119 protein-coding genes, 5 tRNA genes, 3 pseudogenes, 1 riboswitch and 1 other annotated feature (2 of these 129 only partly in view) are annotated in these 113,461 nt (G+C 54.0%); of the genes and pseudogenes, 55 read left to right on the top strand and 72 right to left on the bottom strand.

The genetic code is table 11. The annotated features are described in order from the left end of the window. The 15 genes from tcyN to C813_RS31925 form a co-directional block, all read right to left on the bottom strand. Positions 1–456, bottom strand: partial view of an L-cystine ABC transporter ATP-binding protein TcyN gene (gene tcyN, locus C813_RS31995; protein WP_017458343.1) — the 5' portion only. Its footprint begins 297 nt before the window's first position; 456 of the gene's 753 nt are visible here — the first part of the coding sequence; it begins with the start codon at positions 454–456; its stop codon lies off the left edge, out of view. Further along, positions 453–1,121, bottom strand: coding sequence for a cystine ABC transporter permease (gene tcyL / locus C813_RS31990; RefSeq protein WP_017458344.1), 669 nt, complete (start codon positions 1,119–1,121; stop codon positions 453–455). The genes tcyN and tcyL overlap by 4 nt, the downstream gene beginning before the upstream one ends. A 21-nt stretch (positions 1,122–1,142) precedes the next feature. Next, positions 1,143–2,129, bottom strand: coding sequence for a D-cysteine desulfhydrase (dcyD, locus tag C813_RS31985; RefSeq protein WP_017458345.1), 987 nt, complete (start codon positions 2,127–2,129; stop codon positions 1,143–1,145). A 109-nt stretch (positions 2,130–2,238) separates the two neighbouring features. Then, positions 2,239–3,039: a cystine ABC transporter substrate-binding protein gene (gene tcyJ, locus C813_RS31980; protein ID WP_017458346.1), complete on the bottom strand. Its 801-nt coding sequence runs from the start codon at positions 3,037–3,039 to the stop codon at positions 2,239–2,241. An 83-nt stretch (positions 3,040–3,122) separates the two neighbouring features. Beyond that, a complete protein-coding gene (fliZ, locus tag C813_RS31975; protein ID WP_017458347.1) occupies positions 3,123–3,674 on the bottom strand; it encodes a flagella biosynthesis regulatory protein FliZ in 552 nt (183 codons plus the stop codon). A gap of 62 nt (positions 3,675–3,736) precedes the next feature. Then, positions 3,737–4,456, bottom strand: coding sequence for an RNA polymerase sigma factor FliA (locus tag C813_RS31970; RefSeq protein WP_007371523.1), 720 nt, complete (start codon positions 4,454–4,456; stop codon positions 3,737–3,739). A gap of 99 nt (positions 4,457–4,555) precedes the next feature. Continuing rightward, positions 4,556–5,680 carry an FkbM family methyltransferase gene (locus C813_RS31965; RefSeq protein WP_017458348.1) on the bottom strand — a complete coding sequence of 375 codons (1,125 nt, stop codon included), beginning with the start codon at positions 5,678–5,680 and terminating at the stop codon, positions 4,556–4,558. Positions 5,681–5,720: 40 nt separating this feature from the next. Further along, the gene (locus C813_RS31960; protein WP_017458349.1) at positions 5,721–6,830 is read right to left on the bottom strand and encodes a Gfo/Idh/MocA family protein; all 1,110 of its coding nucleotides are present in this window, start codon (positions 6,828–6,830) and stop codon (positions 5,721–5,723) included. Between the two features lie 10 nt (positions 6,831–6,840). Next, positions 6,841–8,013: an ATP-grasp domain-containing protein gene (locus C813_RS31955; protein WP_017458350.1), complete on the bottom strand. Its 1,173-nt coding sequence runs from the start codon at positions 8,011–8,013 to the stop codon at positions 6,841–6,843. Beyond that, on the bottom strand, positions 8,010–9,164 hold the full coding sequence (locus C813_RS31950) for a DegT/DnrJ/EryC1/StrS family aminotransferase (RefSeq protein WP_017458351.1): 1,155 nt from the start codon (positions 9,162–9,164) through the stop codon (positions 8,010–8,012). Before C813_RS31950 ends, C813_RS31955 begins: the two co-directional genes overlap by 4 nt. Positions 9,165–9,388: 224 nt before the next feature. Then, complete coding sequence (locus C813_RS31945; RefSeq protein WP_017458352.1) at positions 9,389–12,829, bottom strand: glycosyltransferase family protein; 3,441 nt, start codon at positions 12,827–12,829, stop codon at positions 9,389–9,391. Between the two features lie 47 nt (positions 12,830–12,876). Further along, a complete protein-coding gene (locus C813_RS31940) occupies positions 12,877–16,524 on the bottom strand; it encodes a glycosyltransferase (RefSeq protein ID WP_017458353.1) in 3,648 nt (1,215 codons plus the stop codon). Between the two features lie 182 nt (positions 16,525–16,706). Beyond that, positions 16,707–17,612 carry a flagellin N-terminal helical domain-containing protein gene (locus C813_RS31935; RefSeq protein ID WP_017458354.1) on the bottom strand — a complete coding sequence of 302 codons (906 nt, stop codon included), beginning with the start codon at positions 17,610–17,612 and terminating at the stop codon, positions 16,707–16,709. A 198-nt stretch (positions 17,613–17,810) separates the two neighbouring features. Beyond that, positions 17,811–18,716 (bottom strand): flagellin N-terminal helical domain-containing protein, encoded by a 906-nt coding sequence (locus tag C813_RS31930; protein WP_017458355.1) that lies wholly within the window; start codon positions 18,714–18,716, stop codon positions 17,811–17,813. Between the two features lie 183 nt (positions 18,717–18,899). Further along, entirely contained in the window at positions 18,900–19,805 is a 906-nt protein-coding gene (locus tag C813_RS31925) for a flagellin N-terminal helical domain-containing protein (protein WP_017458356.1), read from the bottom strand. Between the two features lie 240 nt (positions 19,806–20,045). Between C813_RS31925 and fliD the strand changes: the two genes are divergently transcribed. The 4 genes from fliD to amyA all read left to right on the top strand — a co-directional run bounded on the left by fliD (position 20,046) and on the right by amyA (position 23,919). Continuing rightward, positions 20,046–21,464 (top strand): flagellar filament capping protein FliD, encoded by a 1,419-nt coding sequence (gene fliD / locus C813_RS31920; RefSeq protein WP_017458357.1) that lies wholly within the window; start codon positions 20,046–20,048, stop codon positions 21,462–21,464. Positions 21,465–21,487: 23 nt separating this feature from the next. Further along, positions 21,488–21,898, top strand: a complete 411-nt coding sequence (gene fliS / locus C813_RS31915; protein ID WP_017458358.1) for a flagellar export chaperone FliS — start codon at positions 21,488–21,490, stop codon at positions 21,896–21,898. After that, a complete protein-coding gene (gene fliT, locus C813_RS31910) occupies positions 21,898–22,257 on the top strand; it encodes a flagella biosynthesis regulatory protein FliT (RefSeq protein ID WP_017458359.1) in 360 nt (119 codons plus the stop codon). The genes fliS and fliT overlap by 1 nt, the downstream gene beginning before the upstream one ends. Positions 22,258–22,431: 174 nt before the next feature. Further along, the gene (gene amyA, locus C813_RS31905) at positions 22,432–23,919 is read left to right on the top strand and encodes an alpha-amylase (RefSeq protein ID WP_017458360.1); all 1,488 of its coding nucleotides are present in this window, start codon (positions 22,432–22,434) and stop codon (positions 23,917–23,919) included. A gap of 36 nt (positions 23,920–23,955) precedes the next feature. Here amyA and yedD read toward each other — a convergent pair whose 3' ends face one another. Continuing rightward, positions 23,956–24,366: a lipoprotein YedD gene (yedD, locus tag C813_RS31900; RefSeq protein WP_017458361.1), complete on the bottom strand. Its 411-nt coding sequence runs from the start codon at positions 24,364–24,366 to the stop codon at positions 23,956–23,958. 193 nt (positions 24,367–24,559) lie between these two features. Between yedD and yedE the strand changes: the two genes are divergently transcribed. From yedE to C813_RS31885, 3 genes are all read left to right on the top strand, one after another. Next, entirely contained in the window at positions 24,560–25,768 is a 1,209-nt protein-coding gene (yedE, locus tag C813_RS31895) for a selenium metabolism membrane protein YedE/FdhT (protein WP_017458362.1), read from the top strand. Next, on the top strand, positions 25,765–25,995 hold the full coding sequence (gene yedF, locus C813_RS31890; RefSeq protein ID WP_017458363.1) for a sulfurtransferase-like selenium metabolism protein YedF: 231 nt from the start codon (positions 25,765–25,767) through the stop codon (positions 25,993–25,995). Before yedE ends, yedF begins: the two co-directional genes overlap by 4 nt. Positions 25,996–26,083: 88 nt before the next feature. Beyond that, positions 26,084–26,926 carry a WcbI family polysaccharide biosynthesis putative acetyltransferase gene (locus C813_RS31885; RefSeq protein WP_025263565.1) on the top strand — a complete coding sequence of 281 codons (843 nt, stop codon included), beginning with the start codon at positions 26,084–26,086 and terminating at the stop codon, positions 26,924–26,926. A gap of 150 nt (positions 26,927–27,076) precedes the next feature. Here C813_RS31885 and C813_RS31880 read toward each other — a convergent pair whose 3' ends face one another. The 3 genes from C813_RS31880 to fliE form a co-directional block, all read right to left on the bottom strand. Next, positions 27,077–27,973: a diguanylate cyclase gene (locus C813_RS31880; protein WP_017458365.1), complete on the bottom strand. Its 897-nt coding sequence runs from the start codon at positions 27,971–27,973 to the stop codon at positions 27,077–27,079. Between the two features lie 185 nt (positions 27,974–28,158). Beyond that, positions 28,159–28,551: a VOC family protein gene (locus tag C813_RS31875; RefSeq protein WP_017458366.1), complete on the bottom strand. Its 393-nt coding sequence runs from the start codon at positions 28,549–28,551 to the stop codon at positions 28,159–28,161. 218 nt (positions 28,552–28,769) lie between these two features. Then, positions 28,770–29,081 carry a flagellar hook-basal body complex protein FliE gene (gene fliE / locus C813_RS31870; protein WP_017458367.1) on the bottom strand — a complete coding sequence of 104 codons (312 nt, stop codon included), beginning with the start codon at positions 29,079–29,081 and terminating at the stop codon, positions 28,770–28,772. Between the two features lie 225 nt (positions 29,082–29,306). Here fliE and fliF point away from each other — a divergent pair, with 225 nt between their 5' ends. The 14 genes from fliF to rcsA all read left to right on the top strand — a co-directional run bounded on the left by fliF (position 29,307) and on the right by rcsA (position 40,906). Further along, on the top strand, positions 29,307–31,007 hold the full coding sequence (gene fliF / locus C813_RS31865; protein ID WP_017458368.1) for a flagellar basal-body MS-ring/collar protein FliF: 1,701 nt from the start codon (positions 29,307–29,309) through the stop codon (positions 31,005–31,007). Next, entirely contained in the window at positions 30,997–31,995 is a 999-nt protein-coding gene (gene fliG / locus C813_RS31860) for a flagellar motor switch protein FliG (RefSeq protein ID WP_017458369.1), read from the top strand. The genes fliF and fliG overlap by 11 nt, the downstream gene beginning before the upstream one ends. Beyond that, complete coding sequence (gene fliH, locus C813_RS31855) at positions 31,988–32,704, top strand: flagellar assembly protein FliH (protein ID WP_017458370.1); 717 nt, start codon at positions 31,988–31,990, stop codon at positions 32,702–32,704. Before fliG ends, fliH begins: the two co-directional genes overlap by 8 nt. Next, positions 32,704–34,074 carry a flagellar protein export ATPase FliI gene (fliI, locus tag C813_RS31850; RefSeq protein ID WP_017458371.1) on the top strand — a complete coding sequence of 457 codons (1,371 nt, stop codon included), beginning with the start codon at positions 32,704–32,706 and terminating at the stop codon, positions 34,072–34,074. The genes fliH and fliI overlap by 1 nt, the downstream gene beginning before the upstream one ends. A gap of 19 nt (positions 34,075–34,093) precedes the next feature. Next, complete coding sequence (gene fliJ, locus C813_RS31845; RefSeq protein ID WP_017458372.1) at positions 34,094–34,537, top strand: flagellar export protein FliJ; 444 nt, start codon at positions 34,094–34,096, stop codon at positions 34,535–34,537. Beyond that, entirely contained in the window at positions 34,534–35,808 is a 1,275-nt protein-coding gene (fliK, locus tag C813_RS31840; RefSeq protein ID WP_017458373.1) for a flagellar hook length control protein FliK, read from the top strand. Before fliJ ends, fliK begins: the two co-directional genes overlap by 4 nt. A gap of 103 nt (positions 35,809–35,911) precedes the next feature. Beyond that, a complete protein-coding gene (fliL, locus tag C813_RS31835) occupies positions 35,912–36,379 on the top strand; it encodes a flagellar basal body-associated protein FliL (RefSeq protein WP_017458374.1) in 468 nt (155 codons plus the stop codon). Between the two features lie 4 nt (positions 36,380–36,383). After that, positions 36,384–37,388 carry a flagellar motor switch protein FliM gene (gene fliM / locus C813_RS31830; RefSeq protein WP_017458375.1) on the top strand — a complete coding sequence of 335 codons (1,005 nt, stop codon included), beginning with the start codon at positions 36,384–36,386 and terminating at the stop codon, positions 37,386–37,388. Then, entirely contained in the window at positions 37,385–37,801 is a 417-nt protein-coding gene (fliN, locus tag C813_RS31825; protein ID WP_017458376.1) for a flagellar motor switch protein FliN, read from the top strand. The genes fliM and fliN overlap by 4 nt, the downstream gene beginning before the upstream one ends. A gap of 7 nt (positions 37,802–37,808) precedes the next feature. Then, positions 37,809–38,183: a flagellar biosynthetic protein FliO gene (gene fliO / locus C813_RS31820; RefSeq protein WP_017458377.1), complete on the top strand. Its 375-nt coding sequence runs from the start codon at positions 37,809–37,811 to the stop codon at positions 38,181–38,183. Further along, the gene (gene fliP, locus C813_RS31815; protein ID WP_017458378.1) at positions 38,183–38,920 is read left to right on the top strand and encodes a flagellar type III secretion system pore protein FliP; all 738 of its coding nucleotides are present in this window, start codon (positions 38,183–38,185) and stop codon (positions 38,918–38,920) included. Before fliO ends, fliP begins: the two co-directional genes overlap by 1 nt. A gap of 9 nt (positions 38,921–38,929) precedes the next feature. Next, on the top strand, positions 38,930–39,199 hold the full coding sequence (fliQ, locus tag C813_RS31810; RefSeq protein WP_017458379.1) for a flagellar biosynthesis protein FliQ: 270 nt from the start codon (positions 38,930–38,932) through the stop codon (positions 39,197–39,199). An 8-nt stretch (positions 39,200–39,207) separates the two neighbouring features. After that, entirely contained in the window at positions 39,208–40,005 is a 798-nt protein-coding gene (gene fliR / locus C813_RS31805; protein WP_017458380.1) for a flagellar biosynthetic protein FliR, read from the top strand. Positions 40,006–40,282: 277 nt separating this feature from the next. Then, the gene (gene rcsA, locus C813_RS31800; RefSeq protein ID WP_017458381.1) at positions 40,283–40,906 is read left to right on the top strand and encodes a transcriptional regulator RcsA; all 624 of its coding nucleotides are present in this window, start codon (positions 40,283–40,285) and stop codon (positions 40,904–40,906) included. A 42-nt stretch (positions 40,907–40,948) separates the two neighbouring features. Here rcsA and dsrB read toward each other — a convergent pair whose 3' ends face one another. Further along, complete coding sequence (gene dsrB, locus C813_RS31795) at positions 40,949–41,137, bottom strand: protein DsrB (protein ID WP_017458382.1); 189 nt, start codon at positions 41,135–41,137, stop codon at positions 40,949–40,951. 127 nt (positions 41,138–41,264) lie between these two features. On the opposite strand from dsrB, the gene yodD reads away from it, so the two are divergent. Then, entirely contained in the window at positions 41,265–41,495 is a 231-nt protein-coding gene (gene yodD, locus C813_RS31790) for a YodD family peroxide/acid resistance protein (RefSeq protein ID WP_017458383.1), read from the top strand. Between the two features lie 222 nt (positions 41,496–41,717). Next, complete coding sequence (locus tag C813_RS31785; RefSeq protein ID WP_017458384.1) at positions 41,718–42,548, top strand: mannosyl-3-phosphoglycerate phosphatase-related protein; 831 nt, start codon at positions 41,718–41,720, stop codon at positions 42,546–42,548. Here the strand turns inward: C813_RS31785 and dgcQ are convergent. The 3 genes from dgcQ to C813_RS31770 form a co-directional block, all read right to left on the bottom strand. Beyond that, positions 42,512–44,209, bottom strand: coding sequence for a cellulose biosynthesis regulator diguanylate cyclase DgcQ (gene dgcQ, locus C813_RS31780; RefSeq protein ID WP_017458385.1), 1,698 nt, complete (start codon positions 44,207–44,209; stop codon positions 42,512–42,514). The two genes, C813_RS31785 and dgcQ, sit on opposite strands and share 37 nt — an antisense overlap. Before the next feature lie 93 nt (positions 44,210–44,302). Continuing rightward, positions 44,303–44,485, bottom strand: a complete 183-nt coding sequence (locus tag C813_RS31775; protein ID WP_017458386.1) for a YodC family protein — start codon at positions 44,483–44,485, stop codon at positions 44,303–44,305. 79 nt (positions 44,486–44,564) lie between these two features. Beyond that, positions 44,565–45,476 (bottom strand): DUF808 domain-containing protein, encoded by a 912-nt coding sequence (locus C813_RS31770; RefSeq protein ID WP_017458387.1) that lies wholly within the window; start codon positions 45,474–45,476, stop codon positions 44,565–44,567. Positions 45,477–45,652: 176 nt separating this feature from the next. Here C813_RS31770 and yedA point away from each other — a divergent pair, with 176 nt between their 5' ends. Continuing rightward, a complete protein-coding gene (gene yedA, locus C813_RS31765; RefSeq protein WP_017458388.1) occupies positions 45,653–46,564 on the top strand; it encodes a drug/metabolite exporter YedA in 912 nt (303 codons plus the stop codon). Here yedA and C813_RS31760 read toward each other — a convergent pair. The 4 genes from C813_RS31760 to C813_RS31745 all read right to left on the bottom strand — a co-directional run bounded on the left by C813_RS31760 (position 46,539) and on the right by C813_RS31745 (position 48,534). Beyond that, a complete protein-coding gene (locus tag C813_RS31760) occupies positions 46,539–47,033 on the bottom strand; it encodes a very short patch repair endonuclease (protein ID WP_017458389.1) in 495 nt (164 codons plus the stop codon). The genes yedA and C813_RS31760 overlap by 26 nt on opposite strands. A gap of 12 nt (positions 47,034–47,045) precedes the next feature. Next, positions 47,046–47,744: a phosphohydrolase gene (locus C813_RS31755; protein ID WP_017458390.1), complete on the bottom strand. Its 699-nt coding sequence runs from the start codon at positions 47,742–47,744 to the stop codon at positions 47,046–47,048. A 36-nt stretch (positions 47,745–47,780) separates the two neighbouring features. Continuing rightward, on the bottom strand, positions 47,781–48,047 hold the full coding sequence (gene drpB / locus C813_RS31750; protein WP_017458391.1) for a cell division protein DrpB: 267 nt from the start codon (positions 48,045–48,047) through the stop codon (positions 47,781–47,783). A 397-nt stretch (positions 48,048–48,444) separates the two neighbouring features. Then, a tRNA-Ser gene (locus C813_RS31745) sits at positions 48,445–48,534 on the bottom strand. Between the two features lie 93 nt (positions 48,535–48,627). On the opposite strand from C813_RS31745, the gene mtfA reads away from it, so the two are divergent. Together mtfA and C813_RS31735 are read left to right on the top strand one after the other, a co-directional pair. After that, a complete protein-coding gene (mtfA, locus tag C813_RS31740) occupies positions 48,628–49,425 on the top strand; it encodes a DgsA anti-repressor MtfA (protein ID WP_017458392.1) in 798 nt (265 codons plus the stop codon). A gap of 99 nt (positions 49,426–49,524) precedes the next feature. Further along, positions 49,525–49,600, top strand: a tRNA-Asn gene (locus tag C813_RS31735). A 191-nt stretch (positions 49,601–49,791) separates the two neighbouring features. Here C813_RS31735 and C813_RS31730 read toward each other — a convergent pair. Both C813_RS31730 and C813_RS31725 read right to left on the bottom strand, forming a co-directional pair. Continuing rightward, positions 49,792–50,571, bottom strand: coding sequence for an SDR family oxidoreductase (locus tag C813_RS31730; RefSeq protein ID WP_017458393.1), 780 nt, complete (start codon positions 50,569–50,571; stop codon positions 49,792–49,794). Next, positions 50,571–50,897, bottom strand: a complete 327-nt coding sequence (locus tag C813_RS31725; protein ID WP_017458394.1) for a nuclear transport factor 2 family protein — start codon at positions 50,895–50,897, stop codon at positions 50,571–50,573. The genes C813_RS31730 and C813_RS31725 overlap by 1 nt, the downstream gene beginning before the upstream one ends. 90 nt (positions 50,898–50,987) lie before the next feature. On the opposite strand from C813_RS31725, the pseudogene C813_RS31720 reads away from it, so the two are divergent. Together C813_RS31720 and C813_RS31715 are read left to right on the top strand one after the other, a co-directional pair. Continuing rightward, a pseudogene (locus C813_RS31720) lies at positions 50,988–51,331 on the top strand (winged helix-turn-helix transcriptional regulator). Positions 51,332–51,560: 229 nt separating this feature from the next. After that, positions 51,561–52,352: an MBL fold metallo-hydrolase gene (locus C813_RS31715; RefSeq protein WP_017458396.1), complete on the top strand. Its 792-nt coding sequence runs from the start codon at positions 51,561–51,563 to the stop codon at positions 52,350–52,352. A gap of 59 nt (positions 52,353–52,411) precedes the next feature. Here C813_RS31715 and C813_RS31710 read toward each other — a convergent pair whose 3' ends face one another. Beyond that, the gene (locus tag C813_RS31710; protein WP_025263564.1) at positions 52,412–52,924 is read right to left on the bottom strand and encodes a GNAT family N-acetyltransferase; all 513 of its coding nucleotides are present in this window, start codon (positions 52,922–52,924) and stop codon (positions 52,412–52,414) included. 293 nt (positions 52,925–53,217) lie between these two features. Here C813_RS31710 and C813_RS31705 point away from each other — a divergent pair, with 293 nt between their 5' ends. Further along, positions 53,218–53,763: a chorismate mutase gene (locus C813_RS31705; protein ID WP_017458398.1), complete on the top strand. Its 546-nt coding sequence runs from the start codon at positions 53,218–53,220 to the stop codon at positions 53,761–53,763. A gap of 352 nt (positions 53,764–54,115) precedes the next feature. Next, complete coding sequence (shiA, locus tag C813_RS31700) at positions 54,116–55,441, top strand: shikimate transporter (protein WP_017458399.1); 1,326 nt, start codon at positions 54,116–54,118, stop codon at positions 55,439–55,441. A 45-nt stretch (positions 55,442–55,486) separates the two neighbouring features. On the opposite strand, the gene cbl is transcribed toward shiA, so the two are convergent. Together cbl and nac are read right to left on the bottom strand one after the other, a co-directional pair. Next, positions 55,487–56,437, bottom strand: coding sequence for an HTH-type transcriptional regulator Cbl (gene cbl / locus C813_RS31695; protein WP_017458400.1), 951 nt, complete (start codon positions 56,435–56,437; stop codon positions 55,487–55,489). A gap of 104 nt (positions 56,438–56,541) precedes the next feature. After that, positions 56,542–57,459 carry a nitrogen assimilation transcriptional regulator NAC gene (gene nac / locus C813_RS31690; RefSeq protein WP_017458401.1) on the bottom strand — a complete coding sequence of 306 codons (918 nt, stop codon included), beginning with the start codon at positions 57,457–57,459 and terminating at the stop codon, positions 56,542–56,544. Positions 57,460–57,789: 330 nt separating this feature from the next. Here nac and C813_RS31685 point away from each other — a divergent pair. Beyond that, positions 57,790–57,865: transfer RNA gene (locus C813_RS31685), tRNA-Asn, on the top strand. 347 nt (positions 57,866–58,212) lie between these two features. Here C813_RS31685 and C813_RS31680 read toward each other — a convergent pair. Next, positions 58,213–59,757, bottom strand: coding sequence for a methyl-accepting chemotaxis protein (locus tag C813_RS31680; protein WP_025263563.1), 1,545 nt, complete (start codon positions 59,755–59,757; stop codon positions 58,213–58,215). Positions 59,758–60,106: 349 nt separating this feature from the next. Continuing rightward, on the bottom strand, positions 60,107–61,039 hold the full coding sequence (locus tag C813_RS31675; RefSeq protein WP_017458403.1) for a LysR family transcriptional regulator: 933 nt from the start codon (positions 61,037–61,039) through the stop codon (positions 60,107–60,109). 96 nt (positions 61,040–61,135) lie between these two features. Here C813_RS31675 and C813_RS31670 point away from each other — a divergent pair, with 96 nt between their 5' ends. From C813_RS31670 to C813_RS47640, 7 genes and pseudogenes are all read left to right on the top strand, one after another. Continuing rightward, positions 61,136–61,624: a GNAT family N-acetyltransferase gene (locus C813_RS31670; RefSeq protein WP_017458404.1), complete on the top strand. Its 489-nt coding sequence runs from the start codon at positions 61,136–61,138 to the stop codon at positions 61,622–61,624. A gap of 158 nt (positions 61,625–61,782) precedes the next feature. Beyond that, the gene (locus tag C813_RS31665; protein ID WP_017458405.1) at positions 61,783–61,971 is read left to right on the top strand and encodes a YjfB family protein; all 189 of its coding nucleotides are present in this window, start codon (positions 61,783–61,785) and stop codon (positions 61,969–61,971) included. 146 nt (positions 61,972–62,117) lie between these two features. Beyond that, a pseudogene (gene acuR, locus C813_RS31660) lies at positions 62,118–62,855 on the top strand (acrylate utilization transcriptional regulator AcuR). After that, complete coding sequence (gene acuI, locus C813_RS31655) at positions 62,852–63,829, top strand: acrylyl-CoA reductase (NADPH) (RefSeq protein WP_017458407.1); 978 nt, start codon at positions 62,852–62,854, stop codon at positions 63,827–63,829. Before acuR ends, acuI begins: the two are co-directional and overlap by 4 nt. 136 nt (positions 63,830–63,965) lie before the next feature. Next, the gene (locus tag C813_RS31650; RefSeq protein WP_017458408.1) at positions 63,966–65,420 is read left to right on the top strand and encodes an AMP nucleosidase; all 1,455 of its coding nucleotides are present in this window, start codon (positions 63,966–63,968) and stop codon (positions 65,418–65,420) included. A gap of 19 nt (positions 65,421–65,439) precedes the next feature. Beyond that, positions 65,440–67,218 carry an aminopeptidase P family protein gene (locus C813_RS31645; protein ID WP_017458409.1) on the top strand — a complete coding sequence of 593 codons (1,779 nt, stop codon included), beginning with the start codon at positions 65,440–65,442 and terminating at the stop codon, positions 67,216–67,218. Positions 67,219–67,277: 59 nt separating this feature from the next. Beyond that, positions 67,278–67,409, top strand: coding sequence for a hypothetical protein (locus tag C813_RS47640; protein WP_274519671.1), 132 nt, complete (start codon positions 67,278–67,280; stop codon positions 67,407–67,409). 49 nt (positions 67,410–67,458) lie between these two features. Here the strand turns inward: C813_RS47640 and C813_RS31640 are convergent. The 3 genes from C813_RS31640 to C813_RS47700 all read right to left on the bottom strand — a co-directional run bounded on the left by C813_RS31640 (position 67,459) and on the right by C813_RS47700 (position 69,250). After that, positions 67,459–67,534: transfer RNA gene (locus C813_RS31640), tRNA-Asn, on the bottom strand. Positions 67,535–67,615: 81 nt separating this feature from the next. Beyond that, complete coding sequence (locus C813_RS31635) at positions 67,616–69,082, bottom strand: EmmdR/YeeO family multidrug/toxin efflux MATE transporter (protein WP_096325403.1); 1,467 nt, start codon at positions 69,080–69,082, stop codon at positions 67,616–67,618. Positions 69,083–69,091: 9 nt separating this feature from the next. Then, complete coding sequence (locus tag C813_RS47700; RefSeq protein WP_404820049.1) at positions 69,092–69,250, bottom strand: DUF5951 family protein; 159 nt, start codon at positions 69,248–69,250, stop codon at positions 69,092–69,094. Between the two features lie 6 nt (positions 69,251–69,256). On the opposite strand from C813_RS47700, the gene C813_RS31630 reads away from it, so the two are divergent. Together C813_RS31630 and C813_RS31625 are read left to right on the top strand one after the other, a co-directional pair. Next, a tRNA-Asn gene (locus C813_RS31630) sits at positions 69,257–69,332 on the top strand. A gap of 302 nt (positions 69,333–69,634) precedes the next feature. Continuing rightward, positions 69,635–70,813 (top strand): dienelactone hydrolase family protein, encoded by a 1,179-nt coding sequence (locus C813_RS31625; protein ID WP_017458411.1) that lies wholly within the window; start codon positions 69,635–69,637, stop codon positions 70,811–70,813. A gap of 107 nt (positions 70,814–70,920) precedes the next feature. Here the strand turns inward: C813_RS31625 and C813_RS31620 are convergent, their stop codons facing one another. Together C813_RS31620 and C813_RS47305 are read right to left on the bottom strand one after the other, a co-directional pair. Continuing rightward, positions 70,921–72,129, bottom strand: a complete 1,209-nt coding sequence (locus C813_RS31620; protein ID WP_025263562.1) for an MFS transporter — start codon at positions 72,127–72,129, stop codon at positions 70,921–70,923. Positions 72,130–72,216: 87 nt separating this feature from the next. Continuing rightward, entirely contained in the window at positions 72,217–72,372 is a 156-nt protein-coding gene (locus C813_RS47305) for a hypothetical protein (RefSeq protein ID WP_017458413.1), read from the bottom strand. Positions 72,373–72,806: 434 nt separating this feature from the next. On the opposite strand from C813_RS47305, the gene C813_RS31615 reads away from it, so the two are divergent. Both C813_RS31615 and C813_RS31610 read left to right on the top strand, forming a co-directional pair. Then, positions 72,807–73,142: a gamma-glutamylcyclotransferase family protein gene (locus C813_RS31615; protein WP_017458414.1), complete on the top strand. Its 336-nt coding sequence runs from the start codon at positions 72,807–72,809 to the stop codon at positions 73,140–73,142. A gap of 522 nt (positions 73,143–73,664) precedes the next feature. Further along, positions 73,665–74,174, top strand: a complete 510-nt coding sequence (locus C813_RS31610) for a hypothetical protein (RefSeq protein WP_017458415.1) — start codon at positions 73,665–73,667, stop codon at positions 74,172–74,174. 108 nt (positions 74,175–74,282) lie between these two features. On the opposite strand, the pseudogene C813_RS31605 reads toward C813_RS31610, so the two are convergent. From C813_RS31605 to fusA, 9 genes and pseudogenes are all read right to left on the bottom strand, one after another. Then, positions 74,283–74,516, bottom strand: a pseudogene (locus C813_RS31605) (DUF2543 family protein); the annotation flags it as partial. 37 nt (positions 74,517–74,553) lie between these two features. After that, complete coding sequence (locus tag C813_RS31600; protein WP_017458417.1) at positions 74,554–75,093, bottom strand: DUF2058 domain-containing protein; 540 nt, start codon at positions 75,091–75,093, stop codon at positions 74,554–74,556. Between the two features lie 34 nt (positions 75,094–75,127). After that, positions 75,128–75,328 carry a hypothetical protein gene (locus C813_RS31595; RefSeq protein ID WP_025263560.1) on the bottom strand — a complete coding sequence of 67 codons (201 nt, stop codon included), beginning with the start codon at positions 75,326–75,328 and terminating at the stop codon, positions 75,128–75,130. Between the two features lie 4 nt (positions 75,329–75,332). Continuing rightward, positions 75,333–75,809 carry a cold-shock protein gene (locus C813_RS31590; RefSeq protein ID WP_017458418.1) on the bottom strand — a complete coding sequence of 159 codons (477 nt, stop codon included), beginning with the start codon at positions 75,807–75,809 and terminating at the stop codon, positions 75,333–75,335. Positions 75,810–75,995: 186 nt separating this feature from the next. Next, entirely contained in the window at positions 75,996–77,021 is a 1,026-nt protein-coding gene (locus C813_RS31585) for an LLM class flavin-dependent oxidoreductase (protein ID WP_017458419.1), read from the bottom strand. Positions 77,022–77,163: 142 nt separating this feature from the next. After that, a complete protein-coding gene (ldtA, locus tag C813_RS31580) occupies positions 77,164–78,114 on the bottom strand; it encodes a L,D-transpeptidase (protein WP_017458420.1) in 951 nt (316 codons plus the stop codon). Between the two features lie 82 nt (positions 78,115–78,196). Next, the gene (locus tag C813_RS31575; protein WP_017458421.1) at positions 78,197–78,499 is read right to left on the bottom strand and encodes a helix-turn-helix domain-containing protein; all 303 of its coding nucleotides are present in this window, start codon (positions 78,497–78,499) and stop codon (positions 78,197–78,199) included. Between the two features lie 4 nt (positions 78,500–78,503). Then, positions 78,504–78,857, bottom strand: coding sequence for a type II toxin-antitoxin system RelE/ParE family toxin (locus C813_RS31570; protein WP_025263559.1), 354 nt, complete (start codon positions 78,855–78,857; stop codon positions 78,504–78,506). A 218-nt stretch (positions 78,858–79,075) separates the two neighbouring features. Then, positions 79,076–81,178: an elongation factor G gene (gene fusA / locus C813_RS31565; RefSeq protein ID WP_017458423.1), complete on the bottom strand. Its 2,103-nt coding sequence runs from the start codon at positions 81,176–81,178 to the stop codon at positions 79,076–79,078. 237 nt (positions 81,179–81,415) lie between these two features. Here fusA and C813_RS31560 point away from each other — a divergent pair, with 237 nt between their 5' ends. Further along, positions 81,416–81,727 (top strand): ArsR/SmtB family transcription factor, encoded by a 312-nt coding sequence (locus tag C813_RS31560; protein ID WP_017458424.1) that lies wholly within the window; start codon positions 81,416–81,418, stop codon positions 81,725–81,727. A 37-nt stretch (positions 81,728–81,764) separates the two neighbouring features. Here the strand turns inward: C813_RS31560 and cobT are convergent, their stop codons facing one another. From cobT to C813_RS31480, 16 genes are all read right to left on the bottom strand, one after another. Further along, positions 81,765–82,823: a nicotinate-nucleotide--dimethylbenzimidazole phosphoribosyltransferase gene (cobT, locus tag C813_RS31555; RefSeq protein ID WP_025263558.1), complete on the bottom strand. Its 1,059-nt coding sequence runs from the start codon at positions 82,821–82,823 to the stop codon at positions 81,765–81,767. A 27-nt stretch (positions 82,824–82,850) separates the two neighbouring features. After that, positions 82,851–83,591: an adenosylcobinamide-GDP ribazoletransferase gene (gene cobS, locus C813_RS31550; protein ID WP_017458426.1), complete on the bottom strand. Its 741-nt coding sequence runs from the start codon at positions 83,589–83,591 to the stop codon at positions 82,851–82,853. Beyond that, complete coding sequence (gene cobU, locus C813_RS31545; protein ID WP_017458427.1) at positions 83,588–84,133, bottom strand: bifunctional adenosylcobinamide kinase/adenosylcobinamide-phosphate guanylyltransferase; 546 nt, start codon at positions 84,131–84,133, stop codon at positions 83,588–83,590. The genes cobS and cobU overlap by 4 nt, the downstream gene beginning before the upstream one ends. Continuing rightward, the gene (locus C813_RS31540; RefSeq protein ID WP_017458428.1) at positions 84,127–85,650 is read right to left on the bottom strand and encodes a cobyric acid synthase; all 1,524 of its coding nucleotides are present in this window, start codon (positions 85,648–85,650) and stop codon (positions 84,127–84,129) included. Before C813_RS31540 ends, cobU begins: the two co-directional genes overlap by 7 nt. A gap of 191 nt (positions 85,651–85,841) precedes the next feature. Next, on the bottom strand, positions 85,842–86,552 hold the full coding sequence (locus C813_RS31535) for a cobalt-factor II C(20)-methyltransferase (protein ID WP_017458429.1): 711 nt from the start codon (positions 86,550–86,552) through the stop codon (positions 85,842–85,844). Beyond that, entirely contained in the window at positions 86,549–87,343 is a 795-nt protein-coding gene (gene cbiK, locus C813_RS31530; RefSeq protein WP_017458430.1) for a sirohydrochlorin cobaltochelatase, read from the bottom strand. The genes C813_RS31535 and cbiK overlap by 4 nt, the downstream gene beginning before the upstream one ends. Before the next feature lie 10 nt (positions 87,344–87,353). Continuing rightward, entirely contained in the window at positions 87,354–88,139 is a 786-nt protein-coding gene (locus tag C813_RS31525; protein WP_017458431.1) for a cobalt-precorrin-6A reductase, read from the bottom strand. After that, positions 88,136–88,861: a precorrin-3B C(17)-methyltransferase gene (locus C813_RS31520; RefSeq protein WP_017458432.1), complete on the bottom strand. Its 726-nt coding sequence runs from the start codon at positions 88,859–88,861 to the stop codon at positions 88,136–88,138. The genes C813_RS31525 and C813_RS31520 overlap by 4 nt, the downstream gene beginning before the upstream one ends. After that, positions 88,861–89,916: a cobalt-precorrin 5A hydrolase gene (gene cbiG, locus C813_RS31515; RefSeq protein ID WP_017458433.1), complete on the bottom strand. Its 1,056-nt coding sequence runs from the start codon at positions 89,914–89,916 to the stop codon at positions 88,861–88,863. Before cbiG ends, C813_RS31520 begins: the two co-directional genes overlap by 1 nt. Continuing rightward, complete coding sequence (locus C813_RS31510; RefSeq protein WP_017458434.1) at positions 89,897–90,670, bottom strand: cobalt-precorrin-4 methyltransferase; 774 nt, start codon at positions 90,668–90,670, stop codon at positions 89,897–89,899. The genes cbiG and C813_RS31510 overlap by 20 nt, the downstream gene beginning before the upstream one ends. Next, a complete protein-coding gene (locus tag C813_RS31505) occupies positions 90,663–91,232 on the bottom strand; it encodes a decarboxylating cobalt-precorrin-6B (C(15))-methyltransferase (protein WP_017458435.1) in 570 nt (189 codons plus the stop codon). Before C813_RS31505 ends, C813_RS31510 begins: the two co-directional genes overlap by 8 nt. Then, positions 91,222–91,827: a precorrin-6y C5,15-methyltransferase (decarboxylating) subunit CbiE gene (gene cbiE, locus C813_RS31500; RefSeq protein ID WP_017458436.1), complete on the bottom strand. Its 606-nt coding sequence runs from the start codon at positions 91,825–91,827 to the stop codon at positions 91,222–91,224. The genes C813_RS31505 and cbiE overlap by 11 nt, the downstream gene beginning before the upstream one ends. After that, positions 91,821–92,960, bottom strand: coding sequence for a cobalt-precorrin-5B (C(1))-methyltransferase CbiD (cbiD, locus tag C813_RS31495; protein ID WP_017458437.1), 1,140 nt, complete (start codon positions 92,958–92,960; stop codon positions 91,821–91,823). The genes cbiE and cbiD overlap by 7 nt, the downstream gene beginning before the upstream one ends. Continuing rightward, on the bottom strand, positions 92,957–93,589 hold the full coding sequence (locus C813_RS31490; protein ID WP_017458438.1) for a cobalt-precorrin-8 methylmutase: 633 nt from the start codon (positions 93,587–93,589) through the stop codon (positions 92,957–92,959). Before C813_RS31490 ends, cbiD begins: the two co-directional genes overlap by 4 nt. A gap of 11 nt (positions 93,590–93,600) precedes the next feature. Further along, entirely contained in the window at positions 93,601–94,557 is a 957-nt protein-coding gene (cbiB, locus tag C813_RS31485; protein WP_017458439.1) for an adenosylcobinamide-phosphate synthase CbiB, read from the bottom strand. Beyond that, entirely contained in the window at positions 94,554–95,933 is a 1,380-nt protein-coding gene (locus tag C813_RS31480; RefSeq protein WP_017458440.1) for a cobyrinate a,c-diamide synthase, read from the bottom strand. Before C813_RS31480 ends, cbiB begins: the two co-directional genes overlap by 4 nt. Positions 95,934–96,032: 99 nt before the next feature. After that, positions 96,033–96,213, bottom strand: a riboswitch (cobalamin riboswitch). Between C813_RS31480 and C813_RS47140 the strand changes: the two genes are divergently transcribed. Next, on the top strand, positions 96,198–96,731 hold the full coding sequence (locus C813_RS47140; protein WP_148661078.1) for a hypothetical protein: 534 nt from the start codon (positions 96,198–96,200) through the stop codon (positions 96,729–96,731). Its footprint overlaps the riboswitch before it by 16 nt. After that, complete coding sequence (locus C813_RS31475; RefSeq protein ID WP_017458441.1) at positions 96,667–97,527, top strand: GHMP family kinase ATP-binding protein; 861 nt, start codon at positions 96,667–96,669, stop codon at positions 97,525–97,527. Before C813_RS47140 ends, C813_RS31475 begins: the two co-directional genes overlap by 65 nt. A 35-nt stretch (positions 97,528–97,562) precedes the next feature. On the opposite strand, the gene C813_RS31470 is transcribed toward C813_RS31475, so the two are convergent. The 4 genes from C813_RS31470 to dacD all read right to left on the bottom strand — a co-directional run bounded on the left by C813_RS31470 (position 97,563) and on the right by dacD (position 101,005). Continuing rightward, complete coding sequence (locus C813_RS31470; protein ID WP_017458442.1) at positions 97,563–97,898, bottom strand: DUF496 family protein; 336 nt, start codon at positions 97,896–97,898, stop codon at positions 97,563–97,565. A gap of 166 nt (positions 97,899–98,064) precedes the next feature. Further along, a complete protein-coding gene (locus C813_RS31465) occupies positions 98,065–99,123 on the bottom strand; it encodes an FUSC family protein (protein WP_017458443.1) in 1,059 nt (352 codons plus the stop codon). A 126-nt stretch (positions 99,124–99,249) separates the two neighbouring features. Further along, positions 99,250–99,723 (bottom strand): DNA gyrase inhibitor SbmC, encoded by a 474-nt coding sequence (gene sbmC / locus C813_RS31460; protein WP_017458444.1) that lies wholly within the window; start codon positions 99,721–99,723, stop codon positions 99,250–99,252. Positions 99,724–99,844: 121 nt separating this feature from the next. Continuing rightward, positions 99,845–101,005: a serine-type D-Ala-D-Ala carboxypeptidase DacD gene (dacD, locus tag C813_RS31455; protein ID WP_017458445.1), complete on the bottom strand. Its 1,161-nt coding sequence runs from the start codon at positions 101,003–101,005 to the stop codon at positions 99,845–99,847. Between the two features lie 210 nt (positions 101,006–101,215). On the opposite strand from dacD, the gene sbcB reads away from it, so the two are divergent. Next, positions 101,216–102,640, top strand: coding sequence for an exodeoxyribonuclease I (sbcB, locus tag C813_RS31450; protein WP_017458446.1), 1,425 nt, complete (start codon positions 101,216–101,218; stop codon positions 102,638–102,640). A gap of 32 nt (positions 102,641–102,672) precedes the next feature. Here the strand turns inward: sbcB and tsuB are convergent, their stop codons facing one another. The 4 genes from tsuB to C813_RS31430 form a co-directional block, all read right to left on the bottom strand. Continuing rightward, a complete protein-coding gene (gene tsuB, locus C813_RS31445; protein WP_017458447.1) occupies positions 102,673–102,900 on the bottom strand; it encodes a thiosulfate utilization sulfurtransferase TsuB/YeeD in 228 nt (75 codons plus the stop codon). A gap of 15 nt (positions 102,901–102,915) precedes the next feature. After that, complete coding sequence (gene tsuA, locus C813_RS31440; RefSeq protein WP_025263557.1) at positions 102,916–103,971, bottom strand: thiosulfate utilization transporter TsuA/YeeE; 1,056 nt, start codon at positions 103,969–103,971, stop codon at positions 102,916–102,918. Between the two features lie 164 nt (positions 103,972–104,135). After that, a complete protein-coding gene (locus tag C813_RS31435) occupies positions 104,136–105,497 on the bottom strand; it encodes an APC family permease (RefSeq protein ID WP_017458449.1) in 1,362 nt (453 codons plus the stop codon). A gap of 337 nt (positions 105,498–105,834) precedes the next feature. Beyond that, entirely contained in the window at positions 105,835–106,662 is an 828-nt protein-coding gene (locus C813_RS31430) for an SDR family oxidoreductase (protein ID WP_017458450.1), read from the bottom strand. Between the two features lie 175 nt (positions 106,663–106,837). On the opposite strand from C813_RS31430, the gene hisL reads away from it, so the two are divergent. From hisL to hisIE, 9 genes are all read left to right on the top strand, one after another. After that, positions 106,838–106,888 carry a his operon leader peptide gene (gene hisL / locus C813_RS47135; protein WP_001364200.1) on the top strand — a complete coding sequence of 17 codons (51 nt, stop codon included), beginning with the start codon at positions 106,838–106,840 and terminating at the stop codon, positions 106,886–106,888. After that, positions 106,864–106,986 (top strand) — a sequence feature (His leader region). Its footprint overlaps the gene before it by 25 nt. Before the next feature lie 35 nt (positions 106,987–107,021). Further along, a complete protein-coding gene (gene hisG, locus C813_RS31425; RefSeq protein WP_017458451.1) occupies positions 107,022–107,921 on the top strand; it encodes an ATP phosphoribosyltransferase in 900 nt (299 codons plus the stop codon). A gap of 4 nt (positions 107,922–107,925) precedes the next feature. After that, positions 107,926–109,230, top strand: coding sequence for a histidinol dehydrogenase (hisD, locus tag C813_RS31420; protein ID WP_017458452.1), 1,305 nt, complete (start codon positions 107,926–107,928; stop codon positions 109,228–109,230). Continuing rightward, positions 109,227–110,288, top strand: a complete 1,062-nt coding sequence (gene hisC / locus C813_RS31415; protein ID WP_017458453.1) for a histidinol-phosphate transaminase — start codon at positions 109,227–109,229, stop codon at positions 110,286–110,288. Before hisD ends, hisC begins: the two co-directional genes overlap by 4 nt. Continuing rightward, on the top strand, positions 110,285–111,352 hold the full coding sequence (gene hisB / locus C813_RS31410) for a bifunctional histidinol-phosphatase/imidazoleglycerol-phosphate dehydratase HisB (protein ID WP_017458454.1): 1,068 nt from the start codon (positions 110,285–110,287) through the stop codon (positions 111,350–111,352). Before hisC ends, hisB begins: the two co-directional genes overlap by 4 nt. Then, positions 111,352–111,942 carry an imidazole glycerol phosphate synthase subunit HisH gene (gene hisH / locus C813_RS31405; RefSeq protein ID WP_017458455.1) on the top strand — a complete coding sequence of 197 codons (591 nt, stop codon included), beginning with the start codon at positions 111,352–111,354 and terminating at the stop codon, positions 111,940–111,942. Before hisB ends, hisH begins: the two co-directional genes overlap by 1 nt. Further along, entirely contained in the window at positions 111,942–112,679 is a 738-nt protein-coding gene (hisA, locus tag C813_RS31400) for a 1-(5-phosphoribosyl)-5-[(5-phosphoribosylamino)methylideneamino]imidazole-4-carboxamide isomerase (protein WP_017458456.1), read from the top strand. Before hisH ends, hisA begins: the two co-directional genes overlap by 1 nt. Beyond that, positions 112,661–113,437 (top strand): imidazole glycerol phosphate synthase subunit HisF, encoded by a 777-nt coding sequence (gene hisF / locus C813_RS31395; protein WP_017458457.1) that lies wholly within the window; start codon positions 112,661–112,663, stop codon positions 113,435–113,437. The genes hisA and hisF overlap by 19 nt, the downstream gene beginning before the upstream one ends. Continuing rightward, on the top strand, positions 113,431–113,461 hold the start of the coding sequence (gene hisIE, locus C813_RS31390; protein ID WP_017458458.1) for a bifunctional phosphoribosyl-AMP cyclohydrolase/phosphoribosyl-ATP diphosphatase HisIE. It continues 581 nt past the right edge of the window; only the first 31 of its 612 coding nucleotides appear in the window; it begins with the start codon at positions 113,431–113,433; its stop codon lies off the right edge, out of view. Before hisF ends, hisIE begins: the two co-directional genes overlap by 7 nt.

Below are 113,461 nucleotides of genomic sequence, written 5' to 3'. Positions count from 1 at the left end.
TCGCTGCTGCTGCCCGCCCGACAAGCGCCGCGGGTAGTTATTCTCTTTGCCACTCAGCCCCACTTTTACCAGTAGTTCACGCGCCCGTGCGGCAGCCTCGTCCTTTGGTTCACCTTTCACGATAACCGGCCCTTCAATAATGTTTTCCAGCACGGTCCGGTGCGGGAACAGATTGAAGTTCTGAAAAACAAAACCAACATGCTGGCGTAACTGGCGGATAGCGCTTTTCTGCTGACTCAGAGAACGCGCGGTATCAATGGTAATATCACCCACGCGGATTGTACCGTTCTCTGGCTGTTCAAGCAGGTTAATGCTGCGCAACAAGGTAGTTTTACCGGAGCCGCTCGGGCCAATAATCGCCACCACTTCGCCCTGCTGCACCTCAAGATCGATACCGTGCAACACTGTCTGGCCGTGGAAGTTTTTCACCAGATTTTTCACGTCGATAGCACTCATTTCGGATCACGCTCCTGACGATTAAGCTGGTTTTCGAAATAGTTTTGCAGCGAAGAAAGTACAGTAGCCATTACCCAGTAAATGAGCGATGCCGCAAGGTACATGGTGAACACTTCCAGCGTACGGGAGGTGATTAACTGCGCCTGACGGAACAGCTCCGGCACCTGGATAGTTGCCGCCAGTGACGTATCTTTCACCAGGCTAATAAAACTGTTGCTCAGCGGCGGTAATGCGACACGCGCGGCTTGCGGGAGAATCGCGCGACGCAGCGTCTGCCACGGCGTCATGCCAATACTGGCCGCCGCTTCCCACTGCCCTTTATCAATAGACGAAATCGCCGCGCGCAGCGTCTCCGCCGCGTAGGCCGCTGTATTAAGTGACAGACCGATCATCGCCGACGGAATAGGATCCAGCTCAATCCCAAACTGCGGCAGACCGTAATAGATCATAAACAACTGGGCGATAAGCGGCGTACCGCGAAAAATAGAGATGTAAAAACGCGCCAGCCAGCGCACAGGTAAGAGCGGCGACATGCGCATCAGCGCCAGCAGAAAGCCCAACAGTAAGCCAAAAAACATCCCGCCAATACTGAGTTGCAGTGTAAATACCGCGCCCTTTAACAGGTAAGGCGCGGAGTCGATAACCAGTTGTAGACTCTCTTGCATTATTTTTGCTCTGTCTGGGAATTAAATATGGGGGTGATAGGCAAACAGCGCCGGTGCGCCACCTGTATGGATAAACAAAATTGGCCCGTTATCTTTAAAGCGATTCTGCTCAATGCCATCCAGTAAGCCGGCCATCGCTTTGCCGGTATAAACCGGATCGAGCAAAATGCCTTCCAGACGGGCCAGCAATTTCACCGCGTCCATTCCTTCATCATTCGGTGTGCCGTAGCCTGGCGCGAAGTAATCATCCCACAACAGAATATCGGCGTTGGCCTGCAATTCGAGTTCCCGCGCGATAGCCTGTTGCAGCGTCACCACTTTCGGTTTTTGATCCGCAACGCTACGTGAAACCGTCACTCCAATCAGTTCCACATCGGGCATCAGTTGCTCAAGCCCGACCGCCAGCCCGGCGTGCGTACCGGCACTGCCGGAAGCGACCACAACCGACGAAAGGCCAACTGCGCCTTCGCATTGCCGGGCGATCTCCAGCGCGCTTTCCACATACCCCATTGCGCCCAGCGCGTTTGAACCACCCACCGGGATCACATAAGGGCGAAAACCCTGCGCTTCTATGCGCGTCGCCAGTTCCTCCAGTTGCGCAGTGGGATCCGTCAACGCGTCGCACATTTCGATCTGCGCGTTGAACAGATCCAGTAGCAAACGGTTGCCGTTGGTCAGGTAGTTTTCTGCCGTGGTGCCAATCGGATTTTCCAGTAGCGCCACGCAGTGCAGGCCTAATTTCGCCGCTACCGCCGCCGTCTGACGCACGTGATTGGACTGGATCGCCCCTGCGGTAATCAGCGTATCAGCGCCCTCGCGCAGCGCATCCGCCGCCAGAAACTCGAGTTTACGCAGCTTATTGCCGCCCATCGCCACCGGCGTGACATCATCGCGTTTAATAAAAATTTCGCGTCCCAGGTAATCGGAAAGCCGCGGCAAATACTCCAGTGGCGTGGGCGCGCCAATTAATTCGAGGCGCGGAAAGCGGGTCACATTGTGCAAGGACATAAAACCTCCGAAGACCGGGTAACGTTAGCAACTGCTTTTTATTATGCACACTAAAGTCGATGAAATAAAAAAGGCGCTTGATTAAGCGCCTTTTTTTAGCGGGTAACGATTACTTCGTCACATCCGCTCCAAACCATTTTTCCGACAGCGTTTTCATGGTGCCGTCTTTTTGCATCTCGGCAATAGCTGCGTCGATAGCTTTCAGCAAATCGTCATTACCTTTACGCAGCGCAACGCCGGATTCCTGACGCGAGAAAGCATCCCCCGCTACCGCCAGCGTATCTTTGGTTTTCTTCACCAGATCCAGCGCGGCCAGACGATCGACCAGGATAGCGTCAATACGGCCAACGCGTAAATCCTGATATTTAGTCGGGTCATCATCATAGGTGCGAATATCAACGCCCTGCACGTTCTTACGCAGCCACTCTTCATAGTTAGTGCCAAGGCCCACGCCCACTTTCTTGCCTTTCAGATCCGCTGCGGATTTGATCCCCGCTTCGTTTCCTTTTTTCACCAGCGCCTGGATACCGGAAACGGTATAAGGCGTTGAGAAATCATACTTTTTCTTACGCTCATCGGAGATGGTGACCTGGTTAATCACCACGTCGATGCGTTTAGAATCCAGCGATGCCAGCATGCCGTCCCATTTGGTGGGTTTCAGGGATGCTTTTACGCCAAGATGCTGCGCCAACGCTTCGGCGAACTCTACTTCAAAACCAGTAAGCTTGCCATCGTCGCCCTGGAAACTAAACGGCGGATACGTGCCTTCCAGACCCACCAACAGCGTGCCACGCTCTTTGACTTTATTGAGCAGGTTTTCCGCCGCGAATGTTTTCACGCTCATCCCTGCTACCAGCGCGACGGCCATCACACCCATCAGCGCCTGACGTCCCAAAAGTGCTAGTTTCATAGTTACCCCGATAAAGAAATTGGCTGTAGTGTAAGGTGCCTGACGCTAAGTACAAGCACAACTCGGCTACATCTTATTCCTTTTTAATATAAATCAGATGTTGCACCTACAGCGATTTTTTGCACGGACGCAAAACGCATCTGGGTTTTAAACTGCGCATATTTGCGCAAAGCAATCCGATAATTATTGGTGCTGGTCGCCGGTAACCACGGTTCCAGATTTTCGTCGAGGAACCCTTCTTCAAGCAGTTGTCGGGAAATATTGAGTTCAGTGAGATGGTTGCCAAGGCGGCGCAAACGCACGACATACTCGCGCACCGTACCGTGGCTCATTTCGGTTTGTTCGAAAAGATATTGTTTAAAACCGATGATATCGAAGAAATCGCTCTGCTCTTTGCAGTGCAGATCGCCGCAAAAACGACAGAGTGCGACCCACTCTTTCTGCTCTTGTTGCCAGGCCGCTTCATCCAACAGCATATCCAGACGCGAAATCGCGATTTTATTCACGATTTCGCCCCGGCGTACCAGTGTGATGCGATCAAGCAGCTTGTGGCAGTGTGCGCAATGCGTCTGGCTGTGTTTAAAGTCTTTAAGGTAGCGGCTTAGAGGCCGTCTTTTAGGTTGCTGCACCGTCATGATAACTCCTGGTTGTCAATGCGTTGTACGGCATTTACCAGGAGTGATGCAGAATCACCGACCTATAACTTACCCAGCTTGGTACGTAAGCGTTTAATAGCCTGGCTATGGAGCTGGCTGACTCGCGATTCCCCGACTTCCAGAACGGCACCAATCTCTTTCAGATTGAGTTCTTCCTGGTAGTACAGTGTCAGGACAAGTTGTTCACGTTCCGGCAGCGACTCAATCGCTTCCATGACCCGGTGACGTAAATTACTTTCCATTAACTGGAATAACGGGTTTTCCTGTTGATGATCGTCGGTGACCAGCTCGATACTGTCGCCATGCTCTTCCCGCCATTCATCATAGGAAAAAAGCTGGCTGTTATTGGTATCGAGCAGCATCTGACGGTATTCCTCTACAGGAATTCCAAGACGCTGCGACACTTCTGTTTCCGTCGCGTTACGTCCCAGTTCTTGCTCAAGTTGCCCCATTGCCTGCGCCACTTCGCGGGCATTACGCCGAACGCTGCGCGGCACCCAATCGCGGCTGCGCAATTCGTCCAGCATCGCCCCACGAATACGCTGTACTGCGTAAGTGGTAAATGCCGTTCCTTGCAGAGCGTCATATCGGTCTACTGCATTCAGTAAACCGATACCGCCCGCCTGTAGCAGGTCGTCCAGTTCCACACTCGCCGGCAAACGCACCTGCAGGCGCAATGCTTCGTGACGCACAAGAGGTACATAACGCTGCCACAGCGAGTGTTTATCCATTACACCTTCAGCGGTATAGAGTGAATTCACGATAAACAGCCCTGCGTTAATTGAGTTATCGGCACGATTATCCGATTCTGGAGTGGTTTTAATCGGATGAATAGTGGGTGAAATGGGGGTTATTTGACTTTATTGAACCGTTCTCCCGGCCGGCAATGCATATAACACCAGCTCAAAAGCCAGCGCCGGATGATGCCCGCGCAAATAAAAACGATAATTATCCGACAGTTCACGAATGTATTGCGGGATCGTCAGCAAATCTTCCGGCTTGTGATACAAGCTAATAGTCAGAACAGGCAAAGATGCACGAATGGTATGTTGCGCACCTTTTAGCGCTTCCAGTTCCGCCCCCTCAATATCCATTTTAATAAATGTAGCGTAATTCGTGCCTTCGAGGGCATTATCGATGCTGACCACATCAATGGAGGTGTTACCTTCCCCTTCGCTTAAACGAGACGAGGTATCCATTCCGGAATCAAAGCGTAATGTTGTATTTTCCGACCAGACACCTTTATTGATGGCTTTCAGTTCAACATCGCCAATATCGGCACGCTGTAATAAGGCGAAATTTTTCGCTTCCGGTTCAAAAGCAAGGATTTTTGCCGGTTTCTTCACGCCCTGCTTCTGTGCCGCTTTCAGGAACGCAACCACGCTGTCACCGTCGTAAGCGCCGCAATCGACATACACTTCGTTATCCTGTAAACGCACCAGGTCTTCTGCCAGATAGTGGTTAGGATCGAAATATTTACCGTAGTACAAGCTGCGCGCACAAATACGTTGATTAATAAACGCAACCAGCGTTTCTTTTGAGCGTTCATCGCCTAAAGAGTTATAAAACTCCGTCAAAACGGCTTCATTTTCCTGGCAAAATTCGGCGGTATAAAGCGTGTCCGTATTTACACCAATAAAAGAGTGGTCGAAGATCAATATGCTTTCGGCGTTGTTTGCGAGCATCGCTTCTAATTCAGCGCTCACATACTGGATAGCCAGAATGTAATTATAGGTGCCGTCTTGTCGGGTTAGCTGGTCTAAATTGATGATATCGTAACCGTAAAAGGTTGAACCTTCGGTAAAATATTTTTCATTGACCGCGACATAATCCACTTTCACATTCTGGCTGGTCAAAAATTCCCACGTTTTTTGCCCTAAATAACCGGCACCGCATAATACCAACGGACGACCATTCTTCTGCATTTCGTCGATCGTATCGAGAAAATGGTTTCTGGACTCGCTAATTTTTTCAAGAATAGACATATCTACCTCAGAGACTCATTCAGTACACAATAAGTGGCAATCACAGTATGATTTTTTGTTGCGCTAATGCGCTTTTGTTGGCGCTTTCAAGGAAAGCTAATCCTTTTAAAGCCACCTGCGAGTCAATAGCATAACTATTCGCTTCGCCGCGTAATGCTGCTGCGATATCACAGTAATAGTTCGCAAAGGCCTCAATAAACCCGGCGGGATGGCCTGCTTTAAAGCGGCAGTACCGCTCCTGGTTCGCCACCGTGTTGTCACTCGCCGTGCGGTCAATAATGCTGACGTTGCCGTGAATATCCGCAATACGTAGATACTCGGGCTCCATTTGCAGCCATTCCGCGCTGCCTTCTGTGCCATACACCCTGATCCGCAAACCATTGCGATAACCCAGCGCCGCCTTGCCATACCAGTAGTTGCACACCACATCATCGCTATAACGTGAAACGATATTCACCGTGTCCACCACGCCCGGCACACGAGCGAAGGTACTGTTAACGGCATAGACATCCAGCGCATGTTTCTCAGTGAGGAACTCCACCAGTTGATGGACATGTACGCCAAGATCCAGCGATACCGTCGGGATCGCGTTATCCGTACGCCGCCAGGTTTGCGGTAGCGCGACGCTGCCGTCGCTGCGACAACGGCTGAAACCCTCTTGCGGCATTTCGACCATCACATGCTGAATCCGACCCAGCGCGCCGCTTTGCAAGCGCTGGCGTAATTCGCGCACCATCGGGTAGCCGGTATAGTTGAACGTCACGTAGAGCTGGCTATTCACCTCGTCGACGCGCTGCTGAATATCTTCAGCATCTTTGACGCTCGCCACTAAGGCTTTTTCGCAAATGATCGGCAGCGGATATTCCAGACATGCCATCAGAATTTCGCGGTGCGCGGGCGTAGGCGTTAGCACCACCACCGCATCAAGATGCGCGTGTTCTTTCTCAAGCAGCGTCAACGCATCCTGGTAAATCTTGCTCTCATCAAGCCCCCAGGCCATGCCGGTTTGCCGATTAAGGGCGTCATCCCGGCTGAAACAGCCGGCAGATAACTGGAAATGTCCATCCATCTGGCTGGCGATTTTATGGGTCATACCGATGGCGGAATTCAGGCCGCCGCCGATAAATGCCAGGGATAAGGGCTTAGCCATAATCCGGTCCTTACGTCGTTTTAAAAGAAAAATAGTTTTTAAGCTGCGGCGTCAGACGCGCCAGTTCGGCAACATCATCAAATTCAGCAAACACCAACCCAGCCCTGTCACGCGGCGCGGGTTCCAGCCGATCGCCAGGCAATTTCAGCGGAATAGTTTCGATAATGCGTGCCGCCAGCGGCGCGAAAAGGTAGCCGGTAAAATGGGTATCGACGTCGCTGGAAATAGTGTGCCGTGCAATGGCACGAAGGTGCGCAGGTCGCCGCGCTAAAAATGCGGTAGCGTGCTGACAACCGAGGAACGGGGCGACAAACTCGCTGGAATAATCAACGCCGGTTGAAAGCTCAATTAAACGGGAATAGAGATCGCCCGGGCAGCGCCGGGTAAGTTCGATAAGCCAAAAATCGTTGTCATTGGCAATAAACTGGGTATGCAGCAAACCGTCGACCAGTTGAAGCTGGCGCACCAGGGTTTGCATACATTCGCTGACGCGATCACGCATGCTTTCGGTCAGGGAAAGACTCAAGCTGCTGCTGTTGACCTGCCAGGGATAAACGGTGCAGAACTCATCGACAAAAAATTCGCAGACAATCTCCCCACCGCGGATAAACGCGGAGTGGCTGTAGAGCGCGCCCTGGCAAAAGGTTTCAATCACGCACTCGCCGTTTTGCGAAGCGCTACGGGCTTTTGCCACCGCATCGTCAAGTTCTGCGGCCTGCTGCACCAGGGTAATCCCGATGCCGCTATAAGCATCAATCGGTTTTACCAGCAACGGAAACGGGAGATGACGCGCTTCTTCAGCACCTCTTACCGCACGCGGGATCGGATACCCCTGCTGCTCTGCCCAGACGCGGAAGCGATCTTTCAGAAAAAGCGTGTCGCTGACATCAGGCGTGTCGAAACCGGGCAGGCCCAGTTCGGCGGCAACGCGGCTCCCCGTCAGGTACGAGACATCGGTAACGCCAGGCGTAATGGCCGCAATTTTGTATTCACGTGCGATCGCTAACACCGCATCGCAATCAGCATAATTTTGGACTTTGGCAATATCAGCAGATTTCATTCCTGCATCGTGCGGCTTACCGCTGCACACCAGCGTGGTAAAGCCCGCCGTTTTGATCGCCCGTTGTAAAGGCAATGAGGCAAATCCCGCATCGAGGATCATCGCCGTACGCGTGGCTGTCATGCACCCTCCAGCGAAATAACTGCCGCAGCGGGTGTTGCGGTTGCGGCGACACCACGAATGATGTCAGTAATACGCTGTTGATCTTCGCGCGCCAGCCCCGGATAAATCGGCAAGCACAGCACTTTGTCAGCGATAACATTCGCGCACGGCAAGTTCTCTTTCTGCGAGGAAGCAAGCCCGCGATACATACTGAAGGAGCTAATCAGCGGGTAGAAATAGCGCCGCGTTAAAATACCGGCATTTTTCAGCACGTCATAAAGCGAGTCGCGATCGATACCGAACTCCGGCTCAATCAAAACCGGGAAGTAGGCATGGTTCCATGTCACATCAGCAGGTACATCCAGCAGACGAACGCCGTCGATTCCCTGCAGTAATTCCACATAATGCTGGTAAAGCGCCTGGCGATCGGCCAGCGCCTGATCGATATGTTTAAGCTGCAACAAGCCGAACGCCGCTTCAACTTCGTTCATTTTGGCATTGATACCAGGGGCGACAACGCGCGTTTCCCCGGCAAAACCGAAGTTTTTCAAATAATCAATGCGCTGCTTGGTACGCGCATCGTGGCAAATAATCGCGCCGCCTTCGAAGGTGTTAAACACTTTCGTTGCGTGGAAGCTCAGCACTGACAAATCCCCGTGATTCAAAATACTGACGCCGTTTTTCTTCACGCCAAACGCGTGCGCCGCGTCATAGATCACTTTCAGGCCGTAGATATCCGCGACTTGCTGGATTTTGTCCACATCGCAGGGAATGCCGTAGCAGTGAACCGGCATAATCGCCGTGGTCTGCGGGGTGATCAGCTCTTCGACACGCTCAGGATTGATATTGTAAGTTTGCGGATCGATGTCGGCGAAAACCGGCGTCAGGCCATTCCATAAGAGGGTATGGGAGGTGGCAACAAAGGAGTAAGGCGTGGTGATGACCTCGCCGGTGACGCGGAGCGCCTGCAGTGCGGTGAGCAGCGCCAGCGTACCGTTGGCGAATAAGCAGACATATTTCACGCCCAGGTAACTTGCCAGCGCCTCTTCAAGTTCCTGATGGAAAACACCACCGTTCGTGAGGATCCGGTTGTTCCAGATCTTCTCAAGGTAAGGAATAAACTCTTCCAGCGGTGGCAAAAGAGGGCTGGTTACAAAGATATTATTGTCCATAGACAAACCTGCGCGCGTAGGAATTATCTGTTCATCATAACGACGCGCCTGGCGAGCTATCGGTGAAACAGGGGGCATTTTGTTGCGCTTTTCCCCTCAGTGCTAAAGGTAAACTGGCAGGGTCTGCGCAGGCGGTGGAAAAGGGCTGGGCTTGCGTAATCAGCTATTCAGCGAAAAACCCGGTAATGTCACACCACCGGGTTTCATCGCCGCAAAATTACGCATTATTTCAGCATGGCGAGCAGCGCTTGTTGGCGCGGTTCGTCAAAGAGATAGCGATCTTTAAACAGAGGGTTGATTTGCTCTTGATTCTCGCAGGCGGCGTTGCCTTGAGTAGCGAATTCTTCGATGGCCTGCGTCCACAGTGCCATTTTAGGTTTCAGTTTCGTCGCGAAGTCATATTCGCTGAAACAAGGGAAATCGCTGCAAATAACGGTGATATTTCGTGCGGCATACTGCAACACGGCATAACTATCCGCAAACCGATGCTCATGATTATTATCGCGGAACAAAATCACTGCATCCGGGCTCAGCGTATCCAGCGTCTCAACCGAGACAGGATTAGCATGGTATCTGAAGGTGCCCTTCACCAGCGGGTACCAGTTGGCTGGGCACTCGCCAAAAATATACCAGTCAACAATGTGATGCGTTTTTTCGATCAACTGCCAGATGAAATCCCGCTCTTTGCCGGTGAGAGAAAAAACAGGGCATAACACGCGGCGTGGAGCATTCACCGCAACGGCTTTATCCTGTGAAAACCATGCCGGCGGGAGATAATCAGGGATTCGCAGAACGTCCAGCCCCTTACTCCGTCCCCATTTTTCCAGCGCGGAATTTAATACCAGCCAGCGATCAAACGGCAGATGTTGGCTATTCTGGCGTGCAATCAGCGGCTCCGCATTTTCATCGAAAAGACAATACACAACCTTCCCCGTCAGCGCGCGAAACTGCGTCACGGTGCTGATATCACTTTCACTAAACTGAGCATCCAAAATGGTGATGGCGGGACGCATTCTGAGTAGCGCCGGTAGCGCAGGCAAAGCATCGTTGATAATGAGTGCGATCTCGCCGGCTTCCTGCATCAGGCGGAAATAGTCCGTTAAGCGCTTCGTATAAACCGTCTGCGAACGTAATACCAGCAATACCACCGGCGTTTGTGTCGGGCTTACACATAAGCGGTGTTGTGTAACGCTGGCGTCCAGCGTAAAGAGTGGCGAACTCAACGATAAAGACTTGCTATACGCGGGATCGCCTGCAAATACCCCGGTGAAATCCCCCATCAACGCGGTCATTTGCGATAACAGGGATTGCTGATACTCGCTCTCCATAAAGCGATAATTATCCGTGGCAATGATGCTATACGGCGACCAGACAGAAACGTAGCCCATTTTTTGCACAGCAAGGCAAAACGCGGCTGAACTCACTTCTAGCGACGTGTATTTTTCATCCAGCCCGCCGGCCTGCGTGAAACATTCTCTTTTGATAAGCAGACACAGGCTATTAAGCACGGAATAGTTTTGTTCACACTGATAACGTGCCTGATAGCCGAAAGATTGCCAGTCTTCTCCGGCACCGACATTCGCAATGCCGTTATCCGCGCCAACAATCATTCCTGCGCTGATAAGCTTTTTATCAAAGCTAATGATCTTCGGCCCGCTACACGCCACTTCCGGGCGCACCATCGGATTGAGTAAGGTGTTTAACCAGCTTTTTAAGACGAAAACCGATCTTACGTCTAATAACAACAAAGACGCGCCCGCAGCGTGTGACGCAGCAATATTTATCGCCTGCACCTCACTGCAGTTATTCAGCTCAAGCACCTGAACCTTGCCGGGTAACAGTTTTTCAACTTCCCGCGCGGTCTGCAAAACAATTTGGTCGGTGGTATTTATCACGGGGATAATAATGTCGAAATCATGCCAGTCGGTGTTATCCACCAGCGACGCGATACAGCGCGTCATTAAATTAGCATCATGATTATGGGTTAAGATAATACTCACCCGCCCTATATTATTCAGGGGGTAATGGATCCGCCACGCGATACCGTCGCTATACTCCACATGATCTACTGGCAAATGACGCTGCGCGGCGAACGTCCCGACGATGCCGCCTTCAGTCTCAATGCTTGCAGGAGTGAGCATATTCTCGTCAACAATATTGACGATATCCGCATAATGACCAATAGCGGCGATATCATAACGAGCAATCAATTTTGTGATGAGATCGAATTCAAAAGCCGCCCCTGCGTTATTATCCCAGCCACCGCATTCCAGCCATGCCGACGCGCGAAAGAAAACCCGTTGTAAATAACGGGACGGCGCGCTGAAAAAGAGATCGAGATTAAATTCTGGCTTGAAAAAATGCGTTACTGAATTCGCATGCTTAACGGCTTCATCAGCATAAATAGCCTGCGCACCGGAGCACTCTTGCAGTGTCAGTGCTAACCGATACACGCTGTCTTGCGTGTAAGTCACACCGGCAGGAACCACCTGTAACCAGTCGGCAGCAGCGGTCTGGACCAGGTTTGCAAGATTGTGCTGGTAATGCTGAAAATCGACAACCGAGAGGGAGTTATCCGTTGCGTCGTGATGAACACCATCCTGCACGAGAAGGATGCGGGCATTCGGCAAATTGCCTAATTGTCCACGTAAAGAATCCACGGTGATATTAACAGCGGCGCTGTCGCCGTGCGGATTGAGAATAACGAACAGCAACGCCAGTGAAGAGCGCGTATCAATGCATTTTTCCGCCACGCTATTTTCAAGCCACCCCTGAAACGTATTGCGGTAATGTTGTTGTGCTTTTTCTTGCGCTTTACGTTGTGTTTTTTCTATGAAGTCCCTGAATTGCACCAGCGATCGTTCGCGTCTCAACAATAATTGCTCGCGCGATTTATACAGGTTTTCGCGTGCGTGTTCGATAGCTTCCGGGGTATTCACCAGCGTATAACCTGCATTGCCGTTTTCACGTATCGTTTTTTCACTTAATGCATAGCTTTCGTAACCTGGCGCGATTAACCCAACGACCGGGCAACCACATAAGTTAGCCAGCAGACAGGTCCCGGAAGATTCATAGGTATATAACACGCGTCCGCGCTTGAGAACTTTTGCCAGTTCTTCGAGCGGCAGTGGATTTTGCATACTCAGTACCGTCAGATTTTTCGGCAATTTGTCATATTCAATAACGCTGGCGGGTAAGCGGTTAATATAAAGTAAGTCCAGATCCTTATGCGGATTATCATCCTGGAACAGCTCGAGATCGTAATTCTCAATATTTAACAGCGCCGGTTGATACTCTTTTTCAGCAAACTCCACGCGATACCAGAAAAATAGATCATCAGGCGAAAAGTCGAGGCGATTGCCATTCATCACCCCTTCTCTGTTGAGCATATAGCGCGCCACTACCGGCGCACGCAGCGGGTTGCCACTCGTTACTTCCGGGTAGACTGCAATCCACGGTTCGCCTGACTTCTGTAATTGCGCGTAATCATTTTCCGTAAGACGCGGCGTATTCCATTTTGGATTAACCGTCCCGCCCACAATCCACGCTTTGCCGCCCGAGTTGTTTATGGTCTGGCAAAAAAAATGCAGCACTTGTATCCCGGCAGACGCCTCCGAGTAATCGGGTGCCACAATCAGATAGGGGTACTGGGCGAGATTATTCATCGATATTCCTTGAACGTTTGCCAGGCCCGCCGGCCTGGCAGAGAAAATTATGCTTTCGGTAACCAGCCCTGCTGCCAGTCATCCAAACCTGCGCCGCGCAAATACCAGTTATTCAGCACCGCTTCACGCAGCGCATCGCCCTGGCGATGACGTAAATCGGCATCATTGATATAGGCCTGAACCGCGTTCATCCAGTCTTTGAAGCGGTTTTCCACCAGCGTAACCGGCAGATCGCAACGGTAAGGCACAATGTCGGTGGCGATGATCGGCACACCGCAGGTGCCGATCTCCAGCAGACGCAGGTTGCTCTTACATTCGTTGAATTGATTAATTTCCAGCGGCACCAGCGCGAGGTCGAGATTGAGGCTGGCCAGTTTTTCCGGGTACATTTCAAACGGCACGCCGGGGTGGAATTCACAGCGGACATTGCGCGGCTTCATGCCCATAAAGACCCATTCAACCTTCCCTTCCAGTTCTTTAATCAGCGGCAATAAGATCTCCAGATCGCCGGTATGAGAACTGCCGCCAGCCCAACCAACACGCACTTTTTTGCCCGTGCCACGTTCGCTACACAGATGTTCCCACTGGTTGGGCGCAAGGCGGTTTTGCGCAATGCGGATGTCGCTGTGGAAACGGCTGTAGGCGTCCGCCAGCGGCGCGGTGGAGACCACCAGCCAGTCGGCGCTGTCGACAACTTTGCGAAAGTTCTTCACCATTTGCTGCGGGAAGTGCTGACGGGAGCCATTTTTGATCGGCACATTGAGCAGGTAGTCATCATATTCGAGCACGATTTTGGCATTACTGGTGCTGCGTAACTGCTGAATAATCTGTGGGAAACGGCTGCCGGTAATCAGCTCCAGCAAAATGACATCCGGCTGCTGCTGCGCGGCTTCCATCACACCAGGAATGGAGTTGGTCAGGCCACCTTCAATCATTAAATGGCGCTCCAGCGCTTTGAAGGGTTGCATCACCCGGTGGTGCCCACCGCCGACCCAGTTAACATGGTGCGCCAGCACCACCGGCAGCGGGCGTCCCGGCAACGGCTGATGCAAGCGCGCCAGGCTCGCGCTGAGCGTGAACGCCTGCCCCGCTTTTTGCATTAACGGGTGGTATGACGGTTCTGCGAGCAGACCTTGCCGCCACTCATTACGCAGCGTGGCAAAATCCGTTAGTAACGGGCGCTCCTGTACATGGAACTTATCGCCCAGTAAACGAGTGGCACCGCCCATATGTTTCACACGGGCATACGGTGTCCAGACATTGAGATACCCCTGCTGCTGCGCGCGTAACCCAAGATCGACATCGGCGAAATAGAGCGGATAGGTTTCCTGATTAAAACCGTTGAGGGCAAAAAAGACCTCTTTGCGCACCATCATGCAGGAAGCGCTTACCGCCGCCAGGTTACGCGGCGTTTTCAGATAGTGCTGGAAGCCGTTGCTTTCACTATCGGCACTGTCAAACGCCACCTCCACACCATGCTGCACGCCGAGCAAAAAGCCGCCGTGCTGAATACGGCCATCCTGATACTCCAGACGCGCGCCAACTAGCCCCACTTCCGGGCGTAACGTCTGCTCCAGCAAGGCATCAAGCCAGCCGCCATCAATAATTTCACAATCATTATTGAGGAACACCAGCACCTCACCGCGCGCCTGTTGCGCCGCAGCGTTGTTGATTTCGGCAAAGTTAAACGGCGCGTCGTAGCGCAAAATACGCACCTGATCGATGCCCAGTGCCGCCAGATCATCGAGAAAACGGCAGGCATCCTCTTCCACCGACTGGTTATCAACAATCAACAGCTCATAGTGCTGATAACGCGTCTTCTCCATTAAACTTTCAATACAGCGTTTGAGCAGCGCGACGCGATCGCGGGTGGGAATAATGATCGACACCAGCGGCTTTGCGTCCCAGTGGTAGCGCAGGCGTTTAATGTTCGCCGCTAATCCCTCTTCCAGCGAGGCCTGAATGCCAAGCCGTTGCAGGTGCGCCAGTAAAATCTGTTCGCATTCGGCCACCATCGCCGTGTTTTCGCTCCAGCACGACGCCGCTTCCGGGTTTTCCACCAGCACTTCGGCAACGCGGCCCAGCGCCGGTGTTCCCTGTCCTTCAACAAAACGCCATAGCAGATCGATCATCGAAGCAAACGGGTATTGGCTGTTCAGGCCACCGAGCTGGCGGGCAATATCGCGCGAAAAAAGCAGAACGCGGCCGACATACGGCACGCCGCGCAGCAGGTCAATATTGACATCAGGGCGCAGCGTCAGGATCGGTTCGCCGTTTTCCGCGCGCGTCATTTCATCGCAGTAAAACAGCCAGGCATTTTGTTGCTGCATCCGTTGTTCGGCAAAGCGCAACAACGCATCGTCTCGCAGCGTAAAACCGGCAGGAATCAGTAACAGCGCGTCGGCATTCCGCGTACTTAGCAGCGCATTTACTGCCGCAGGCCAGGCGTTATCATCGGCAATGACATCAATACTGGCGGCAGCCAGCGACTGGCTTTCCACAGAGCGTCTGGTCTGCGCGCTGAGGTCGTTATCGCCAAGGATAATCACACCAATACTGGCTTTATCCGGGTTTGCGCTGGCGAAAGAGAGCAGCGCTTGGCGTCGCGCATCGCTAATCTGGCGATCCTCCAGCCAGCGGCTGAAGGAGTACTCGCTGGTCTGCTGCTGCGCCAGCACCGCTTTACTGTGGAAATTCAGCGTATAACGTGATTTGTTGTCCAACTGGCGGGATTTTTCCACCAGCGGCAATGTAAAAATCGCCTCCAGCGCGGTATCCAGCGTCCATTTACTGACAAACGTCGCACGCTGCGCCAGCGCCCACTCGCGCGCGCTGGCATAACCGCTTTGCAGCAGTTCCACCCATTCATTGGCATCCGGGCAGTTGTGTAGCGTCACCGCGCAGAAATGATCGGCTTCATGACGCGCCAGGTTATCGGCATTCAGATAACCTTCAACGTAACCTTCGTTAACCAGGAACAGCGGGATCCCAAGCGTCAGCGCTTTCGCCACGCTTTCGTCATTACCGATGATCACGTCATACTGTTCCAGCCAGGCTGGTTCGAGGCGTTGTAGCTGCTGGCTCAGATCGAACCACTCGATCTGGATGCCCGCCTCCCTCGCCTGCTGTTGAACTTCATACATTTCCGCCGACATTTTGCCCGCTATATAAAGAACGCGAGACAAGGTTTGCGCGTCGCGCGTGCGGGTAAATGCGCCAAAGCTGGCCGGTACTGACCACGGTAAATGTTTGAGCTGTGCGCTCTCCACACCGGTCTGTAGCAAGATGGCTGACGTGCGCGCGGAGAGATCCAGCGTCAGCGCGGCAAACTGGTTTTCCAGCGCCACGCCCCACGGCAAGTAGAGATCGTTGTAATCGCTGAAATGGCGGAAAATCATCGCACCGTCGAGTTTCCCGGCTTCTATAGCATCAAGTAACTTTTCGCTAAAGAAACCGCGATAGATCCAGATGGCGTTGTAGTAGGTTTCCAGCGCCCCCTGCTTTTCGGTGATGACAGTAAAACGCCCTGTCGCGCTCAGGCGTGCTATTTCATTCGTTAATTTCTGCCCGGCGGTTGAGCTAATGACATCCACGCGCCAGCCTTTGGCCAGCAAGGCGTCTGCGATATCGATAAGTTCAGAGGTATGGGGGGTAAACGCGTCAAATTGATCAACGCTGATTAGTATGCTTTGCATCTTTCATCCTCATATCACCGCGCAAGCCATCGGGTGATAGCAAAAGGCGTTCCTGTCGTTATGCAATATTCTGGAGGACGAAAGAAAGATCGAGAGGCAAAACAGCTAACAGAAAAGGTGTCATATCTGGCGATTGCAGATAAAAAAAGGCATCCGAAGATGCCTTTTTAAGCGGTTGCGAATTAACGCAGCAGGGACAGCATGGTCTGCGGAACCTGGTTGGCCTGAGCCAGTACGGAAGAACCAGCCTGCTGCAGGATCTGCGCGCGGGACATGTTCGACACTTCAGTCGCGTAGTCAGAATCCTGAATACGGCTGCGTGCGGAAGACAGGTTGTTCACGGTGTTGTTCAGGTTGGTGATGGTGGATTCGAAACGGTTCTGGGATGCACCCAGCAGGCTGCGCTGGGAGTCAACCGCTTTGATAGCCGCATCGATATCTGCCAGCGGGTTACCGTCGGTGGTGCCGCCGCTGTTCACTGTACCGCTCAGAACGTCGAAGCCTTCAGCAGCGGTAGAACGTGCAGTACCGTTGATGGTCTGGCCGGAAGTCTGGGAAGTGGCACCGGTAGCGTTAAACAGGTTGTAAGCGTTGGAAGAGGTCAGGCTGATGGAGATCTGCTCGCCGTCTTTCGCGCCAACCTGGAAGTTGTAGCTGCTGGTGCCGGAACCGGTGTTCAGCACTTTGATGCCGTTGAAGTCGGTCTGGGTGGTCACGCGGTTCACTTCTTCCATACGCTGGTTAACTTCAGCCTGGATGGAGTCGATGTCAGACGCGGAGTTAGAGCTGTTCTGCGCCTGAACGGTCAGGTCACGGATACGCTGCAAGTTGTTGTTGATTTCGCCCAGCGCGCCTTCAGCGGTCTGCGCCAGAGAGATACCGTCGTTCGCGTTACGTGCAGCAACGGTCAGACCGTTGATGTTAGAAGTAAAACGGTTAGCAATTGCCTGGCCAGCCGCATCATCTTTTGCACTGTTGATACGCAGACCGGAAGAGAGACGCTCGATCGAGGTGCCCAGAGAAGACTGAGATTTAGTCAGGTTGTTCTGGGTCATCAGTGACAGGGTGTTAGTATTAATAACAGCCATGATAATTATCCTTCAGTGAGAAATTTATATTCCGGTATGGGCCAGCGGCTTCATCACCGTCATAATTGTTATCGACGACATCCCAGAACTCTTTAGTAGTTTTTCTATTTTTTAAGCAATTTTCGTCGAAAATATGCGCAAATCACAAAATAAAAAAGCGCCGACAAGCGGCGCTTTCTGGTACTACATAATTTGCGATTAACGCAGCAGGGACAGCATGGTCTGCGGAACCTGGTTGGCCTGAGCCAGTACGGAAGAACCAGCCTGCTGCAGGATCTGCGCGCGGGACATGTTCGACACTTCAGTCGCGTAATCAGAATCCTGAATACGGCTGCGTGCGGAAGACAGGTTGTTCACGGTGTTGTTCAGGTTGGTGATGGTGGATTCGAAACGGTTCTGGGACGCACCCAGCAGGCTGCGCTGGGAGTCAACCGCTTTGATTGCCGCATCGATATCTGCCAGCGGGTTACCGTCGGTAGCGCCGCCGCTGCTTACCGTACCGCTCAGAACGTCGAAGCCTTCAGCAGCGGTAGAACGTGCAGTACCGTTGATGGTCTGGCCGGAAGTCTGGGAAGTTGCACCGGTAGCGTTAAACAGGTTGTAAGCGTTGGAAGAGCTCAGGCTGATGGAGATAGTTTCGCCGTCTTTCGCGCCAACCTGGAAGTTGTAGCTGCTGGAGCCAGAACCGGTGTTCAGCACTTTGATGCCGTTGAAGTCGGTCTGGGTGGTCACGCGGTTAACTTCTTCCATACGCTGGTTAACTTCAGCCTGGATGGAGTCGATGTCAGACGCGGAGTTAGAGCTGTTCTGCGCCTGAACGGTCAGGTCACGGATACGCTGCAAGTTGTTGTTGATTTCGCCCAGCGCGCCTTCAGCGGTCTGCGCCAGAGAGATACCGTCGTTCGCGTTACGTGCAGCAACGGTCAGGCCGTTGATGTTAGAAGTAAAACGGTTAGCAATTGCCTGGCCTGCAGCGTCGTCTTTAGCGCTGTTGATACGCAGACCGGAAGAGAGGCGCTCGATCGAGGTGCCCAGAGAAGACTGAGATTTAGTCAGGTTGTTCTGGGTCATCAGCGACAGGGTGTTAGTATTAATAACAGCCATGATTATTATCCTTCATTGAGTAATTTATATTCCGGTATGCGCCAGCGGCTTCATCACCGTCCTAATTGTTATCGACGGGGTTAACGAACTCTTTAGGGATTTTTTTATTTTTATTCGGCTTATTTTTCAAAGAAATAAAAAAGCGCCGACAAGCGGCGCTTTCTGATACGAGATAATTTGCGATTAACGCAGCAGGGACAGCATGGTCTGCGGAACCTGGTTGGCCTGAGCCAGTACGGAAGAACCAGCCTGCTGCAGGATCTGCGCGCGGGACATGTTCGACACTTCAGTCGCGTAGTCAGAATCCTGAATACGGCTGCGTGCGGAAGACAGGTTGTTCACCGTGTTGTTCAGGTTGGTGATGGTGGATTCGAAACGGTTCTGGGACGCACCCAGCAGGCTGCGCTGAGTGTCAACCGCTTTGATTGCCGCATCGATATCTGCCAGCGGGTTACCGTTGGTGGTGCCGCCGCTGTTTACCGTACCGCTCAGAACGTCGAAGCCTTCAGCAGCGGTAGAACGTGCAGTACCGTTGATGGTCTGGCCGGAAGTCTGGGAAGTTGCACCGGTAGCGTTGTACAGGTTGTAAGAATCAGAAGAGGTCAGGCTGATGGAGATCTGCTCGCCGTCTTTCGCGCCAACCTGGAAGTTGTAGCTGCTGGTGCCGGAACCAGTGTTCAGCACTTTGATGCCGTTGAAGTCGGTCTGGGTGGTTACGCGGTTCACTTCTTCCATACGCTGGTTAACTTCAGCCTGAATGGAGTCAATGTCAGATGCAGAGTTAGAGCTGTTCTGTGCCTGAACGGTCAGGTCACGGATACGCTGCAAGTTGTTGTTGATTTCGCTCAGCGCACCTTCAGCGGTCTGCGCCAGAGAGATACCATCGTTCGCGTTACGTGCAGCAACGGTCAGGCCGTTGATGTTAGAAGTAAAGCGGTTAGCAATTGCCTGGCCAGCAGCGTCATCTTTAGCGCTGTTAATACGCAGACCAGAAGACAGGCGCTCAATAGACGTACCCAGAGAAGACTGAGATTTAGTCAGGTTGTTCTGAGTCATCAGAGACAGGGTGTTAGTATTAATAACAGCCATGATGTAATTCCTTAAAAAAGTTATCAGATTCAGGCATCTGCCTACGGTTTTCTCACCGTCACCCTGATTATCGACCGCCTCTGAGCAACCTTTAGAAAAAAAGATCATTTTTTTAAAGCCGCAAACTGCCCGCTATTCTTTATCTTTATTTCGCCATTGTTTTAAAAAAAACCCTCTAATCTTTTCGCAGTCGCTGCCGATAATCCCCACAGTGATTGTCTAAAACTGAAGGATAAAGAAATGGCAACTATTAGTTCTATCGGAGCAGGCACCAGCTTAAGTTCGTCGCTCAGTACGCTGTATAGCCAGCTGCAGACGGCCGAAGAGACAAGGCTGACGCCAATTACCACTCAGCAGACATCGTATAAAGCAAAACTCACTGCCTGGGGTATCGTTCAGACGTCGCTGACCAAACTGCAAACAGCGGCCAACGCGCTGAAAGACACCTCAAAAATTGCATCGGCCAAAGTGTCCAGCACCAACACGGCGTTTACCGCCTCCCTGGCGACCAGTGCAACGGCGGGATCATATTCTATTGAAGTGACGTCGCTGGCAGCAGCGCAGTCGCTGCTCAGCCCGAAAGCGGCAAGTAAAGATACGGACTTAGGCGATAGCAGCCTGAGCTCGCGTACCATTACGATCACCCAACCGGGCCAAAAAGATCCGCTGACCGTTACGCTGGCAAGCGATAAGACCAGCCTGGCGGATATCCGTGATGCGATCAACGCGAAAGCAGGAAGTGTGACCGCCAGTATCATTAAAGCCGATGACAGCAGCTATTATCTGGCGCTGACCTCACGCGATAGCGGTACCACCAACCAGATGACGATCACCACTAACGATACCGAATTAGCCAAGTACGTTAGTTATGATTCAAGCAATGCCGGCAGCGCCAGCAATACCATGACGCAGCAGGTTGCCGCCGCTGACGCCAACCTGAAGATCAACGGCGTGGCGATCACGCGTAGCAGTAACACCATCACCGATGCGCCGGAAGGCGTCACGCTGACGCTGAACAAAACCAATATCGGCAGCCCGGAAACGCTGGCGGTAACCAAAGATAATGCGCCAATGACTGCGGCGGTGCAGGCGTTTGTTGATGCTTATAACTCACTGCAAACGACCATTGCCAACCAGACGAAATACACGAAAGTGGATCAGGGCAGTACGTCTCAGGATAACTCTAACGGCGATCTGCTGGGTGACGGTACGCTGCGTAACATTCAGACGCGTTTGCGCTCGCTGCTCTCCTCTTCGCAGAGCAACAGTGGCAGCTATAACATTCTGTCGCAGTTGGGTATTACTCAGGATGTCTCCGGCAAACTGACCGTCGACAGCACCAAGCTTGACAAAGCGCTGACGGAAAAATCGACTGACGTGATCTCTTTCCTGACCGGTGATGGCAAAACCACAGGTTTTGCGACACAGGCCAGCAATCTGCTGGATGACTTCCTGGGTTCTGATGGCACCGTGCAGAATGCAACCGATGGGATTAACAAGACGCTGAAAAAACTGTCTGATCAGTATGACCGGGTTAGCGATCAGATAACGGCAACCATGGCTCGTTATAAAGCACAATTTACAAGTTTAAGTACGCTGGTGTCATCACTGGAGTCAACCGGTAACTATTTGACCCAGCAATTTAACAAGACCAACTAATACAGTATTCGTTGAGGTTTGAAATGTATACGAAATCGGGAACTCAGGCTTATGCTCAGGTCGGCGTGGAAAGCGCCGTCCTGAGCGCCAGCCCGCATCAGCTTGTAGTACTGCTTTTTGATGGCGCGTTAAGCGCCATGAAAAGGGCTGCGATCCTGATTGAGCAGGGAGATATTCCCGGTAAAGGACAGGCGCTTTCAAAGGCTATAAATATCATTACCAACGGTTTGCGTGCCGGTCTCGACCATGAAGTCGGTGGCGAGATCGCCGCAAACCTGGACAGTCTTTATGACTATATGACACGACGTCTTTTACAGGCTAATCTCCACAATGACCTCTCCGCCATTGATGAAGTTTCAACGTTGCTCAACAACATTGCTGATGCCTGGAAAGAGATTGGCCCCAATAATCAAAACGCGCGGGACACTTACTAATGGAAGCAAATTTCGGGTTGCTCCACCACTATCAGCTGCTGTTGGTCACCAGCCGCACCATGCTTAACCTCGCGAAGGAAGGGCGTTGGGACGAACTCATTGAGCACGAGTTGAAATACATTACCGCTGTAGAGAAACTGACACAGTTCCAGGACATTAGTGAAGTCGCGCCTCAAATGCAGGCGCAAATTCGCCCGCTGCTACAGCAAATTCTGGACAATGAAGTTTCCCTCAAAGAACTGTTAAGCCAGCGAATGGACGAGCTGCGGACATTGGTTGGACAGACATCCCGACAACATAACCTGCATTCGACATATGGACGTCTCTCTGGAAACATTTTATTCCCCAATGAGATCTGATCTCATGCCCGGCGGGTGATGCAGGAACAGTCCATCACCCGCTACGGTTTTCGCCTTTCCCCCTCTTCCCGTTCTTATCTCCCAACACAGATTACCCCGCCGATATGTACGTAGCGGTTCGTCGTTTCTGAAATCTCAGCCATACTTCCAGCGTCTCATTCTGGAGCACGGAAGATGAAAAACCCCACCCTGTTGCAAACGTTTCACTGGTACTCCCCTGATGGCGGCGCACTCTGGCCGGAACTTCGCGCGCGCGCAGGTGCGCTCAATGACATGGGGATCAATATGGTCTGGCTTCCACCGGCGTACAAAGGTGCCGCAGGTGGCCAATCGGTAGGTTATGACAGCTACGATTTATTCGATTTAGGTGAATTTGATCAGAAAGGCAGCGTCGCCACTAAATATGGCGATAAAGCGCAACTGCTCGCTGCCATAGACGCCCTGCAGGCGAACGATATCGCCGTGTTACTTGATGTGGTGGTGAACCACAAAATGGGTGCCGATGAAAAAGAAGCAGTACGCGTGAACCGGGTCAATCAACAGGATCGCACGCAAATTGACGACGAGGTTGTTGCATGTGAAGCCTGGACGCGCTTTACCTTCCCTGCCCGCGCCGGGAAATATTCACGATTTATCTGGGATTACAAATGCTTCAGCGGCGTCGATCATATCGAAAACCCGGCCGAATACGGCGTTTTTAAAATCGTTAACGACTATACCGGTGATGGCTGGAACGACCAGGTTGACGACGAGTTGGGTAATTTCGACTACCTGATGGGGGCCAATATCGATTTTCGTAACCATGCGGTGACGGAAGAGATCAAATACTGGGCGCGCTGGGTTATGGAGCAAACCCACTGCGACGGTTTTCGTCTGGACGCAGTAAAACACATTCCGGCCTGGTTCTATAAGGAGTGGATCGAGCATGTGCAGGAAGTCGCGCCTAGGCCGCTGTTTATCGTCGCGGAATACTGGTCCCATGAAGTGGAAAAATTGCAGCAGTATATCGGCCAGGTTGAGGGTAAAACGATGCTCTTTGACGCGCCGCTGCATATGAAATTTCACGAAGCCTCGCAACAGGGACGCAATTACGATATGCGTCAGATCTTCGACGGAACACTGGTTGAAGCCGATCCGTTTCACGCCGTAACGCTGGTTGCCAACCACGACACGCAACCCCTGCAAGCCCTGGAAGCGCCGGTGGAAGCCTGGTTTAAACCGCTGGCCTATGCACTGATCCTGCTGCGTGAAAATGGCGTGCCGTCAGTCTTTTACCCGGATCTGTTTGGCGCAAGCTACGACGATACCGGCGGCGATGGCGAAACCTACCACGTCGATATGCCGATTATTGAAAATCTCGATCGGCTAATCCTCGCTCGCCAGCGTTTCGCCCACGGCGTGCAAACGCTGTGGTTTGATCACCCTAACTGCATTGCCTTTAGCCGCAGCGGCACCGAATGTGAGCCGGGTTGCGTGGTGGTGATGTCCAATGGCGACGAGGGAGAAAAGCAGTTGATGCTGGGGGAGAATTACGCCAATAAAGTGTGGCGGGATTTTCTTGGCCACCGCGAGGAAACCACCACCACCGATGAATACGGTAAGGGTACATTCACCTGCCAGGGGGGTAGCGTCAGCGTGTGGGTTATTGAGGATGCGCTATAAAAATACGCCGGGCAGCATGCAGGCCCGGCGTGCCATTTAGTGCGTAATTTTCAGCCCGACTTTTGTTAAAGCATCCTGGCATTCAACCGTGGGTTTATCGACGCGTTGCAATGTCAGACCATCAAACTCCAGCGCGTTGCCTTCGCGCTCAAGACGGTAAATGTCACGTTTTTGCGTCACGTTATACAGCTTGTCGCCATTACGCATCAGTTTGCCAGGAACGGCAATCACGCGCTGCCACTGGCGGCAATCGAGCGTATCCCCTTCTTTTGTCACGATAAGGCTGGCGATGGCTTCCGGGCTCACCAGGCTGCTTTGCGGTCCGGATGACTGCCAGTAACCCGCCAGTCCTGCCGGTGCGGGCTGTTTCACCACCGCATCGTAATTATCCACCTGGACGCAGCCGCTTAGCAGCATCGCCGCGCCAATAATCACTCGCTTTTTCATTATTTATCCTGCTCGCGAAGAAAAAAATATTGTGGCATTAAAGCATTATCATCGCCACCCTTTCCCCCACCGCCTGCAAGTTTGATCTGTACCAGGTTTTTCGCCTTTTTTACGTTAGCTTGTCATCTCGCCCGTGTATTATCCGGGGTTCTTTTGCATTACCCGTTCCTTCTGAGTTCAGAGGCTCATTTCTATGTCATGGCAACAGTTCAAAGACCGCTTTCTGATTAAGTTCTGGTCTCCCGTCCCGGCGGTTATCGCTGCGGGCATCCTCTCCACTTACTATTTTGGTATCACCGGCACGTTCTGGGCGGTCACCGGCGAATTTACCCGCTGGGGCGGTCAGTTATTGCAACTGGCGGGTGTGCATACCGAAGAGTGGGGCTACTTCAAGTTGATCCACCTTGACGGCACGCCGCTCACCCGTATTGACGGCATGATGATCATCGGCATGTTCGGCGGGTGTTTCGCCGCCGCGCTGTGGGCGAACAACGTTAAACTGCGTTTACCACACAGCCGTATCCGCATCATGCAGGCGATTATCGGCGGGATGATTGCCGGTTTTGGCGCGCGTCTGGCGATGGGTTGTAACCTCGCCGCCTTCTTTACCGGTATTCCACAGTTCTCGTTACACGCATGGTTTTTTGCCATTGCCACCGCCATTGGCTCGTGGTTTGGCGCACGCTTCACGCTGCTGCCACTGTTTCGCATCCCGGTTAAAATGCAAAAAGTCTCAGCCGCCTCGCCGCTGACGCAAAAACCCGAGCAGGCAAAACGCCGTTTTCGCATCGGCATGCTGGTGTTCTTCGGCATGGTGGCCTGGGCGTTGCTGACGGCAATGAACCAGCCAAAATTAGGCCTGGCAATGCTGTTTGGTGTGGGTTTTGGTCTACTTATCGAACGTGCGCAAATCTGTTTTACCTCGGCCTTCCGCGATATGTGGATCACCGGGCGCACGATGATGGCGAAAGCGATTATTTTCGGTATGGCGGCCAGCGCTATCGGCATCTTTAGCTATGTCCAGTTGGGCATGGAAGCCAAAATTATGTGGGCGGGTCCGAATGCCGTGATCGGCGGGTTGCTGTTCGGCTTTGGCATTGTACTTGCCGGCGGTTGTGAAACCGGCTGGATGTACCGCGCGGTGGAAGGCCAGGTACACTACTGGTGGGTTGGGCTTGGTAACGTGATTGGCTCAACGATCCTCGCCTGGTACTGGGATGATTTATCCCCTGCGCTGGCCACCAGTTGGGACAAAATCAACCTGTTGAAAACCTTCGGCCCGCTGGGTGGACTGCTGGTCACTTATCTTTTGTTGCTGGCCGCTTTCTTGTTTGTCGTCGGCTGGGAAAAACGCTTCTTCCGCCGAGCTAACACCACGACTACCGTTAAGGAGACCGCATGAACATTGTGCCTGATTACCGTCTTGATATGAGCGGTGAGCCCTGCCCTTACCCGGCTGTTGCCACACTTGAAGCGCTGCCGCAGTTAAAAAAAGGCGAGATTCTGGAAGTGGTAAGTGACTGCCCGCAATCCATTAACAATATTCCTCTGGATGCGCGTAATCACGGCTATACCGTGCTGGATATTCAGCAAGATGGGCCGACGATCCGCTATTTGATACAAAAATAAGGTTTTACCTGTACTCCTCCCCCAGGCTAACGATAAAATTAGGCGCTGTAATTACAACGGAATGCATTAGCCTGGGGGCGTTTATAAAATGAAATTAGCATTAATTGGTAATTGCCAACTTGAAGTTCTGGGAAATTTGATAATGAACGTCAGCGGGCTGCATGAAGGAAAGTTCGACGGCATTTTCAATATGCCTATTTATAAACTTAACGAAAATAATGACTTCATTAACTTCTATCACGAATTAGAACAGTGTGATTTCATTTTTATGCAGTATCATGCGGAAAAATGGGGACCGTTTTCAACAGCGGCATTAAGTCAATTCTTCGATATCACCATGCTGCCGACCATGGAATCCCGCATTTCAACCCCACAACTCGGGTACTATAAAGATAAAATCCCTGATTTTATGGTCTATGTCGATTACCGCATGCTGCATCTTTATCTCACCAATGTGAGCTTTCAAAACGTGGTGGAAGCGTACCATTCCGTGAGTTTTTCCAGTGAAAAACAAACCACTATGCTCAAAGAAGATGCGTTGAAATACCGCACACTATTTCAACAAGGCAAGCTTTATTTCGATTATTCAGAAGAGTATTTCCGTACCCTTTCCACTAATCCGGATTGCTACTCAACAGTAAGTCATCCAGATAACTATAATCTCAGTTTGTTATTACAGGTGATTTATCACAAATCGCTGGGTATTAACGAGAGTTTCGATCTGCAGGGCAATGACCTGCTTAAAAATTATGTTGCACCAAAAATTGGCTCAGGTGACAACGCATATCATATGATGCGACCAACAGGCCTTGCGCTGGCCGGTAAAATTAACTATGCCTTTTTTGACAGCCAAAATCGGCATGCGCTAAAACAAGCGCTGGTCAATTCCTCTTATTATATTGGCCTGGAAGACCGCTACCAGAACCTATAATTACCAGGCTATTCCCCTGCTATAAAAAAGCCCTTAAAGGGCTTTTTTATTATGATTAAAATCAAATCAACTGGCGGTAACAACAGAAAAAAAATTCCCTGTGGTAGCCTTGAATGCAATATAAAGAATCAAACCTGAGATAACGGAATATTAGTCGGTAATAAGGTGAATCTCACCACCTTCATCCATAAACATACAGCGATTGCGCCCGGTCTGTTTTCCCCGATACATCGCCGCATCGGCTCTTTTTGCGACAATGCCAATAGACTCACCGGCCCATGCCTGAGTCACGCCGATGGTCACCGTAATGTTAAGCGCTTTATCGTCACAGTGAATGGTTGTCGCTGCAACCGATTCACACAGGCGCAGCGCGGCCTGACACGCCTCTCTGTCCGAAGGCGCGTGTAAAATAATGATGAACTCCTCACCGCCGTAGCGGTAGGCGGTATCGCCCCCACGGATCCGATCGCGCAGTTGCTGCGCCAGCTCACGTAAAACACCATCGCCGACCAGATGCCCGTAGGTATCATTCACATTTTTAAAACGATCAATATCAAGCAGCAGCATATAAATATTCTGGTCTGATACTTCCTTCAATTGCTGTTCAAATCGTTCATCCAGCATCCTGCGGCCAGGCAAGCCGGTTAATATATCTACGCCACCACGCATCTTTAATAAATACGTTTTATAGGCGGTCACTGCTGCGGAAAATAACGCAAGCCGATGCTTAAATTCTGAAAACTTATCCGTGTTTGTTTTTTTATCCCTAATCACCCACATCAATTCACGACCACAGTTATGCATTTTTGTGTGTGTCACATCAATTGCCTGCAGGCAGCTGGATTCCTCCGAATTCGTGGGTTGACGTCCATCCAGCCAGTGACCAAAATGGCACAGATGGTGCGCGTGCGCGTTAATGCTTTCCGACTGATCGATATTATTATTGACCACACAGGCGAACATATTGATTAACCAATCATAATGCGCGTCAACTGCCTTATTAAGATCAAAAAGAATATTATCAATTTGTTCCGTGCTCAGATACATGATATTCCTCACCGCTGCGTTACAGGCGCTACAGTGTAAAAAACAAAGTGTATATTTATGTCAATGTATTAAAGAGCACGCAATAATCAGATATTTCTTCACAAGGAATATTTACGAAAGCGGGACTCACCCGCTTGCTTATTCATGAACATTTTAAAGCACGCTTATGATAAGACTCACCACATTCAGTCAGTTACCCACGCTCTGTTTTGCAACACCACACGATAGCCGTCATTGTCCTGCCAGCTCTTGCCTGCAATATCCCAGTAAGGGTTAAACGAAACAACCTCTGTAAATCCGGCTTTGCGCATGGCCTCACAGCGCGCAGTCCATTCAGCAGCATCCGGGTAATAGAGCACCAGCAAATCCTCTGCCGTCGCGGCAGGTTTCACCGGATGGTGATGACACAGGGTGAATTCAATGTGCCAGGGCGCAGAGCGATGCCCCACCATCACGCCGCTGAATCCATCGTGATCGGTGAAATCAGCAATCTTGCGCAGTTCAAGCGCGTCGCAATACATGCGGCAGGTCAGTTCAAGGTCGGTTACGGGCCGGGCGATTCTCATATGGGCAAACATGCGTAATCTGTCCTTCGGGTATCGTCAGTTGAAAACGGTAAGCATGACTTTATCCGCAACGGCGATAACTGATGTGATCGTCTGTGCCCACGCAAAGTGGTAGGGAGGGTGCAAAAAGGATTGGGTAGGAAAGCGCGCGAAACACAAAAGAAGAGAAGATAACCACCTGAGTGGTGGTTATCTTCCCGTTATTCGTGGTTATGCGTGAGTCAGGCTCACTACACCTGCATGTTCATGATGTCCTGATATGCAGAAACCAGTTTGTTACGTACCTGAATGCCCATTTGCAACGAAATCGATGATTTCTGCAAATCGGTCATTACGTCGTTCAGCGCTACGCCCGGCTCACCGAGTGTAAATTTTTCCGCCTGAGTACGCGCTGCGTTTTGCGTATCGCTAATGCGATCCAGCGCAGCATGCAGTTGCCCGGCGAAGCTGATAGACGGTTCACTTTCCACGCTCTGATTACGCGCAATCCCGGCAGTTGCCTGCAGCTGACTGACGACGCTTTCAATGCCCTGTATAGCCATGGTAAATCCCCGGATGGTTTGATACCTGACAAGGTTAACAGCTTGTCAATGGGATAATGGCGGTAAATAGCGACAAAAAACCAGGTTATTTGAGGCATAGAAAATTCGGATTCATCAAATAATGACACTGCCAGTTAATGGACATTTGTCGAGTTTGCCGACCCGGGAGTCTGTTTTGTTTCTCAACTCAAATAACAACATCCACCCAGAGTTACGAGGTGCGCAATGAGTGCGACTGCAACAACTGCACCGCAGAATAAATCTCTTGAGTGGCTTAACCGCTTACGCGCGAACCCCAAAATTCCTTTAATGGTGGCCGCTGCAGCAGCGGTTGCCATTGTTGTTGCGATGGTACTGTGGGCAAAAAGCCCGGACTACCGCACGCTTTATAGCAACCTGTCCGATCAGGACGGCGGCGCTATCGTTACCCAATTGACGCAGATGAACGTTCCCTACCGCTTTGCTGACGGTAGCGGTGCTATTGAAGTTCCCGCCGATAAAGTCCAGGAGCTGCGCCTGAAACTGGCTCAGCAGGGTCTGCCGAAAGGCGGTGCTGTGGGCTTTGAACTGCTGGATCAGGAAAAATTCGGTATCAGCCAGTTCAGCGAACAAGTGAACTACCAGCGTGCGCTGGAAGGCGAACTGGCGCGCACCATCGAAGCACTCGGCCCGGTAAAAGGCGCACGCGTTCATCTCGCGATGCCAAAACCGTCGTTGTTCGTGCGCGAGCAGAAAGCCCCTTCCGCATCCGTAACGGTGAATTTACAACCTGGCCGCGCGCTGGATGACGGTCAGATCAGCGCCGTGGTACACCTCGTTTCCAGCGCGGTGGCAGGTTTGCCGCCGGGCAACGTGACCGTTGTCGATCAGAGCGGTCGTCTGCTGACCCAATCCGGCGTTGCCGGTCGTGACCTGAATGATGCACAACTGAAATACACCGCCGACGTTGAAGGCCGTATCCAGCGTCGTATCGAAGCGATCCTTGGGCCTATCGTGGGTAACGGCAACGTTCACGCGCAGGTAACGGCGAAACTCGACTTTGCGAATAAAGAGCAGACCGAAGAGCAATACACACCAAACGGCGGCGATCCGTCACAGGCTGTGCTGCGTTCACGTCAGGTAAACAGCAGCGAGCAGATTGGCGGCCAGTATCCTGGCGGCGTTCCGGGTGCGTTGTCGAACCAGCCTGCCCCGGCGAATAGCGCGCCGATCACCACGCCGCCTGCCAATCAGCAGAACGGCCAGCAGAATCAAAATGCGCAGGGTCAGCAAGGCACGAGCACGGCAAGCACCACCACCGGGCCGCGTAACACCACGCATAACGAAACCAATAACTACGAAGTCGACCGTACGATTCGCCACACCAAAATGAATGTCGGCGACATCGAGCGCCTCTCTGTGGCGGTGGTGGTCAACTATCGTTCGCTGCCGGGTGGCAAAACCGCCGCGCTGACAGCCGACCAGATTAAGCAGATTGAAGATTTGACTCGCGAAGCGATGGGTTACACCGAGAAACGCGGTGACACCCTGAACGTCGTCAACTCCCCGTTCAACGCAACGGACGATCTCGGTGGTCAGCTCCCGTTCTGGCAGCAGCAGTCGTTTATCGAACAGCTGATGTCCGCAGGCCGCTGGTTGCTGGTGCTCATCGTGGCGTGGCTGCTATGGCGTAAAGCGGTTCGTCCGCAGCTGATACGCCGTCAGGAAGAGGCGAAAGCCCTGCAGGAAGCGCAACAGGCCAGAGCAGAAATCGAAGAATCGGTGGAAGTTCGCCTCAGCAAAGACGAACAGAACCAGCAGCGTCGCTCTAACCAGCGCCTGAGCGCCGAGGTGATGAGCCAGCGTATTCGCGAAATGTCAGATAACGATCCGCGCGTCGTGGCGCTGGTCATTCGCCAGTGGATGAGTAACGAACATGAGCAATAATCTTTCCGGAACGGACAAAAGCGTCATCCTGCTGATGACCATTGGCGAAGATCGCGCGGCTGAGGTGTTCAAACACCTCTCCGCCCGCGAAGTCCAGCACTTGAGTACCGCGATGGCCAGCGTACGTCAGATCTCCAACAAACAACTGATGGACGTGTTGCAGGAGTTCGAGAACGAAGCGGAACAATTCGCGGCGCTGAACATCAACGCCAACGACTACCTGCGTTCGGTGCTGGTGAAAGCCCTCGGCGAAGAGCGTGCCTCCAGCCTGCTGGAAGATATTCTCGAAACGCGCGATACCACCAGCGGCATCGAAACGCTCAACTTTATGGAGCCGCAGAGCGCCGCCGACCTTATCCGCGACGAACACCCGCAGATCATCGCCACTATCCTTGTGCACCTCAAACGTTCTCAGGCGGCGGATATCCTTGCGCTGTTTGACGAGCGTATGCGCCACGATGTGATGCTGCGTATTGCCACCTTCGGCGGCGTACAGCCTGCCGCACTGGCGGAGCTGACCGAAGTGCTGAACAACCTGCTCGACGGCCAGAACCTCAAGCGCAGCAAAATGGGCGGCGTGAGAACCGCAGCGGAAATCATCAACCTGATGAAAACGCAGCAGGAAGAAGCTGTTATTACCGCCGTTCGCGAGTTCGACGGCGAGCTGGCGCAAAAAATTATCGACGAGATGTTCCTGTTCGAAAACCTGGTGGATGTGGACGACCGCAGCATCCAGCGCCTGCTGCAGGAAGTGGATTCCGAATCCCTGCTGGTTGCCCTCAAAGGCGCCGAGCCACCGTTGCGCGAGAAGTTCCTGCGCAACATGTCGCAGCGTGCGGCCGACATCCTGCGCGACGACCTGGCCAACCGTGGGCCGGTGCGTCTGTCTCAGGTGGAAAACGAACAGAAAGCCATCCTGCTCATCGTTCGCCGTCTGGCGGAGACCGGCGAGATGGTAATTGGCAGCGGCGAGGATACCTATGTCTAATGAATTGCCGTGGAAAGTCTGGAAGCCGGACGATCTGGCCCTCCCGCTGGCCGCCGAGTTCGCTCCCCTGCTGACGAAAGAGTCTTCGTCAGCGGATGAAGCGGACGGCGAAGAAGACGAGATATCAGAGGAGCAAAAGCTGCAACAGCAACTGGCGCAGATCCAGATGCAGGCGCACGACGCCGGGTATAACGCCGGTCTGGCGGAAGGCCGCAAAGCGGGACACGACGTCGGCTACCAGGAAGGTCTGGCGCAGGGGCGCGAAGATGGCCTGAACCAGGCGCGCCAGCAACAGGCGCCAATCCATGCGCGTATGCAGCAGCTGGTCAGCGAATTCCAGTACACACTGGATGCGCTGGACAGCGTTATCGCCTCGCGTCTGATGCAGATGGCGCTGGAAGCCGCGCGCCAGGTGTTAGGCCAGGTGCCGGTTGTTGATAACAGCGCGCTGATTAAGCAGATCCAGCATTTAATTCAGCAGGAGCCGCTGTTCAGCGGGAAACCGCAATTGCGCGTGCATCCGGACGATTTGCAGCGCGTGGAAGAGATGCTTGGCGCAACTCTCAGTCTGCACGGCTGGCGTTTGCGTGGCGACCCGACCCTCCATCCGGGCGGGTGCAAAGTGTCCGCCGATGAAGGCGATCTCGACGCCAGCGTAGCAACACGCTGGCAGGAACTGTGCCGTCTGGCGGCGCCGGGAGTAGTTTAATGACCGCACGTTTGACCCGCTGGCTAACGACGCTGGACAACTTTGAAGTCAAGATGGCGCAGCTGCCCTCTGTGCGCCGTTATGGTCGACTGACCCGCGCGACCGGGCTGGTGCTGGAAGCCACCGGCCTGCAATTGCCGCTGGGCGCGACCTGCATTATTGAGCGTCAGGACGGTGTCGAAACGCGCGAAGTCGAATGTGAAGTGGTTGGCTTCAACGGCCAGCGCCTGTTTTTGATGCCGCTGGAAGAAGTCGAAGGTATTTTGCCTGGCGCGCGCGTCTATGCCCGCAGCGTGTTAGGTGATGGCTTGCAAAGCGGTAAACAACTGCCGCTCGGCCCTGCTCTGCTTGGCCGCGTGCTGGATGGCGGCGGCAAGCCGCTCGATGGTCTGCCCGCACCAGAAACCGGTGAAACCGGGGCGCTGGTCACACCGCCGTTTAACCCTTTACAACGTACGGCGATTGAGCATGTGCTCGATACCGGCGTACGCGCCATTAACGCGCTGCTGACCGTCGGTCGTGGTCAGCGTATGGGCCTGTTCGCCGGTTCCGGCGTCGGTAAAAGCGTGTTGTTAGGCATGATGGCTCGTTATACCCAGGCCGACGTTATCGTCGTCGGGCTGATTGGTGAACGTGGCCGCGAAGTAAAAGATTTTATCGAGAACATCCTTGGCGCGGAAGGTCGCGCACGTTCGGTGGTGATTGCCGCCCCGGCAGATGTTTCTCCTTTATTGCGTATGCAGGGCGCTGCGTACGCGACGCGCATTGCTGAAGATTTCCGCGACCGCGGTCAGCATGTGCTTCTGATCATGGACTCCCTGACGCGTTATGCCATGGCGCAGCGTGAAATCGCGCTGGCAATTGGCGAACCGCCAGCGACGAAAGGTTATCCCCCTTCTGTCTTCGCCAAATTACCGGCGCTGGTGGAACGCGCGGGGAACGGTATTCACGGCGGCGGATCGATCACCGCGTTTTATACCGTTCTGACCGAAGGGGATGACCAGCAAGATCCGATCGCTGACTCCGCACGAGCCATTCTTGATGGGCACATTGTCTTGTCTCGCCGCCTGGCGGAAGCCGGTCACTACCCGGCCATTGACATTGAAGCCTCCATCAGCCGTGCGATGACAGCGTTAATTACGGAACAACATTACGCCAGAGTCCGGAACTTTAAACAGTTGCTGTCGAGCTTCCAACGTAACCGCGATCTGGTCAGCGTTGGCGCATATGCGCGCGGTAGCGACCCAATGCTGGATAAAGCCATTGCATTGTGGCCACACCTGGAAGCCTTCCTGCAGCAGGGCATTTTTGAACGTGCCGGGTGGGAAGATTCAATACAGGCATTAGAGCTGATCTTCCCGACAGTCTAAGGTAGTGGAGAGCTGACTTATGACGCAAAACAGCGCATTAACGACGCTAAAGGATTTGGCAGAGAAAGAAGTCGACGACGCCGCACTGAAACTGGGTGAGATGCGCCGCGGCTGCCAGCAAGCGGAAGAGCAATTAAAGATGCTGATTGAATATCAGCATGAGTATCGCAGCAGTCTGAATAACAACATGAGCCAGGGGATCGATAACCAACGCTGGCAGAATTATCAGCAATTTATTCAGACGCTGGAAAAAGCAATTGAGCAGCACCGTCAGCAGTTAGCGCAGTGGAATGAAAAAGTCGATAGTGCCCTGGGTAGCTGGCGTGAAAAGAAACAACGTTTACAAGCCTGGCAAACCTTGCAGGACCGACAAAGCGCCGCGGCGTTACTGGCGGAAAACCGTCTCGATCAGAAAAAAATGGATGAATTTGCACAGCGCGCGTCCCTGAGGAAAATAGAATGATCAACTTGTCAAAACTGTTAATGACAGAATCCGATGCCACCACCGGTGTGCAAGCCGGCAAAAGCGGCGGCGATTCTGCACAAGATTTCCTCGCTCTGCTGACGGGTGCAATGACCGGCGGCCAGGGACAGGAGAGCGATGCGCCGATTACGCTCGCCGATCTACAAGCAGCGGCCCTGAGCGGCAAGCTGGCGAAAGGCAACCTGGCGGCAACCGCAGCCACCGGCGAAGAGACGCAGGCACAAACCCCGGCGCAAAAACTCGCAGAACTGCTGGCGCGCCAGAGCGCGAAAAGCGATGTGATTGCCTCGGCAGCAAGCGACGCCGACGTGCAAAAACTGTTTTCTGGCCTGACGCCTGCAGCGAAAACCGATGTGCTGGCCGCGTTAAGCAAAACGGCCAAAGCCAGTGACAGCGAAAACAAAACCGATTTAAGTGATGAAGAGCTGGCAGGTTTAAGCGCGCTGATGGCGATGCTGCCGCATCAACAAGCCGCACAGTTAAACACCACCAGCGCCCAACCTGCCAGTGCAACCGGCGGCGTTGATGTCGCTAAAGCAGCGAACCGCGCACTGAATACCAGTTCGCTGACGGCAGATACCGATTTACCGCACGGCAGTGCGAAAAATGATAGCGCTGCCGGTACCACGCCGTTCCATGTAGCGGATGATGCCCAGCAGACGGCGGTGCTCGCCTCCTCTTCTGCGGCGGTGAAGAAGGATAATGACAATGCGCTGCAAACCACCAATACCACTGCCAGCATCGCGCCGGTGACTACCACCGCCAGCGCTGCGCAGGCCAGCACGCCTGTCGCCGCACCGGTGATCAGCGCCCCGCTGGGCAGCCATGAGTGGCAGCAGAATATCAGCCAGCATGTCACGCTCTTTACCCGTCAGGGCCAGCAGAGCGCGGAGCTGCGTCTGCATCCGGAAGATCTGGGTCAGGTTCAGATTTCTATTAAGCTCGAAGATAACCAGGCGCAGTTGCAGATGGTGTCAGCGCACAGCCATGTACGTCAGGCACTGGAAGCGGCGCTGCCGATGCTGCGTACCTCGCTTGCAGAAAACGGTATTCAGTTGGGTCAGAGCAATATCAGCAGCGAGTCTTTTGCCGGTCAGCAGCAGCAACAGCAGGCCTCTCAACAGCAGCAACAGGCTTCACGTTCGGGCGCAGGCGATCTGTTTGGCACGGATGATGGCGACGCGTTAGTCGCCCCGGCGAGCCTGCAATCTGCGGCTCGTGGCAACGGCGCAGTCGACATCTTTGCCTAAACGCCAGAGGTAGCATGATTATCCCCGTCTTTTCCACCCTTTGACGGGAGCAGGACACGGGATAATCAGCTCATAAGCAGTATTAACAGGAAGCCCGTAACAGATGACTGACTCCGCTATTAACAAAAAACGTAAGCGCTCTATCTGGATCCCGCTGCTGGTGTTAATCACACTCGCAGCTTGCGCCACCGCTGGCTATAGTTACTGGCGTATGCAACAGAAACCTGCGGCTAACGCAAAAGTGGAAGCGCCTCCTCCGCCTGCGCCGGTTTTCTTCGCTCTCGACACCTTCACTGTAAATCTGGGCGATGCTGACCGTGTGTTGTATGTCGGTATCACACTGCGTCTGAAAGATGACGCTACGCGCGCCAGACTTAGCGAATATCTGCCGGAAGTACGCAGTCGCTTGTTGATGTTGTTCTCACGTCAGGACGCAGCACAGCTTGCAACCAACGAAGGCAAGCAGAACCTTGCTACCGCGATTAAAGAGACGATCGCAACGCCATTAGTGCCAGGACAGCCGAAGCAGGAAGTCACTGACGTTCTTTATACAGCTTTCATTTTGCGGTAAAGACATGGGCGATAGCATTCTTTCTCAGGCCGAAATCGACGCGCTGCTCAACGGAGACAGCGATAAGAGTGATGATCCGCAACCGGGTATGGGCGGCGATAGCGATATTCGCCCCTATGACCCCAATACCCAGCGCCGCGTGGTGCGTGAGCGTCTGCAAGCGCTGGAGATCATCAACGAGCGTTTTGCGCGTCAGTTCCGTATGGGGTTGTTTAACTTGCTGCGTCGTAGCCCGGATATCACCGTCGGCGCGATCCGCATTCAACCCTATCACGAGTTTGCGCGTAACTTACCCGTTCCGACCAACCTTAACTTGATCCACCTGAAACCACTGCGCGGCACCGGCCTGTTTGTTTTCTCGCCAAGCCTGGTGTTTATCGCCGTGGATAACTTGTTCGGTGGCGACGGGCGTTTTCCAACGAAAGTGGAAGGCCGTGAATTTACGCACACTGAACAGCGCGTTATCAACCGCATGCTGAAGCTGGCGCTTGAAGCCTACAGCGATGCATGGAAGGCGATTCACCCGCTGGACGTGGAATATGTGCGTTCGGAGATGCAGGTAAAATTCACCAACATCACGACATCGCCAAACGACATTGTTGTGAATACGCCGTTCCATGTTGAAATCGGCAACCTGACGGGTGAGTTCAATATCTGCCTGCCGTTTAGCATGATTGAACCGCTGCGCGAAACGTTGGTTAACCCGCCGCTGGAAAACTCCCGTAATGAAGACCAGAACTGGCGTGACAACCTGGTGCGTCAGGTTCAGCACTCTGAACTGAATTTGATTGCCAATTTCGCGGATATTCCCCTGCGCCTGTCGCAGATACTTAAGCTCCAACCCGGCGATGTGCTGCCGATTGATAAACCCGATCGCATTATCGCTCATGTGGACGGCGTACCGGTGCTAACGAGCCAGTATGGTACGGTCAACGGACAATATGCGTTACGTGTAGAGCACTTGATAAACCCGATTTTGAATTCGCTGAATGAGGAACAGCCCAAATGAGTGATATGAACAATCCGTCCGATGAGAACAGCGGAGCACTGGACGATCTGTGGGCTGACGCGTTGAACGAACAAAAAACCACTCCCGCAACGAAAAGCGCGGCCGATGCCGTGTTCCAGCAGATCGGCGGTGGTGATGTTGGCGGCACTCTCCAGGATATCGACCTGATTATGGATATCCCGGTCAAACTGACCGTGGAACTGGGTCGTACGCGTATGACAATTAAAGAGCTGCTGCGTTTGACGCAGGGTTCCGTGGTGGCACTTGACGGGCTGGCGGGCGAACCGCTTGATATCCTGATCAACGGTTATCTGATTGCTCAGGGTGAAGTGGTGGTCGTTGCGGATAAATACGGCGTACGTATCACTGATATCATCACCCCTTCCGAGCGTATGCGTCGTTTGAGCCGCTGAGTCGAGCATGAAAACACAGGCCACGGTTTCCCAACCGTCTGCCCTTTCCGGTTCGCCACTGTTGCAGGTCAGTGGCGCGCTGTTTGGCATGATCGCGTTAATTCTGATTATCGCGTGGCTCGCCAAACGCCTTGGCCTCGGCGGCAAAACCGCCAGTGGCCGGGGTTTAAAAGTGACCGCCAGCACCACGGTCGGCCCGCGCGAACGCGTGGTGATCGTGGATGTTGAAGATGCACGCCTGGTGCTGGGCGTTACGCCCACCAACATCAATCTGTTGCACAAACTTCCTCCCGCACCCGCAGAAAGTGAAGACGTGAACGTGAAAAATGTGGATTTCCAGACCGTGATGAAGAATTTGCTTAAGCGTTCCGGGAGATCCTGATGCGCCGTTTGTTCTCTTTTGCGCTGGCCGGATTATGGCTAGTTGCCCCTGCGGCATTTGCACAACTTCCGGGTTTGATTAGCCAGCCGATTGCCGGTGGTGGCCAGAGCTGGTCGCTGCCGGTGCAGACGCTGGTATTTATTACCTCGCTTACCTTCCTGCCCGCCATTTTGCTGATGATGACCAGCTTTACCCGCATCATCATTGTCTTCGGCCTGCTGCGAAACGCGCTGGGAACACCGTCTGCACCGCCGAACCAGGTGCTGCTTGGGCTGGCGCTGTTTTTGACCTTTTTTATTATGTCGCCGGTGATCGACAAGATTTATACCGACGCCTATCAGCCGTTTAGCGAGAATAAAATCTCTGTCGATGTGGCGCTGGAACGCGGCGCGCAGCCGCTGCGCGAATTTATGCTGCGCCAGACGCGCGAAGCCGATTTGGCGCTGTTTGCCCGTCTTTCTAATAGCCCGCCGATTCAGGGGCCGGAAGCCGTATCAATGCGTATTCTGCTACCCGCTTATGTCACCAGCGAGCTGAAAACCGCATTCCAGATTGGTTTTACGATCTTTATTCCGTTCCTGATTATCGATCTGGTGATCGCCAGCGTCCTGATGGCGCTCGGGATGATGATGGTACCTCCCGCAACCATTGCCCTGCCGTTCAAACTAATGCTATTCGTGCTGGTCGATGGCTGGCAGTTACTGGTCAGCTCGCTCGCCCAGAGCTTTTACAGTTAGGAGTAAGCCATGACACCAGAATCGGTCATGATGATGGGCACCGAGGCGATGAAAGTCGCTCTCGCGCTCGCTGCCCCACTGCTGCTGGTTGCGCTGGTCACAGGCCTGGTTATCAGTATTTTGCAGGCGGCGACGCAGATCAACGAAATGACGCTCTCCTTTATCCCGAAAATCATCGCCGTGTTTGTCACGATTGTGGTTGCCGGGCCGTGGATGCTGAATTTACTGCTTGATTACATGCGCACCCTGTTCAACAACATTCCTTATATCATCGGGTAAGCCGACTTATGTTGAACGTCACCAGCGATCAGTGGCTGCATTGGATCAGTATGTATTTCTGGCCGCTGCTGCGCGTGATGGCGTTAATTATGACCGCGCCGATCCTCAGCGAATCGCGTATTCCGCGCCGGATAAAAGTGGGGCTGGGGATTGTAATTACTATTGTTATCGCCCCAACCCTGCCGCCAACGCCGGATGTTCCGGTATTCGCCCCGGCGGCACTTTGGCTGGCGCTGCAGCAGATCCTGATTGGCGTTGCGCTCGGTTTTACGATGCAGTTCGCCTTTGCGACGATTCGTACCGCCGGTGAGCTGATTGGCCTGCAAATGGGCCTCTCTTTCGCCACCTTTGTCGACCCCACCAGCCACTTAAACATGCCGGTGCTGGCGCGCATCCTCGACATGCTGGCACTGCTGTTGTTCCTCACGTTTAACGGGCATTTGTGGTTAATCTCGATGCTGGTCGACACCTTCCACACCCTGCCGATTGGCGGTAACCCGGTAAACAGCAATGCCTACCTGGCGCTCACGCGGGCAGCAGGCATGATCTTCCTCAATGGATTAATGCTGGCGTTACCGGTTATCACATTGCTGCTGACCATTAACCTTTCCCTTGGTTTACTGAACCGCATGGCACCACAATTGTCGGTGTTCGTGATTGGTTTTCCCGTTACGTTAAGCGTTGGGATTTTACTGATGGCGGCAATGATGCCGTTAATCGCTCCTTATTGTGAGCGATTATTCAGTGAGATTTTCAATCTGTTAGCTGATATTGTTAGCGAACTTCCACAGAATAGTAATCCCTGACCTTTAGTAATGCCTTTCTGAGGATATTCCTAAAGTTAAATTTGAAAAACATCCCCCACCATATATCTGGCGCGGCTTATTTGTTTTTAGCCTTCTCACAGAACGCAACATTTACTTTACTTTAAGATGATTCCTGGCAAATTATACCTAACTTTACGGGATAGTGGGTTCGCCTGAAGTTTCGCGTCGTACTTCAGTAATATAAGTTTTTCCTGTATGGCTTCTGAAGCTTCTGGCGGGTGGTGAATTATCGTTACGCATTGAGTGAGGGTATGCCATGTCAACGATTATTATGGATTTATGCAGTTATACCCGGTTGGGATTAACAGGGTATCTGACAAGCCGGGGGGTTAAAAAGCGAGATATCAACGACATCCAGACAGTTGATGAACTCGAATCAGCTTGCGCCACACTTCAGCCAACCGTGGTGTTTATTAATGAGGACTGCTTTATTCATGACCCAAGCAGCAGTCAACATATAAAGCAAGTCATTAATCAGCATCCCCGTACACTTTTTATTGTGTTTATGGCTATCGCCAATATCCACTTTGACGAATATCTTTTGGTTCGCAAAAACTTATTGATTAGTTCTAAATCAATCAAGCCTGAGTCGCTGGATAATATTCTGGGAGATTGTCTCAACAAAGAGAAAAAAAGCGTTGGGACCATTAACTTACCAACACTTTCACTAAGTCGTACCGAGTCCAGCATGTTGAAAATGTGGATGTCCGGGCAGGATACGATTCAAATCTCCGATCAGATGAATATTAAAGCGAAAACAGTATCATCACATAAGGGTAATATTAAAAGAAAAATTAAAACGCATAATAAACAGGTTATCTATCATGTAGTGCGGCTAACAGATAATGTTACCACGGGTATATTTGTTAATATGCGTTGAGGCTATTTTTATCAATTCACCCTCCAGCCGGAGGGCGAAATATTAATCTGCACGTTCTACAAATACGCCGTCCGGGTGGTCTTTTTCATTAAAGAACCAAATCCCGAGCGGGTAATCTTCCAGTGAGACCAGGTACATCGTACCTTCATTAAACGCTTCGACAGCCAATACCACTCCCGGACGGCGTGGACCCCCGTCCGTTTTGACCGTAACCCGATCGTTAACCTTCATAAGTACCCTCCTCTCGCATTTACGCCAGTGTAGAACAAAACCGTTGCCCTGACAGCGTGCCTGCGTTTAGCTGGCGATTTTTTCTACCGACTATACTTAACACTGCATTTATGAAGGAGGTGACGGCGTGAAAACAGTCAAAGAGTATAGCGAGACCGCAAAGCGGGACGTGCATATCGATGTCGATGCCCTGCTGGCTGCAATTAACGAAATCAGCGAAAGCGAAGTGCATCGTGTCGATGACGAAGATGGCCAGCGCGTGAGCGTGGATGGTCGGGAATATCATACCTGGCGGGAACTGGCGGAAGCATTTGAACTGGACGTGCATGACTTCAGTATTACGGAGGCGAATCGCTGAAGAAAACATCCCGGCCGCCGAAACGGCCGGGACAAACTTGCTCTCGCAAGAAGCACTTAAAATTCGTACACCAGGGAATCTGATGTGAGAATAACTCTATAGATAAAACATACTTAAGACAAGAAATATCTATAAATCAATGAATTAGCACATACAACTGTATTCTACTGCATACAATGCGCGACAAAAGTCTCCCGACACAGACTGCCAGAGGAGTTCACTATGCCGAGCCTGGACGACCCATTACTAATCTTTACTGACATAGAAGGAACATTGCTGGATAGCCATACGGGTGAATGGCAACCTGCTGCTGAGTGGCTTGCGCGTCTGCGCCAGCGGCAAATACCGGTGATCCTTTGCAGCAGCAAAACGGCGGCAGAAATGATCGCCATACAAAATCTTTTGCAACTGCAAGGCCTGCCCTTTATTGCCGAAAACGGCGCGGTGATTCAGTTAGATGAACACTGGCAAGATCACGACGACTACCCACGGATTATTACCGGTTCCCCCCATGCCGAAATCGCCCGCGTGCTGACCCAATTACGCCTGAGCAATGGCTGGAAATTCACCACATTTACAGAGCTGGATGAACATGTTCTGGCAGAGTTAACGGGGCTTACGCCTGCGCAGGCTAACCTCGCTAAGTTGCAGGAAGCCTCTGAAACGCTGATCTGGCGCGACAGCGATGAGTGCATGAACGCCTTTGATGATGCGCTGGCGCAACTGGGTTTACGTGTTGTCCAGGGAGCACGATTCTGGCATGTGCTGGATGAGCGCGGCGGAAAAGATCAGGCCGTAAACTGGCTGACCCGACAATATCGCCATTACCAGGGCAAACGCGCGGTTACGGTTGGGCTGGGCGATGGACCAAACGATGCGCCACTACTCGATAATGTCGACTACGCCGTGGTGGTAAAAGGTCTTAATCGTGAAGGGGTAAGGCTGCGTCAGGATAGCCCGCCACGGGTTTATCATACGCAACAAGAGGGCGCGGCGGGCTGGCGCGAAGGCCTCAATCACCTGTTTGGGATCACATCGACTGAACAGACTTGATTGCGGCCACTGTTTTTCGCCAGGTATAAGCGGCTATCTGCAATGGATTGCAGGTACTCAAAATCGTAATTGCCGCTTTCCTGCGCAGCGCTGACGCCAAGCGAGACAGTAATGCGCAACGTCGTACGCTTGTGGATCAGGATCTCTTTACTTTCAATGCGTGAACGGATGTGCTCGGCAACCTGTACCGCCTGCTCAAGCGTGCTGTCCGGCAATAAAACACAGAACTCTTCGCCACCGACGCGACCGGCGACATCCTGCTCTCGGATGGAACTGCTGATAAGCCCGGCTGCGTGGGATAACACCAAATCACCGGCCTGATGACCGAACTGGTCGTTGACGCCCTTAAAATGGTCAATATCAAGCTGAATGATCGCGAAGGGGCGCTCCTGCGCCCGTGCCTCTTCTGATAACACTTTCGCCTGCTCAAAGAACGATCCCCGATTATAAAGGCGGGTTAGCGGGTCAAACCACGCCTGCCATTGCAGCGTGTGTTGCATGCTATACAAGTTGGTCACCATTCTGCGGATCACCACCCAGGAAAAGAGCAGCATGCCGGTAAACAGCACCCACAGCAGCGAGAGCGCAATGCTGATACGCCCGAAATCCCCGGAGAGGCCTTCACGCAAAGTGTGAACACGCAGCAGGACGCCACCAAAATGTTTAAGCTTTTGCCAGCTCACATAACGGGTACCCAGATGCAGGCCACCGACGGTATCGTGCGCCATGTCGGCTTGTAGCTTAGCGATCTCATCCTGATTAAACTCGCCGCTGGCATTCTGCAGAGGTTGCGTACTGATAAGCAGGCGGAAATGATTATCGTAAAGCTGATATTCCCCACCATCCTGCTGGAGTTGTTCATCAATCAGTAACGGCTTAATTGCACTCAGAGGAAAGCTCATTACCAGCACGCCGTACCAGTAATGCTGGTAATCGAGCGGCACGCTGGCGGCGACAAAACTGTTATTTTCCGGGTTGGTTAAAAGCGTGAACCAGCGAACGCCACGCGCACGATTTTCCTGTTGCTGTTGGCTGCTAAACCATGGGCGCGTTAATAAGCGGTAGTAGGTAGAAATAATGTCCTGCTCGCGATCCACAGCGCGTGTGGAGAGGAAAAAACCGGCGCGTGAGAAATAATAAGCCTGACGCGGCAACATGGCGGCCTCAGAGGAGAGTCGAAACAGATACCCAAGCTCCATCGCCGCCATGAGTTCGTCGTGTAAACGTTCCTCGTCGCGACGCAGCAGCCCACTCTGTTCAACTAAAGAATCAGAAACGCCGTAAATAGGCAGCGTCCGGCTGTTATCCAGGCCAATCTGCCAGTACGGTAAGGCGCGTTTACGATCAAACTCGCCCTGCACGGAATTTAGTGCCTCAAATCCCAACGGCTTTTGCAGCGCGGCCTGCATACCATTTCGGAAAAAAAGTAACCGGTCTACGCCGACCTGAATCTGCATATCCAGAGCATTACTGACGTTTTCCAGCGCGCTACGCTGGCTGGCGACATAAGCCCCCTGCAGCACAATAACTTCACGCCACGTCAGTAGCGTTGAACACACCATCACGATCACAAAGCAAAGGTTTACCACCTGAGCCGGAACAAAATAGCGCTGCAGTTGTTTAAACGACCTGGGCTGTTTTACGACACGGTTCTGCCGCACACGGGCTCCCTGAGATGTCTGTGAATGCTCTTCCGCCCCGCTCGCGCGTAATCCGGCAATAAAAACGCCCAGCAATGCCGGGCGTTTTTGTGGTTACGCTTCTTCGTGGATCCGCCGCCTGTTGCCAGGCATTAGCTCATCTTCACGAAAGGCTTCCCGTTTGACGCCGTAACCGTCATACCAGCGGCACTCAACCATACCGCTGGCATAACCGGTAACAATCATGAGCGGACCACCCTTTTTACTCTGCACTTCATCGCTGACCAAAAAGACCATTCTTGCCTCCGGTATCAGGGCGAAACTTTTTCACCTTAGACGAAGTTGCTTAAATTTGCGTAATCCTTGCCGCGAGATTTTATTTTTCACCGCCACGTAAACGTTCCACACCTTTCATCATCGCAACCACAACGGCACCAATCACAAAGCCCAGCACCAGGTTGGCCACCATCGGTGCCAGCGCTTGCAACAGTGCAGGCTGGTTTGCGGCGAATTGCTCGATAGCATGATGTAACGGCGCAATGCCGTGAACCACAATCCCGCCACCGACAAGAAACATTGCCAGCGTACCGACAACAGACAGGATCTTCATGAGCCATGGCGCGGTGAATAGCAACCCTTTGCCCAGCCCCTGTGCCAGCACGCCCGGTTTCTCTACCAGCCAGTAGCCCATATCATCGAGCTTAACAATGATGCCCACCAGCCCGTAAACACCAATGGTAACCAGCACCGCGATGCCCGACAGGATCAGCACCTGGTTCAGCAAAGGCGCGTCGGCAACGATGCCAAGCGTGATGGCGACAATCTCGGCAGAGAGAATAAAATCGGTACGCACCGCGCCTTTGATTTTATCTTTCTCGAACTGCTGCGGATCTTGCGCCGCCAGCGCTTCCAGACGCTGCTGGCGGGCTTCCGGGCTCTCTTTATGTTTACGCGCTTCAAACGTGTGCAGCACTTTCTCCACACCTTCAAAACATAAAAACGCGCCGCCAAGCATCAACAGCGGTGTAATGGCCCAGGGGATAAAAGCGCTAATCAGTAACGCCAGCGGCACGAGAATCACCTTATTCAGCAATGATCCACGCGCGACGCTCCACACCACCGGCAATTCGCGGTTGGCGCGCACGCCGGTGACCTGCTGCGCGTTAAGCGAAAGATCGTCGCCCAGCACACCAGCAGTCTTTTTCGCCGCCAGTTTGCCCATCACTGAAATATCATCCAGCAACGTCGCAATATCATCGAGTAATGTTAATAAACTACTTCCTGCCAAAATATCTTCCTTTTGAATTTATGATGTCACGCTTATCAGTATGATGGAAAAAGTCCGGGACGAAAATCACCTCTTATAGTCAACAAAAATTTAACACTCCTTACGCAATTAACCACTCGCCAGCCCGATAGTTTTAACGTTTACTATAAGCCTCTTATCTTTTGCCGTGGTGGGTTATGCGTTTCAGGCAAGTTTTACCGCTTATTGGCGCGCTTTTCGCGCTCTATATTATTTGGGGTTCCACGTACTTTGTTATTCGCATAGGCGTTGAAAGCTGGCCGCCGTTTATGCTGGCCGGTACACGCTTTTTATCTGCGGGCGTCATTCTGACCAGCGTCTTATTACTGACCGGCCATAAATTGCCGCCACTTCGTCCGATGCTTAATGCCGCGCTGATTGGCGTGCTGCTACTGGCGGTGGGCAATGGGTTTGTGACCGTCGCCGAACACCAAAATGTGCCATCGGGAATTGCCGCTGTTGTTGTGGCGACCGTTCCGCTATTTACCTTGTGTTTCAGTCACTTTTTCGGCATTAAGACGCGAAAACTTGAGTGGTTTGGCATTGCCATTGGTCTGGCAGGCATTGTTTTGCTTAATAGTGGCGGGAACTTAAGCGGTAATCCGTGGGGCGCCGTGTTGATTCTGGTCGGTTCGCTAAGCTGGGCATTCGGCTCGGTATACGGCTCGCGCATTGAACTGCCGAGCGGCATGATGGCGGGCGCAATCGAAATGCTGGCCGCAGGCATTGTGTTGTTAGCAGCTTCGGCATTAAGCGGTGAGCGCCTAAGCGCAGTACCGCCACTGTCCGGTTTCTTCGCCGTCGGTTATCTGGCGCTATTTGGCTCCATTATCGCTATCAACGCCTATATGTACCTGATCCGCAACGTCTCGCCTGCCGTTGCCACCAGCTATGCGTATGTCAATCCGGTTGTCGCCGTGCTGCTCGGCACGAGCTTTGGCGGGGAACATCTCTCGTCTGTAGAATGGCTGGCGTTGGGCATCATTATTATGGCGGTGGTGCTGGTGACGTTGGGTAAATATCTCCTTCCGGCGCGCCCGGTAGCTACGCCTTGCGAGGCAGAGAAGTAACCGCCATCGCATGAATCCCCTGAGTGTCGATCTGCGCAGTCTGTTGCCCTTCGCAGATCCACTCCTCCAGCCGTTCACATAGCGCCGCATCGCCGAGTTTTAACCGCCCCCGCAGCGCACACTCCCAGACCACCAGCACTCGCCAGCCCAGTTCCAGCAACGACGACGTATCGCGCGCATCGCGTTCAACGTTTTTGCCAATCTTCTCCAGCCAGAAATCCGTGCGCGTGGCAGGCACTTTAAAAAGATAACAGGTGTGGTGATGCCAGAAGCAACCGTGGGTAAAGATAACGCAGCGATAATCGTCGAGCACAAAATCAGGTCGCCCCGGCAAAGCAGCATCCTGGACACGAAAATCGAGTTCCAGTGAAAGAAGACACGCGGCAAGCCGCCTTTCAATCTCGGTATCCTTTGTGCCGATGGCGCGCATATTTTTACTGCGCGTTGCTTTATCATGCACATCCGCCATCGCGCGTCTCCGTCAGGCCAGATGAAAACTAAAGCGGCGCAGCACCTCTTCATCAACGCGCTGGTGATCACCTTGCAGTTCGGCGCTGAGTTTCGCCATAAAGTGCACCAAAAAATCCGCGTTGTGTTCGGCGAATTTACGCCCTTGTTCAGTCTGCATGGTGGCGGGTAATTTCAGCAGCTTGCAACGAAAATGATCGAGGGCGAAGGCTTTATCATCCAGTTCACGTTCGGCGGCAAATGGATCTTCGCCATCGAATAAGGCTGCGCCCATCGAGCCGGAAACGGCAAAGACGCGCGCCAGGCCAATCGCTCCAAGCGATTCCAGCCGATCGGCATCCTGAACAATTTTCGCCTCCAGCGTTTGCGGCGCAATGTCGGCGCTGAAGCTGTGCGCTTCAATGGCATGGCGCACGCCAGCCACGGCGTTTTGCGGGAAATCAGGAAACTCGCTTTCGAGAATAGCCGCCGTTTTTTCTGCCGCCATGACTGAAGACTGGTGACGCTGCGGGTGATTTTTGGCAAAACTCACGATGTCATGGAAATAACAGGCGGTGAGCACCACCAGCGCATCAACCTGTTGGCCTTGCATTAGCGTTTGTGCTGTTTTCCAGACCCGGCGAAAGTGTGAGACGTCATGCGCGGCGTCGCCGTGGTTAAAATGCTGAGAAATCCATTGGTCAAAACGGTGCTGCCAGTCGATTACATTCATTCTTGTTCCCGTTAATGAAAGCCCCTACCTGCTGTTTCAGGCATCTGGATCCTGCGGACGGGTGTACCAGGCAATAGCACCCAGTATCGCACCCACGACGGCTAAAACCAGCATGCCAAAAAACGAGTTCAGCCAGTTCCCGGTCGCGGTTCCCACCGTGCCAGTAGTAAACCCGGCTGGCAAATTTGTCTGGCTGACTGGCCAGATATCGTTTAGCACAGTCCAGATAAAATAGACGCAGAAAATCCAGAACACCCAGAGTGCCAGTTTGCCACCGAGGCTGCGAACCGCTTTATCGTCCATAATGGTTTTCCGCATGGGTTAAGGGATGAAAGAAATGAAATTGTCCCGACATAAATGTGACAACTCTCTCATCATATCGTCAGTTGATGAATTTTAAAGATATATCAGCGAGACTGATGAGTCCCCTCACCCGCAACGGTCGCAGACCGCGAATGAGTGTGCCATGTGTAAATGACAAACAGACGTAACGGGATAAAAATTAATAAGAAAAAGTGTAATTAGTGCACTTAAAGTGACATTTTCAGACCGCGCGGAAACGCTCCAAAAATTAATGATAAAAGCGGCAATCATTTCTATCAATTATGTTAAGAAAAGGTTATAAAATGTGCAAATGCAAGAGTGAAAAAACAACTGTGACGGGAGTCGTTGAAAGCGAAGCGCGTAACTGTTTGAATAATGGCGGAGAGAGGGGGATTTGAACCCCCGGTTGAGTTGCCCCAACTACGGTTTTCGAGACCGTCCCGTTCAGCCGCTCCGGCATCTCTCCGTTCAGATGGTTGCCATGATGCCAGGTAATTTGGCATTTTAACAGACCCTGTCCCGTTAATTTGGTTCAAGTGGCGAGTTTGCGAGCAAAACGATGATTAAGTGGCCCTGGAAGACAAGGGAATCTGCCGAAGGCGCAGAATACCCCTGGGAAGAAGCGTTAAATGCCCCTGTGTTAGCAAATTTGTCGCCGGAGGAACAGGAGAAACTTGTTCATCTGGCTGACCGCTTTTTGCAGCAAAAACGCCTGGTTCCGTTGCAAGGATTCGATCTGGATGCGCTGAAAAGCGCGCGTATCGGCTTACTGTTTTGCCTGCCAGTGCTGGAGCTTGGCCTTGAATGGCTCGATGGCTTCCACGAAGTGCTGATCTACCCGGCGCCGTTTGTTGTCGATGACGAGTGGGAAGACGACATTGGTCTGGTGCACAATCAACGCGTGGTTCAGTCCGGGCAGAGCTGGCAACAAGGGCCCATCATACTGAACTGGCTGGATATTCAGGATTCGTTCGACGCTTCCGGCTTCAATCTCATTATTCATGAAGTGGCGCATAAACTGGATACGCGCAACGGCGATCGCGCCAGCGGCATTCCGCTGATTCCGCTGCGTGAAGTGGCAGGCTGGGAACATGATCTGCGTGCCGCGATGGACAACATTCAGGATGAGATCGATCTGGTTGGCGAAAGCGCGGCCAGCATCGACGCCTACGCGGCAACCGATCCGGCAGAGTGTTTCGCCGTGCTGTCAGAGTATTTCTTTAGCGCGCCAGAGCTGTTCGCTCCCCGCTTCCCGGCGCTGTGGCAGCGCTTCTGCCATTTCTATGGACAGGATCCGCTAAGCCGTTTGCGCGGGCAGGCAGGCTGCGATAACGACAGTACCCGACAGGTACATTAAAACGTCGCCTGTGTTTTAATTCGCCAGTTGAATCAGTGTGTTAAATTTAGTGTTGACACTCAAGTGCGGGGCCAGTAGTATGCGCCCCGTTCACACGATTCCTCTGTAGTTCAGTCGGTAGAACGGCGGACTGTTAATCCGTATGTCACTGGTTCGAGTCCAGTCAGAGGAGCCAAATTCAGAAAAGCCTGCTTTTAAGCAGGCTTTTTGCTTTTCTGGCCTGACAACTTGCTGCCGCCTTCCCTTTAGCCGTTCGTTCTTTTTTCCGCGCCCGATTTACGCACATTCCAGCTCGCGAGAGAGAATAAACAGCCACCAACGTACACCATTCCGCTGCGTTGATGTCACGCGCAGTGACCGTCGCGATTACACCGTTGGCACCGTGCCGCCATCAATAACATATTCCGTTCCCGTGATCGCCGCCGCACAGGATGAAGCGAGGAACACAATGAGACTGGCCACTTCCACAGGTTTTGACGGGCGCCCCAGCGGGATGCCGCCGAGCGAATCCATGATGATTTTCTTTCCGCCTTCGTAATCCGTTCCCGCCTGGTGCGCGAGCCGTTCGGCCAGCGCGACAGAGGCTTCAGTTTCAATCCAGCCGGGTGCGACACGCAGCACGCGGATCCCTTTTGGTGATACCTCTTTCGACAGGCTTTTACTGTAGGTAGAGAGTGCAGCCTTAGCTGCGGCATAGGCGGTTGTCGATTCCGGCAACGGCAGTTCGCGCTGGATAGAGGTGACATGAATAATGACCCCCGCACCCTGCGCGAGCATGCCGGGTAAAAGCGCTCTGTCGAGGCGGACCGCAGGCAGCAGATTAAGGTTCAGTTCCTGTTGCCACTCCTCTTCGCCTAACGCTGCAAAACCGCCACCGGGCGCTGTCGAGCCACCAACAACGTGAACAATGATGTCAACGCCGCCAAAGTGGCTCTGCACTGCCTGCGCGACACGATGACAACCGTCAACCGTTGTCAGATCGGCCGCCACAAAGTGATCCGCTAACGATTCATCAGGCTGGATCCGCGCGGTGGTTAACACTTTCGCACCCTCGTCATGAAACAGACCAACAACCGCCTTCCCAACGCCTTTGGTGCCCGCCGTGACCAGAACGCGTTTTCCTTGTAAGTTCAGATTCATGCTCATTACACGATCTCCAGTGCGGCAATCTTCCCGTCCAGTAAGGTGAACGCATGGCTAAGCTGCACCGGGCTGCCGGGAAAATTGCCCGCCACATGTGAGGTTACCGTTAGCCGCGTTCCGTCATCAGCCACCCGGATCGGCTCAACGGTGTATTCAAACGCATTCTGCGCATCGCGTTGCCAGGCCTGGATGGCTTCAAGGCCGCGATACGTCTTACTTTCATCGATTACAACGGCATCAGGCGTAAAGCAGTGATTAACGTTGGCGATATCTGCGCCATTACTGATGGCGAAGTAGGTAGCAACTGCGTCGGGTAATGATAAAGACATGGTGAGAGGCTCCTTCGGTTTGCGGTGCTCTCATTTTCACCATATAGTGTCAAATCATCAAGAACGCACAAAAAAGTTAGTAACAGGCTTATGAGTAAGATTTATACCCCGATACCGCCGCGCTTGGCGTCGAACAGGTGCTGCGATTACTGGAAGGCCGCTGGAAGCTGGTCATCCTGTTTCATTTATTTGATGGAAAAGTGCAGCGCTACTCCGATTTCAGCAGACTTATTCCGGGCATTTCGCAAAAGATGTTGAGCCAGCAACTGCGGCAGCTCGAAGCGGATGGCATTGTGTCGCGCAAGGTCTATCCGCAGATCCCGCCGAAGGTGGAATACCGGCTTACGGAGTGGGGGCAAGCCCTGTGCCCGGCGCTGGATGCGATGCTGAAATGGGCTGAAAAACGCGACACCTTCTCACCGAACGCGCCTTAAATCCCGCGCTGACCTTTTCCTTTGTTCTGATGCTGCGCGCTTAACCGTTCAGTCGTTCATCGCGCTTTCCTCTGTTGCGCCCGCACTGTCCAGCACATACCGCGGCCACAATGTGCCATGCTAAAGATGTTGTTATTCAAATAATGGCGCGGGCATCGTCCGGCAAAAAGAAGCCATTCTCTGCAAAACCCCCTTTATCACTGACGTAACCGCAACAGAGAGGACGACAATGATCACCTTATGCAACGCGTGCGGCACCTCGTATGAAATCACCGACACTCACCCACACCGGTGCACTATCTGCGAAGATGAGCGCCAGTTCGTGCCGGTAACTGGGCAGAAGTGGGTTGAGTTCCCTGCCCTTCTGGCCTCGCATGTCAATAAATGGCAACAACATGAGAGCGATCTCTTTAGCATCAAAACCGTGCCTGACTTCGCGATTGCGCAGCGCGCTTTTCTGCTGAGAACAGCGCAGGGCAATATTTTGTGGGACTGCATCGCCACGCTCGACGACGCCACAAAAACGCTGATCGCCTCTCTGGGCGGGCTCAAGGCTATCGCTATTTCGCATCCCCATTTCTACACCACCATGCAAGACTGGGCCGCCGCGTTTGACGCGCCGATTTATCTGCATGAATGCGATCGCGAGTGGATCATGCGCGACAGCCCGCACATTACTCTCTGGGACGGCGACACTCTGCAGCTGACCTCAGACGTGAGCATCATGCGACTTGGCGGCCATTTTGCCGGTGGCTGCGTTCTCCACTGGGCGCGTGATGAAGGTATGCTGCTGTCCGGCGACATCGTTCAGGTCGCGCCGGGCGCAAATGCCGTCTCCTTTATGTGGAGCTACCCGAATATGCTGCCGCTGCCGGCAGAGACGGTTCGTGAAATGACACGCCGGCTGGATACGGTGAAATTCGCGAAACTCTACGGCGCGTTTGAAGGGCGGGAGATCGTGCAACATGCTGCGGAAATTGTGCGCCGTTCAGGTGAGAAATATATCGCCTGCCTGCGCTAAGCAATGGTTTATCTATTCGTCCGCACACGCTTGCGGATAAAGCACTGCGCCCATTGATTTCAATACAATAATTGCATGGCAACCCGGCGTTTTGGATCCAACCCGGCGAGGGTTTCCTCGGCAAGCACCGCTTTTAGCCGGGGTGAAATGGCGCTGCCTTCAACGATGGCAAAACCCAGCGAAGCGTAAAACGGCGCGTTGAAGGGCGCATCACGATCGGTCGTCAACGAGGCGCCGTTTAAACCACGCGCTTTGCCTGCCGACAAAAGCGCTTGCATCAGGCGTCGGCCAATGCCCTGCCGCTGCCAATTCGGGTGAACATCCGCTTCGGCAATGTGCAGCCAGTTTTCCGTGATCACGGCGCCGGCAAACCCGACGGGAATATCGTCCGGCGCGAAAGCAACGAGTAACATCCCTTTCCTGCATAGCTCGCGCAAATCTTCCAGGCTGCTAGCGACAGGAGATCCGCTTACCGCGCCCGCCTCGCGCAGCGTTTCAAACGAGGCAAGTTCAATGGCTCTTAACGCTGCCAGGTGCTCGCTTCGAGCTAGTCTGATTATGATATCTGTCATCTGAATGTTCCCAATGGTAACAAGCGTTAAGCCTGATCGACACGATAGCTTCAGGCGTTCCCGCGCCTCATATTGTACATCCCGAATGCATCAGCACAATTTTCATGCTGCCCCCCATTCTTTGTACCTTATTTACATCGTTTCATTTACTTACATAAAACGACCGTCAGGAAATAATTCATTAACGTAACTAATAGAATATGAATCGTGTTAGTGATTTTAGCCGTGATGGTCGATTCGCCGTTCTTCCCCGAGAACGGCTTTTTTTTGGGTTTTGACAGGAGGGTAAGTTGATGTTCCAGTCTGCGGTTGTTTTCCTTTCATCACTGTTCATGTGCGGCAATGTTTTTGCAGGTTCCGTCGCATCGGTGTCGCTTAGCACACTTTCATCTGCGCTCAATGAACGCATGCTGATAATGAAAGACGTCGCCAGTTATAAGGCACAGCACCATTCCCCCGTAGAAGATCTTGAGCGGGAGCAAAAAGTACTGGCAGAAGCGGTGAAAAATGCCCAGGACGCGGGTCTGGATCCCCGCTCCGTGGAGCCTTTTTTCCGCGCGTTGATGAATGCCAGCAAAGCCGTTCAGTATCGCTATCTGGCCGACTGGTTAGCCACACCGGATGCCAACAGCACTGTCAGAAGTCTGGACGCAACCCGGCAACAGATAAATCAACTGGATAGCCAGTTGCTCACCGCCATCAGCCAGCGGTTGCTTACCGGTCCTTTCACTGAAGCAGACACCGCATGGCTGTCGGCACAAATTATGGCTCCGAATCTTAGCGAAGCGGATAAAAATAACCTCCTTGCCGCCTTACGCCTTATTCATCGTGCACGTTAGTCGCAAATGCCGTTCGCGATGAAAAAACACAAATGCCCGACCTGCCAGTGCGCATGACAGGTCGGGCATCTGCCAGGAAGATAACGCTTTGTAGACGGAGCCTGCGGTTTAACATCGGCCGACCGAATGCCACGCACTCAAATCATACAACAACCGAATAATCTTCTGCGCATTAACGCCCCCTGAGTTAAATTCCCCCTTTCATGCCGCCCGCTCTGCAAAAGAGTTTTCACCTGTCCGCTGTCGCTGTAGTCTCAATAACGGCTTTTTTTGGCTGTGTACGATGTGAGTAACCTTTTCTCCCTATTAAAACTAGAAAATTTTGCATTTTTGAGGAACGGACAGAACAACTATGGACTCCACGCTCATCACAACCCGCCCCGATGAAGAGGCACCGCCACTCAATCGCGCCCGCCGAGCGGCCTGGGGCAGCTTCGCCGGCGCAGTAGTCGACTGGTTTGATTTTTTACTGTATGGCATCACCGCTGCGCTGGTGTTTAACAGCGAGTTTTTTCCGCAGATAGACCCGGCAATGGGCACGCTCGCCGCTTTCGCCACCTTTGGTGTTGGATTTTTATTCCGCCCGCTCGGCGGTATTGTTTTTGGTCATTTCGGCGATCGTCTCGGTCGCAAGCGAATGCTGATGATGACGGTCTGGATGATGGGCATCGCCACAGCCTGTATTGGCATTCTCCCCTCTTTTGCCACCATTGGCTGGTGGGCACCGGCATTATTGGTCATCCTGCGCGCCATCCAGGGTTTCGCCGTTGGTGGCGAATGGGGCGGCGCGGCGCTGCTGGCGGTCGAAAGCGCCCCCTCCGGGAAAAAAGCCTTCTACAGTAGCGGCGTTCAGGTCGGGTATGGCGTCGGGTTGTTGCTCTCCACAGGTCTTGTGTCCCTTATCAGCAGCCTGACTACCAACGAACAGTTTCTGAGCTGGGGCTGGCGTCTGCCTTTCTTGTTCAGCATTGTACTGGTGCTCGGTGCGCTATGGGTGCGTAACGGCATGGCAGAGTCCGCCGAGTTTGAACGAGTGCAGACGCAACAGCCGGCGCAGATAAAAAAACGCCCGCCAGTATTTGAAGCGCTGTTTCGCCATCCGGGCGCGTTTTTGAAAATAATCGCCCTGCGCCTGTGCGAACTGCTGACCATGTATATCGTCACCGCCTTTGCGCTGAACTACTCGACACAAAATCTGGGTTTACCGCGTGAGCTGTTTCTCAATATCGGCTTGCTGGTCGGCGGGATAAGTTGCCTGACCATTCCGTTATTCGCCTGGATGGCGGATCGTTATGGACGGCGGCGCATCTACATCACCGGCGCATTGCTCGGCGCGTTGAGCGCGTTCCCGTTCTTTATGGCACTGGAAGCGCGCTCCATTCTCGGGGTAGTAATCTTCTCGTTACTGCTGGCCAATATCGCTCACGATATGGTGGTTTGCGTACAGCAGCCGATGTTCACCGAAATGTTCGGCGCGGGTTATCGCTACAGCGGCGCGGGCGTCGGTTACCAGGTCGCCAGCGTGGTCGGCGGCGGTTTTACGCCCTTTATTGCCGCCGCACTGCTGAACTTTTCCGGCGGCGAGTGGCATGCCGTCGCCATTTATCTACTGGCAGGCTGTTTGCTCTCCGCCCTGACAGCGATGCTGATGAAAACACCACCGCACGCGCATCAATAAAAACAAAGCCTCCGCATGCGGGGGCTTTGTTGCTCATGACCAGCGTTAAATCTGGTAATCGATCGCCGCTTCATCCGGCTCCATCACCTGACGTTTGATATCTTCTACCGACAACCCGGCGTTACACAGCTCAATAAAACGCCAGACATAATTTCGCTGTAACTGGCCGCGTTTTAACCCTAACCAGACGGTATTGGCATCAAACAGGTGTTGCGTATCCAGCCGCACCAGTTTGCCCTCTTCGTTTTCGCCGCTCGATTGCTCCGCCACCAGCCCGACACCCAGCCCCAGCTCGACATAGGTTTTGATAACATCGGAATCCTGCGCGCTCAACACCACATCCGGGATTAACCCTTTGCGACCAAACGCTTCATCAATACGCGAACGCCCGGTGATCCCCTGCCGATAAGTGATAAGCGGCCAGCGACTGATATCTTCGAGTGTTAGCGGTGAGGATTGTGCCAGCGGGTGATCGGCGGGCACCAGCAAACTGTGATGCCAGCGAAACCAGGGAAACGCCACGAGTGAGCTGTCATTGCTTAAGCGTTCGCTGGCAATGCCGATGTCTGCGCCACCGTCATGCAACAGAGATTCAATCTCTTGCGGGGTGCCCTGAATCAACTCCAGCCGCACTTCCGGGAACAGTGCGCGAAACGCTTTTATCACCGAGGGCAAGCTGTAGCGCGCCTGGGTATGCGTCGTGGCAATGGTCAGCACGCCAGAGGTGTCATTGGTAAAGAGATCGGCGAGCCTGCGCACATTGCTCGCTTCGTTAAGAATGCGCTCGGCAATCACCAGCAGCGCTTTACCGGGTTCCGTCATGCCCAACAAACGTTTGCCGCGACGGATAAAAATCTCAATCCCCAGCTCTTCTTCAAGCTCACGAATATGGCGGCTCACGCCGGATTGTGACGTGTAAAGCATGTTGGCGACTTCGGTCAGGTTGTAATCCCGCCGCGCCGCCTCGCGGATAATTTTGAGTTGCTGGAAATTCACCCTTTGCTGCTCCTGGCCTGTCAGACATGACGATATTGTTAAAGTCTGCGGCCAGGCAGAACAAATAATAAAAACCAGCATCTTATTCCATTAAGGAATAATGCTTAACTCACCAGCTGCAACTCATGGCTTTCCATCGCCGGGCGGCTGACTAACGACATTAAAATATCTTTCACCGCTTGCGCCTGCGGCGAGAGTGTGCCGCGCGCGGAAACGTTCAATGACAATGGCAAGTTCATCGAAGGCGTGGTGATACGCGCCATCCAGCCGTTCGTCGCGGCGCACAGCGAACGCGCGGCAGACTCCGGCAGCACCGTCACGCCCATTCCGCTGGCAATCGCCGCCGTCAGCGTGGCGATCGACTCAATTTCGCCAATGATTTTCGCGGTCAACCGACGCAGCGAAAACGCTTCATCAACACGCAAACGGACGGCGCTGTAATCGCGCGGCAGGAAAAGATTCATATCGGCAACCGCTGTCAGATCGACGCTCTGGCCTGGGCAGTCACGCGTGCCCACCAGATACAAATCCTCTTTTAACAGCGGCAGGCTGTTAATCCCCGCGCCAGGCGCGCGTTCATACAGCACTGCCATATCCAGTTGACCGCTGAGCAATTTATCGTTCAGCGTTGTGCCGCTATTTTCATGCAGATAGACCATGACTTCCGGCAACTCGTTACGTACCGCCTGCAACAACGGCATGGTGACGGAAGACGCGGCAGTGCCCGGCGCCAGGCCAATGGAGACTTGTCCCCGCAGGCATTGACCGACATTGTTTACCGCCAGTTGCGCCTGTTCGCACTGGCGCAAAATCGTCCGTGCATGGGTGTAGAGGATTTTGCCCGCTTCTGTCGGCGTCACGCCGCGTTTGGTGCGAATAAGTAATTGCTGATCCAGCTCGCCTTCCAGAGTGGCAACCTGCTGGCTCAGCGCGGGCTGCGCAATATGTAATACTTCGGCTGCCTGAGTCAGGCTTCCAATATCGACGATTTTTACGAAGTATTTCAGTCGTCTTAAGTTCATTTTGCCTCCTGTACGGATACCAGTGCCAACGCCGGATGTGATGTTGTCAGGAGAGTTGCAATATGCTTGCCAGTTTTAGTTAGGCAAAATGAAAGGCGCTAACAGGCTGGATAATAAGAGATTCTAATTACAACCGGGGGAATTATTACTGAAACAGTGGTTTGTATGATGCCCCACGAAAGACTTATTGCACAATTTTGGTGCAAATGCGCGTTTAAGTGCTTATCGCGACAGCAGATTGCTGAAATAGTCAGCAAACGATCGCCACAGAACGATCCAGGCTTTGACAAGGGCCTGGGGCATCGCTAATATTCGCCCCGTTCACACGATTCCTCTGTAGTTCAGTCGGTAGAACGGCGGACTGTTAATCCGTATGTCACTGGTTCGAGTCCAGTCAGAGGAGCCAGATTTAAAAAAGCCTGCTTTTAAGCAGGCTTTTTGTTTTTCTACTGACAGTACGCAAAACCACTCACCTTTCATTCAGACAGAAGGTTGCTTCGACAGATAAGCGTTTGCTCGCCTGGCACCAGCCGCGATTTTCAACCCTCTCGTTTTTTGAGGTATTCCTGACCAGCCGCATTGCTGCGCTCAGGAATTACGCTTGCCGGTACAGGAATAAACGCGGTTCGCCGCAGTAAAAGAGAATATTAAGTGCCGTATTGCGTGTGCGGGTTTGCCTGCCATGACGAGGCTGGTCGAGATAAAGATTAACGGGCCTGCCTGTGCAGGCCCGTTAGAGAAATGCGGCGATTATTATCTACCGGTATTAAAAAAGGCCACAGTCTGTGTCAGCCGACGGGTTTGCTCTTCCAGCGCACTGGCCGCCGATACCGCATGTTGAACCAGAGCGGTGTTCTGCTGAGTGACCGCATCAATTTGTACAATCGCTTCGTTAACAAGGCTGATGCCTTTACTCTGCTCGTCGGTCGCGACGGAGATTTCCGACATGATGTCCGACACGCGCCGCACCGCTACAATCATCTCGTCGATACTGCTGCCGGCAATTTTGATTTGCGACGAGCCGTTGTTAACCCGAGTGACGGACTCTTCCACCAGCCCTTTAATTTCCTGCGCCGCCTGCGAACTGCGCAACGACAAGCTGCGCACTTCACCGGCAACCACCGCGAAGCCTCTGCCCTGCTCACCGGCTCTGGCTGCTTCAACTGCCGCATTCAGCGCCAGAATATTGGTCTGAAACGCGATGCCATTGACCACCTCAATAATGCTCGCGATTTTCCCGGCGCTTTCGGAGATACCGTTCATGGTTTCATTCATGCTCTGCATTACCACACCGCCGCGCGAGGCGATATCCACGGCTTCACTCGCCAGATGACGAGCCTGCCCGGCATTCTCCGCGTTTTGTTTCACGGCGGCGGTGATCTGTTCCATGCTGGACGAGGTGCGTTCCAGTGATATCGCCTGCTGCTCAGAATGGGAGGCAACCTGTTGATTTCCTGCAACAATATCATGAGTGCTGGTGTTAATTATCTCCGCCCCTTCACGGATATCTTTAATCACGGCGGTCAGTTGCTCACGCATCACACCCATTTCGTGGATCAGGCTTGAGTTATCTCCGGCTTTTTTATCCACCGTCTGCGAAAGATCCCCGGCGGCAATCCGCGCGGCGACATCAACGGCATAACGAGGTTCGCCCCCGAGCGCCAGCAACGTTCCCCGGTTGATGAGATAGACGATCACCGACAACAAAATACTGATAGCCACAAACTCAATCAGGTTCTGATAAAGAGAAACCCGAAATGCGGCATTGATATCATCCACATAAAGACCGGTGGTGATGATCCAGCCCCAGGGCGTCCACGGAATGCTGTAAGCGATTTTCGGCTGAGCTTCTGTCTCACCGGGACGGGGGAAAACGTAAGCGGTAAATCCGGCCTGATTATCACGGGTAACCGCAACCATATCTTTGAAGATGTAGGCACCATTGGCATCCGCAACCTTTGGTCCCTGACCAATCAGCTTGGCGTTGATCGGATGCATAATCACTTCGGCCTGGGTATTCAGAATGGTGAAGTATCCCGTTTCCCCATAGCGTAAATCCTTAATTAACTGGGTTGCTCGCTGCTGCGCTTCCTGTTGCGTGAGCGCCCCTTTATCAACCAGCGCGGCCTGTGTTTTGACGATACTGAGTGCCAGTTGCGAAACATGTTGCAACTCGTTTTTCCGCAGTGCCAGTTGGTCTTCTTTGACCGTAAAAGAGCTGTAGAGCAGTGTCCCGGCAAGGCACACCAGTGCCACGATGAGAGGGAGCCAAAGTTTTTGCGCGAGGGATAGTTTCATGGCATGAGTACCTATTGTTGTTTTATATGGCGGGTACAGCATCGGCTTCGGGCGTTCGAACCGCGCCTTATCTCTATATCGGAAATAAAAAAAAACGAGTTAATCGATAGAAGTTGTATATCTTTCACAACTTAACCGTTTTAAGGTTATGAAAAAGTAACTGATTAATAAATAGAGTGTTATTTTTGGCAGGTTAATTTATCCGGTGAAAGTCTTATTAATAAATAAGAACGCCGTCACACTCATGCGCGAAGGCAACACAGGGAGGTAACGGCAATCCCGCAGCATTTACTAACGAAACATCGCCGTTTTTGTACGCCCCACGCAGAGTCTGGCTTACGGGCAGGCTTTACGTGTTGCGCGTGGTTTGCGTATGCGACAGTGCTTTCAATACCTTCTGCAACCACTGTGCCGCTCCTCGCTTGCCGCTGCGTTTATGGGAATAAATCTTCACCTCAAACGGGGCAACCGTAAAAGGCAGTGCAAAAATGGTGATCCTTGCCGCCTGCTTAAACTTTTCCGCTGCCGAACGCGGAAGCGCCATCAGCAGATCGCTGTCGGCGATAATAAAAGGCGCGCTGAGCATCGAGGGCGTTTTTATCGCCACCTGTCGTGTATAACCCAGACGTTCGAGTTCACAATCCAGCACGCCTTTGCTTTCATTCCACGGCGTCACCACCAGGTGGCGCGCGGCAAGGTAATCGTCCAGCGTTAACTGTTGCCTGTGTTGATTACTGATAACGACATATTCATCGGTAAACCAGTCGATCTCGTCCAGTTCCGCGTAATGACTATCCTGCGGCGCGCTAAACCCCAGCGCGAAATCCACTTCTCCTGCCAGTAGCTCATTGAGCGCCGGGCTATGGGGCAAATAGCGAAACTCAAAACGCAGGCCGGGTGCGGTGTGCTGCAATTCAGCCATCAGCGCGGAAAAAATACTAAACGCGGTGAAATCAGTGATGGCGACCTGCAAGCAGTCTGTGGTCGTCGCGGGATTAAATTCCGCTTGCGGGGTGAGTTCATGGTTCAGATGCGCTAAGGCCGACGCGATCGCGGGCGCAAGTTGGCTGGCATAGACGCTTGGGCACATAAGGTGCCCTTCCCGGAAAAATAACGGGTCGTTGAGCGTTACACGTAGCCTTGAGAGCGCGTGGCTGAGCGCAGATGTGCTCATCGCCAGTTCTTCTGCCGCCTGGCGCACAGAACGGTGGCGGTAGACCGCGTCGAAAACAGGTAACAGGTTGAGATCAAGACGTCGTAACGTTGGATGCATAATATTCATTGAGTAGTGATTTCATTGCACTTAATTCTTTGCACAATACCGCTTATGCTGACGGCCATCAATTTTGAACCTCCGGTAAAAACAACAGGAACAGCAATGAGCATTACCATCCGCCCGGCCCGCCCGACTGACGCAAACGCCATTTTTGCGATGATTTATGAACTGGCGGTGTATGAAAAAGCGCCTGAAGAAGTGATCACCACAGCAGATGAAATCCGCGAAACCCTGTTTGGCGCAATGAGCAAAACGGAAGCCTTAATCTGTGAGATCGAAGGCAAAGCCGTTGGCTATGCGGTTTTCTTCACCAGTTATTCAACCTGGCTTGGTCGCAACGGCATTTATATGGAAGATCTCTATGTTTCCCCGGATTTTCGCGGTAATGGTGCCGGAAAAGCGATTCTGCAAAAGATTGCGCAGTGCGCCGTTGAGCGCCGCTGCGGTCGTCTGGAGTGGAGCGTGCTCGACTGGAACCAGCCGGCCATTGATTTTTACCAGAGCATCGGCGCGCGGGCGCAAAGTGAATGGGTGCGTTACCGGCTGGATGGCGATGCCCTGCTGAAATTTGCCGAAAGCCCGCGCACGTAATCTTTTTCATTAACCCGCTACGGCGGGTTTTCGCTTATTCATCATCAGCTTCGCCTCACGCCTCGCTTAAAGATCCAGCGCTTACTGCCGATAAAAACTGTGCAGCTATACTCATAGCTGTTCTCTGGTTGTTTTTTCTACAATAAAGGATTTACAGCATGGATCCGATACAAATTGCATCATTAGCCAGCAGCCTTGACTCTTATCAGCTTGATAATCAAGTCAATACGCTGGTGCTGAAAAAAGCGCTCGATACGCAGAAAACCATCGCCAGCGACTTGATTCAGCAGATCCCGCAGTTACCTTCCAACCCGGCAATCGGTCGTAATATCAATACCACCGCTTAAGCCATTTTGTCCGCTGGCGTTTGCAGTAACAGCGCCAACCGGCAACGTTTGCAAGCCCGCCTCGTGCGGGCTTTTTTGTTTCTTCGCTTGCCAGAAATGTTAAATCGGCGTAGCCTCTGCCGAATTAAAACCAATCGGTCTAAATTATGAATGGCGAAACAGCAGCACTGCAAAAACCCCGCCGTGGACGGCCGCCAAAAGTCGATCGCGACTTTACCGATACCCGCCAGGAGCTGATTCGTTCGGGTCTGGAAGTGCTAACGGAAACCGGCTATCTGTCGGCGGGCATTGATGCGGTGATCAAAAATATCGCGGTGCCGAAAGGCTCGTTTTATCACTGCTTTAAAAGTAAGCAGGAATTTGGCATGGCGGTGCTCGACGCTTATGGCGACTTTTTCGCCCATAAACTGGATAAATTTTTAGGCGATACCCAACGCCCCCCGCTGCAACGCATAGCTGCCTTTGTGCATCACGCGGGCCAGGGAATGGCGAAATACGCCTTCCGCCGTGGTTGCCTGGTGGGCAACCTGTTACAGGAAACGCCATTGTTACCGGAAGCCTTCCCTGAGCGCCTGAAAGCGATCCTCGCCGACTGGGAAAGGCGCGTCGCAGCGTGTCTGGATGAAGCAAAAACCTGCGGCGAACTACCGCCAGACATCGCAAGCCGCGAGCTGGCCTGTGTGTTCTGGTCCGGCTGGGAAGGTGCAGTAATGCGCGCCAAGCTGTTCCGCTCCGTCGAGCCGCTGGATCAGTACTGGCAATTTTTCCACCACAGCATAACAACCGCCCCTGCTGCGTGAAGCATGACGGGGGATGGAGCATCTGCACAGGACGGCGTAAACGCCGAAAATACACCTCATCCGACGAGGAAAACGCAGTCATGAAAGCATTAGTTCTGGAACAGAATGAGAATAAAACCCTGGCGGAAGTGAAAGAGATAGCCCTGCCCGCACTGGGTGAAGGCGACGTTCGGGTCGATATTGACTGGTCCAGCCTCAACTACAAAGACGCGCTGGCTATCACCGGGAAAGGCAAAATCATTCGCCAGTTCCCGATGGTGCCGGGTATTGATTTTTGCGGTCGCGTGAGCGAAAGCCGCGATGCACGCTTTGCTCCCGGCCAGGCCGTGATCCTCACTGGCTGGGGCGTGGGCGAAAACCACTGGGGCGGCCTTGCCGCGCAGGCTTGCGTAAAAGGCGACTGGCTGGTTGCGCTGCCGGAAGGGTTAAGTGCGCGCAATGCGATGATCATTGGCACCGCCGGTTTTACCGCCATGCTGTGCGTCATGGCGCTACAGAATGCAGGGATTAAACCGCAGGATGGTTCCGTGTTGGTCACCGGTGCCAGCGGCGGCGTCGGCAGTACCGCTGTCGTGCTGCTGAAAGCGCTGGGCTACACTGTTGCTGCCGTGACCGGACGCGAATCGACCCATGATTTTCTGCGTAAGCTGGGCGCCGATGAGATCCTGCCGCGCAGCGATTTTGAACAGACCCGCCCGCTGGAAAAACAGTTGTGGGCCGGTGCGATCGATACCGTTGGCAACCACGTATTGGCCAAAGTGCTGGCGCAGATGAACTACGGCGGCTGCGTTGCCGCATGCGGTCTGGCAGGCGGTTTTGAACTGCCGACCACCGTGATGCCGTTTATTCTGCGAAACGTCCGTTTGCAAGGCGTGGATTCCGTGATGGTGCCAACCGCGCAGCGCAGTGCAGTGTGGGAAAATCTCGCACGTACGTTGCCAGAAAGTTACTACCAGCAGGCCGCAACCGAGATTACGCTGGAACAGGCTCCGGCAACCGCTGCCGATTTTCTGAGTAATAAAATCCAGGGTCGTACACTGGTGAAAATCAGCGGCTAATTCGTCTTCCGGCGCGGGCTGTCGCGCCGGATCGTTCCCTCATCCGTTTCCTCCGAATCCCGTTGCGCACTGCTTTCGTTTCACATTCCTGTGACATACTATCGGCTACAGCCGTAGAGCAGATAAGGAGATAAAGATGAATAATAAGGGTGCAAATCTGACCCCGGAACAAGCGCTGGATCAACTTGAAGCGCTGTATGACCGTTCCGTTGAGGCCCTTCGTCAGGCGATCGCTCGCTATATTGACGACGGCCAGCTTCCCGATACCGAAGCCCGCGCACAAGGGTTATTCGTCTATCCGCAGTTATCCGTAAGCTGGAATGGCAGCGCGACGAACCCACCGAAAACCCGTGCCTACGCCCGCTTTACCCATTCGGGCTGTTACACCACCACCATCACCCGCCCTTCGCTGTTTCGTCCCTATTTACTCGAACAATTAACACTGCTGTGTCAGGACTATGGCGCGAACATTGAGGTGGGGTTATCGGCGCATGAAATCCCGTACCCTTACGTGATTGACGGTTCGGAGCTGACGCTCGACAGATCAATGAGCGCGGGCTTAACGCGCCATTTTCCCACTACCGAACTGGCGCAGATTGGTGATGAAACCGCCGATGGACTGTTCCACCCGACCGAGCTTTACCCGCTTTCCCATTTTGATGCGCGCCGCGTGGATTTCTCGCTGGCGCGGCTGCGCCACTACACCGGCACGCCGGTTGAACATTTCCAGCCGTTTGTGTTGTTCACCAACTACACGCGTTATGTCGACGAGTTCGTGCGCTGGGGCTGTAATGAGATCCTCAACCCGGACAGCCCTTACGTCGCACTCTCCTGCGCGGGCGGCAACTGGATCACTGCCGATACGGAAGCGCCGGAGCAGGCCATTTCCGACCTGGCGTGGAAAAAACACCAGATGCCAGCCTGGCACCTCGTCACCGCTGACGGTCAGGGTATTACGCTGATTAACATTGGTGTTGGCCCGTCGAACGCGAAAACGATTTGCGATCATCTGGCCGTGCTGCGCCCGGATGTGTGGCTGATGATTGGTCACTGCGGCGGCCTGCGTGAAAGCCAGTCGATTGGCGATTACGTGCTGGCGCATGCCTACCTGCGCGATGACCACGTGCTGGACGCCGTACTGCCGCCGGATATTCCCATCCCGAGCATCGCTGAAGTGCAACGTGCGCTGTATGACGCGACCAAAGAGGTGAGCGACATGCCGGGTGAGGAGGTCAAACAGCGTCTGCGTACCGGCACGGTGGTCACCACCGACGATCGCAACTGGGAGTTGCGTTATTCCGCCTCCTCACTGCGCTTTAACTTAAGCCGCGCGGTGGCGATTGATATGGAAAGCGCCACTATTGCCGCCCAGGGTTATCGCTTCCGCGTGCCGTATGGCACCCTGCTCTGCGTGTCGGATAAACCGCTGCACGGCGAGATCAAACTTCCCGGCCAGGCCAACCGTTTTTACGAAGGGGCGATTTCCGAGCATTTGCAAATTGGCATCCGCGCCATCGACCTGCTCCGCGCAGAGGGCGATCGCCTGCACTCGCGTAAATTGCGCACCTTTAACGAACCACCATTCAGATAACAATTAAAAAGGATTAACCATGCAAACCCCAACACCGTTACAAGCGTTACGCGATCGGCTGGTCGCCCTGGAGCTTGACGGTATGATTGTTCCGCGCGCCGATGCGCACCAGAGCGAAGACTGTGCGCCACATGACAATAAACTCCAGTGGCTCACGGGCTTTACCGGTTCTGCCGGGCTGGCGCTGGTGCTGCGCGATAAGGCGCTGCTGTTCGTGGATGGCCGCTACCAGGTACAGGTACGCAGCGAAGTCGATCTCCATGATTTTGCGATCCACCATTTGCACAACGAGCCGCTGGATCTGTGGTTAAACGCTTCATTGCCTGCGGGCAGCCGCATCGGTTTTGAGCCGCTGTTGATGGTCAACAGCCAGTTTCAGGCGCTGAACGCCACGCACTGTGAACTGGTGGCGCTGGATAGCGATCCGTTCGATGCCATCTGGACCGATCGCCCGGCGGCACCGTGCGGCGCGATCCGTGAAATGCCGCTGGCGATAAGCGGTGAAAGTAGTGCCGATAAACGCGCACGCATCGCGCGGGTGCTGGCGGAAAAAGGGGCGGATTACCTGGCGATCACGCTGCCGGATAACATCGCCTGGCTGCTGAATATTCGAGGTTCAGACATTGCAATGAACCCGGTGGCGCACTCATTTGCCCTGCTTAGCCGCGAGGGAGACGTCGAGTGGTTTGTGAACCCGCAGAAAACCACTGGTTTATCTGCGCAGCTCACCTCAGCGCTGACGCTGCATGATTTCGAAGATTTCCTGCCGCGTTGCCAGCAAATCGCCGCCGGGAAACGCATCCTGCTTGATGGTGATTTCGCGCCAGTGGCGCTGCGTTTCGCGATTGAACAACAGGGTGGCGAGGTGCTATGGAGTGCCGATCCTATTACCTTTATCAAAGCGCATAAAAACGCCACCGAACTGGCAGGCTACCGTGAAAGCCACCAGCAGGATGGCGCGGCGTGGGTTAATTTCCTCGCCTGGCTGGCGCGTGAAGTGCCCGCCCGTGAAGCGGCGGGTAACCCGGTAACCGAACTGGAAGCGCAGCAAAAACAGCTGACATTCCGTCAGCGGCAGCCCGGTTTTATTGAACAGAGTTTCAGCACCATTTCAGCCTCCGCCAGCAATGCGGCGATGTGCCATTACCACAGCAGCGAAAAAACCAACAAAGCCATCACCAGCGCCAACTTCTATTTGAATGATTCCGGCGGTCAGTACCAAAACGGCACCACTGACGCGACGCGTACGCTGTCGTTTGGCACTCTCAATGCTCAGCAGCGGTTGCATTACACCGCCGTGCTGAAAGGCTTTTTATCGATGTTCACCCTGCAATTTCCTGCTGGTACGCACGGCCACCAACTGGATGCGTTTGCCCGCCGGGCGCTGTGGGATTTGGGGCTGGATTTCGATCACGGCACCGGGCACGGCGTTGGTCATCAGTTGTTGATCCACGAGCAGCCGCAGCGCATTGCGAAAAAGGTCAATCCGTGGCCGCTGTCGGCGGGCAACATCATGACTATTGAGCCGGGTTACTATTTAGCGGACAACTACGGCATTCGTATCGAAAACCAGGTTGAAGTGGTGGAAAGCCAGCCGGGGTTCTGTCGCTTTGCTTCGCTGACGCTTATTCCCATTGATTTAAGCCAGGTGGAGTGGAGCCTGCTTAGCGAACAGGAGCAGCAGTGGCTGGATGACTATCACCAGCAGGTGCGCGACACCCTGTCGCCGCGGGTTGATGACGACGCACGCGCGTGGCTGTTTGCCGCCACTGCCCCGCTGCGCGTGCAGGCAAGCTAAGCGTTCGGTTCATTTACAAACCCGCTGCGGCGGGTTTTATTTTAATAAGTGCAGGCGTAATGACTCTTCAGCGTTTCTTTGCCAGCTTATCGATGCCCGAACTGACGATGCCAATAGCCTTTGTCATCGCGATGTATTGCTGCTTCAAAGAGAAATTCACACACGGAAAAGCGCTAAGCGCCGGGATGTGAGAACGCAGAAAAGCAAAAAGCCTGCTTAAAAGCAGGCTTTTTTTAAATCTGGCTCCTCTGACTGGACTCGAACCAGTGACATACGGATTAACAGTCCGCCGTTCTACCGACTGAACTACAGAGGAATCGTGTGAACGGGGCGAATATTAGCGATGCCCCTGGCCCTTGTCAAAGCCTGATTTTCACATTTTGGCGCGTTTGCCGAATTATTCTCCATTCTGTGCAGAAATGGTGCTTTTTTGCGGCTTCGGGTACTTCCACAGCCAACGTCCGCTGACCATACGCCAGTAAAACAGCGCGCCGCGCACCGCCCAGTCAAGGAACATCCCGAGCCAGACACCGACCACGCCCATACCGAGCATAATCCCCAGGGTGTAACCGGCGACAACGCGACAGCCCCACATTCCCAGCATTGACACCCACATGGCAAAACGGGCGTCGCGTGCGCCTTTCAGCCCAGCAGGCAGCACCCACGATGCCGCCCAGATAGGCATAAACGCCGCGTTAAGCCAGAGAAGCACTTTAACCACCTCTTTTACATCCTCTTCCTGGGTGTAAAACGAGGCGAAAAGCCCGGCAAACGGCGCGGTTCCCCAGGCAAGCACCGTCAGCAACAGCGTCGAGAGCCAGAATACATGGCGCAACTGGCGCTCAGCCTGGCTTATCTGCCCTTTGCCTAGCCGTTTACCGGTGATAATCGTGGAGGCGGAACCCAGCGCGTTGCCTGGCAGGTTGATCAGCGCTGCTACGGAGAAAGCAATAAAGTTACCGGCGATAACGTTGGTGCCCATTCCGGCAACGAACATTTGCGTCAGCAGTTTGCCGCCATTAAACAGCACCGATTCAATACTGGCAGGAATACCAATGCCCATCACTTCCCAGATGATGCCGAAGTTGAGCTTTTCGAAATAACTTTTTAGCGGAATACGCAGCGCCGGGTTAAAGCCAATCATCAGCACCCAGATAATCGCCACCGCGCCAATATAGCGAGAAATGGTCAGCCCCAGCCCTGCCCCGGCAAAGCCCATCCCTTTCCAGCCGAAGAGGCCGTAGATCAGCACGCTGCTGATAAGAATGTTGAGGATATTCATGCCGCCGTTAATCAGCAGCGGGATTTTGGTATTGCCCGCACCGCGCAGCGCACCGCTGCCAATCAGCGCAATGGCCGCAGCCGGATAGCTGAGAACCGTCAGTTCAAGGTAGGTCAGCGCCAGCGCTTTGACCTCCGCCGTTGCCGCCCCGGCGATAAAATCGATAATTTCCGTACCGTAGTAGTGGATCACCGCCGCCAGCACGATCGAAAACAGGGTCATGATCACCAGCGACTGACGCGTCGCCGCCCTCGCCCGCTCGCCGTCCAGCTTACCGAGGCTGAAGGCCACCACCACCGTGGTTCCCAGGTCGATAGCCGCGAAAAACGACATCACCACCATGTTAAAACTGTCGGCAAGGCCAACACCCGCCATCGCCTCTTTGCCCAGCCAGCTTACGAGGAAGGTGCTGAGCACGCCCATCATCAGCACACAGGTGTTTTCGAGGAAGATAGGTACGGCAAGGGGGGTGATTTCTCGCCAGAATAAAACACGGTAGCTTTTACGCTTTCTGTACCACGGCGTGCGCATGACAGCCTGACGAAGAGGAGTAACGACGTTCAAATTGGTCCTTAGCCGCAAAAGGTGAAATCACATTTCAAATGATGGGGGAGAAACCCTGATCCTGCAAAGCATTTCCGCAGAAAACGATGATAACGAACCCAAATTGTCGATGGATTCAGCAGTCAGAACACCCTGCGAGAAATGAGGTTTGACAAAAGATTTTTCGCCGCTAAGATAAGCCTCCACAACGATTCCTCTGTAGTTCAGTCGGTAGAACGGCGGACTGTTAATCCGTATGTCACTGGTTCGAGTCCAGTCAGAGGAGCCAAATTTTAAAAAGCCTGCTTTTAAGCAGGCTTTTTGCTTTTATCGCTCCGCTAAGCATAGCGATAGGTTTTTCCCTTGCAGCCCCCCCTTTCTGCGTCTTCAGTATCAAGCTGAATCTGTTACCTAATCCATTGAAAATGTTTGCTTACCTTAATGCTCTGATCGCTGCTTGCAGAAATCATAGACATGCGTAATCAATACCGCGCCACATGAAATACAAAAACGCGTGACCAGCCAGCCAGGTAAAGTTGCTCGCCGGTCACGCCGCGTCTATCAGGGACAAACATTTAAGGGTTAACCACCATGCGCAACCGTTTTACGACTCGTCTGGCAAAACGCCTTTTCGCCACCGCACTCCTTCTTTTTACTGCCTCAGGTCATGCAGATGTGGTGGGGCAAGCCCCCGAATACCAACAGATTGACGGGCTGATAAGAGAGCCGCTTTTGCTGGCGGTCACCTTAGATAATGGTCAGCCGGCCGTGCTGGATGCCTTTGTGACACGCATGGCCAGCCAAACGCCTTTGCCCGTGGTGTTAATCACGAATGGAACCGTTGGCACTGCTGAATTTGATCGCTGGATAATCAACCCGAACCGTTATGCCGCAACGGCTATCGCCTTTGCACGCCACGGTTATGCAGCGGTGGTGGTCCTGCGTCAGGGCTACGGACAATCAAGCGGTGCGGCGGAGTATGCCGATGGCTCCTGCGCGCAACCTTTACACCTGCGGGCCGGAGAGCAGGATACTCGTAACTTGCTCGCCGCCCTCGATGCCGTGCGCCGCCAGCCGTGGGCCGCAGCCGATAACGCGATCCTTGCCGGGATGTCCGCAGGTGGTTTTGCGGTAATTGCTACTGGCGCAGCTAATCCACCAGGCGTTAAAGCGGTGATCAATTTCGACGGCGGAAGGGGCGCGATTGACGGGAAATCACTCTGCGATAAAGCTGGTCTGCTGCAAGCTTACGCACGTTACGGGAAAACAGCGCAGATCCCGTCCCTGTGGCTGTATGCGAAAAATGATAAATCCTTCCCGCCATCAATGGGCAAAGAGATGTTCGATGCCTATCAACAGGGAGGCCACACGGCACATTTCATCACGATGCCGGCCTTCGGCAATAACGGACATGTCTTTATGGATTCAGCGCCGGAGAATTTCTGGTGGCAGACGGTGGCAGCATTTCTAAAACAGCAGCATTTACCGACCGGCGAAGCTGTGGCTCTGCCCGAAACGCACCTGGTGGCACCGCCCGCCCTCAATGCCGCCGGGAAAAAAGCCTTCTCAGCATATGCCGCAACACAACGCTATGAAAAAGCCTTTGCCACGGACGAGGACGGCGACTGGGGCGCCGCATACTGGGCCAGGAACAGCCATCAAGCCGCAGAAACAGCGCTAAGCATCTGTCAACAGGAGCAGCGTCCGGGCGCGGCCAAATGCACGGTGTACGCCATTAATAACCGTGTCGTCACCGGAAAGACGCCTTAGGCCCAATAGAAACCAGACGCAGGAAAAACGCATTTAGCATGGGGTGCCAGCCCGGCAACCCATGCGACGTCTGGTCATAACTTGAAAGCGCTTCTATTGAATATTGTTTATGCTTCCTCTTCATGTTGTCTACGTTTATAAAATGCTGCCGGATAGGTTTTTTCGTAATACCCTTTCATTTCAACTTCATCAAGTGAAAGGGCCCGACGCAAATGAAAAGAACACAGAATTACAGGGGCAATTAACACCACAACGGCACCGGAAATAACAGTAAACGGAACCACCCCCAACAAACTGATATACCAGCCAGCAATAGCCACGCCAAAAGGGTTCGCCAGACTGGATAAAAAGCCTGCCATGGCGCTCATTCTTGTTCGGTAATTACGTGGTGTTGCCATTGAGCGCAGCGTACTGAGGTTGACATTAATAAAAATAAACGCCATACCGCAGAAAAACGCCAGCGCAATAGCCATATAGATATTTCCCATCAAGACAATTGCCATGACGCTGCAGCCCAACAGGATAAAGCCAAATAGAACATTATTAAGCCGCCCCGCCCATTCTCTTATGAGAGCGTTAATGTAAAGGCTGCTAACAATCAATCCCAAAGCAAATGAGAATTCGAATGCGCCAAGATAGGTAGCGGGAAGCTTTAATTCAGTGTTGATCCAGTACGGTATCGTCACGGAAAAGAAAGGAAACATCGTAAAATTAATGACAGAGGAGACCAATGCAATATGAAACTCAGATTTAACATGATAGATCGCTTTAAATGCCCCTTTCGTTTTATGAAACCATGTCTCCTTTTCGCCCGTTGAAACGGCGTCCACATCATATTTAAACAATAAAATAATAAATGCGATGCAGGACAATACATAAACCAGTGCAGAAATATACAGCGCAACTCCAGCGGAAAAAATCGAAATAAGCAAAGCGGCAATCACCGGACCTGTCAACATGATTATGGAATTGATGGTCGAGCGGTGCGATATAGCCTGCGTCACTTCCCCTTCTGCAACAAGATCGGGAATTAGCCCCATAATCGTTGGTTCACGCACAGATGAGATAGCGCTCATCACCACGAGTCCCGAGGCGATAGCCGCCAGGTTGAAATATCCCAGATAAATTGCCAGGCAGAATAATGCGATGATCCCTAAAACAGCGAACTGACAGGCAATGATAAATTTGATGCGATTGAAGCTATCGCCAAATGACGCCAGAAACGGTTTAAGGTAAATCTCTGCCGCCACGGATATGGCAATGAGTGAGGAAAAAGCGACTGCCGAGTGCGTGACTTGCAGGCACCACCAGGCCATAGCCAGTCGGAAAATATGCCCGACACCATGCCCAGCGATGTGCCCGTTTGCAATAAGAAGAAACGAGAGCCAAGACGCATCAACACATCAACGTTCATACAACCCATCCCATTCGCGCAAATTTTGCTTTTCGCTTTGTGTCAGCCCCATAATTCCACCGGTGAGGTTAACAACGTGGGTAAATCCCTGATCCAGTAAAAACAGGATAGCGCGTTTGTTGCGGCTCCGGATTTGCAATAACACACTATCAGTTGATCCTGAAGGAGTTCTGCGATACGTGCGGACAACTCCCGCCGTGGGATATGCATACCGCCGATGGAAATAACATTCCGCTCAGCCGGTTCTCTGGCATCTCATTAAAACAGGCCATCATGGCGTGTTTTCAGCGAAACCACTGATTGAAATTGATGCTTTCGGTCTCACCTGATTAATTACCGGCTGGTTTGAAAACTGCCCGACCGCATGTTTTGAGCCGCAATAATGAAGACCGGTTGCTCAGTGAATCATAAATCATGGGGTTATCAGTAAGTACATTCTCAATCCCGGTAATTATCCTGAACACTTCCCCGGCATGTCACAACCGCTTACCCGATTCCAGCCAGTTGCGAACCGCAGCGCTTAAACGTATGTTGATGATCATTCTGCTGGTTATTCATTGCGTTAGATGATGAGGAAAAATGGAATCATTATTTGTTTATGGTACGCTTCGCCCCGGTCATTCGAATGCCTATATTCTGGAAACTATCGGCGGAGAGTGGCTGCCGGGTTACGTTACGGGAACATTTTATGAATTTGGCTGGGGAGCCGCCGCCGATTTCCCCGGTATTGTGCTGGATAAAGACGGTCCCCGGGTTAATGGTTACCTGTTTGTATCCGCTAATCTGGTGACGCACTGGCCGTTGCTGGACGAATTCGAAGAGGGCTACGATCGTGTTCTGGTGGATGTGACCACGCTCGACGGCAAGCATGTGACGGCATGGATTTATCAACTGCAACCACAGGAAAAAGCATAGCATCGCTGTAATTAACAGCCTTCATCACAAAATGCAGCATGCCTGAGGCCGCTCTGCTGAACCTTTCTGCTGAATAAGGCCCCTCTTTTGCTGGGTTTGTGGCTCGTTAACCGTTAAGCCGCAAACGCTGACGGTTTGCGACATACCGGGACGTCTATGAAGAAAAGCAAACAGTCAATGCCGGTGATACTGCCTCTCGCTGTGGGCGAGACTAACGTCAGCAGAAAAAAATCATCGTTGTTAACCATGTTGAGTTGAACTCACACCAGGCCGTACAATTTTTCGTTTTTCAAACGACACACCATCAATGATACTCACGCGTAAGCCTGATTGAGCGATGCTATTTAAATATGAAACAGGATCTGAGTGACGTTTTAAAAACGTTAATCTACAGCGCCTTTCATAGGCTGGCATGCCATGCGTTATTTTCGGCACGGGCTTTATTAACAGCGATAAAAAGCTGTCAGCACTATTGCATTATCGCCAACCCAGACTGCGCAAAAAATTCATAAGGCAGAGAAAATGACTTTAGAAATTTTAAATTATTTAATTGAAATCGCTTCAAACAATAATCAGCCTCTTTCTGAAGCCCAGCGTAAGACGCATTATGATCACAGCCCGCCTGAGGATGAGTTATCCGCTTTTATTGCAGCACTCTCGTCAGAAAAAGTGAATGATGATGTTCTGTCTAAAATAAAATATCGCTTACAGCTACTTTCAACTGCAAAAAAAGATGATAAAAAAGCAGAAGAAATGTTATTAGCCAACATCTCATCCGATAAAGAAGCGTTCCCGTTAATTGATTTTACAGAGTGGCCGATTGTCCGTTACGCTGTTTCGGGCGAATTACAAACTGCGGAATCGGAAGAATATTTTAACAACATTTCTACGGCAGCGGCGATAATACGTTCCGCGATTGTCGACAGCGAACGCGCTAAAAGAGCACCGACATTCTCTATTCTTGAGAAAATCCTGGCATTGAACAGCGCGTTACCTGAACGGTACAAAGCGATGGCAAATATCCTCTACTGATGTTTTGCGCGTTCGGGGAGAGTTGCGATGTCCGCTTCCTGCGGCGAGCGGACATAAAAATGCACTTTCGCGCTTTCGGGAATCACAGTAACAGAGATTACTCGTTGCCCACTGATTCAGAAATGTCGCAATCTCATCAATACGCAGCGCGTCGATACCCGCTTCAGTGGCCATCTCTTGCTGAGCCTCTTCACTGATTTCTTCGTTATTCATCAAACGGGTGATCAGTAGCTGAAAATAGTGCGCCAGCGCATCACGTTCTGATTCTTTTACCGTTTTTTCGGTTTCCGTCGAATACTCATCAACGATGTCATAAAATTTAAGCGGTACTTCGTTACTCATACATTCCCCCGGGGGTTGAGATCGTTTGCAGTAGTTATTACCACATCAAATCATCAGGCACTTTAAAATCAGCGTACGGATCATCTTCATCTTGATCTTCCTGACTAAGCGCGCTGTTTAATACAATACTGTTCGCATCCCGCTGAGCGATTTTATCGGCTACGATTGCAGGAATAATCGCGTATTCAGTCTCATCCTTGCCATCAACAACCAGACGAGCAATGGCGAGACGACCGCTAATCAGTTGTGCCTGAGTATTTTTATCCACCGTTATTTTTTTAATTAACTTATTATCTGTGAAATTAAAATCAATATTGCCTTTGGCAATGGTGATCCTGTTCATTTCAATAAGTTGTTTCACCTGCGCTTTATATTCTTTCGATAACGCAGCTTGTTTTTGTCGCTCGCTTAACTGCTTATCGCGCTCAAGCTGTGCTTTTTTATTCTCTTCCACTGCTTCTCTTGCTTCACGCGCCTGAACGCGTGATTTTTTAGCAGTGCGCTGGACTTTGGCCATTTTCTTACTGGTTACTAATCCCGCTTTGAGCATCTGTTCTTGTAAGGTGAGTTTTGTCATTTTCGTCTGTAAACCGGTTGAACAATGTGTCGGATTATAGCTGTAATTGTTGCCGCGAGACCAGATTGCAGCCTGTGTAGAGCAGACATTGCGCTCGCCATTCCACACTCTCCACGGGCGAAACCATTGCCATGGCCGAGTAGGTTGAGCAGAAAAGCGGGTACCACAGCGCACAATCAATGACGCCGAAACGCGGTTTATAAAACGCCGGTTTCGGCAGCAAACCAATCTGCATGCTTTTAGACTTTAAGCAGCTTAACCGTCGCATCCACGTCTATCTCGTCTTCGGAGAAGATCAGGGTTGTTCCCTGAAAGGTGGTGATTGCCAGTTTTTTTAGCGAGCGCATTTCGCCAGGCTTCGCGGCTGATTTCGGCCGGATACTCCCCATCAACGCGCCAACGGACAGCACCGCATTGTCTTTATCGATGCGGGTATTGGCAGGAACTTCTTCGCTATACACCAGATAAGATTTGATCGAAGTGAGCTTAATTCGTTCACCTGCGATATAGATGTATTTGCTATCCGGCACCACTTTCACGGCATAAGCAGACAACCCTTTGTTGTTTGTCGTGGGTTCGAACGTTACCGCCGCATCTTTTTTAATCAACTCAGGGTTGGCGACCTTAATCACATGAAAGTAACGGTTTTCCCCGTTTTCATCTTTGATAAATCCAAAACCTTTATCTTTAAACCAGGTTGTGATCTTTCCGTTCATCGCCTTACTACCTACTTAATCGTTCATTTGCTCTGTTTTTGCTGCGCGCAGTGTAAAGCACAATGCCTGCGCCGACTATGTCTTTGGCTTAAGTGTCGGTGATAAATTTTCGCACTGCAAAGCGGAGTACGGCGCTTTATAGTGCGCCGTACGAGGAGGAGGTTATGCTTTCAACTGCATTTCAAATCAATCACGCCAGCCCATCGCCGGTGCGACATGCTTAAGAATCGACTCAATCACGTGCGCATTATAATCTACGCCTAATTGATTCGGGACCGTCAGCAATAGCGTATCCGCTTCGGCAATGGCCTCATCCTTTTTCAGCTGTTCGATCAATTTATCCGGTTCTGCTGCATAGCTGCGACCAAAAACAGCGCGGGTTTTCTCATCAAGAAAGCCGATTTTATCGCTGTCATCACGACTGCCACCAAAGTAAGCCCGGTCACGATCGTCCACCAGCGCAAAAATACTGCGACTGACAGAGACGCGCGGCGTGCGCGAGTGCCCTGCTGCTTTCCAGGCTTCACGGTAGGCACGAATCTGCTGCGCCTGCTGGATATGGAACGGTTCGCCGGTTTCATCATTTTTCAGCGTGGAGCTTTGCAGGTTCATCCCCAGTTTTGCCGCCCAAACCGCTGTCGCATTTGAGCCTGCGCCCCACCAGATACGTTCGCGCAAACCTTCAGACCAGGGTTCCGGGCGCAGCAAGCCTGGTGGGTTCGGGAACATTGGCTGCGGGTTCGGTTTGGCAAACCCTTCGCCGCGCAGCACATCAAGAAACGTTTGTGTATGATGGCGCGCCATATCCGCATCGGTTTCGCCTTCCGCCGGCTGATAGCCAAAATAGCGCCAGCCATCAACAACCTGTTCCGGTGAACCCCGGCTGATGCCCAGTTGCAAACGCCCGCCGGAAATCAAATCCGCCGCGCCGGCATCTTCTGCCATATACAGCGGGTTTTCATAGCGCATATCGATAACGCCGGTGCCAATCTCTATTTTGTGCGTTTTGGCGCCAATAGCGGCCAGTAACGGGAAAGGTGAGCTGAGCTGGCGGGCAAAGTGATGCACACGGAAATACGCGCCGTCCGCACCAAGCTCTTCAGCGGCAACCGCCAGATCGATGGATTGCAGCAGCGTATCAGCCGCCGAACGCGTCGCCGATTGCGGCGAAGGTGTCCAGTGACCAAATGACAAAAATCCGATCTTCTTCATGGCGTCGTTGTCCTTCTGTTCAGAGAGGTAATCAGCAGACGGGTTCATTACCCGTCCAGAATTGCCTTTACTCTACGCACTCCATGAGAAGAATAAATACCGATTGTTTAACCTTAAGGTTCAAATTTATTGATAAACCATTCTATAGCGGTTGTTTATCAATCGGATGATTCACCACAGGCGCACTAATATTTACCGGCATACCAGAACGGCGCTCCAGTTCCTGGTTTGCACGGTTCGCATCAATGCCTTCGCCTTTCATCAGCGCATGTAGTACCGGGGTGGCAGGCAGCGGCACTTTGTTGCTGGACTCAAACTCGGCGCGATTGCGCGATAGCGGTTCGTGAACTTCCACCCAACTACTGCCATCCGGCTCGGTGGTTATTTTGACCGGCTGGTCGATAATCTGTACCCGTGTTCCCACAGGTACATTGTCGAAGAGGTATTTAATGTCATTGCTGCGCAAACGGATACAGCCCTGACTAACGCGCAGCCCAATACCAAAATTCGCATTCGTGCCATGAATGGCGTACAGCTTCCCGATATAAATGGCATACAGCCCCATCGGGTTATCCGGCCCGGCGGGTACAAACGCAGGTAAGGTTTTCCCCTCTTTCTCGTACGCTTTTCGGGTATTCGCCGTGGGTGTCCAGGTTGGCCCCTCCTGCTTGCGTTCCACCGCAGTCACCCAGTTGCGCGGCGTTTCGCGTCCGGCCTGGCCGATGCCAATCGGTAAGATCTCGACGGTATTCGAATCTTTCGGGTAATAGTAGAGGCGCATTTCCGCAACGTTAATCACAATGCCTTCGCGGACGGTCGCGGGCAGGATCACCTGCTGCGGAATGACCAGTTGCGAGCCAGCTTTAGGTAAAAAGGGATCGGCATCCGGGTTGGCTTCAAGCATATTACTCAACCCCTGTCCGTACTTCGCGGCGAACGCTTCCAGCGGTAATGTGTTTCCCTGCGCAATGGTGATAGTTTGCGGGCTTCCCACCAGTCGGCTGCCTTCCGGCGGCAGTGGATAGCTCACGGCCTGCGCGCCCTGGGCACAGAGTAAAGCAACACAACAGCAAAACAGTTTAACGCAGCGCATCATCTTTTCCTCGGGCGCAACGGGTATTTGCTAATCATAGTTTGCTTTGCGGGTTTTCTCTTTTTTACAGCACGTTATCGCGTCAGAGCGCAAAGCCATAGTGCGAGCCATCCGGCAGCTCAATATCAATGCGTAGCTTGCTGCCTGTCGCTTCCACGTAGCGCTTCAGCGTGGAAAGTTTAATGTCCCGCCCCTGCTTTTCCATCACCGCTACCGTCGGTTGTTTCAGCCCCAACTCCTGCGCCATTTCGATCTGCGTTTTTTGTACCCGCTCACGCAGCTCGGCAAGGTGGATGTTGAGCAGCATCTCTTGCGCAAGTGACTGCGCAGCGGTGACGACATCGGTCTTTTGTTCGGCAATTAGCTGTTCCAGCGTTTTGCTCATCGTGTTACTCCTTGATTTTAATCTTGTGCAGATGGTGCGTTAGCTCCAGATCTGCAATCTGGATCATCACATCGTAAAAACGTTTTTCATGGCTCGCCTTGTTGCCAGCGCAAAGCAATATTCCCACGCGCTGCGGATCGAAGGCATAGAAAACCCGAAACGGTTCGCCCTGGCTTTGTATGCGCAACTCTTTCATATTGTTATAACGCGAGCCTTTTACTGTATCCGCGTAAGGTCTTGGTAGCTGTGGACCTTTAACCCGGAGCACCATCAGCGCCGCCAGCACACTGGCGCGATCGTTGTCACCCAGTGCATCAAACCACTTTTCAAACGTCTGCGTCATTATTATCTGCCACACAACACACCTCATTAATATAGACTAAAAACTATATAGATCAAATTCTATATTCAAATAATGCGGTGTTCGGGCGGTGTCTGCATGCCCAGAGGGAAAGTAATGGAAGCGTGATTCCTGAATATCAGCCGCAAAATGCAACGTTGCATTAATTTTGCGACCCGGCTTCATACAAGAAAAAACCCCGCCGAGGCGGGGTTTTTGTTTTAACACTTTCAGTGTTAGCCTTTGCTGCGGCTGGCGATGATGTCATCCGCCACGTTGCGCGGCGCTTCCGCATAGTGGTGGAACTCCATACTGTAGGTCGCGCGGCCTTGCGACATGGATCGCAGCGTGGTGGAGTAGCCAAACATTTCGGCCAGCGGCACATCAGCACGGATAATCTGGCTACCGAAACGCTCTTCCATGCCCTGCACCATTCCGCGACGGGAAGAGAGATCGCCCATAATGTTCCCGGCGTACTCTTCCGGCGTTTCCACTTCCACATGCATAATCGGCTCCAGGATTGCCGGATCCGCTTTGCGCGCGCCCTCTTTGAAACCAAAGATCGCCGCCATGCGGAAGGCCATTTCCGAGGAGTCGACATCGTGATAGGAACCAAATGTCAGGGTTGCCTTCACATCGACCACCGGATAACCCGCCTGCACGCCGTTATTCATGGCTTCGCGCAAGCCTTTCTCCACGGAAGGAATATACTCGCGCGGTACCACGCCGCCTTTGGTGGCGTCTTCAAATACAAAGCCGCTCCCCGGCTCCAGCGGCTCAAGCGTCAGCACCACATGACCATACTGACCTTTACCGCCGGACTGGCGTACAAATTTACCTTCGATATCCTTCACGGTTTTACGTAAAGTTTCGCGGTATGTGACCTGCGGGCGACCGATATTCGCTTCCACGCCAAACTCACGTTTCATGCGGTCGACAATAATTTCCAGGTGCAACTCACCCATCCCGGAAATAATCGTCTGCCCGGACTCCTCATCAGTATGCAGACGGAATGAGGGATCTTCCGACGCCAGCCGTTGCAACGCGATGCCCATTTTCTCCTGATCCGCTTTGGTTTTCGGCTCAATAGCGAGCGAAATTACGGGTTCAGGAAACTCCATGCGCTCCAGGGTGATCACTTTATCCGGGTCGCTTAACGTGTCGCCAGTGGTGACATCTTTCAGGCCAACGCAGGCGGCGATATCGCCGGCGCGCAACTCATCCACTTCATGGCGATCGTTGGCATGCATCTGCACAATACGTCCGATACGCTCTTTTTTACCTTTCACCGGGTTGTATACCGCATCCCCTTTTTTCAGCACGCCGGAATAGACGCGGATAAAGGTTAGCTGGCCAACATACGGGTCGGTCATCAGTTTGAACGCCAGCGCCGAAAACGGTTCGTCGTCATTCGCATGGCGCTCTGCTGGTTGGCCTTTTTCATCCACGCCCTGAATGGCAGGGATATCCAGCGGCGACGGCATCAGCTCCACCACCGCGTCGAGCATGCGCTGGACGCCTTTATTTTTAAAGGCGCTGCCGCACAGCATCGGCTGAATTTCGCCAGCAACCGTGCGTTTGCGCAGGCCGGCAATAATTTCCGCTTCGTCCAGCGATCCGGTTTCCAGATATTTATCCATCAGCTCGTCACTGGCTTCTGCCGCCGCAGAGATCATTTTCTCGCGCCACTCCAGCGCGGTTGCCATCAGATCATCCGGTACCGGGCCATAGCTGAAAGTCATGCCTTGCGTCGCGTCATCCCAGATGATTTCGCGCATTTTGATCAAATCCACCACGCCGGTGAAGTGCTCTTCCGCGCCAATCGGGATCACAATCGGCACCGGGTTGGCTTTCAGGCGGTCGATCATCATCTGCACCACGCGGAAAAAATCCGCGCCGGGTCTGTCCATCTTGTTGACGAACGCGAGACGCGGCACGTGGTATTTATTAGCCTGACGCCACACGGTTTCGGACTGCGGCTGCACGCCACCGACGGAGTCATACACCATTACCGCGCCGTCGAGCACACGCATGGAACGTTCCACCTCAATGGTGAAATCCACGTGCCCGGGGGTGTCGATAATGTTAATGCGGTGCGGCTCAAACCCTCTGTCCATACCAGGCCAGAAGCAGCTTACCGCCGCAGACGTAATGGTAATGCCGCGCTCTTGCTCCTGCGCCATCCAGTCGGTTGTTGCCGCGCCATCGTGTACTTCACCCAGCTTGTGGCTCATCCCGGTGTAAAACAGAATGCGCTCAGTGGTGGTTGTTTTACCGGCATCGATATGCGCGGAGATACCGATGTTGCGATAACGTTCGAGGGGGATGGGTCGGGGCATGATGCGTCCTTAGTCATTTGACTGTTAGTTCGCGACCGGAATTGGCCGCTATTCATTCACGGCATCTATAATAGTACAACTGTACGAGTATATTCGAACTATTTTTGCTATTCTTACGATTGGTTGAGCCACGATTGACCTCGTGGCTTTCGCAAAGCAGTTTGCGTATAGTACCGGCCCAGCCGCCGATACGGGCTGCTGCTTTTCCAGCACAGCCACCGCCGACACAGGAAGATTATGATCGCTAACCACCCCGAACGTGAGCAATTTCGCCTTGAAAATGTGCTCTTTGCCCTTGGTAATCCCCTGCGCCTGGCGATGATTAAACGACTTGCCGACGGCAGCGAATTGAGTTGTAACGCCCTGCGCCCGGAAGATGTGGCGAAATCCACGATGACGCACCACTGGCGCGTCCTGCGCGATAGCGGCGTGGTCTGGCAGCGCCCGCAGGGTCGGGAAAATATGATCTCCCTGCGCCGTGAAGACCTCGACGCCTGCTTTCCGGGATTGCTGGATACGCTGTTGCAAGCGATGCAAAAAGAGGGGTAATGCCGGGCAAGGCGAAGCGACACCCGGCCAAAAGATCTTATTTCGTTTCCGGCAACACGATATTGCTCGCCGCCAGCGTGCCCATATTGTTGTAGACAGCACAAGCCGCATCGACCAGTTGCATCGCCAGCGCCGCCCCGCTCCCCTCACCTAAACGCATGCCCATATTGAGATACGGTTCCAGCCCCAGATGTTCCAGCGCCAGGCGCGCTCCTTTTTCCGCCGACAGATGCGAAGGGATCAGGTACGGTTTGATCTGCGGCGCAATGCGGCACGCCGCCAGCGCCGACGCGTAAGAAAGAAAACCATCCAGCACCACCGGCAAACCACAGGACGCCGCACCGAGCATCACGCCGGTCATCCCCAGCAGATCGTAACCCCCGACTTTTGCCAGCACCTCAAGACCATCGGCGGGGTTGGGCTGGTTGACGGCAATCGCTTTACGTACCACCTGCGCTTTGTGTCCGAGCAGGCTTTCCGGCAGGTTTGCGCCAATGCCAACCACCTGTTCAGGCTCTTCGCCGGTCAGCACGCTGACAATCGCCGCCGCTGGTGTGGTGTTGGCCATGCCAAGTTCACCGACACCGAAGAGCTTCACGCCTTGCGCCGCCAGCTCTCGGGTGTAGTGCATCGTTTTCAACAACAACGCTTCGGCTTGCTCTGGGCTCATCGCAGGGCCGGTGGCGATATTGCCGCTGCCGCGCGCGACTTTCATATTCACCAGGCCCGGGATCGGATCGGCATCAATACCGACATCCAGCACATGTACTTTCGCACCAGCCTGCGCGGCCAGTACGCAAACGCCCGTCGTCGCCTGCGTCATGTTTGCCGCCTGAATCGCGGTGACAACCTGCGGTGATACCGCCACGCCCTCATGCCAGACGCCATGATCGGCGCACAGCACCACAATGGCTTTCTCACCGCTAAGCGGCTTGCCGTTTAACCCCGGCATTCCCGCCAGTTGCACCGCTAATGCTTCCAGTCGGCCAAGGCTGCCAACCGGCTTCAGTAAACCATCCAGATGACGCTGCGCCTGCGTCATCGCTACGTTATCGGGAGCCGGGATACTTGCCAGTAGTGTCGTCAATGTCTGCATATTGTTTCTCGTTATGTTGCGGGCTGTTCAGAGTAGCGCCAGAAGAAATACCAGTTCGCCAAGTTCAATTGCTGCACCCAGCGTGTCGCCGGTTTGCCCACCCAGCGTGCGTTTAAGCAAGTGTCCCAGCAGGAAGATCGCTGCCAGCGTCACCAGCAGCGCAATAATCCCTTTCATGCCCAATATGGCAATCGCCAGCAACGCCGTGATTGCCAGTGTGACCAGCGTGTCTCTGGCGGAAACTTTACCGATAAACAGGTTGCCCAGCCCCTCTTCGCGCGCATAGCGATGGCCGAACATCAGTAACACCGAGCAACCACGACCGGCGGCGCAGGCCATCGCCAGCGCAGCAATCATGCTGACACCGCGCAGTTGCAGCTCGCTGATAACTAGGGTTTTGGCGACCAGCACAAACACCAGCGCCAGGCCGCCGTGGGTGCCAAGTCGGCTGTCACGCATGATCTCCAGCATCCGTTCGCGCCGCCGCGCGGAAAAAACACCGTCGCAGGTGTCCGCAAGACCATCCAGATGAAAACCGCCGGTTAGCAATGCCAGCGCCAGCACGCCAAAAAGCGCGGCCAGCGAAACGCCGCACCAGGTTTGTAACACCAGCACGACGACACCGCCAAGCGCCCCGAGCAGCAGGCCAACCAGCGGAAATGTCACAATACCGCGCACATAATCCGCAACATCCAGCCCCTGAACACAACGACCAGGTACCGGCAAACGGCTGATAAAAGAGAGCGTGGCGAAAAACAATTTGATCATTTGATTTTGACTCCAATTCCGGACACCACCAGCCAGACGTGATCTGCCGCCTGCGCCAGCCGCTGGTTGACGCGCCCGGCGATATCGCGAAAATGCCGCGCCAGCCGGTTTTCCGGCACAATGCCCATGCCCACTTCATTGGTCACCAGCACCACCGGTGATGGGCACGCCGCACAGGCGGCAATCAATTGCTCAATCTCGTGCTGAACCTGCGCTTCCAGCGCCGCGTAGTCCCAGTTATCCGGGTCGTCGCCCGCGCCAGAAGCAAACAGCAGATTGGTGACAAGCGTCGTAATACACTCCAGCAATACCGCTTCGTCAGGGTTGTTATGCGGGGTAATGACGCCTGACAACTGTTGCCAGCGCTCTTCGGTGCGCCAGTTTTTGGGGCGTCCCGCCCGGTGGTGCTCAATACGCGCTGCCATTTCATCATCAAAGATTTGCGAAGTGGCGATATAGAGCACTGTTTTTGCGTCCGCGACCAGCGATTCGGCATGGCGGCTTTTGCCGCTGCGCGCACCGCCGGTAACAAGGGTTAACATGCCTGCTCCTGATGTTGCTGCATAATTTGATAAATACGATCAATGTCCACATGCTGACGCATGGCGTCGGCGAGGATATCAAACTGCTGCGCTTTGTACTGCGCATAATCAACGCGCGCATCCAGCGGCGGTAGCCCTTTACGCTGGCGCAGCTCGTTAAGCAATGTGCGGGTGAAGGCATCGCTATCGAACAAGCCATGCAGATAGGTGCCAAACACCAGACCGTCGTTGCTGACCGCGCCGTCTGCCACTCGCTGACCCGCTTTTTGTAGCCACAACGCCGGCTGGCAACCGCTGCTGCGCGTGGTTTCACCCAGATGAATTTCATAACCGCGCAGCGTTAGCCCGGCGCACGACGCCAGCCAGCCGGGGAGCGTCTCCGGCAAACTCGCCTCGACCCGCGTGGTGGTTTTATCTAGGGCAAACCGTGTCACCGTCTCCAGCAACCCCAGCCCTGGCTGTTGACCCAGCCCGGACTCCACCTCATCAATAATGGTTTCGCCAAGCATTTGATACCCACCACAGACGCCAATAATCGGCACACCCGCGCAGTGACGTTCCAGCACAGCTTTCGCCAGCCCGCTTTCGCGCAACCAATTGAGATCGCCAAGGGTGTTTTTACTACCAGGGAGGATTAGCAGATCGGCGCTATGCAGCTCCTCCGGCGTGCGCACGTAATGAACGCGTACGTCGGGCTGAGCGGCGAGCGCGTTGAAATCGGTGAAATTAGAGATATGCGGGAGTTGCACCACGGCGATATCCAGCGCCCGCTCGCCGGTGCGCACGTATTTTCCGCGCTGTAACGCCACCCCGTCTTCATCCTCAAGGTCGACCTCCAGCCACGGCATGACGCCAATCACCGGTACGCCGGTTAAGTCTTCTATCTGCTTAATTCCCGGGGTGAGCAGCGCGACATCGCCGCGAAACTTATTGATGATCACCCCTTTTACCCGCCAGCGTTCGTGTTCCTGCAGCAGCGCCAGCGTGCCGTAAATCGCGGCAAAAACACCACCTCTGTCGATATCGGCCACCAGAATGACTGGGCAGGCGGCCATCTCCGCCATGCCCATATTGACGATATCCCGGTCGCGCAGGTTGATCTCCGCCGGGCTGCCCGCCCCCTCCAGCACCAGCGCGTCATACTCCTGCGCCAGGCTCTGGTAAACGCGGATAATCTGCTCGCGCAGGCGCGGTTTATAGTCGTGATAACTCACGGCGTCCATATCGGTCGCGACTTTACCCATCAGCACCACTTGCGCTTTGCGATCGCTGGTTGGTTTGAGCAGTACCGGGTTCATACGCACATCCGGCTGGATACCCGCTGCTTCCGCCTGAAATATCTGCGCGCGCCCCATTTCATGGCCGCTTGCGGTGATACCAGAGTTAAGCGCCATATTCTGCGATTTAAACGGCGCGGTTTTTAGCCCGTCCTGATGAAAAATACGGCACAGCCCCGCCACCAGCACGCTTTTGCCCACGTCCGATGCGGTGCCCTGCAGCATAATGGCCTGCGTCATGACGCCTCCTTAACCTGCGTCGCCCTGTTTGCACAGCGGCACTCCTGCCCGCCGTGCCGTTTTACTTCTCACAAGCCATGTAGAATAAAGCAATGTCATGGCTGACGATAATATGATGATTGCTCCATTATCGGCACACTCAACTTAACCTCGCGGATGAACACCGGTAGCCCTCGCACATCAGGGCGCTGTTATGCCTTCTCCCACTGTTTATTCACCAGAATGGTCGAAAAATAGGGCAGCGGCTGATCGTCGCTCACCTCGCTCAGCCGCCGCCAGCATTGTTCTCCCGGCAGCGTGGCTTCCGCCATCATCAGCGCATGATCGAGCAACCCCGCTTGCGTAAGCAGCGCTTTGATCCGCGCGAAACGGCCATAGACTTTCATCAACACCAGGCTGTCGTGCTGCGCCAGTGCCTGGCGGATGTCGCTTTCCGGCGCGGTGCAGGAGACCACCGCCAGCGACTGTTGTTCCATCGCCAGCGGTGTTTGTGTCCGCGCGGCAATAGCGGCAAACGAGGTGACGCCGGGAATAATCTCCAGATTTTGCGGGTATTGCAGGCGCTGCAGCAAAAACACCCAGGTGCTGAACAACATGGCGTCGCCAAGCGTAATAAAACCGACCTGCTTACCGGCCTGCACTTCAGCCTCCAGCGCAGCAGCAACTTCATCCCATACAGCCTCTTTTTCCGCGCTGTCGGCGCTCATCGGGAAGTGGCAACAGCGCACTTCGGTCTGTTCACCGAGGTACTCGCGCACAATCGACAGCGCCAGGCTGTCGCCGCCTTTGCGCCCCGCCGGGGCATACAGCACATCCAGCGTTCCGAGAATGCGCGCACCGCGCACGGTGATAAGATCCGCAGCGCCGGGACCCGTACTCAATGCGAAGAGTTTCCCGCTCATGCCGCCACCTCCAGCGCTTGTTCAAGCGCCTGCTGCAAATGCTGGACAAACATCGCACGGATATCAGCATTTTCACCCAGGCCTTGCAGCCACGGCGTGGCAGAGATACCGACGCGTTCAAACTGCGTTTTCCACGAATCGTCGTCATCGGAAGCCATGTCATTAATCGCGTGATCGCCCGCCACCAGCATCAGCGGCATCAGGTGCACGGCTTTCACCCCTTCATGGCGCAAACTGTCGATCACCACGTCGATTTCCGGGTAGCTTTCCACCGCGCCGACGCGCGCCGGGAAGCGATGCGCCGCCATCATATGATCAAGGCACGCATACGCGGCAAAAGCATGGTGGCTGGCGCCGTGGCCCATAAACACCACGCGTTCATCCGGGGCGACTATCGGCATCTGGCGCGAGAGCGCCTGCATCAGATGCAGGTAATCTTCATGGCTGCTGAGCAACGGCGCACCAATCACCAGCCGTTTAAACAGCGGGCGCATCATTTGCACTTCGTGAACAATTTTTTCATATTCGTCGCCGTTAATAATGTGCAGCGACTGGATTGCCACATCCTGATAACCCTGTTCCGCCAGCTTTTGCAACGCCTCCAGCGGAGTATCTATGTGCAGATTATCGCGCTGCCTGAGCTTGCGAATGATCATGCCGGAGGTGAACGCGCGAAACAGGGTGCGATCCGGGCAACTGGCCGCCAACTCGCGCTCGCAGGCAACAATGTTTTTCTCGCAGGTATCGTGATAGCTGGTGCCAAAACTCACCACCAGAAGGGCTTTTTTCATTCTGTTCTCCTCACTGTGCCGCCAGCCAGCGCCGCAACCGTCTGGCGAAGGCATCCTGACTGTCGAGTAACTCTTCCCCGCTCACCGCAGGTTGCGGGCGGGCAATGACGATGCATGGGATGTCGGCATCCAGCGCGGGCTGTACTTTTTCCAGATAACCGCCTTCTGCGCCGGAGGCTTTGGTGATCATCACCTCCACCCGGTACTGGCGATAAAACGCGGCGTTAAACCCGGCGCTGAACGGGCCGCAGAGCGCGAAAATATCGCCGACGCCAAAACCCAGCTCCGCGCATTGCGCCACCACCTCCGGCACAGGGAGCACGCGTGCCAGCAAGGTTTTGTCCGGCAAGCCCTGGCGCCAGCGCGCCAGATCTTTACTGCCAGTAGTCAGCAAAATACGCTCGCCCAGTTCGCGGGCTTTGGCGCAGGCCTCTTCCAGCGTGGCGACATAAAACAGCAACGGATGGGTTAAATCCGGTAACTGCTCCGGGCGTTGATAACGGCTGAGCAGCACCTGCGCCTGCACGCAGGCCGCAGCGATATTGCGGCTCACCACATCGGCATACGGGTGCGAAGCATCAATGACCCAGCGCGTACCGTGGTGTTGCAGCCACGCGACCATATCCCCCATCTCCAGACGCCCGCAGCGCACCTGGCCGCGAATATTCCCCGCCAGTTGCTGGCCGGTCGGCGTCGCCACAGACAACGTGTAGCGCACATTGGCGTCGTCCAGTTGCTGGCAAATTTGCCGCGCATCGCTGGTGCCGCCGATAACCAATACCTCCCCGGCGGTCACAGGGTGTAGCCCCGGGGTGTGATCATCAGGCCGTTTTGCACATAGGTAGCACGGTTGCCGACAATCACCAGGCTGGTCATATCGACGGGTTCAAAATCCATCTCGCCGAGCGTGGTCAGCCATTTTTCCTCTTTCTTACGCCCGGCGGATTTCACCACGCCGACCGGCGTATCGGCGCGTTTGCTGGCCGCGAGCAGTTCAAACGCGCGTGCCAGATGGCCTTCGCGCCCCCGGCTGCGCGGGTTGTAGAAGCAAATCACGAAATCCGCTTCGCCCGCTGCGACAATGCGCTTTTCAATCACCGGCCACGGCGTCATCAGGTCGCTTAAGCTGATATGGCAAAAATCATGCATCAGCGGCGCGCCGAGCAGCGCGGCGGCGGCAATGCTGGCGGTCATGCCCGGCACCAGACGGACGTCCACATCCAGTTGCTGCTTGTTCACCAGCTCAAGCACCAGCCCGGCCATGCCGTAGATCCCGGCGTCACCGCTGCTGATCAGCGCCACGTTATGTCCAGCCTGCGCCAGCTCAATCGCCGCCTGGCAGCGTTCGATCTCTTTGCACATGCCGGTTTTGATCACCTGTTTATCGCCGGTAAAGGCTTTCACCAGATGGGTATAGGTTTTGTAACCGACCACAATTTCCGCCGCCTGCAGCGCTTCAACGGCTTCCATGGTCATCATTGCCTGTGAGCCGGGGCCAATCCCGATTACCGTTAACATCAGTGTGAAACTCCCAAAGTAATAGTCACGCCCTGCTCACGCAGGGTTTCGCCAATCAGTTGCCCATGGCTCATCAGCCATGCCACCGGGCCGGAGACGCTCCCGACCCCGGCGGTGTGGCGGACAAATTCTGAGACGGGAAAATGGTGTTCGTGCTGTCGCAATGCCTCAGCCGTAAAAACGTCAAACGGCACGCCCAGGCGTTGTGCCAGTTGGATCAGCCCTTTTTCATCCTGCTTTAAGGTGATGCTGCCAATTGCGCGCAGTGCCAGCGGGTCGATGTCGTTCGCCTGCAACTGGTGTTGCAACAGCGCCAGCAGCCGCGTAAGCGGCGTATCGCGGCGACAGCCCATCCCCGCCACGATGCGCTTCGGCACCAGTTTGAAAACAGGCAACGGCAGTGCTGGCAGCGCCGCTTGCGTGGTTACACACACGACGCCATCGAGTTCCGGTAACGCATCAAGGCGCTCGACCGCGATAAAACCGCGCGTGTCGCAGCGCGCCACGTCCTCGCACATCGCCACTTCGCACCACAGGCCAACGCGTTTACCGCTAACCAGCATCTGATTGATGGTTTTTACCGCTGCGCGGAAATCCTGCATTCGCGCATCCAGTTGCATGGCCAGCATGTCGAGCGCCGCCAGATCGTTCACGTCTGTCGCGGTGGTGATCACCGGATCGGCGTCCAGCACTGCCGCCAGGTAACGCGCCAGCGCATTCGCACCGCCGCAATGCCCGGAAAGCAGGCTGATGACATGCTGCCCGCGCTCATCAATGACGATCACCGCCGGATCGTTAAACTTGTCATTCACCAGCGGGGCGATAACGCGCACGGCAATGCCGGTTGCGCCGATAAAAATCACCGCGGAAAAGTGGCAAAATGCCTCGCGCAGACTCTTTGCAAAACTACCCTCAAAGGGCTGAAATCCCGCCGTGAGCAGTTTCTCGCTGGTAAAACAGGTCATAGGCAACGCAGATTGCAGCCGCGCCGCCAGCGCCACACCGCCAGGCGTCAGGCAAAACAGCGCTATCGAGTCAGGCTTTGCGGTATTCATGGCTAAAATCCGCGGCGTAAAGCCGCGAGTAGTGGAACTCTTCGCCCAGAAAGGCGCCCACGAGGATCAGCGCGGTTTTGCGGATCCCGGCATCGCGTACTTTGTCAGCAATATCCGCCAGCGTGCCGCGCACCGTCTGGCTTTCCGGCCAGGTCGCTTTGTACACAACCGCCACGGGCGTGGTCTGCGGGTAGCCGCCTTCGATTAAACGTTCCGCCACGCGGTGGATGCGTTGTATCGAGAGGTAAATCGCCATCGAGGTCTGGTGGCTGGCGAATGCCTCCAGTTGTTCGCGCTCCGGCACCGGCGTGCGTCCTTCGAGGCGGGTGATGATCAGGCTTTGCGACACCTCCGGCACGGTATACTCCACGCCCAGCTCCGCCGCCGCCCCCAGAAAAGCGCTGACGCCGGGTACAACCTGCCAGCGAATGCCACGGCAGGTTAACACTTCCCCCTGTTCGCGCACCGAGCCATACAGCGAAACGTCGCCGGTTTGCAAGCGCACTACCACTTTTCCGGCCTTCACCCCGGCTTCCATCAGGTCGATGATTTGCTCAAGATGCAGTTCTGCGCTGTCGTGGCATTGCGCGTCTGGCGGGCAGTATTCCAGCAGTTCGGTATTAATCAGTGAACCGGCGTAAATCACCACCTGAGCCTGCTGCAACAGGCGATACCCTTTCAGCGTGATTAGCTCCTTATCGCCCGGTCCAGCGCCCACAAACCAGACAGTTTGTGCATCCGTGTGGTCAGCCATGGTGTTGCTCCTTTTCACAGGAAATCAAAAAAACGGGATTGTGCGCCTTAAAGTAGTGACCGCTGCCAAGCGGGGTCAGTTGGGAAACCTGAAGTTGCTGGCAATCCAGTGCAGTGACGGGGCAATCGACCAGGTGCGCCAGTGCGGTACTGAGGTTTTCCTGCAGAATAAAGGTCATCACCAGCCGCCCACCGGGGTTAAGCTGCGCCAGCGACCAGTCGATAAGTTTCGTCAGATTGCCGCCGCTGCCGCCCATAAACACCGCGTCCGCAGGCTGCCCAATAAACAGCGGCGCAACGCCGGGAACCAGGGTGATATTGCGGCAAGCAAAGCGCTGACAATTCTCTTCCAGCAGCCCGAGCGCTGCCGGGTTGCGTTCAATCGCCGTGACCTGCAACTGCGGGTGCGCCAGCGCCGCTTCGATGCTCACACTGCCGGTGCCCGCGCCGATATCGATCAGGTGGCGGGCATCGTGCAGCGCCAGCTTTGACAGCGCTGCTGCGCGCACGGCCTCTTTGGTCATCGGCACCTTTTCACCGCGAATAAACCGCTCATCGTTCATTGAGGATCACCACCACATTCATTTCGTAATGCGCCTGCACATCCGCAGGGCGCAGCCAGTGGATACGTTCGTTGTTCATACCGAGATTTTCGCCGATCACCAGCCAGCGCTTTTCTGCCCCGCGCGAAATCAGCGCGTCGGCAATGGCTTTTGGCCCGCAGCAGGCATCGGTCACCATCGCGACTTTGCTGGCGCGCGCCAGGGCATCGAAATCGACATCGCGCCCGTGGCTGCTGGTCAGCCAGATATCGTTCATATCAATACCGGTACGCGAGCAGAGGTACTGCGCGGCGCTGATACCGGGAATAATGCGCAACTGTTCGATGCCAAAATGCGCCACCAGCCGTGTGCCGATGCCGTAAAACAAGGGATCGCCGGAGGCCAGCACCACGACATTGCGCACGCTCTGTTTTTCCAGCCACGTCAGCAAAGCAGGAATGTCGGCATCCAGCGCCCGCCGTTGCCCGCTAAAATCGGGGAACTGTGCCAGGTGGCGTTTCCCCCCGACCAGCACGTCAGCCTGCGCCACCGCCTCCTGCGCCTGCGGCGTCATCAGTGCCAGGTTGCCCGGCCCCATTCCGGCAACGGTCAACATCTGAGATCCCTTGCAATTGCTTCAACGGAACGGTTCGCGCCCAGCACGTTGTTATCAAAGGAGAACAGCACGGCATCGCACTGCGGCGGGTTGTTCGTAAAGCGCAGCATTTGTTCGATACGCTGGCAGATGCGGGTTGCCAGGTGAGCGTAAAGGTGGCTGAACCCTGCGGCGTCAATGTGTTCCATTGCCGCTTCGGTGGTGTCGCATTCGCTCACCGCCAGCAGCAGTGCGTGCGGCGCGCCGAGCAGCGCCAGATGTGCTACCAGCGTTTCCATGCGCGCATCGGCAATGTGGCTGTGGGTGTGAAAGATCCCGGCGGCGATTTTCACCAGCTTACCGGGGTGACCGACCAGCACAATATGCCGGAAACCGAGGCGCACCGCCTCTTCCAGCATGTAGCCGACAAAATTACTCATGATGACCACAAGTTCGCCAGATACGCCCAGATGTTCGCGAACAAAACGTTCGCCGTGGTTGCCGGGCACCAGGATCACGCGCTCCATCCCGGCGGCGCGTTTTAATTCCAGCTCCAGCGCCAGCGAGCGTTTCCAGCTCTCTTCCGACATCGGTGTGACAATGCCGGTGGTGCCAATAATTGAAATGCCGCCAACAATGCCGAGCCTGCCGTTGTAGGTTTTCTTTGCCCGCGCTTCCCCTTCCGGGGCAAAAATTTCCACCTCGGAGCCGCGCGTCGGACCAATCACGTCGCGCACGGCGGCTTCGATAGTCTGACGCGGCGTGCGGTTGATGGCCGCGTCTCCCACCGCCAGACCAATGCCTTTACGGGTCACCGTGCCGATGCCTTCGCCACCGCGCAGGGTTATCTTCCCCTCATCATTGAGCGTGACGCGGGCAAAAATCAGCATGCCGTGCGTGGCATCGACATCATCGCCGCCGTCCTTGCGAATCGCGGCGACAGCCTGAAGCCCCTCCACATGCGGGCATTCGACGTTCAGGCGCAGCGTGACACCCGATGGCGTGACAATCGATACCTGGTGAATAAGGTGCTGGCGCAGCACCATCAGTGCTGCCACTTTCGCCGCCGCCGTCGCGCAGGAGCCGGTGGTATAGCCTTTGCGCAGCGCTTTGCCGTTGTGCCACACCGGGTCGTCGAACGCCTGTTCGCTCATTGCGCCTCCCGCAGGCTGTAAAGCAGCGCGTTAACGATCGCCGCCGCCACGTTGCTACCGCCTTTGCGCCCGCGAGCGGCAATAGCCGGTAAACCGCTCGCCACCAGCGCCGCTTTCGATTCTGCCGCGCCGACAAACCCGACCGGCACGCCGACCACGCCGTTCACCGGCGTGTTATGTTCCAGCAGGCGAAACAGCGCAGTGGGTGCATTGCCGAAGACAAACACTTTGCCACCCTCTTCCCCCAGCGCCAGGTCAACCGCCGCCATTGAACGGGTGATGCCGTCAGCTTTAGCGCGGCGCACCACGCGCGGATCGGAGATATAGCACCGCACTTCGCCGCCGAACTGCGCCAGCAGCGTTTTGTTGATGCCGGAAAGGGCCATGGTGGTATCGGTGTAGAGCGTGCAGCCCTGTTTAATCGCAGCACACAGGCTTTCCAGCGCATCAGCGGAGAACCATAAGATATCGAGCCAGTCAAAATCGGCTGTGGTATGAATGACCCGTTTGATCACCGCTTCCTGCAGCGGGCTGGCAAAGCGGTAATCGGGACGTGTCTCTTTGATGATGTCGCTGATAATGACAAAACTTTTGGCTTCAATAGCCTGCGGTTGCTGCAAATAATCCATCTTTTCCATCCTCAGGCTCCCATCCACACAAAACGCACCAGCGCAAACAGCGCCAGCGCCAGCGTCGAAGCCAGCCACATCATCCGGATGGTTCGCCCGATGTCATCCACGTCAATGGCGCGGGTGTCATCGCCAATCCAGGGTTTGTCGACACGTTCGCCGAAGTAGTTGTTTGGCCCGCCAAGGCGCACGCCGAGCGCACCCGCCACGGTGCCTTCCGGCCAGGCGCAGTTCGGGCTGCTGTGATTGTTCCGGTCACGAAAACCAATACGTAGCGCGGCGCGGGCATCCTGGCGGCAACACCAGGCGGCGATGCTCAGCAACAGCCAGCTCAGGCGTGCCGGGATAAAATTGGCGACATCATCCAGCCGGGCACTGACCATGCCAATGGCGCGGTACTTTTCATGTTTGTAGCCGACCATCGAATCCAGCGTATTGACCGCTTTGTAGGCCATCGCCAGTGGCGCACCGCCGAGCAGCAAAAAGAACAACGGCGCAATTACCCCATCGACGGTGTTCTCGGCGACCGTTTCCACCACCGCGCGGGTGATTTGCGGTGGCTGCAACTGGCGGGTATCGCGCCCGACGATCCATGAGAGTTTTTCGCGGCTTTGGGAAAGTAATCCGGCGCGCAGCGGCTTTTCGACTTCCCGCGCCATGTCCGCCAGGCAACGGGTGGCGAGCGTGGTGAAAATCATCCACACCTCAACGCACCAGCCGAGCCACGGGTGAATGGCGTTCGCCAGCACCAGTACGCCCCAGGCCAGACTCCAGCTCCCCCCAACCACCGCCAGCCACATCACGCCACCACCAGTTCGCAGCGCGTTATCGCTATGGCAATAACGCCGCACGATGCTTTGCAGTAAGTTAATCAGCGCACCAATCCAGCGCACCGGATGCGGCCAGTGCGGCGGGTCGCCCAGCAACCGATCGAGTAAAAAGGCCACAGCCCAGGCAAGCAGTGTCATTGCGCACTCCTTGCGGCGGCAAACCAGTGGTTGAGCATTTGCGGGCGTTGGGCGAAATGCAGATGCAGGTAGCTGGCGAACGTGTTGCCAACCTGCCAGCCACCCTGCCAGCGTTTCAGCACTTCGCCGTCGCGGGTTTTATGGCAGTCAAGCACCGCCGCCGTTTGTGCGGTGAAATCCGAGTAGTGAAATTCGTGACCGCGCAGGGTTTCACCCGCCGCTGCCAGTAAGGTCTGTTGCGTGGCGCGGGCTTCGCAGTAGCCAAAGCGGGTCAGTTTGTTGCCCATCACGCTAAGACCGGGGATCACATTCGCCATCGGCCATTCGTCGCCGTCCGCGTCACGCAGCGCGGTGCCGAGATACATCAGCCCTCCACACTCGGCGTAGATCGCCACATCGCGCCGATGCGCCGCGCGGATAGCCTCCAGCATTGGGGTATTTTCTGATAACGCCCGCGCATGCAACTCCGGGTAACCGCCACCCAGCCACAGCATCTGGCAATCCGGCAACTGGCGATCCCGCAGCGGGCTAAAGCGCACAATGTGAACACCTGCACGTTCCAGTAAATCGAGGTTATCGGGGTAGTAAAAATTAAAGGCTTCATCAAAAGCTAATGCCAGCGTCAGGCCTGTGCCTGCAACGGCCTCCGGCAATGGCGGCATTTGCCCTGCGGACAGGGTGGTGAGCTGGCTGAGTGTGAGCAGTTGGTCAATATCAAGGGTGTGCTCCAGACGCCCGGCAAAATCATGCCACGACGAAGCTTCCATCATTGATTCACGCGCGGTCACCAGGCCGAGGTGGCGCTCCGGTAGCGCAACACCTGGCGTGGTCGGGACATAACCCAGCACCGGGAGTGCGCAATAGCGTTCAATGGCGTGTTTGAGTAATTGAAAATGGCTGTCGCTGTTGACCCGGTTAACGATAACGCCAGCAATCGGCAGTTGTGGATCAAAGTGCTGAAAACCCATCACCGTGGCGGCAATGGAGGTCGACACCGCTTTGCCGTCAACGAGTAAAATCACCGCAACACCGAGCTGTTTTGCCAGCGCGGCGCTGCTGCAATAATCGGGGTCGGTGCCGTAGCCGTCGAACAATCCCATCACGCCTTCAATAACGGCGACATCGCAGTCAGCAACATGTTCGCAAAAAAGCGCGTTTAGCGTGGGTTCCGGCAGCATAAAACTGTCGAGATTGCGGGAGGCAACGCCAGAAACGGTGCTATGCCAGGCGGTGTCGAGGTAATCCGGGCCGACTTTGAACGGCTGAACGCATAAGCCACGGCGCTTAAAAACAGTGAGCAGCCCCAGCGTGACGGTGGTTTTCCCACAGCCGCTGCCGGTTCCGGCGAGGAGAAAGGCGCTGCGCCTGTTTGACATTGCTGACACCCCATTACGGGTGGAAAGCTGAAGTCAGGCGCGCGTTTGCCCGGTCTTGCGACCGTACGCTTCTGAGCAACCCACTTCCCACCGAAGTTGTTGATAATGACCCATCAGGTCGGTCTTCTGGCTTAGCGTCATCCTCGCCCGTCCTTCCCGATCTGGCGATCAGTGGCGTTTTCGGGGTTGTCAGCATCACAGCAGCGGGGGCTGCGGGGATTTCCACCCCCTTCCCAGCCGCGCAAAAAGCGGCGGCAAAACCTGTTGGCTTATTACGTCACGACGCGAAAACAGGGCTCGCGTTCTCATGACATTTCCCCAAAGCGCACTGGATTGCCGCAGGGAAATAAAACTGAAGCAGTTTATCGTCGCGTAAACGCGAGTTTGTTGCGCTATGACAATGTATTGCGCACCCGCTTTTATCAACACCTTATTTACTCAGGTTTTGCCAAACGATTTTTAGCGCCGGAATTTACTCAACGCTGCGCGGGTAATTCAAAACCGTTTCAGGCGGTAAACGAAATAGTGATGGAACCACGTAATAACGCTGACGAAAAACGTTGTGCCGTATCGGGCTTGCGAAAATCCTTACCTGCCGAGGGGAAAAGCCATCTGCGAATAGCAATAACAAGGTATTCTTCGTGCCCGGATGGATATATACCGGCAGTGGTTAACGCTGGCATTCACGCGGATGAAGTGACACTATCCGGTTTTATTTTTATGGGGAAGCACCGTGGCGCAGGCAGCATGTCCCGCATCCTGCGGCGAAATTATCCAGGGCTGGATCCTCGGCGGTGAAAAGCTGGTCTCCTGCCCGGTGGCGTGGTACAGCCACGTGGAAGTCACCACCGGTACGCCGCTTGCCAATGAACGCCCGCTCACCCGCGCGATGCTCAGGCAACTGCTGGTGCACTGGCAACTCCCCGCGTCACTCTCATCAACACTGCGTATCGAGTGCCTCTCGACGATTCCGGTAGCGAAAGGCATGGCCAGCAGCACCGCCGATATCGCAGCGACAGCCGTGGCAGCAGCCCGACACCTCAATCAACCATTGGATGAAGAGACGCTGGCGAAGCTTTGCGTGGCGCTGGAGCCGACCGACAGCACGCTGTTTTCAGGCCTGACGCTGTTTGACCACAACACGGCCGCAATGCGCATTCCCTGTGGCGCGCTGCCGCACACCGAGATCCTGCTACTGGAAAGCCCGCTGACGCTGACGACCGCAGATTATCACCGGATGGCGCGCCAGCAGGCGCTGCTGGACAATGCGGAAATACTGGACAGCGCGTGGCAAACGCTACAGCGCGCATGCGCGCAAAAAGATGCCGCGCTGCTCGGCCAGGCCGCAACGCTTAGCGCGATAGCCAGCCAGGCGCTATTGCCGAAACCTGCTTTCAATACTCTGCTCAATCTGGTGGAGCGGTTCGATTTATACGGTCTGAACGTGGCGCACAGCGGGAGCGTGGTGGGTCTGTTTCTTGATGCGGAACGTCATGATGTGGAAGCGGTTTGCCGGTTTTTAACGAAGAGTGAGCTGGCGGCGCACTGGCCGAAAAATTATTTGTTGAAGATGGTGGCGGGCGGCGTGAAATAAATAAGGGTGAGAGGCGAACCTCTCACCGCGAGGCATTATTCGGTTTTCGCTTCAACCGACTTCAGTTCGCCCATGGTTTTCAGCTTTTTGGAGATGTCGCGACGCTCTTTCGACAGCTCGGCGTTTTTGATGATGTAATCATCTACGCGATCTTCGTAGTCGGTTTTCATGCTGGCGATAATGCCCTGAATGGCTTCAACGCTCATGCCAGGTTTGATGTAATCGCTGAGGTTATCCAGCAGCAGTACGCGCTTCTGGTTATCACGGATCTTCTTCTCAACGTCCTGAATTTCACGCTGCAACTTGTTTTTGCGGCGGAACAGACGCACAAACTCCAGAACGTCCTGGAACGAAGGCTTGGTTGTTTCCATTTTTACACCCCTGATAATGTGAGATTCGGATTCGTTAACGCAACAAGCTTAAAGGCAAACCTACCCAAAGCGGTTGCATATGACAATAATTTTTCCTTTTCCCTATCATAACCACAAATCCAGCTGAATCGAAACAACCAGACTGTGTACAGCGGCTATCTGCCGCTTATTTGCGCAATGCCCGGCAGATCAAATGCGATAACAATTCCAGCTGACGCGCCAGCTCCAGGCTTAACCAGACATAACCATGAATCGACGTTTCTGCCAGCGCATCACCCTGATGCTCGCGGCTTAACTGGCGTAACTCTATGACAATCTCATTGAGCTTTTCCGTATTTGCCAGAATCGGCTGCGGGTTGCCTTCATACAATGCGTGGGCAATGGTCAGCAACGTCTGCTGCGTCATCTGCTGCGTTTCACGCAACGTATTGGCATTGATCATGACAAAATGGCTGGCGCGCGAGCTCCAGTGGGCATTGATCTGCAGCTCCAGCATGCACACTAAATTACGGCTGACGGTCTGGATAGCTTCAAAAATCGCTTTCTGGATATGAGTCTCTTTACTGGCCGGCGTGATTAAGCCGCGCATTTTTACCACGTCATTGAGAATTTTTTGCAGGTGCTTTTCCAGACGCGGCCGCTCCACCAGATTGCGTGATAAACCCGCCTGATAGACACGGTTAAACGCCGTGACATAATTCGCCATCAAAATGCGCCAGTGCAAAAAAGCACGCTGCGGCCAGATGCCGGTGAACAACATGGCCAATAGCGAACCAATAATGACGTCGCCGCTGCGCCACAACGCGGTTTGCATATCCCCCGTCGGGGCTCCCACCACCACGCAAAGGGTCACGCCGATAATGATCGCCTGATACGGTTTTTTACCGAGCGCCAGCCAGCCGCATAAAAATATCGCAACGGCACACCACACCAGCATCACCGGCAAAGAAATCAGCTCCAGCCTTAACGCCACCAGCCCCAGTGCGGCCCCGAAGATAGTGCCGCCGATACGCTCAAAAGCGCGCGGGACAACATTCCCCCAAAAGGAAATTGGCCCCATTAATACCACCAGCGTGATTAAAGGCCAGGTGCCTTCTGGCACGTCCAGCAGGCGGATCAGCAGGAAAGTCAGAACAAAGGCCAGGGCAATGCGCACGCCGTGCACGACGCGATAATTACGGTAAAGACGAATTTCAAAAGGGCTGAGTGATTTGTCGCGGCGCACGGTCGTTCTCCGGGCTAGAAATAAAAAGAGGCGCAATTGTAGGATTTTTCAGTGGCAGATATCACCTTTTAAAACAAAAAAGAGACGCCAGTTTGATCCTGACGTCCCTTTGCATGCATTTACGGCTTACAGCACTTTAGACTCTACCGGAATATACATCTCAATCTCCCAGTAACCGTCGCGCTGCCCATCGTTACGATAGATTTCGAAACAGGGGCCGGCCGCAATTTGTAATGCCTGATCGGTGAGCAACTCATCAAAAAAGCGATCCCAACTGGCTGCAAACTCTTCGTTGTAAACCCGCGCCTGCGCCACCGCGTACTGGCCGCCCGGAACCTCGGTGGTCATCACCCCTTCGCTGTTGGCTGGCACCTGAAACGCAGCGTCAACGGTGATCGCCACATCCGCCCGCAATTTCTCTGCAGGCACTTCATCCGGGTTGTCGTAATAAACGCAAATCCACTCCAGCGGCTGGATCTGCTTGTTATCAACCCACATCGACAGCTGTGCAAATCCCTGTTTAACTTTCTCGTCCCACGGCCCGACCAGATGAAACCCGGCGATACGGCGTTTTTCACACTGCTTGACTGTGTAGCTCATACTAACTCCCTTAGTGTTACTGTTCGAACATACAGTATAACGGGCAGACCTGTGTCTGCCATCTGCCACCGCTCAATTATGCGAGCAAACTCGCATGCCTTCCTGCCGACGCTTGACGGTGTCAGCTTTTATGGTGGAGGTAATCGCTCAGACGCGAGAACAAGCCGCCTTTGCCGACGCTATCCAGCGTAACCAGCGGCCAGTGCGCGATCACTTTATCGCGATCATAAAGCTGGATTTCCCCCACGCGCTGATGCGCAGCCAGCGGCGCATCCAGCTCTTTGCTGTCCAGTACATACTTGGCTTTTACGTTTTGCAGTTCCGCTTTCGGCAGCACCAGCCAGTAATCCTGATCGGTGCCGACATCAACCTGCTCTTTATCGCCATACCACACACGCTCGCTGCCCACTTTTTTACCGTTACGCAAAATTTCCACGGTATTAAAGTTTTGCTGGCCCCAGTGCAGCAGCTTACGCGCCTGATCTTCACGTCCTTTTGGGCTGTCTGCCCCCATGACCACCGCAATCAGGCGACGCTCTCCGTCCACGCTTGAGGCAATCAGGTTAAAGCCTGCGCCAGAGGTATGACCGGTTTTCAGCCCGTCAACGTTCAGCGTCTTATCCCATAACAAACCGTTGCGGTTTTGCTGGGTAATGCCGTTCCACGTCAGGCTTTTTTCACTGTACATATGGTAGAAATCCGGTTCGCCATGAATGATGGCGCGCGAGAGCACCGCCAAATCATACGCAGAGCTGTGCTGGCCCGGCGCATCCAGCCCGTGTACAGTTTCAAAATGGGTATCGCGCAGATTCAGCTTCTGGACGTAATCATTCATCATGGCGACAAACTGCGGTTGCCCGCCCGCCACATGATCCGCCAGTGCCACGCAGGCATCGTTACCGGAATCAACAATCAAACCGCGGCTTAAGTCGCGCACCGTCAGGCGATCGCCCGGTTTGAGAAACATCAGTGAAGAACCATCAAACACCGGGTTTCCTTTTGCCCAGGCGTCTTTTCCGACGGTGACAACATCATCCGCGCTGATGCGGTGGCTATCGATGGCGCGGTCAACCACGTAGCCGGTCATCAGTTTGGTCAGACTCGCCGGGTTACGTTGTTGATGTTCATTGCCCGCCGTTAAGATTTGCCCGGTGGTGTAATCCATCAATACCCAGGAGCCAGCCTGAATTGCCGGGGGCTGAGGGGCAAAAGGTAAGTCGTCGGCGTAAGCGTGGTTCACGCAAATCGCCAGCAAAGAAGCAGCAAACAAACGGCGTTTCAATGAAATATCCTCAATAGCATCTAAAATCGTCGTTCTTTGTACGGAACTTCGTGTGTCGTTACCTGGTTAAATTGCAAAAAAGTGTGACACAGATCGATTTTAAGCGCCTGTTTTTGCGACGGTCTGCGGAAGAATGACCGGTTTTCCTTCGGCACAAGCGCCGGGATGGTTTACCATAAAGGGCATATTTACTGACAGGATGAGCATCTGGTGTCTGATTCCGCCGCAACACCCACTTTTCTCTTTCACGATTATGAAACTTTCGGTACCAGCCCGGCGCTGGATCGCCCGGCGCAGTTCGCCGCGATTCGCACCGACGCGGATTTCAACATCATTGGCGAACCGGAAGTCTTCTACTGCAAACCGGCGGACGACTATCTGCCGCAGCCGGAAGCGGTGCTGATAACCGGTATCACCCCGCAAATTGCCCGCGCCAAAGGCGAGAATGAAGCGGCTTTCGCCAAACGCATTCACGATCTGTTCACCGTGCCAAATACCTGTGTTCTCGGTTACAACAATGTGCGTTTTGATGACGAAGTGACGCGCAATATTTTCTACCGCAACTTCTACGATCCTTATGCCTGGAGCTGGCAGAACCATAATTCACGCTGGGATCTGCTGGACGTTATGCGCGCCTGCTACGCCCTGCGCCCGGACGGGATTAACTGGCCGGAAAACGAGGATGGTCTGCCGAGTTTCCGTCTTGAACACCTGACAAAAGCCAACGGCATTGAACATGCCAACGCCCACGATGCAATGGCGGATGTTTACGCCACTATCGCCATGGCGCAACTGGTGAAAGCGAAGCAGCCGAAGTTGTTCGACTACCTGTTCAGCCATCGCCATAAGCAGAAGCTGGCGACGCTGATTGATGTGCCACAAATGAAACCACTGGTGCATGTCTCCGGGATGTTTGGCGCCTGGCGCGGTAACACCAGTTGGGTGGCCCCTCTGGCCTGGCACCCGGAAAACCGTAACGCGGTGATTATGGTGGATCTGGCGGGAGATATGTCGCCGCTGCTGGAACTGGATACCAATGCGCTGCGCGAAAGGCTGTATACACCGAAAGCGGAACTCGGCGACAACGCAGCGGTACCGGTCAAACTGGTGCATCTGAATAAGTGCCCGATACTTGCGCAGGCCAATACACTGCGTCCGCAGGATGCCGGGCGGCTGGGCATTAACCGCCAGCAGTGTCTGGATAATCTGCAAATCCTGCGCGATAACCCGCAAGTGCGCGAGAAAGTATTATCGATTTTTGCCGAGGCGGAACCGTTTGTCCCTTCCGATAACGTTGACGCACAAATCTACAATGGCTTTTTCAGCGATGCTGACCGCGCCGCGATGAAAATTTTGCTGGAAACCGAGCCGCGTAACCTGCCCGCGCTGGACATCACCTTTGCCGATGCGCGCATTGAAAAACTGCTGTTTAACTACCGGGCGCGTAACTTCCCCGGCACGCTGGATGAGCAGGAACAGCAGCGCTGGCTGACGCATCGCCGCAATGTCCTTACGCCGGAGTTTCTACAACAGTACGCCGAAACGCTCCAGGCATTGTTCCAGCAGTATGAAGGGGATAGTGAAAAGCAGGCGCTGTTGAAAGCGCTGTGGCAGTACGCCGAAGAGATTGTCTGAGAGCGCCCTCCCGGTAACGGGAGGGCATCGGCTTACGCCTTCTGCACGGTAATACTCCAGGCGGCGTCGCCAACCTGTTGATAATCCGTAATAGTGTGGCCCTCTTCCGCCGCCCATTGCGGAATAGCTTCCGTCGCTTGGGTGCAATCGAACTCAATAATCAGTTCATCGCCGCTGGCCATCTCCGCCAGCGCCGCTTTTGCTTCTATCAGAGGAAACGGGCAAACCTGCGTTACCACATCCAGTTTTTTTACAGCCATAACAGCTCCTGTCAGTTAAGCCGCAGCCGCCGCCAGTTTCGCTTTGCGCTGCGGACGAACATATAAAAACCATGACGCCGTCCATACGCCAAGGATCATAAACACCAGCCCGACCCAGCCCTGCCAGGTCATCATCGCGGTCATCACCAGACCATTACCAATCGAACAGCCGCCAGCCATACTGGCTCCCACGCCCATCAGCAGGCCGCCAAACCCGCTGCGCAGCGTGGTTTGTGCATCCGCCGCGCGTACGCGGAATTCACGGCTGGCTTTAGCGGCAATCAACGATCCCAGGAAAATGCCCAGCACCAGGAAGACGCCCCAGTTGAGGAACTTACTCTGCCCCGCGACCAGAAACTGTAAGATGTTGGCGGTGGGTGAGGTAATGCCGAGGCCAAACATGCGGCCAGTCGCTTCACTGAGCGGCCAGGCCAGCAGTGCGATAAGACCGATAAGTATCGCAGTGACAAAAGGATGCCAGCGCTTTTCAAACAGCAGGTGCGCAAGCCCGGTGCGACGCGGCGGTAATGACGCAATCTTCAGCTTCGGTTTACGCAACTCTCTGACGACCACCCACAGCGTGACGGCAAGCAGCAAGGCGATGAAGGGCCAGACAGAGACACCGAAGGTTTCGGCAATCGAGTTATGTTCGGTGCTGTAGGTTTTCAGTAGGCTGTTAATGCCGTCTGCATGTGGGGAACGCATAATCGCGCTCATCACCATATAGGTAAACAGCGCAACCCAGCTCCCGATCAGCCCTTCCCCTGCACGGTACCATGTGCCTGTCGCGCAACCGCCAGCATAGACAATCCCCAGTCCGAAAATATAACCGCCAACAACAGTGCCGAGCCACGGGAACGTCCCGGCATTGTATTGCAGCGCTCCGCTCTGAATTAAGGCAAAGACACCGACACTTTGAATGGCGATGGCAATCAACAGGGCATAAAACATCCGGTTATTTTTGGCGATATACATATCGCGAAATCCGCCGGTCAGGCAGAAGCGCCCACGCTGCATCACAAACCCCAGCAGTGCGCCGCAAATCAATCCACTCAATATCATTGAAAACATAACGGTAGCTACGTCAGAAAAACCAGATCGTGAATTTTCCACGCGCAGCATGGCGGGAACCAATAACGAAATTATCTAACTTAGTTCGCCAGGTTATTAATAGGAAGGTAATCGATATAAAAAAGCCGGAGACAAGGCTCCGGCTTCGATGTGCAGAAGAAAATTTACTGCGCGATATCTTCGTACTGCGGCACTGGGTTGCGGAAACTGCGTGTTACACACGCCAGGTAAACCAGGCCGATAGCGCCCCAGATAAGACCCAGGATCATTGAGCTTTGCTCAAGGTTGATCCACAGTGCGCCAACCGTCAGCGCGCCGCACACTGGCAGCACCAGATAGTTGAAATGGTCTTTCAGCGTCTTGTTGCGTTTTTCGCGGATCCAGAACTGGGAGATCACCGACAAGTTAACAAAGGTGAACGCCACCAGCGCACCAAAGTTAATCAGCGCAGTGGCCGTTACCAGGTCAAAACGGATCGCCAGCAGCGCGATTGCGCCAACCAGCAGCACGTTCCACGCCGGAGTACGCCATTTCGGATGGATATAACCGAAGAAACGGGTCGGGAATACGCCATCGCGCCCCATCACATACATCAGACGGGAAACGCCCGCGTGTGCGGCCATACCGGACGCCAGCACAGTCACGCTGGAGAAAATCAGCACGCCCCACTGGAAGGTTTTACCCGCAACATACAACATGATTTCCGGCTGAGACGCATCAGGCTCTTTAAAGCGGGAAATGTCCGGGAAGTAAAGTTGCAGGAAGTAAGAGGCCCCGATAAATACCATGCCGCCGATCAACGCAGTCAGGAAGATAGCGCGCGGGATCACACGCTCCGCATCTTTGGTCTCTTCAGAAAGAGAAGAGATACCGTCAAAGCCGAGGAACGAGAAGCACAGGATAGTTGCGCCAGTGATCATCGGCACGACATGGGCGCCTTCAGACCAGAACGGGCGGGAACTTACCAGCGTACCAGCACCTTCGCCGTGGGACACACCGTAGATGATCAAACCAACGATGACGGCGACAATCCCCATTTGCAGGATAACAATCAGGGTGTTGAAGTTCGCCACGGTCTTGATGCTGCGCAGGTTGGAGACCGTCATAAAGGCCACCAGCGCCACCACGAAAATCCATGACGGTACCGAAGGCACCAGCGCTTCAAAGTAAATTTTCGCCAGCAGAATGTTAATCATCGGCATGAACAGATAGTCCAGCAGCGATGACCAGCCCACCATAAAGCCAACGGCCGGGGAGATGGATTTCTGCGCGTAGGTATACGCAGAGCCAGCAGACGGGAAGCGACGTACCAGCTTGCCGTAGCTCAGCGCAGTGAAGAGGATAGCGACCAACGCAAAGGCATACGCGGTTGCCACGTGGCCATCGGTCAGGCCAGAGACGATACCAAACGTATCGAACAGCGTCATTGGCTGCATATAGGCCAGGCCCATCATTACAACCGGAATCAACGTAAGCGTCTTACGTAATTCCACGCGAGAGGTTTTTGGAGTAACGTTATGCGTCATGGCGATTCTCCTGTACGGCGAGTGCCGGCGCAAAAGCAAAAAATTGCCCCATTTGTGTTATTTCCTCAGCGACAACGACTGTCGGTTTTTAAATGTGTATCTATCCGGTACGAAGCCCGGCCTCTTTTATTGAATGACGTTTGTGCTTGCAAAAAAAATAACCGACGGATTAACGTCGGCTAGTATCTTCATTTTTTTGCAGCGGCGTATTTTGCACCATCCTGAAGCAGGATGACAATACGCTAAGGCCTTACCTGCACTGTTTAAGCAACTAAGTGCATGAATTTTAGGCTATCGCTGAATTATTAAACATTTTAATAGCACTAATTGCTAAAAATCACGCCAGCGGCATCAATAACGGGTCGGGATAAAGATATTCAAACCCCAGTTCGTGGCAAATACGGTTGCCGTCGATGATTTTTCCTTTCTCATCATCGCTGCGCGATGCGGTGAAGGTGGGCGGCGCAAGGCCAAGCTGTCGCGCCATTGCCGGGTAGAAACTTTCGCGTGATGGATGTCCCGGCGCGCAGAGATTATAGATGTGCCCGCCTCTCGGCGCCTGCAGCAGCAACGTAATCGCGGCGACGACATCTTCAAGATGCACCAGGTTAACGCCGTGCTGACCGTTAGGCGCGGTTTTCCCGGCCAGGAAACGCCCCGGATGGCGCGCCGGTCCCACCAGCCCTGCCAGGCGTAAAATATCCACCGATGTGCCGGGCAAATTATGCAGCCAGTCTTCCAGCTCTTTCAGCACCCGTCCGCTTGCGGTGACGGGCTGGCGCGGCGTGTTTTCTTTAATGATGCCGGGTGCATCGCCATAAACAGAGGTGGAACTGGTAAAAATAATGCGCGGTATGCGATAAGCCAGCGCGCTATCGACAATCTCCTGCATCGCTTGCAAGTAAAATTCTTCGCCGGGGCCGCTGCGACGCGCCGGGAGGGTGATGACTAACGCATCGACCTGCATCAGCGCATCCAGATCCTCCGATTCGCAGACTAATTCTGGTTCAAGGTTGAGCACATAACTTTCGATGCCGCACATGCGCGCCGCCTCGACGCCATCCTGGCTGGTTTTACTGCCGGTAACTTGCCAGCCTCGCGCCGTTAATGACAGTGCCAGCGGCATTCCCAGCCATCCTAATCCGATAATCGCGACCTTTTTCATGCCTCTCCCCTGCACTCTCGCTTCCACCTGTTTAAGGCTACGCCAGCCAGTGATAACTGACAATTCATAGAACGAATATGAAATGATTTAATGATAAAAAAAAGCCCTTGCCTTTGGCGACCAAAGTGGTTTACGTTAACTGACAACTTATGAATAAACATTCATCGAGAATTTTATGACCCGCGTTCAATTTAAACACCACCATCATCACCATCATCCTGACTAGTCTTTCAGGCGATGTGTGCTGGAAGACATTTGGATCTTCCAGTGGTGCATGAACGCAGAGAAAGCCCCCGGAAGATCTTCTTCCGGGGGCTTTTTTTTGAACCAAATTCAGCAGGATAAAAGAGGACAACAGAATGTTAGACAACTCGCGTTTACGCATAGCTATTCAGAAATCCGGCCGCCTGAGCGAAGATTCACGCGAACTCCTGGCCCGCTGCGGGATTAAAATTAACCTGCACACCCAGCGTCTGATCGCCCTGGCGGAAAATATGCCGATTGATATTCTGCGCGTACGCGACGATGACATTCCTGGCCTTGTGATGGACGGTGTCGTTGATTTGGGCATCATCGGCGAAAACGTGCTGGAAGAAGAGCTGCTGACCCGCCGCGCACAGGGTGAAGACCCGCGCTATTTCACCCTGCGTCGCCTCGATTTCGGCGGCTGCCGCCTGTCGCTGGCAACCCCGGTTGACGAAAGCTGGAACGGCCCGCAAGCGCTGGACGGTAAACGTATCGCCACCTCTTATCCGCACCTGTTAAAACGCTATCTCGATCAGAAAGGCGTCTCTTTCAGATCTTGTCTGTTAAACGGTTCTGTTGAAGTCGCGCCGCGTGCGGGTCTGGCGGATGCGATTTGCGACCTGGTGTCGACCGGCGCGACGCTCGAAGCCAATGGCCTGCGCGAAGTGGAAGTGATTTACCGCTCTAAAGCCTGCCTGATCCAGCGCGACGGTGAAATGACCGATGCCAAACAGCAGCTTATCGACAAACTGCTGACCCGTATTCAGGGTGTTATCCAGGCGCGCGAATCGAAATACATCATGATGCACGCGCCAAGCGAGCGTCTGGAAGAGGTCATCGCTCTGCTGCCTGGTGCTGAACGCCCCACTATTCTGCCGCTGGCGGGCGATCAGCAGCGTGTGGCAATGCACATGGTCAGCAGCGAAACCCTGTTCTGGGAAACCATGGAAAAACTGAAGGCGCTGGGGGCAAGTTCCATTCTGGTGCTGCCGATTGAGAAGATGATGGAGTAAGGCCATGAGCTTCAATACCGTAATCGACTGGAATAGCTGTAGTGAAGCGCAGCAACGCGACTTGCTGATGCGCCCGGCGATCTCTGCCTCTGATAGCATCACACGTACCGTGATTGAGATCCTCGACACGGTGAAAGCGCGCGGCGATGACGCCCTGCGTGAATACAGCGCCAGGTTCGACAAAACGCAGGTCGACGCGCTAAAAGTTACCGAACAGGAAATCGCCGATGCCAGCGCGCGCCTGGGCGACGACATCAAGCAAGCGATGGCCGTAGCGGTGAAAAATATTGACACCTTCCACACCGCGCAAAAGCTGCAAACGGTGGATGTTGAAACCCTGCCAGGCGTGCGCTGCCAGCAGGTTACACGCCCTATCGCCTCGGTGGGCCTGTATATTCCCGGCGGTTCTGCGCCGCTGTTCTCAACCGTATTAATGCTGGCAACTCCGGCGCGCATTGCCGGTTGCCAGAAAGTGGTGCTCTGCTCACCGCCGCCGATTGCCGATGAAATTCTCTATGCCGCGAAGCTTTGCGGCGTGCAGGCGATCTTTAAAGTGGGCGGCGCGCAGGCTATTGCCGCGCTGGCCTTTGGCACCGAATCGATCGCTAAGGTCGACAAAATTTTTGGCCCCGGTAATGCCTTTGTAACCGAAGCCAAACGTCAGGTTAGCCAGCGTCTTGACGGCGCGGCAATCGATATGCCCGCAGGCCCTTCCGAAGTGCTGGTGATTGCCGATAGCGGCGCAACGCCAGATTTTGTCGCCTCTGATCTGCTTTCGCAGGCGGAACACGGCCCGGACTCGCAGGTGATCCTGCTGACGCCGGATAGCGAAATAGCAAACCGTGTAGCCGAGGCGGTTGAACGCCAGCTTGCGGAACTGCCGCGCGCGGAAACGGCTCGCCAGGCGCTTTCTGCCAGCCGTCTCATTGTGGCGCGCGATTTAGCGCAATGCGTGGCGATCTCCAACCAATACGGCCCGGAACACCTGATTATTCAGACCCGTGATGCCCGTTCACTGGTTGAAAGCATCACCAGCGCAGGCTCGGTGTTTCTCGGTGACTGGTCACCGGAATCTGCAGGCGATTACGCCTCCGGCACCAACCATGTGCTGCCAACTTACGGTTATACCGCCACCTGTTCCAGCCTGGGTCTGGCCGATTTCCAGAAACGTATGACGGTGCAGGAACTCTCCCGGGAAGGTTTTGCGCGACTGGCAAGCACCATTGAAACACTGGCTGCAGCTGAACGCCTGACCGCTCACAAAAACGCCGTCACGTTGCGCGTTAACGCGCTGAAGGAGCAAGCATGAGCATTGAAGAACTGGCGCGTAAAAATGTACGCGAACTGACGCCCTATCAGTCGGCTCGCCGTCTTGGCGGTAAAGGCGATGTCTGGCTGAATGCCAATGAGTTCCCGACAGCGGTTCCTTTCGAACTGACGCAGCAAACATTAAACCGTTACCCGGAGTGCCAGCCGAAAGCGGTCATCGAAAGTTATGCACAGTATGCGGGCGTAAAACCGGAGCAAGTGCTGGTCAGCCGTGGTGCAGATGAAGGCATTGAGCTGCTAATCCGCGCGTTTTGTGAACCGGGTAAAGACGCGGTACTGTTCTGCCCGCCGACCTACGGCATGTATAGCGTCAGCGCCGAGACGCTGGGTGTGGAGTACCGCACTGTGCCTGCGCTTTCTGACTGGCAACTGGATCTGCAAGGCATCGCCGACAAACTGGACGGCGTCAAAGTTATCTACGTTTGCAGCCCGAATAACCCCACCGGGCAGATTATCAATCCGCAAGATTTCCGCGTATTGCTCGAAATGACGCGTGGCAAAGCCATTGTTGTGGCGGATGAAGCTTATATTGAGTTTTGTCCGCAGGCCACGCTGGCGGGCTGGATCAGTGAATACCCGAATCTGGTGGTACTGCGCACACTCTCGAAAGCGTTTGCGCTGGCAGGCCTGCGCTGCGGTTTTACCCTTGCCAACGAAGACGTTATCGCTCTGCTGTTAAAAGTGATTGCCCCCTATCCGCTCTCTACACCGGTAGCGGATATTGCCGCGCAAGCGCTCAGCCCGCAGGGCATTGTCGCGATGCGCGAACGAGTGGCGCAAATTCTGGTTGAACGCCAGTATCTGGTTACCGCACTGCAGGATATTCCCTGTGTGGAGCAGGTGTTCGACTCGGAGACTAACTATATTCTCGTGCGCCTGACTGCCTCCAGCGCAGTGTTTAAATCATTGTGGGATCAAGGCATTATCCTGAGAGACCAGAACAAACAACCTTCTTTAAGCGGCTGCCTGCGTATCACCATTGGCACCCGTGCAGAGAGCCAGCGCGTCATTGACGCCTTACGTGCGGAGCCAGTATGAGCCAGAAGTACCTGTTTATTGACCGTGACGGAACCCTGATTTCCGAGCCGCCTTCCGATTATCAGGTGGATAAATTCGAAAAACTGGAATTCGAGCCAGACGTCATCCCGGTATTGCTGAAGCTGCAAAAAGCCGGTTACAAGCTGGTGATGATCACCAACCAGGACGGTCTGGGCACCAGCAGTTTCCCGCAGGCGGATTTCGATGGCCCGCACAACTTGATGATGCAGGTCTTCACCTCGCAAGGCATTGAATTCGAAGAGGTACTGATTTGCCCGCATTTTCCTGGCGATGAGTGCGACTGCCGTAAGCCAAAAGTGAAGCTGGTGGAACGCTGGCTGGCAGAAGGCGCACTCGATCGCGTGAATAGCTATGTGATTGGCGACCGCGCCACTGATATTGAGCTGGCGAACAACATGTCGATTGGCGGTTTACGATACAACCCTGAGACGCTGAACTGGGCGATGATTGGTGAGCAACTCACGCGCCGCGACCGGTATGCGCACGTTGAACGCAACACCAAAGAGACGCAGATAGATGTCAAAGTGTGGCTGGATCGCGAAGGCGGCAGCAAAATTCACACTGGCGTCGGTTTCTTCGACCATATGCTTGATCAGATCGCGACGCATGGCGGTTTTCGGATGGAAATTGCGGTGAAAGGCGATCTTTATATTGACGATCACCACACGGTCGAAGATACCGGGCTGGCGCTGGGTGAAGCGCTTAAACTGGCGCTCGGCGACAAGCGTGGTATCAACCGTTTTGGTTTTGTGTTACCGATGGACGAGTGCCTGGCACGCTGTGCGCTGGACATTTCAGGTCGCCCCCACCTCGAATATAAAGCGGAGTTTGCCTACCAGCGCGTGGGCGATTTGAGCACCGAAATGGTCGAGCACTTCTTCCGCTCGCTCTCTTACACCATGGCCGTGACGCTGCATCTCAAAACCAAAGGCAAAAACGACCACCACCGCGTGGAAAGTTTATTTAAAGCATTTGGCCGCACGCTGCGCCAGGCGATCCGCGTGGAAGGCGATACGCTCCCCTCATCAAAAGGAGTGTTGTGATGAATGTGGTGATCCTCGATACCGGCTGCGCCAACCTGAATTCGGTGAAATCTGCGGTCTCGCGCCACGGTTACGAGCCGCAAGTCAGTCGCGACCCGGATGTGGTGCTGCGCGCAGACAAACTGTTTTTACCCGGTGTCGGAACGGCGCAGGCAGCGATGGATCAGTTGCGCGAGCGCGACCTGATCGAACTGGTGAAAGCCTGTACGCAGCCGGTGCTCGGCATCTGCCTGGGAATGCAACTGCTTGGGCGTTTTAGCGAAGAGACCCACGGCGTCGATTTGTTAGGCATCATCGAACAGGATGTGCCGAAGATGAAAGACGTTGGCCTGCCGCTGCCGCATATGGGCTGGAACCAGGTTTACGCAAAAGCCGGGAACCGCCTGTTCCAGGGCATCGAGGACGGCGCTTACTTCTACTTTGTCCACAGCTACGCCATGCCGGTGAATGCGTACACCATTGCCCGCTGCGATTACGGCGAGCCGTTTACTGCCGCCGTGCAGAAAGACAATTTCTACGGTGTGCAGTTTCACCCGGAACGATCCGGCCGCGCGGGTGCGCAACTGCTGAAAAACTTCCTGGAGATGTGATGATTATTCCGGCTTTAGACTTAATTGACGGCACCGTCGTACGTCTCCATCAGGGCGACTACGCACAGCAGCGCGATTATGGCAATGACCCGCTGCCGCGCTTGCAGGATTACGCCGCTCAGGGCGCGCAGGTGCTGCACCTCGTCGATTTAACCGGCGCGAAAGATCCGGCGAAACGCCAGATCCCGTTGCTGAAAACGCTGGTTGCCGGGGTGAACGTTCCGGTACAGGTTGGCGGCGGTATACGCATGGAAGAGGACGTCGCCGCCCTGCTCGCAGCCGGTGTTGCCCGCGTGGTCATCGGCTCGACGGCGGTAAAATCACCGGAGATTGTGAAAGGCTGGTTTGCACGCTTTGGCGCAGACAAGCTGGTGCTGGCGCTGGATGTGCGCATCGATGAACAGGGCGCTAAGCAGGTCGCGGTGAGCGGCTGGCAGGAGAACTCTGGTGTGACGCTGGAAGCGCTGGTGGAAACCTATCTGGCGGTTGGGCTAAAGCATGTGCTTTGTACCGATATTTCCCGCGACGGTACGCTCGCTGGCTCGAACGTTTATCTGTACGAAGAGATTTGCGCCCGCTGGCCGCAGGTGGCGTTTCAGTCTTCCGGCGGCATTGGTGGTTTGAACGATATTGCCGCCCTGCGCGGTACTGGCGTGCGCGGCGTGATTGTCGGACGTGCGCTGCTGGAAGGTAAATTCACGGTGAAGGAGGCCATTCAATGCTGGCAAAACGGATAATCCCTTGTCTTGACGTGCGTGATGGTCAGGTGGTGAAAGGCGTACAGTTTCGTAATCACGAAATCATTGGCGACATTGTACCGCTGGCAAAGCGCTACGCCGAAGAAGGCGCGGACGAGCTGGTGTTCTACGATATCACCGCTTCCAGCGATGGTCGCGTGGTGGACAAGAGCTGGGTGTCACGCGTGGCGGAAGTGATTGATATTCCTTTCTGTGTCGCAGGTGGGATTAAGTCTGCTGACGATGCGGCGAAAATTCTCTCGTTTGGCGCAGATAAAATTTCGATTAATTCCCCTGCGCTGGCCGACCCTGAATTAATCACACGTCTGGCCGATCGCTTCGGCGTGCAGTGCATTGTGGTCGGTATCGACACCTGGTTTGACGCCGACACGGGCAAATATCACGTTAATCAGTACACCGGTGATGAGAGCCGGACCCGTGTTACGCAATGGGAAACGCTGGACTGGGTGCAGGAAGTGCAAAAGCGCGGCGCCGGGGAAATCGTGCTCAACATGATGAACCAGGATGGCGTGCGCAATGGCTACGATCTTGAACAACTGAAGAAAGTGCGCGCGGTGTGCCACGTACCGCTGATTGCTTCTGGTGGCGCGGGCACCATGGAACATTTCCTGGAAGCCTTTCGCGATGCGAACGTTGACGGCGCGCTGGCGGCTTCCGTGTTTCACAAGCAGATTATCAATATTGGTGAATTAAAAACGTACCTGGCAGACCAGGGCGTGGAGATCAGGGTATGTTAACAGAGCAACAACTGGCCCAACTGG

It is taken from the genome of Kosakonia sacchari SP1, from assembly GCF_000300455.3.
GTDB lineage: Bacteria > Pseudomonadota > Gammaproteobacteria > Enterobacterales > Enterobacteriaceae > Kosakonia > Kosakonia sacchari.
This window is presented reverse-complemented; position numbering and strand designations above follow the sequence as displayed.

Coding starts and splice junctions, on each gene's coding strand:
- tcyL (WP_017458344.1), bottom strand. CDS start 1,121: ATGCAAGAGAGTCTACAACTGGTTATCGACTCCGCGCCTTACCTGTTA.
- dcyD (WP_017458345.1), bottom strand. CDS start 2,129: ATGTCCTTGCACAATGTGACCCGCTTTCCGCGCCTCGAATTAATTGGC.
- tcyJ (WP_017458346.1), bottom strand. CDS start 3,039: ATGAAACTAGCACTTTTGGGACGTCAGGCGCTGATGGGTGTGATGGCC.
- fliZ (WP_017458347.1), bottom strand. CDS start 3,674: ATGACGGTGCAGCAACCTAAAAGACGGCCTCTAAGCCGCTACCTTAAA.
- C813_RS31965 (WP_017458348.1), bottom strand. CDS start 5,680: ATGTCTATTCTTGAAAAAATTAGCGAGTCCAGAAACCATTTTCTCGAT.
- C813_RS31960 (WP_017458349.1), bottom strand. CDS start 6,830: ATGGCTAAGCCCTTATCCCTGGCATTTATCGGCGGCGGCCTGAATTCC.
- C813_RS31955 (WP_017458350.1), bottom strand. CDS start 8,013: ATGACAGCCACGCGTACGGCGATGATCCTCGATGCGGGATTTGCCTCA.
- C813_RS31950 (WP_017458351.1), bottom strand. CDS start 9,164: ATGGACAATAATATCTTTGTAACCAGCCCTCTTTTGCCACCGCTGGAA.
- C813_RS31945 (WP_017458352.1), bottom strand. CDS start 12,829: ATGAATAATCTCGCCCAGTACCCCTATCTGATTGTGGCACCCGATTAC.
- C813_RS31940 (WP_017458353.1), bottom strand. CDS start 16,524: ATGCAAAGCATACTAATCAGCGTTGATCAATTTGACGCGTTTACCCCC.
- C813_RS31935 (WP_017458354.1), bottom strand. CDS start 17,612: ATGGCTGTTATTAATACTAACACCCTGTCACTGATGACCCAGAACAAC.
- C813_RS31930 (WP_017458355.1), bottom strand. CDS start 18,716: ATGGCTGTTATTAATACTAACACCCTGTCGCTGATGACCCAGAACAAC.
- C813_RS31925 (WP_017458356.1), bottom strand. CDS start 19,805: ATGGCTGTTATTAATACTAACACCCTGTCTCTGATGACTCAGAACAAC.
- fliD (WP_017458357.1), top strand. CDS start 20,046: ATGGCAACTATTAGTTCTATCGGAGCAGGCACCAGCTTAAGTTCGTCG.
- fliS (WP_017458358.1), top strand. CDS start 21,488: ATGTATACGAAATCGGGAACTCAGGCTTATGCTCAGGTCGGCGTGGAA.
- fliT (WP_017458359.1), top strand. CDS start 21,898: ATGGAAGCAAATTTCGGGTTGCTCCACCACTATCAGCTGCTGTTGGTC.
- amyA (WP_017458360.1), top strand. CDS start 22,432: ATGAAAAACCCCACCCTGTTGCAAACGTTTCACTGGTACTCCCCTGAT.
- yedD (WP_017458361.1), bottom strand. CDS start 24,366: ATGAAAAAGCGAGTGATTATTGGCGCGGCGATGCTGCTAAGCGGCTGC.
- yedE (WP_017458362.1), top strand. CDS start 24,560: ATGTCATGGCAACAGTTCAAAGACCGCTTTCTGATTAAGTTCTGGTCT.
- yedF (WP_017458363.1), top strand. CDS start 25,765: ATGAACATTGTGCCTGATTACCGTCTTGATATGAGCGGTGAGCCCTGC.
- C813_RS31885 (WP_025263565.1), top strand. CDS start 26,084: ATGAAATTAGCATTAATTGGTAATTGCCAACTTGAAGTTCTGGGAAAT.
- C813_RS31880 (WP_017458365.1), bottom strand. CDS start 27,973: ATGTATCTGAGCACGGAACAAATTGATAATATTCTTTTTGATCTTAAT.
- C813_RS31875 (WP_017458366.1), bottom strand. CDS start 28,551: ATGTTTGCCCATATGAGAATCGCCCGGCCCGTAACCGACCTTGAACTG.
- fliE (WP_017458367.1), bottom strand. CDS start 29,081: ATGGCTATACAGGGCATTGAAAGCGTCGTCAGTCAGCTGCAGGCAACT.
- fliF (WP_017458368.1), top strand. CDS start 29,307: ATGAGTGCGACTGCAACAACTGCACCGCAGAATAAATCTCTTGAGTGG.
- fliG (WP_017458369.1), top strand. CDS start 30,997: ATGAGCAATAATCTTTCCGGAACGGACAAAAGCGTCATCCTGCTGATG.
- fliH (WP_017458370.1), top strand. CDS start 31,988: ATGTCTAATGAATTGCCGTGGAAAGTCTGGAAGCCGGACGATCTGGCC.
- fliI (WP_017458371.1), top strand. CDS start 32,704: ATGACCGCACGTTTGACCCGCTGGCTAACGACGCTGGACAACTTTGAA.
- fliJ (WP_017458372.1), top strand. CDS start 34,094: ATGACGCAAAACAGCGCATTAACGACGCTAAAGGATTTGGCAGAGAAA.
- fliK (WP_017458373.1), top strand. CDS start 34,534: ATGATCAACTTGTCAAAACTGTTAATGACAGAATCCGATGCCACCACC.
- fliL (WP_017458374.1), top strand. CDS start 35,912: ATGACTGACTCCGCTATTAACAAAAAACGTAAGCGCTCTATCTGGATC.
- fliM (WP_017458375.1), top strand. CDS start 36,384: ATGGGCGATAGCATTCTTTCTCAGGCCGAAATCGACGCGCTGCTCAAC.
- fliN (WP_017458376.1), top strand. CDS start 37,385: ATGAGTGATATGAACAATCCGTCCGATGAGAACAGCGGAGCACTGGAC.
- fliO (WP_017458377.1), top strand. CDS start 37,809: ATGAAAACACAGGCCACGGTTTCCCAACCGTCTGCCCTTTCCGGTTCG.
- fliP (WP_017458378.1), top strand. CDS start 38,183: ATGCGCCGTTTGTTCTCTTTTGCGCTGGCCGGATTATGGCTAGTTGCC.
- fliQ (WP_017458379.1), top strand. CDS start 38,930: ATGACACCAGAATCGGTCATGATGATGGGCACCGAGGCGATGAAAGTC.
- fliR (WP_017458380.1), top strand. CDS start 39,208: ATGTTGAACGTCACCAGCGATCAGTGGCTGCATTGGATCAGTATGTAT.
- rcsA (WP_017458381.1), top strand. CDS start 40,283: ATGTCAACGATTATTATGGATTTATGCAGTTATACCCGGTTGGGATTA.
- dsrB (WP_017458382.1), bottom strand. CDS start 41,137: ATGAAGGTTAACGATCGGGTTACGGTCAAAACGGACGGGGGTCCACGC.
- C813_RS31785 (WP_017458384.1), top strand. CDS start 41,718: ATGCCGAGCCTGGACGACCCATTACTAATCTTTACTGACATAGAAGGA.
- C813_RS31775 (WP_017458386.1), bottom strand. CDS start 44,485: ATGGTCTTTTTGGTCAGCGATGAAGTGCAGAGTAAAAAGGGTGGTCCG.
- yedA (WP_017458388.1), top strand. CDS start 45,653: ATGCGTTTCAGGCAAGTTTTACCGCTTATTGGCGCGCTTTTCGCGCTC.
- C813_RS31760 (WP_017458389.1), bottom strand. CDS start 47,033: ATGGCGGATGTGCATGATAAAGCAACGCGCAGTAAAAATATGCGCGCC.
- C813_RS31755 (WP_017458390.1), bottom strand. CDS start 47,744: ATGAATGTAATCGACTGGCAGCACCGTTTTGACCAATGGATTTCTCAG.
- drpB (WP_017458391.1), bottom strand. CDS start 48,047: ATGGACGATAAAGCGGTTCGCAGCCTCGGTGGCAAACTGGCACTCTGG.
- mtfA (WP_017458392.1), top strand. CDS start 48,628: ATGATTAAGTGGCCCTGGAAGACAAGGGAATCTGCCGAAGGCGCAGAA.
- C813_RS31730 (WP_017458393.1), bottom strand. CDS start 50,571: ATGAGCATGAATCTGAACTTACAAGGAAAACGCGTTCTGGTCACGGCG.
- C813_RS31725 (WP_017458394.1), bottom strand. CDS start 50,897: ATGTCTTTATCATTACCCGACGCAGTTGCTACCTACTTCGCCATCAGT.
- C813_RS31715 (WP_017458396.1), top strand. CDS start 51,561: ATGATCACCTTATGCAACGCGTGCGGCACCTCGTATGAAATCACCGAC.
- C813_RS31710 (WP_025263564.1), bottom strand. CDS start 52,924: ATGACAGATATCATAATCAGACTAGCTCGAAGCGAGCACCTGGCAGCG.
- C813_RS31705 (WP_017458398.1), top strand. CDS start 53,218: ATGTTCCAGTCTGCGGTTGTTTTCCTTTCATCACTGTTCATGTGCGGC.
- shiA (WP_017458399.1), top strand. CDS start 54,116: ATGGACTCCACGCTCATCACAACCCGCCCCGATGAAGAGGCACCGCCA.
- nac (WP_017458401.1), bottom strand. CDS start 57,459: ATGAACTTAAGACGACTGAAATACTTCGTAAAAATCGTCGATATTGGA.
- C813_RS31680 (WP_025263563.1), bottom strand. CDS start 59,757: ATGAAACTATCCCTCGCGCAAAAACTTTGGCTCCCTCTCATCGTGGCA.
- C813_RS31675 (WP_017458403.1), bottom strand. CDS start 61,039: ATGAATATTATGCATCCAACGTTACGACGTCTTGATCTCAACCTGTTA.
- C813_RS31670 (WP_017458404.1), top strand. CDS start 61,136: ATGAGCATTACCATCCGCCCGGCCCGCCCGACTGACGCAAACGCCATT.
- C813_RS31665 (WP_017458405.1), top strand. CDS start 61,783: ATGGATCCGATACAAATTGCATCATTAGCCAGCAGCCTTGACTCTTAT.
- acuI (WP_017458407.1), top strand. CDS start 62,852: ATGAAAGCATTAGTTCTGGAACAGAATGAGAATAAAACCCTGGCGGAA.
- C813_RS31650 (WP_017458408.1), top strand. CDS start 63,966: ATGAATAATAAGGGTGCAAATCTGACCCCGGAACAAGCGCTGGATCAA.
- C813_RS31645 (WP_017458409.1), top strand. CDS start 65,440: ATGCAAACCCCAACACCGTTACAAGCGTTACGCGATCGGCTGGTCGCC.
- C813_RS47640 (WP_274519671.1), top strand. CDS start 67,278: ATGACTCTTCAGCGTTTCTTTGCCAGCTTATCGATGCCCGAACTGACG.
- C813_RS31625 (WP_017458411.1), top strand. CDS start 69,635: ATGCGCAACCGTTTTACGACTCGTCTGGCAAAACGCCTTTTCGCCACC.
- C813_RS31620 (WP_025263562.1), bottom strand. CDS start 72,129: ATGGCCTGGTGGTGCCTGCAAGTCACGCACTCGGCAGTCGCTTTTTCC.
- C813_RS31615 (WP_017458414.1), top strand. CDS start 72,807: ATGGAATCATTATTTGTTTATGGTACGCTTCGCCCCGGTCATTCGAAT.
- C813_RS31610 (WP_017458415.1), top strand. CDS start 73,665: ATGACTTTAGAAATTTTAAATTATTTAATTGAAATCGCTTCAAACAAT.
- C813_RS31600 (WP_017458417.1), bottom strand. CDS start 75,093: ATGACAAAACTCACCTTACAAGAACAGATGCTCAAAGCGGGATTAGTA.
- C813_RS31595 (WP_025263560.1), bottom strand. CDS start 75,328: ATGCAGATTGGTTTGCTGCCGAAACCGGCGTTTTATAAACCGCGTTTC.
- C813_RS31590 (WP_017458418.1), bottom strand. CDS start 75,809: ATGAACGGAAAGATCACAACCTGGTTTAAAGATAAAGGTTTTGGATTT.
- C813_RS31585 (WP_017458419.1), bottom strand. CDS start 77,021: ATGAAGAAGATCGGATTTTTGTCATTTGGTCACTGGACACCTTCGCCG.
- ldtA (WP_017458420.1), bottom strand. CDS start 78,114: ATGCGCTGCGTTAAACTGTTTTGCTGTTGTGTTGCTTTACTCTGTGCC.
- C813_RS31575 (WP_017458421.1), bottom strand. CDS start 78,499: ATGAGCAAAACGCTGGAACAGCTAATTGCCGAACAAAAGACCGATGTC.
- fusA (WP_017458423.1), bottom strand. CDS start 81,178: ATGCCCCGACCCATCCCCCTCGAACGTTATCGCAACATCGGTATCTCC.
- C813_RS31560 (WP_017458424.1), top strand. CDS start 81,416: ATGATCGCTAACCACCCCGAACGTGAGCAATTTCGCCTTGAAAATGTG.
- cobT (WP_025263558.1), bottom strand. CDS start 82,823: ATGCAGACATTGACGACACTACTGGCAAGTATCCCGGCTCCCGATAAC.
- cobS (WP_017458426.1), bottom strand. CDS start 83,591: ATGATCAAATTGTTTTTCGCCACGCTCTCTTTTATCAGCCGTTTGCCG.
- cobU (WP_017458427.1), bottom strand. CDS start 84,133: ATGTTAACCCTTGTTACCGGCGGTGCGCGCAGCGGCAAAAGCCGCCAT.
- C813_RS31540 (WP_017458428.1), bottom strand. CDS start 85,650: ATGACGCAGGCCATTATGCTGCAGGGCACCGCATCGGACGTGGGCAAA.
- C813_RS31535 (WP_017458429.1), bottom strand. CDS start 86,552: ATGAGCGGGAAACTCTTCGCATTGAGTACGGGTCCCGGCGCTGCGGAT.
- cbiK (WP_017458430.1), bottom strand. CDS start 87,343: ATGAAAAAAGCCCTTCTGGTGGTGAGTTTTGGCACCAGCTATCACGAT.
- C813_RS31520 (WP_017458432.1), bottom strand. CDS start 88,861: ATGTTAACGGTAATCGGGATTGGCCCCGGCTCACAGGCAATGATGACC.
- cbiG (WP_017458433.1), bottom strand. CDS start 89,916: ATGAATACCGCAAAGCCTGACTCGATAGCGCTGTTTTGCCTGACGCCT.
- C813_RS31510 (WP_017458434.1), bottom strand. CDS start 90,670: ATGGCTGACCACACGGATGCACAAACTGTCTGGTTTGTGGGCGCTGGA.
- C813_RS31505 (WP_017458435.1), bottom strand. CDS start 91,232: ATGAACGATGAGCGGTTTATTCGCGGTGAAAAGGTGCCGATGACCAAA.
- cbiE (WP_017458436.1), bottom strand. CDS start 91,827: ATGTTGACCGTTGCCGGAATGGGGCCGGGCAACCTGGCACTGATGACG.
- cbiD (WP_017458437.1), bottom strand. CDS start 92,960: ATGAGCGAACAGGCGTTCGACGACCCGGTGTGGCACAACGGCAAAGCG.
- C813_RS31490 (WP_017458438.1), bottom strand. CDS start 93,589: ATGGATTATTTGCAGCAACCGCAGGCTATTGAAGCCAAAAGTTTTGTC.
- cbiB (WP_017458439.1), bottom strand. CDS start 94,557: ATGACACTGCTTGCCTGGGCTGTGGCCTTTTTACTCGATCGGTTGCTG.
- C813_RS31480 (WP_017458440.1), bottom strand. CDS start 95,933: ATGTCAAACAGGCGCAGCGCCTTTCTCCTCGCCGGAACCGGCAGCGGC.
- C813_RS31470 (WP_017458442.1), bottom strand. CDS start 97,898: ATGGAAACAACCAAGCCTTCGTTCCAGGACGTTCTGGAGTTTGTGCGT.
- sbmC (WP_017458444.1), bottom strand. CDS start 99,723: ATGAGCTACACAGTCAAGCAGTGTGAAAAACGCCGTATCGCCGGGTTT.
- tsuB (WP_017458447.1), bottom strand. CDS start 102,900: ATGGCTGTAAAAAAACTGGATGTGGTAACGCAGGTTTGCCCGTTTCCT.
- tsuA (WP_025263557.1), bottom strand. CDS start 103,971: ATGTTTTCAATGATATTGAGTGGATTGATTTGCGGCGCACTGCTGGGG.
- C813_RS31435 (WP_017458449.1), bottom strand. CDS start 105,497: ATGACGCATAACGTTACTCCAAAAACCTCTCGCGTGGAATTACGTAAG.
- C813_RS31430 (WP_017458450.1), bottom strand. CDS start 106,662: ATGAAAAAGGTCGCGATTATCGGATTAGGATGGCTGGGAATGCCGCTG.
- hisG (WP_017458451.1), top strand. CDS start 107,022: ATGTTAGACAACTCGCGTTTACGCATAGCTATTCAGAAATCCGGCCGC.
- hisD (WP_017458452.1), top strand. CDS start 107,926: ATGAGCTTCAATACCGTAATCGACTGGAATAGCTGTAGTGAAGCGCAG.
- hisC (WP_017458453.1), top strand. CDS start 109,227: ATGAGCATTGAAGAACTGGCGCGTAAAAATGTACGCGAACTGACGCCC.
- hisB (WP_017458454.1), top strand. CDS start 110,285: ATGAGCCAGAAGTACCTGTTTATTGACCGTGACGGAACCCTGATTTCC.
- hisH (WP_017458455.1), top strand. CDS start 111,352: ATGAATGTGGTGATCCTCGATACCGGCTGCGCCAACCTGAATTCGGTG.
- hisA (WP_017458456.1), top strand. CDS start 111,942: ATGATTATTCCGGCTTTAGACTTAATTGACGGCACCGTCGTACGTCTC.
- hisF (WP_017458457.1), top strand. CDS start 112,661: ATGCTGGCAAAACGGATAATCCCTTGTCTTGACGTGCGTGATGGTCAG.